The following is a 115343-nucleotide window of genomic DNA, read 5'->3' as shown; positions in this document are numbered from 1 at the left end:
CGTCCTCCCGGCGGTCCGGCGGCATCGGGAGCGGAGCCGCACCGCCGCCTCGAGTCTATGCAACTCCGGGCCGACCACCGCTGCGAGAGCGCGCCGCTAGAGTGGCGCAGTGACCACCCCGACCCCCGTGCGCACCGTGACCCGGCGGGCAGCGCTCGCCGCGGCGGGCGGCGCGGTCGGCACCGCGGCACGGCTCGGGATCAGCATGCTGATCCTCGACGCCCCGGGCGCTGTACTGGCGGCGAATCTCGTCGGGGCGCTGATGCTCGGCGTCCTCACCGCCCGCATCCCCGCATCGGACGCGCGCGTGTTCCTCGGCACCGGGTTGCTCGGCGGCTTCACCACCTACAGCGCGTTCGCGCTCGACAGCGTCGAACTGTGGGCGACCTCATCCGCGCTCGCCGGGGGATACATCGCCGCGAGCATCGTGGGCGGCCTGCTCGCCGCGTGGCTCGGGCTGCGGATCGGCGGGGCGTTCGGCCGTCGGAGCGCGTCGTGAGTCCGCTCGTGTTCGCGCTCGCCGCGGCCTGCGGCGGTCTGGGCGCGGCCGTGCGGTATCTGATCGACATCGGCATCGCCCACGTGACCCGCTCGCGCTTCCCGTGGGGTGTGCTGGTGATCAACATCACGGGCTCGCTGCTGCTCGGACTGGTGGTCGGGATGCTTCCGGGCGCCGCGTTCGTGATCGGCGCGGGCTTCCTCGGCGGGTACACCACCTTCAGCACGGCGATGATCGACGCGATCTCGCTGTGGCGCGCCGGGGAGCGGCTTGGGGCCGTCGTCGACGTCATCGGCATGCTCGTGCTCTCGCTCGCGGCGGCGCTCTTCGGACTCGGCGCGGGGAGTGCGCTGGCCTGAGGCTGCCAGTCGAGCCACAGGTTGCCGCGCGCATAATGTACAGACGTACATCTGCGATGCCCGGGAGGGGTCATGAGCGAGCCGTCACGACGACGCCGTGACCCTGAGGCGCGCCGGATCGCGATCCTCGACGCCACCGCTGAGCTGATCCTCGAGATCGGGGTGAGCGCGGTGACGCACCGTCTCATCGCCGCCCGTGCGGGCGTTCCGCTCGGTGCCACCACACAGTACTTCGCGACCCTCGACGAGCTGCGCTCGCAGGCGCTGCGACATCTGGTCACCGAGGTCGACGCTCGCGTCGACGGCATCCGCTCGGCGCTCGAGCAGCGCGGCGCGACGCCGCGGGTGCTCGCAGAGCTCATCGTGCAGGGACTCGCCGACGCGCGCGCACTCGAAGCCGATCGAGCCGTCGTCACCGCCGCCGTCGACGACCCTCAGCTGCGCGCCATCGCGCGGCGCTGGTCGGAGCGGATGACCGGCTTCCTCATTCCCGCGTACGGTGCCGAGCGGGCGACCGCGGCGGCCGTCTTCATCGACGGCGTGCTCTGGCACGCCCGCATCCACGACGAGACGCTGAACGCCTCCCTGATCGAGAATGCCCTCGCGGGCATCCTCGGCGCCGACCCCACGACCACGAGCGACTGAAAGAGCACCGCGTGTCGAACCTTGCCATCCTCAGCCTGCGCAACCGAGCGCTCATCGCGCTGATCACCATCGTGTCCGCCGTCTTCGGCGGACTGGCGCTCACCAATCTGAAGCAGGAGCTCATCCCCTCGCTCGAGCTGCCCGCGCTGGTGGTCATGAGCACCTACCCCGGCGCGTCGCCCGAGGTCGTCGAGAACGACGTCTCCACGCCCGTCGAGAACGCCATCCAGGGCGTGCCGGGCCTGGAGTCGAGCAGCGCCACGAGCACGACCAACGCCTCGATCGTGCAGGCGATGTTCGCGTACGGCACGAACCTCGCGACCGCCGAGCAGAAGATGCAGCAGGCGATCAACCGCATCTCGCAGCAGCTGCCCGACGATGTGAGTCCGCAGGTGCTCAGCGTGTCGATCGATGACTTCCCCGTCATCCAGATCGCGGTCACCGGGTTCGACGACTCCGAGACCGCGCAGCAGGATCTCGAGAGCACCGTCATCCCCGACCTCGAAGACGTCGACGGCGTCAACGCCGCCGAGATCGTCGGCGGCGTCGGCCAGCGCATCACGATCACCCCGGATCGGGCGAAGCTGTTCGCCGCGGGCCAGACGACCCAGTCGATCAGTCAGGCGCTCGAGCAGAACGGAGTGCTGCTGCCCGGCGGCGACATCACCGAGGGCGACGAGACGCTCACGGTGCAGTCGGGTGCGAAGCTCACGTCGGCCGCGGATGTCGCGGCGCTGCCGCTGAACGGCACGGAGCTCACGATCGGCCAGGTCGCCGAGGTCGCGCAAGTCTCCGACCCGGTCACGTCGATCTCGCGCGTAGACGGTGAGGACGCGCTCTCGATCGCCGTCACCAAGCTGCCCGCCGCGAACACCGTGGAGGTCTCGCAGGGCGTGCTGGCGGCGCTCGACGAGCTCGGCGACACGTTCCCGGATGCCGAGTTCACCGTGATCTTCGACCAGGCGCCCTACATCCAGCAGTCGATCGAGACACTCGCCACCGAGGGCCTTCTGGGCCTCGCCTTCGCCGTGATCGTGATCCTCGTCTTCCTGCTGTCGATCCGCTCGACACTGGTGACCGCGATCTCGATCCCCACCAGCGTGCTGATCACCTTCATCGGGCTGCAGGCGTTCGGCTACTCGCTCAACGTGCTCACCCTCGGAGCGCTGACCATCGCCATCGGCCGCGTCGTCGACGACTCGATCGTGGTGATCGAGAACATCAAGCGCCACTACGTCGAGGGCGCCGACAAGGGCGCCGCGATCCGTCTCGCCGTGCGCGAGGTGGCATCCGCCATCACCGCCTCGACGATCACCACCGTCGCGGTGTTCCTGCCGATCGTGTTCGTCGGCGACATGGTCGGCGAGCTGTTCCGCCCCTTCGCGATGACCGTGACGATCGCGATGGTCGCCTCGCTGTTCGTCGCGCTGACGATCGTGCCTGTTCTGGCGTACTGGTTCCTGCGTCCGGGCAAGCCGCTCGTCGGTGCGGACGGCTCGCGGATCGATCCGGAGCATCCGGATGCCCCGCCCACGCCGCTGCAGCGGATGTACCGGCCGATCCTCGGCTGGACGCTGAAGCACTCCGTCGTCACCGTCGTGCTCGCCGTGCTCGTGCTCGCGGGCACGCTCGCCGCGGCGCCGCTGATGAAGATCAACTTCCTCAGCGACTCCGGCCAGAACACCATGACCGTCACGCAGGACATCGGCCAGACCGCGAGCCTCGAGGCGAAGTCCGAGGCGGCGAAGAAGGTCGAGCAGGCGCTGGACGGCATCGACGGGATCACGCACGTGCAGGCGTCGATCGGATCGAGCGGCTCGCCCCTGCGCGACGCGTTCTCGGGCGGGGCGGGCATCACGTACTCGATCCAGACGAGCGACGACGCCGACCAGGAGCAGCTGCGGGACGAGGTGCAGAAGAAGGTCGACGACCTCGACGGCGCCGGTGAGATCACCGTCGCGGCGACCGACGGCGGGTTCGGCTCGAGCGACATCGAGGTCACCGTGACGGCGCCGAACGCCGACGATCTGCAGACCGGCACCGACGCGCTCATGAAGGAGCTCGACGGACGAGACGGCATCGGGCAGGTGACGAACAACCTGTCGGCCTCGCTGCCGTACATCGCCGTGATCGTCGATCGTGAGGCGGCCGCCGCGCGCGGCCTCTCGGAGGTCGCGGTCGGCTCGATCGTGTCGGGCACGATGCGTCCGCAGCAGATCGGCTCGGTCGAGGTCGACGACAGTGCGCTCACGGTGTACCTCGTCGACCCCGAGCCGCCGACGTCCGTCGACGCGCTGAAGCAGCTCTCGATCCCCACCGCGACGGGACCGGTGCCGCTCGAGCAGCTCGCCACCGTCGAGCAGCGCGAGGGCCCCACCTCGATCTCCACCGAGCAGGGACGCCGCACCGCCACGATCACCGTGCCGCCGGCATCCGACGACCTCGCCGTCGCCACTGCATCGGTGACCGCGGCACTCGACGCGGTCGACCTGCCCGACGGCGCCCGCGCCGAGGTCGGCGGCGTCGCCGAGCAGCAGGCCGAGTCGTTCTCGCAGCTCGGGCTCGCGATGCTCGCGGCGATCCTCATCGTGTACGTCGTGATGGTGGCGACGTTCAAGTCGCTGCGACAGCCGCTGCTGCTGCTCGTGTCGGTGCCGTTCGCGGCGACCGGGGCGATTCTGCTGCAGATCGTCACGGGCGTTCCGCTCGGCGTCGCGTCGCTGATCGGCGTGCTGATGCTGATCGGAATCGTGGTGACGAACGCGATCGTGCTGGTCGACCTCGTCAACCAGTACCGGGCGAAGGGGCTCACGACACCCGAGGCGGTGATGGCGGGAGGCGAGAAGCGTCTGCGACCGATCCTCATGACGGCCCTCGCGACGATCTTCGCGCTCACCCCGATGGCGCTGGGCATCACCGGGCACGGCGGGTTCATCTCGCAGCCGCTCGCGATCGTGGTGATCGGCGGTCTCGTGTCGTCGACCGTGCTCACGCTCATCGTGCTGCCGACGCTCTACAACCTCGTGGAGGGGGCCAAGGAGCGCCGGCACGCGAAGCGGGCGGCGCGAGGCGACGGCGACGATCCGGGATCCGGCCCGGGCAGCGAGGATCCGCGAGGACCGGTGCCGGGAGACAGTGGCGCGGCGGCGGATCCGGCGCCCGCGGCTGCCGCGACGCCGTCGGCCGATCCGGCGATCGCGGCGCCTGCCGGCGCTCCGGCAACGGCGACGGAGGCACGATCCGAGCATCCGGCCGCTCCCGCCACCGTCATGGTGCCCGACGAGAACCGGCCATCCGACTCGATGATGGCCGCGGCAGCTGCTGCGTCCGCGGCGGCGGCTGCAGCCTCTGCCGCTGCGGCCGCGGCATCCGTCTTCGCCACGTCGGTCGCGGCGGAGCATCACCCGACCCGTCGCGAGCTGCGCTCGCGCGGCCTGCCGCCCGCGAACGACGTCTGAGCCGCCTCCGACGTCTCGCGAAACGCAGGACCTCACACGAAACGCAGGGCGATCCGTCCGATCGGCTCCTGCGTTTCGTGTGAAGTCCGGATATTCAGGCGAAGCGGATGCCCCACTGCAGCGTCCACGACTCGCCTTCCGCGAGCCGGCGCAGCCCGCGACCCGAGTTGAAGGCGTCGGCGGGGGCCGTCATCGGCTCGATCGCCACGGCGAGCGGCTGCCCGGGATACTTGTCGGTCGTGAAGGCCTGAACGTAGTCGAAGCCGGCACCCTGCTGCAGCGTCACAGTGCGGCCATCCGGTGCGGTGAGCGTGGTGCGCACGAACCCGTCGGCATCTCGGTGCAGGTTCGCGTACCCGGTGTCGAGCTGCACCTCTCCGAGTCGGCGACCGTAACGAAGGTCGGTCGCCGACGAGACCGGGCTCTCGCCGACGGGCAGCATCCGGTCGTCGGTCTCGAAGTACGTCTCCGCCGGCAGTCCTAGCACCAGATCACGGGCGTCGACGCCGTCGATGGCGAAGAACGGGTGCGTGCCGAGCGCGACCGGTGCGGGGTCGGGTGAATGGTTGGTGAGGGTGTGCGTGACGTCGATCCCGGCATCCGTCAGCGCGTACGTCACCGACGTCGCGACAAGGTACGGGTACCCGGTCTGCGGCACGACCTTCGCGACGAGCGTGACCGACTCGTCGGTGTGATCGGCGATCTCGTACGCGGTGTAGCGCAGCAGTCCGTGGCTCGCGTTGCGGAACTTCGGCTCGCTGACCGCGAGGGCGCGCTCGGTGTCGCCGTCCTGCCACACGCCGTCGCGGATGCGGTTCGGCCAGGGGGCCAGCACGACCCCGGAGCACGACGGTGTCGGCTGGTCGGCCGGGTAGGGCGGCACGATCTCGACGCCGCTCACCGTCAGGTGACGAAGGGAGGCGCCGACCTGGGCGATCTGCGCCGTCACCTCTCCGCGTCGCAGGTGGATCTGGATGCCGGTGGGGGACCCGATCACATCGTCAAGAAGCATGAGGTCATCGTACGGCGGGCACTCTCTCAGCAAACCCCGGTATCGTGGATGCAGTCGGCTTCGAGCACCCGCGTCACGCGGTTCTTCCGAGCACCACTCATGCTCATTGTGAGCTCAGGGGCCGATGGTTCATAACCATCACATGAATGGCCCCGGCCGACGAATGCCCGGGTATGTCCCACGCGCGCTGATCTCTGTGCCCGCGGAGCGGACGCTGTTCTCGTGTCAGAGACAGTCAGGAAACACCATGCCCAAGAATGGCAAGCCCAAGGGCGGACGCCCGTCGCGCAACTTCGAGCCGCGGTACGCGAAGAGCGGCCCGTCGTTCCACGAGCGCCACTCCGGCGGACGCCCGTCGCGAGACGGCGACCGTCGGACGGATGGCGCGGAGCGCCGCTCGTTCTCGTCAGACGCCCGTGGCGACCGCCGCCCCGGCAGCGTCAGCCCGAAGCACCGGGGCTATCGCCCCGCCGACGCCGAGGGATCGGCGCCGAAGGGACGCTGGTCGGATACGCAGCGCGCCGGTCGGGACGAGGCCCGCTCGATCCGCAACCGCGCCGAGTCGGGACGCCGCGAGGCGCCGCATCACCGCGGCGACCGCGACGACCGTCAGGGTGGTCGCGGCTTCGACCGCAACGACCGGTTCGGCCGGGATGCCCGCCCCGCCCGCGATGACCGTGGCGGTTACGAGCGGCGCGACCGCTTCGACCGCGATGCGCGCCCGTCGCGCGACGACCGGTACGGCCGGGATGCCCGCCCCGCCCGCGACGACCGCGGCGGATACGCCCGCTTCGACCGCGACGCCCGCAACGATCGTGGCGGCTTCGACCGTCGTGGCGGGTTCGAGCGTGACGCGCGTCCGGCGCGCGACGACCGCGGCGGATACGGTCGGAACGATCGCTTCGACCGCGACGCCCGGCCTGGCCGCTTCGACCGCGACGCCCGGCCTGGCCGCTTCGACCGCGACGCGCGTCCGGCGCGTGACGACCGCGGCGGGTACGGTCGCGCCGACCGCGATGTCCGTCCCGCGCGCGATGACCGTCGTGGCGGCTTCGAGCGCAGCGAGCGCCCTCGTTTCGACCGCGATGCGCGCCCCCAGCGCGGCGGCCGTTTCGACCGTGAAGCTCGTCCGACACGCACCGATCGCTTCGACCGTGACGCGCGCCCGGCTCGTGACGACCGTCGTGGTGGCTTCGAGCGCAGCGAGCGCCCTCGTCTCGACCGTGACGCGCGTCCCGCGCGGCAGAACCGCGACGACCGTCCGAACCGCAGCGACTGGAACGCCACGTCCACTGCCAAGGCCCGCGAAGAGCACGTCGATGTCGTGCACGAGCGGCTCGAGGCCGAAGCCGTCCAGGCCACCGAGGTCGCGGATGTGACCTTCGGGGATCTGGGGCTCGGGTCGAACATCGTCGAGATCCTGAGGAACATGGGCGCCGAGACGCCGTTCCCGATCCAGGCCGCCACGATCCCCAGCATCCTGCAGGGGCGCGACGTGCTCGGCCGCGGCCGCACCGGTTCGGGCAAGACGATCGCGTTCGGCGCGCCGCTCGTCGAGAGCATCCTGCTGTCGCAGAAGGGCAAGCGCCGTGAGTTCGGCCGCAAGCCCCGCGCGATCATCCTCGCGCCGACCCGCGAGCTGGCGCTGCAGATCGACCGCACCGTGCAGCCGATCGCACGCAGCGTCGGCCTGTTCACCACGCAGATCTACGGCGGTGTGCCCCAGGCGCGCCAGGTCGGCGCTCTCAACAAGGGCGTCGACATCATCATCGGCACCCCCGGCCGCATCGAAGACCTCATCGAGCAGCGCAAGCTCGACCTCTCCGAAGTGCGCATCGCCGTGCTCGACGAGGCCGACCACATGGCCGAGCTCGGTTTCGCCGAGCCGGTGCAGCGCATCCTGCGCAAGACCGGCACGGCGCTCGACGACGGAGCCACGAGCCAGAAGCTGCTGTTCTCGGCCACGCTCGACCGCGAGGTCGCCGCGATCGTCGACGAGTTCCTCGTCGATCCGGCCGTGTACGAGGTCGCCGGAGAAGACCAGGACTCGAGCACGATCGACCACCGCGTGCTCGTCATCGAGCACCGCGACAAGGCCGACGTGCTCACCTCGCTCGTCGACCGCGACGGGCAGACCCTGGTCTTCGCCCGCACCCGCGCGTACGCCGAGATGCTCGCCGAGCAGTTCGAAGATGCCGGCATCGCCGCTGTCTCGCTGCACGGCGACCTCAACCAGGCCAAGCGCACGCGCAACCTGCAGAAGCTGACGGCGGGCAAGGTGCAGGTGCTCGTCGCCACGGATGTCGCCGCTCGCGGCATCCACGTCGACGACATCGATCTGGTCGTGCAGGCCGACGCTCCCGACGAGTACAAGACGTACCTGCACCGCGCCGGGCGCACTGGTCGCGCCGGTCGCTCGGGTCGCGTGGTCACGCTGATCACCCGCCAGCGCCGCCGCCGCATGGAGGATCTGCTGGGGCGCGCCGAGATCGACGCGCCGTTCGAGCAGGCAGCCCCCGGCGACGACCTGATCGAGGAGATCTCCGGCCGCATGCCCAGCGAGGCCGAGCTCACCGCCTGAGCCGGTTCACAACTCAGGAGAGACCGTCGGGATCCGCGCCCTCAGGGTCGGATCCCGGCGGTCTCTGCGTATTCGTCCTGAGTGGTGAACGCCACATAGTGTGGACCCATGGGTTGGAACGAGTGGGCGACAGCCGGGGGCACGGTATGGTTCAGCATCGCTCTGGTGATCAGTGCGCTCGCCGGCATGCAGGGGCGCACGAAGCTCGGGTGGTTCGTGCTCGGGATGATCTTCGGCCCTCTTGCGCTGCTCTTGCTGGTGTTCCTCATTCAGCCGCCGGCTGCGCGTCAGGAGCTGCCCGCCGGCAGCGCCGTACGAGCTCAGAAGAGCATGTCGGACTGAGTCGTCGTGCGGACGGATGCCGGCGCGGGACGCTGCCGCATCCGCCGACCGCGCATGCTGTCGTTCTCTTCTTCCGAGCGGGCATCGAGCCCGTGCACGCGCATGAGCGGCCGGATGCGCCGCGCGAGCCACTGTCGATAGGCCTTGGGTGCCTCGACCGACACACCCGGGTACAGGCCGCGGTACGACGACAGCAGCTCCGGATGCTCGCGCTCGAGCCACTGGAAAAACCACGGCTTCACGCCGGGGCGCAGGTGCAGCGCGCCGTACACGACATGGTCGGCGCCGGACTGTTTGATGCGCCGCAGCGCCCCGTCGATCGCCGCGAGCGAATCGGTGAGGTGCGGCAGCACCGGCATGAGGAAGACGCCGACGCGGAAACCGGCGTCGCTCAGCGCGCGCACCGTGTCGAGGCGCGCGTGCGTGGTGGGGGTGCCGGGTTCGATCGCGTGCTGCAGGTCGTCGTCGTACATCGCGATCGACATCTGGATGTCGATCGGCACCCGCTTCGCCGCCTCGACGAGCAGGGGGATGTCGCGGCGGATCAGCGTGCCCTTGGTGAGGATCGACATCGGCGTGCCCGAGTCGGCAAGAGCCTGCACGATCCCGGGCATGAGCTTGTACCGGCCCTCGGCGCGCTGGTACGGGTCGGTGTTCGTGCCGAGCGCGACGGTCTCGTGCTTCCACGATCCGCGGCGCAGCTCGCGCTGCAGCACTTCGACGACGTTCGTCTTGACGACGATCTGCGAATCGAAGTCGGCGCCTCCGTCGAGGTCGAGGTACTCGTGCGTCCCCCGAGCGAAGCAGTTGTGACTGATCACTCCATTGGCGATGAAGTCGCCCGTACCCGTCGTGATATCGACGAGGTCACGGAGGCCGGGGAGCGGATCGATGCTCACGATTCGAAGGTCGGAGCGGGTCTTCACCGCGACGCCGTCGATGGCCATCTTCCGAGTGATGGCAGGCTGCGTAAGCGCAAAGAATCGCATGCGAGCAGGCAATCCACCCGTGACGCGCACGGCTCGGACGCCGTTGGATCGAAGTGGCTCGAGAACGTGCGGAACACCGAGGGCGTCCATCGCCGCTGTGGTGGTCTCAAGCAGGAGCGGATCCGTGTTGCTTATCCGCAGCACGCCACGCGAACAGCCTCCCTCGGCGTCGAATATCCCCGCCAAGAACCCCTGCTGCCACTCGAGGGTGGGTGTCTGGGGGATGGCGATCAGATCGTTCTCAATCCGCTCTACGCCGGCCTTCGCAGCGGTGTGAATAGCTGCCATCGCTGCGCGAGTCTCGCTGGCCGGAGCAAACGCTCGCGTGTTTGTCGGCACTCCTGCCCACGCGAGGTATTCCCGGCTCCGATCCAGGGCTTCTGCATCCTTCAGCGCCAGCCGAAAACGATGGATGCTGCGCACTCGGTCCGCGGACGGATAGAGCCCATGGAAGATCATGCCATCGCCACGGATCATGCCGGCGAGGTAGCCGTGGCGGTAGTCGGAACCATCTATGTCGACCACGGAGCGGGGGTGCCCGATTCCAAAACCCATCAACCTGTTGTTGACGGTCAGATGGGGGCGTTGCCCTGCGTGCGCGTCTGCCACATGCTTCCAGCCCCTGTCGGTGAGGAATCGGTGGTCCCCACTCGCGATCAGTTCCGTTCCGTCGGCAAGCACGACGCGGTACGCGGGCTTCTGTGTGGACCACTTCGCTTCGATTCGCGTCTTCACATAGCGGCGGTACCTGCCTCGACGCTCGGTGCCCATGATCTCGTCACCAACAGACAGCTCGATGAGCGCGCGTTGCCGGCCATCGGCGCACAACACAAGTGTGCTGGGGTCCAGGCAATAGACACATGCATGGCTGCATCCGCGGTACGGGTTTACGGTCCAGGCGAACGGCATGCGAGACGCGCCCGGCACCGCGTTGAGGGCGGACTTGGCAAGCACCTCGTGAAAGGTCATCCCGGCGAACTCGGGCGTGGTCACCGAACGGACTATTCCCGCGCGGCTCTCCATGCCCGGGAGCGCGTCGGCGTCGACATCCGCGAGCGCCTGCCCCTGCCATCTCATTCATTCATTCGAACAAAAAGACGCATCCGTGTCAAGCCTTCATCGCATCTCTGTTCGATGCACGCTGTCCCTTCGGGTGGGGGACAATGGATCGGTGAACGCCGCGCAGTCCCGACATGTCGCGCGTGAACCGCTCGCCGTGAGGGTCGCACTGCCGCTCGGTGTGCTGTTCACGGCGATGGCGTCGCTGGCGACCCTGTGCGGCGTGATCGCCGAGAGTCCTGCGACGCGCGCTGAACTGCCCGCGCCGGCGGCGGCGATGTCGATCCCCGCCGTCGAGGTCGATGCCCGGCTCGCGGCGAATCCCTGTGCCGACGACGCCGTCCGCGCAGCGCTCGACGCGGGCGACGACGCGGCCTCCATCGCCGCGTTCGGCGGGGGCGTCGCATTCCGCGAGGCGATCGTGAAGGGCAACGCGCCGTGCATCTCGCTCTCCGATCCGAACCGGTCGTGGGTGGTCGTCAACAAGCAGCGCCCCCTCGAACCGGTGAGCTTCGCCCCGGCATCCCTCGCCGACATCGGGCTCAGCGCCACCACCCGCTCGAACGAGCTGCGGCCCGAGCCGAAGGACGCGCTCGAGGCGATGGCTGCGGAGGCGAGCGACGCCGGCGCAGGCACGCTCGGGATCAACAACGGCTATCGCTCGTTCGGGCTGCAGGAGGCCACGTACGGCGGCCACGTGCGAGACCGGGGTCAGAGCGGGGCGGATGCCGTGTCGGCCCGCCCGGGCTTCAGCGAGCACCAGAGCGGACTCGCCTTCGACCTCGTCGCCTGCGACCCGCGCTGCGGGACCATCGAGGCTTTCGGGGCGACGACGCAGGGACGATGGGTGGCGGAGAACGGCTGGCGCCACGGTTTCATCGTGCGCTATGAACCCGGGCAGACCGGCACGACGGGGTACGCGCCCGAACCGTGGCACATCCGCTACATCGGGCCCGAGCTCGCCCGGGCCTACCACGACGGCGGATTCCACACCCTCGAGGAGTTCTTCGGACTGCCTGCGGCGCCCGATTACAGTCACTGAGACGTTGATCCGCGTCTTCCCACAAACGCGGAACGCAGTGTCATCGTGTGTGAGACTTGTTCCCACAAGCGACTGTCCGGCGACGTCATTGCGACCTAGACTCGCCGTGCGAGGACGCACACGATTTCGAGGAGGACGCCATGGAGCGCGACATCTACGAAGAGGACCACGAGGCCTTCCGCGACCTGGTCAAGGATTTCGTCAAGCGGCACGTCACGAACGAGTCGATCGAGCGGTGGGATGCCGCGGGCGAGGTCGACCGTGAGACGATGCGCGCGGCCGGTGAGGCCGGCATCATCGGACTCTCGGTGCCGGAGGAGTTCGGCGGCGCCGGCATGCTGCAGGACTACCGCTTCCGCGCCATCGTGAACGAAGAGGTCATCGGCGCCGGCGCCGGCTCGCTGGCGGGCGCCCTCGGCATCCAGGACGACCTCGCCGTGCCGTACCTCGTGCACATGGGCACGCAGGAGCAGAAGGAGAAGTGGCTGCCGCGCATGGCCACCGGCGAGATCCTCGGCGCGCTCGCCATGACCGATCCGGGCGCGGGCAGCGACCTGCGCGGCATCAAGACCAATGCGAAGAAGGTCGACGGCGGGTACATCCTCAACGGCGCCAAGACGTTCATCTCGTCGGGCACCACCGCCGACATCGTGGTCACCTTCGTCAAGACCGGCGAGGGCAACCGGCCCGACGCGTTCAGCCTGCTGATCGTCGAGAAGGGCATGGAGGGCTTCGACCAGGGCAAGAAGCTCAGCAAGATGGGCTTCCACGGCTGGGACACCGCCGAGCTCAGCTTCACCGACGTCTTCGTACCCGACGAGAACCTGATCAGCGGTAAGGAGGGTCAGGGCTTCATCCAGCTGATGATGAACCTGCCGCTCGAGCGGCTCTCGATCGCCGTGTCTGCGGCCGCGGTGATCCAGGCCGCCGTGAAGTGGACCGTCGAGTACACGAAGAGCCGCGACGCGTTCGGCGAGCGGGTCATCGACTTCCAGAACACCCGCTTCCGCATCGCCGACATGGCCACCACGGCCGACGCCGTGTGGGCGTACGTCGATCGCGGGCTCAAGGCCTACGCAGCCTCGCAGCTCACCGCCGAAGAGGCCGCGCAGCTGAAGTTCTGGGTCACCGAGCGCGAGTGGGAGGTGCTCGACACCGGCGTGCAGCTGCACGGCGGCTACGGCTACATCATGGAGTACCCCATCGCCCGGGCTTTCACCGACGCCCGCGTGCACCGCATCTACGGCGGCACCAACGAGATCATGCGCGAGATCGTCGGTCGTCAGATCGCCGGCAAGCGCTGAGCGCCGACTGAGCGCGCCGACGCCGCGGCGCAGAGAAGGAAAGTGCGGGTTCCCGATATCGGGAACCCGCACTTTCCATCTCTCAGCGGGGTTGTTTGAGCGGAGAGGCCCCCGGGGTCAGGTCGGCTGCCAGGGGAAGGTCAGCGTGAACATGAGGGCGGATGCCAGCAGCACCGCCACCATGAACACCGTGTCGCGGGTGCGCCACGGCACGACGTGCCGTTCGGTGCGGGTCGCATAAGCGCCGAAGGCGCGGGCATCCATCGACAGCGCCACCCGCTCGGCATGACGGATGCCCGACGCCAGCAGCGGCACGATGTATCCCCACCCGCGCGCGATGCGCGCCACGGGGCCGCGACCGCCGCCCTGGCCGCGCACGCGATGCGCGGCGCGGATGATCGACAGCTCGTACGCGAATCGCGGCACGAACCGGTAGGCGGCGAGGGCGGTGTAGCCGATCCGATACGGCACCCGCAGCTGCTGCACGCTCGCCCGCACGAGGTCGGGCCCGCGAGTGGTGAGCCCGCCGATGAGGGCGAGGGTGAGGATTCCCGCCAGGCGCAGCGCGGTGGCCAGCCCGCTGAGCAGAGCGCCCGCGTGCAGCGTCCAGTCTCCGATCCGCATGACGGCGGCGGTGCCGGCGACCTGCTCCGCGTCGACCCACACGCCGAAGCCGACGCTCAGCACGGCGATGGCGAGCGGCACGCCGAGCAGCAGCACCGCGGCGGTGCGCCGCGTGAGGCGTGCGCCGGTGAGGATCACCGCGTACGCGGCAGCGAGCACGATCGCCGGGGTGAGCAGGTCGCGGGTGAACGCCAGCAGCGCCATCGCCGGGATGACGGCGCCGAACTTGGCGAGCGGGTTGATGCCGTGCAGCCAGAACCGCGCAGGGGCGGGAGCGTCGGCGTAGGGGTCGATCGGTGTGGGCTCGGTCACCGGGGCCGCCGGGCCGGCTGCGGGGCCGGATGCCAGGGCATCCGGTTCCGTCTGCGCGAGCAGTTCTGCCGCCGGGCCCACGGCGATCACCTCGCCGTCTCCGACCAGCACGGCGTCGGTCGCGTATTCGGCGATCAGCCGTCGATCGTGCGAGACGATGACGACGGTCGTGCCCGACCGCTGCAGCTCCTGCAGCAGGCCGAGCAGCTCGGCCGCGCGCGCTCGGTCCTGCCCGAATGTCGGCTCGTCGAGCGCGATCACCGACGGGCGGGCGATCAGGGCGGTGCCGACCGACAGCCGCCGCTTCTCGCCGCCGGAGAGCAGGAACGGATGCATGTGGGCCTTGGCCGTGAGGCCGAAGCGGGCCAGCATCTCGTCGACGCGCTCGTCGATCTCGGCGGCGCCGATCCGCTGCAGCCGCAGACCGTGCGCCAGCTCGTCGCGCACGGTCGCCGCGATGAACTGGTGCTCGGGGTTCTGGAAGACGAAGCCGACGTGCGCGGCCAGCGCGCGGGGGGAGGCGCGACCGGCATCGAGGCCGTCGACGATCACCGTGCCGTGCGTCGGCGGCACCACGCCGCCGAGTGTCTGCAGCAGCGTCGTCTTGCCTGCGCCGTTGGCTCCCATGATCACGGTGAACGAGCCGCGAGCGATGTCGAGGTGCGGCACGTCGAGCAGGCGTGCGCCGCGCTTGTCGACGACGAGGCCGCGGGCGGTGATCGCCGGGTCGGAGATCGCCGGGTCGGGGGCGGCGTCGGTGTCGAGCGGCGAGAGGATCGTCTGACGTGCAGAGCCCTCAGCGATGGTGCCTCGCATCCGGCCGGCGGTGCCGGACATCCGGTCGCCGGAAGTGAGCACGCCCAGCTCGCGCAGAGCCTGGGCGTGCTGCCGCAGCGTCTGTCTCGCGGGGCCGTCGAGCAGCACCCTTCCGTCGTGGTCCTGCACGATCACGCGGGTCGCGAGCTCGGCGGCCGCATCGACGTCGTGCTCGACGAGCACGATCGCGCGCTCCTCGGCATCCTGAATCAGCTCGCCCAGGGCGGAGTAGACGTCGTGCACACCCTGCGAGTCGAGGTTGGCGGTCGGCTCGTCGAGCACGATGACGCGCGAGCGCAGGGCCAGGGCGCACGCGATCGCGAGGCGCTGGCGGCCCCCGCCGGAGAGCAGGTCGGGGTTCCAGCGGCGACGCCCCCAGAGTCCCATGCGACGCAGCGCCTGCTCGGCGCGCGCGAGCACCTCCGATGGCGGCATCCGCAGGTTCTCGAGCGCGAACGCGACCTCGTCGAGCACCGTTCCGGTCACCAGCTGCGAGTCCGGGTCCTGGAAGACCATCGAGACCTCGGTGCTCAGCTGCGCCGCGGCCGTGGTGCGGGTGTCGAGACCCGAGACCTGCACGGATCCGGTCATGGCCGCGTTCTCGACCGACTGCGGTATCAGGCCGTTCAGCGTGAGGGTGAGAGTCGACTTCCCCGATCCGCTCGGGCCGAGCAGCAGCACCACCTCGCCCGGATGCACGTCGAACGAGACGTCCTGCAGCGCGGGGTGCGCGGCGCCCTCGTGCGTGACGCTCAGGTCGCGCACGCGGAGCAGGGGCGCGGAAGGGCGCACGGGCGGGTCCTCTGTAAGCGGGCGGTTCACCCTAATTTAGCCCGACCCGACCGTCATGGCGCGGTGCGCGGCGTCGTTCAGCGCGGGGCGATGCCGGCTCGGCGCAGCGCATTGCCGATGGCGATGCCGATCGCCGTCCACACCACCGGTCCGAGCACCGAGACGATCAGATAGCTCAGCTGGACCCACGGTGCGAACTGCGTGAGATCGACGATGAATCCGACCACGATCGCCACCAGCACGCCGATGATCGCCGCCGACACGAAGAAGCGCCAGCGACCCCAGGCACGGTAGCGGGTCAGGGCGGCCACGCCCTCCTGGATTGCGCCGAAGAGCAGCGCCGTGCCGATGTAGCGCATCGCCCACATCGGGGTGAAGGCGCTCGAGATGAGTGCCGCGATCACGTGCGTGATCAGCGCGACCATCGGCTTGCGCAGCACCTCCTGCGCGATGATGCCCGGCAGCACATGCACACCGAGCACGAGTCCGTACACGAACGGCACGAAGGTGATCACGCCGACGGTGACGAGCCCCGCCACGCCGCCGAGGATGCCCGTTGCCACGCCGATCGCAGCGCAGACGAGGAGAGTGCGCGTGCTCAGCGCCGGTCGGAATGCCACCCGCCCAGGCTATCGGGCGCCGCCCACGGCGGCCGGGCTCCGGGCCGGACAAACAGGCGGGCTCCGAGGTCGACGTGCAGGGCCGGGTCTGGGCTCGACATGCAGCCCGGCACTGGGGTCGACATGCAGCCCGGCTCCTGCTCGTGGCCGGTCCGGCACCCGCCCGTGGCCCGGTCCGGCACCGGCCCGTGGCCCGGTCCGGCACCCGGCCCGTGGCCCGGTGCAGCGCCCCGTCCGTGGCCCGGTCCGGCACCCGACCCGTGGCCCGGCCTGCGGTCCGCCCCGTGCCGAACGGTACAGTCTGGGGGCCGACACTCCAGATGTCGGACGGTTCCCGCGAAAACGTCCGACATCTGGCGTGTCGGCCCCCGGAGCGTAACGGCCAGAAGCGTAAAGGCCCGAGGTTCATGCCCAGGGGCAGGCCCACGCCCATGCCCCGTGCAGGCCCGGCGGCCCAGGCCGCAGGTGCAGCCGTAACTCCCGGGGCGGGCGGCTGTGGACAGCCGGCGACGATGTCGGCACCGATGGCTACGCTGGAGGGATGCGTCCACCGAACCGGGTTCCCGAGCCTGTCGAGGGGCCGTACGAGGACGTGCCGTACCCCGACGATCCCTACGACGACCTCCCGCCCGACGACCTCGACTGGGTGCCGCCGGAAGACGGCTGGGAGCCGCCGCTCGACTGGGGCTCCGGGCCGATGACGCCGGCTGCGACGGCCGGCCGCGCCCAGGCATCCGGCATCACGCCGTCGAGGTTCCCGACGCCGATCGAGGCGCTGCGCACGGTCTTCGGGTACGACGCGTTCCGCGGCGATCAGGCGGCGATCGTCGAACACGTCATCGGCGGGGGAGACGCCGTCGTGCTCATGCCCACCGGCGGCGGCAAGTCGATCACCTATCAGGTGCCCGCACTCGTGCGCGAGGGCACTGGACTCGTGATCAGCCCGCTCATCGCCCTCATGCACGATCAGGTCGACGCGCTGCGCGCCAATGGTGTGCGTGCCGCCTATCTGAATTCGACGCAGGCGCCCGATGAGCGTCGCGAGGTCGAGCGCGCGTATGTCGCCGGCGAGCTCGATCTGATCTACGTCGCCCCTGAACGGCTGTCGTCGCCGCAGACCACGCAGCTGCTGCAGCGCGGCACGCTCAGCGTGATCGCCATCGACGAAGCGCACTGCGTGTCGCAGTGGGGTCACGACTTCCGGCCCGACTACCTCGCCCTCGGCGACCTCGCCGAGCGGTTCCCGGGAGTGCCGCGCATGGCGCTCACCGCAACGGCGACGCGCGCAACGCACCAGGAGCTCACCGAGCGCCTCGGCCTGGGACGCGCCGAGCACTTCGTGGCGAGCTTCGACCGCCCGAACATCCAGTACCGCATCGTGCCCAAGGTCGAGGTGCGCCGGCAGCTCGTCGAGTTCATCAGGTCTCAGCCCGAGGGAGCCGCAGGAATCGTCTACGCCCTCAGTCGCAAGTCGGTCGAGCAGACCGCCGAGCATCTGGCAGCCAAGGGCTTCGACGCGCTGCCGTATCACGCCGGCCTTCCCGCCGAGGTGCGTGCGGCGAACCAGGCCCGCTTCCTGCGCGAGGACGGCGTGGTGATGGTCGCGACGATCGCCTTCGGCATGGGTATCGACAAGCCCGACGTGCGCTTCGTCGCGCACATCGACCTGCCGAAGTCGGTCGAGGGCTACTACCAGGAGACCGGTCGTGCCGGACGCGACGGCGAGCCGTCGGTCGCCTGGATGGCGTACGGACTGGGAGACGTCGTGCAGCAGCGCCGGCTGATCGACCAGAGCCCCGGCGATCGCACGTTCAAGATGCGGATGGGGCAGCACCTCGACGCGATGCTCGCTCTGTGCGAGACCGTCGCCTGCCGGAGGCAGAACCTGCTGCGCTACTTCGGGCAGGACAGCGCCGCGTGCGGCAACTGCGATACCTGCCTCGATCAGCCCGACACCTTCGACGGGCTGATCCCCGCCCAGAAGCTGCTTTCGACGATCGTGCGCCTGAAGCGCGAGCGCAACCAGGCATTCGGTGCCGGGCACCTGATCGACATCCTGCGGGGAGCCTCGAACGACCGCATCCGCAAGATGCGCCACGAGCAGATCACCACGTACGGCATCGGTGCAGACCTGTCCGACCAGGATTGGCGCAGCGTCGTGCGGCAGCTGCTGGCGAGGGGCATCCTCGTCGCGCAGGGCGAGTACGGTACGCTCGCGCCGGGAGAGGCGGCGGCCGGGGTGCTGCGCGGCGAGACAGCCGTGCCGCTGCGCAAAGACGTCATGGGGCGCGAGGGTGGTTCGTCGCGAGCGCGCAAGGCGCCGGCATCCGCCGCCCTGGATGCCGGAGACCTCGACCTCTTCGAGGCGCTGCGCGCATGGCGCGCGGCCACCGCTCGCGAGCAGGGCGTGCCGGCGTACATCGTGTTCGGCGACGCGACGCTGCGCGCACTCGCCGAGCATCGCCCGACGACGGTGGCTGGCCTGGGTGGCATCAGCGGCATCGGCGAGAAGAAGCGGGATGCCTACGGCTCCGCCGTGCTCGAGGTGATCGCGGCGCACTGAGTCCGCCACCCCGGCGCGTCGCACCCGCACTCACATGGCCGCGCGAACCCGCGCGGACGCCGCGCTCCCTCTGGCGCACGCGACGCGCCGGTGCACCTGCCTCGCGCATCCCCGGACGCCTCACGCGCCTCGCAACTCGACCTGCCAACCGAACCGGGGCACACCGGGGCGCACCCGATCCGGCCCGCCGATCCTCAGCCGGCGAACTGCTCCGCGTGCACCTGCACCGTCGTCGCGCCCCGCAGCAGCTTCGACACCGGGCAGCGCGCATGCGCGCTGGCCAGCAGATCGGCCGTCTCATCCAGGGTCAGCCCCTCCGCAGACAGGTACGTGTCGACGTGGAACTCGTACCCCGGACCCTCGGAGGCATCGTGCAGCTCGACCTCGATGCGCACCGCCGTGCGACGCTCGCGCTTCACCAGCGCCTGAGCCGTCGCGTTCAGGCACGTCGACCACGCCAGCGCCAGAAGCTGCTCCGGGTTCGACGCATCCGGGTCGGGATTCTGAGCCAGGGGTGAGGCCACCGACACCTCCATGCCATCCGTCACGCGAGCCGTGCCCGTGCCGCCGTCGCCGTTGATCGCTTCCGTCCGGTACCTGAGGGTCATACCGCAACTATAATTTGGATCACGTACAGAAAAGGCCGCTCGGCCGTTTGCCGCGGCAAGGCTCACACACACCACACGAAAGACACGATGGCCACCGACCTGCCTGCGATCGTGGAGTTCCGCCGCGTGACCAAACGGTTCCGTCCCGGCGCCGAGGAGCGTCCGGCGCTCGACGACGTGACCCTCAGCATCCGCCGCGGTGAGATCTTCGGGATCATCGGCGAGAGCGGGGCCGGCAAGTCGACCCTGCTCGAGCTGATCAACGGCCTCACGCGTCCGACCGAGGGCGACGTGCTCGTCGGCGGAGACCGCGTCGCCGAACTCGGCCCCGCCGCCCTGCGCGCTCTGCGACGCGACATCGGCGTGGTCTTCCAGGGCGTCCACCTGCTCAGCAACAGCACGGTGCGCGACAACGTGCGGCTTCCGCTCCGTCTCCCGGGCCGCGGCGCGAAGCGCCTGTCGGCGGCTCGACAGCGGGCCGCTGTCGACGAGATCCTCTCTTTCGTCGGCCTTTCGCACCGCGCCGAACACTTCCCCGCCCAGCTCTCCGGTGGCGAGCGGCAGCGAGTCGGCCTCGCCCGGGCCCTGGTCTCCAGGCCGCCGCTGCTGCTCTGCGACGAGCCCACCTCGTCCCTCGACGCGTCGACCACCGCCGACGTGCTGCGCGTGCTCGCCGACGCCCGCGACGAGCTCGGCACCACCGTCATCGTCATCACCCACGACCTCGACGTGGTGAAGGCGATCTGCGACCGCGCCGCGCTGCTCGAGAAGGGCCGCCTGCGCGAGGTCTTCGAGATCGCCGCCGCTGGTCCCCGCTCGCTGCCGAGCTACTACGAGCAGGTCAAGCGGGAGCTGACGGCATGACCTGGCTGATCGACCTACTCTCCGAATACGGCGCCGACCTCGCCGAGTCGATGGCCGAGACCGGGTACATGATGCTCGTCTCGCTGCTCGCCGCCGTGCTGATCGGCCTGCCGCTCGGCACCGTCGTGTACCTGACCGAGCGCGGCGGCATCGCCGAGCACCGTGCCGTCAACACCATCTCGAACCTGTACATCAACATCGTCCGCTCGTTCCCCTTCCTGCTGCTCGTCGTGTTCCTCATCCCGTTCACGCGCGCGGTCATCGGCACGAGCTTCGGCACCCAGGCTGCGACCCTGCCGCTCTGCTTCGTCGCCGTGGCGATCTACGCCCGCCTCACCGAGCAGATCCTGCGCGAGATCCCCGCCGGCATCTCGAAGGTCGCCGTCGCGTCGGGCGCGACGGTGCCGCAGGCGGTGTTCCGGATGCTGCTGCCCGAGGCCCGCTCGGGACTCGTCTACGCCCTGACCTCGGCCGCGATCAGCCTGCTCTCGTACTCGACCGTGCTCGGCGTGGTGGGCGGCGGCGGCATCGGCGACTTCGCGATGCGCTACGGCTACCAGGTCTACAACGACAACCTCATGTACCTCACGATCGTCATCATCATCGTCTGCGTGCTCGCCATTCAGGCCGTCGGGCACCGCACCTCGGTGCGCCTCGACCACCGCTGACCCCTCTTACCCGGAACCCTCATCGCACCCGGAACCCCATCGAAACGGAAGACACCCATGAAGAAGTCACGCCTCGCCCTCGCCGCAGCCGGTCTCGGCCTCGCGCTCGCCGTCACCGCCTGCGCGCCCGCAGCGCAAGAGAAGCCGGATGCCGGTGCCGGCGAGCCCACCGTGCTGAAGGTGGCCGCTGTGCAGGCGCCCATGACCGACGTCGTGAAGGCCGCCGGCGAGGCGATCGGCGACGGCTACGAGGTGCAGCTCGTCGAGGTCGCCGACTACATCACGGCCAACACCATCCTCAACAGCGGCGACGTGTACGCGAATTTCTCGCAGCACGTCCCCTACATGGAGACGTTCAACGAGGGCAACGACGCAGAGCTCGTCGGCGTGCAGCCGGTGTACAACTTCGTCATCGCGTTCTACTCCAAGACGCTCGACGACATCGCCGACCTCCCCGACGGCGGCAAGGTCGCCATTCCCGATGACCCGTCCAACACCGGGCGCGCGCTCAAGCTGCTCGCCGCGAACGACGTCATCACGCTCGACCCCGAGGTCGACCCGTACGAGGCCACCGTGAAGGACATCGTCGAGAACCCGAAGAACCTCGAGTTCGTGCAGGTGCCCATCTCGTCGCTGAACGCCGCATACGAAGAGGCCGACCTCGTCTTCCAGTGGCCGTCGCACATCAAGGCTCTCGGCCTCACGCCCGACGAAGACGGCTTGATCACCGAGCTCGACGACCGGTTCGCACTGAACCTCGTCGTGCAGAAGAACGACGTGGACTCTGAGGCGACCAAGGCACTCGCGAAGGCGTTCACGAGCGACGAGGTGCGCGAGGTCATCGAGGGCAACGGCACCATCAAGACCGCCTGGTGACCTGGCGCGACGGTCGCTGACTGTCGCGAGGTGACAACGGGAGGCGCGGCCGACGCCGGATGCTCTTGTGCATTGGGCACAGTCGGCTTCGCCTCCCGTTGTCGGACTCCTACGGTTGAGGGATACCTGCTCCTTTCTGAGAGGAACCGCCATGGTCGACGCCGCCATTCGTCCCACCACCGCTGCCGCCACATCCTCCGCGGCGCAGCGCACCCACTCGATCGATGTCGAACGAGTGAACGAGCTTCTCCTCGGCACCTGGGCCGACACCCGTCGCGAGGCCCGCGAGATGATCAAGGACCCGGCCTTCTGGCGCGACGACAGCCTCGCGAAAGACGAGCACCGCGAGCGCGTGCTCTCGCAGCTGCACCTGCTCGTCGAGAACCGTGCCGTGCACCGCGCCTTCCCGAAGCGCTTCGGCGGCGAGGAGAACAACGGCGCCAACATCGCCGGATTCGAAGAGCTCGTCGCGGCCGATCCGAGCCTGCAGATCAAGTCGGGTGTGCAGTGGGGACTGTTCGGCTCGGCGATCCTGCAGCTGGGCACCGAGCAGCACCACGAGAAGTGGCTGCCCGGCGTGATGGACCTGTCGATCCCCGGCGCCTTCGCGATGACCGAGATCGGTCACGGCTCCGACGTCGCCGCGGTGGGCACCACCGCCACGTACGACCCCGAGACCGAGGAGTTCGTGATCAACACGCCGTTCCGCGCGGCGACCAAGGAGTACCTCGGCAACGCCGCCCTGCACGGCATCGCGGCGACGGTGTTCGCGCAGCTGATCACCAACGGCGTCAACCACGGCGTGCACTGCTTCTACGTCCCACTCCGCGGCGAAGACGGCAACGACCTGCCCGGCATCGGCCGCGAGGACGACGGTCTCAAGGGCGGGCTGAACGGCATCGACAACGGCCGCCTCAGCTTCGACCACGTGCGCATCCCGCGCACCAACCTGCTCAACCGCTACGGTGACGTCGCCGCCGACGGCACCTACTCGAGCGAGATCGAGAGCCCCGGCCGCCGCTTCTTCACCATGCTCGGCACCCTCGTGCAGGGCCGCGTCTCGCTCGACGGCGCGGCGTCGTGGGCATCCGCCCTCGGCCTGCACATCGCGATCACCTACGCCACGCAGCGCCGCCAGTTCGATGGCGCGAACGGCGAGGAGACGGTGCTGCTCGACTACGGCAAGCACCAGCGCCGGCTGCTGCCGCGCCTCGCGTCGACGTACGCGCACATCTTCGCGCACGACGAGTTCCTGCAGAAGTTCGACGGCGTCTTCTCGGGCCGCACCGACACCCCCGAAGACCGCGAAGACCTCGAGACCCTGGCCGCCGCCCTCAAGCCGCTGTCGACCTGGCACGCGCTCGACACCCTGCAGGAGGCACGCGAGGCCTGTGGCGGCGCCGGCTTCATGTTCGAGAATCGTCTTGTCGGCCTGCGCGCCGACCTCGACATCTACGTCACTTTCGAGGGCGACAACAACATCCTGCTGCAGCTGGTCGGCAAGCGCCTGCTGCAGGACTTCGCCCGCCAGTTCAAGGGTGCGGATGCCAGGACGCTCGCGAAGTACGCCGTCGGGCAGACGGCCGGCAAGGTGTTCCACGGCGCCGGTCTCCGCGCCCTCGGCCAGTCCGTCGCCGACCTCGGCCAGGTCGCCCGCTCGGTCGAGCTCGGCCTGCGTGAAGAGCAGCAGCACGAGCTGCTCACCGAGCGCGTGCAGCAGATGGTCGCCGACATCGCCGGCCGCCTCCGCGCCGCGGGCAAGGACAAGGTACTCGGCGAGAAGCTGTTCAACGAGAACCAGGCCGAGCTGATCGAAGCGGCCCGCGCGCACGGCGAACTGCTGCAGTGGGAGGCCTTCACCGACGCCATCCGAAAGATCGACGACGCCGACACGCGGCAGGTGCTCACCTGGCTGCGCGACCTGTTCGGACTGTCCCTGATCGAGAAGCACCTGGCCTGGCACCTGATCAACGGGCGCCTGTCGATGCAGCGCGCCGGCGCCGTCTCGAGCTACATCGACCGCCTCTGCGCGCGGCTTCGTCCGCACGCGCTCGAGCTGGTGCAGGCCTTCGGCTACGAGCCCGAGCACGTGCGCGCGCCCATCGCGAGCGGCGTCGAGCAGCAGCGTCAGAACGAGGCGCGCGCGTATTACGCGGCTCTCGAGGCATCCGGCGAGGCGCCGGTGTCGGAGAAGGCCCTCAAGCAGAAGAAGCGCTGACTTCGGCGCCCCCTGCGCTGTCGAGGCCCCCACGCAGTCGCCGGACTGCGTGGGGGCCTCGGTGCTGTGCGGGGTGCCGGTGCTGGGCGTCCGACCCCGCCGGTAACGTGGCGGCATGGCATCCCTCCTCACTGCGTCCGACGGACGCGCCCGCTGCGCCTGGGTGGGCGACGACGCCGAGTACCGGCGCTATCACGACGAGGAGTGGGGTCGCCCGCTGCACGGCGATCGGGCGCTGTTCGAGAAGATGGCGCTCGAAGGGTTCCAGGCCGGACTCAGCTGGATCACCATCCTGCGAAAGCGCCCGCGCTTCCGCGAGGTGTTCGCGGGCTTCGACCCCGCTGCGGTCGCCGCGTTCGGCGCCGACGACGTCGAACGGCTGATGACGGATGCCGGGATCATCCGCAACCGGGCGAAGATCGAAGCCACCATCTCGAACGCCGCGCTGGTGCGCGACATGGCAGACGGTGAACTGGATGCGCTGATGTGGTCGTTCGCGCCGCAGGCATCCCGCCCCCGCCCTCGCGAGTTCGCAGACGTGCCCGCGGTCACGGCCGAATCGACGGCGCTCAGCAAGGCGCTGCGCGGCCGGGGCTTCCGCTTCGTCGGGCCGACGACCATGTACGCGCTGATGCAGTCATCCGGCATGGTCGACGACCACATCGAAGGATGCTGGCGAGCGGCGTGACCGGGCTGGGCTCAGAACCCGTGCCCGCTGAGCGCAGCGCCAGTGCCAGTCCCAGTGCGGGTGCGGGTGCCCGGTGCCGGTGTGGGGGCCAGTGCCGTCGACGGGGCACGGCCGCGCCCGAGCCAGCCGATATACTCCTGACAAGGGGGAGCATCCCGCGCGCGCAGACGACGCGACCCGAGTGATCAGTCGCCCCGGGACATCGTGAGGAGGACTCGTGGCGAAGCGCATCACGTCGCCGCCTCCCACGCTGGCCGGCTACAGCTACGTGCGGCCGCTCGGCTCGGGCGGGTTCGCCGACGTCTTCCTGTACGAGCAGGACATGCCTCGCCGCGTCGCCGCGGTGAAGGTGCTGCTCGCCGACGCGGTGAACCCCGAGGTGCTCCGCGCGTTCAACGCCGAAGCCGACATCTCGGCGCGGCTCAGCGCGCATCCCTCGATCGTCACGATCTATCAGGCATCGATCTCGGCCGACGGTCGCCCGTACTTCGCGATGGAGTACTGCCCCGACACGATGAGCGCCCGCTATCGGAAGGGACCGCTGCCCCTCGCCGAGGTGCTCGACACGGGGGTGCGCATCGCCGGCGCGCTCGAGACCGTGCACCGCGCGGGACTGCTGCACCGCGACATCAAGCCTTCGAACGTGCTGATCAACTCGCTCGGCTCCCCCGTGCTCGCCGACTTCGGCATCGCCGCCGCTGTGGTGGATGCCGGCGAGAGCGACGTCTTCGCGATGTCGGTGCCGTGGAGCTCACCCGAGGTGCTGCAGGAGCGGGTGACCGGGTCGGTGCCCAGCGAGGTGTGGAGCCTTGCGGCGACTCTGTACACACTGCTCGCCGGACGCAGCCCGTTCGAACTGCCCGACCGGGAGTCCAACGCCCGCGATCAGCTGCGACAGCGCATCATCCGTGCGCGCTACACGCCGATCCCGGTCGCTGGCATGCCCCCAATCATCGATCAGCTGCTCGCGACAGCCATGCATCGTGACCCGGCGCAGCGGTTCGGGTCGATGTCAGCCTTCGCCGATCGTCTGCGCTGGGCGCAGTACGAGCTCGGCATCGCACCGACCGCGTTCGAAGCGGCATCCGCCGAGTGGGCGGCGGCCGCTCCGGTCAGCTTCGCGGATGCCGGTCATCGCGGCCCCGTGATCACCACCGTCGCCCCCGATTCCCGTCGTGCCGCTCGCGCTGAGAAGCAGCGTGCGAGCCTGCGCGAGCGAGACGATCTTCCGTCCGCCCCGCGAGCGCGCTCGCCGTGGGTGGCCGGCGTCATCGGTGCGCTCGTCGGGGCGGCGGCGATCGCGGCGGTGGGGGTCGTCGTGCTCACCCTGACCGGGATCCTCTGATGGCGCGGGGGCAGGCGCAGCCGACCGCGCCCGCACGCTCTCGTGGGCGCCTGATCACGGGCATCGCCGGCGCCGTCTCCGTGCTCGTCGTCATCGTGCTCGCTGTCACCGCGCAGGGATACCAGGCGCAGGAAGTCCCCCGGCTCGAGTCGTCGGTGTGGGTGCTGCGCGAGGCAGGGCAGTACGCCCGGGTCAACACCGAGCTCGCCGAGATCGACACGGTCCGCTCGGCGGAATCCCCCGAGGCGGTGTGGCAGAGCGGGCAGTCGGCGGTGCTGTTCAGCCAGGGCAGCAGGCAGCGGTGGGACATCGACCCTGCGAGCCCTAGCGATCTGCTCTCGGATGCCGGAGAGGACGGCGCTCCGTCGGCATCCGTCCCCACCCCGACCGGCACTCGACAGATCGTCTCTGCCGGATCCTTCGTCGCCTACCGCGCCGACACCGGCCAGGTGTCGGTGTCGTCGCTCGACCGCGGAGCGGCCACGGCCCTCGTCGACCCGTTCGCCGAGGTCGAGGTGGAGGACGGGGAGGAGCGTCCGACCTACGTCGCTGACGCGATCGGCCTGTCACCTCGCGGCCTGCTTGCGATGTACTCGGCCGATGAGCGCGCCGTGCGCCTCTTCGACATCGACCGGCACCGCTTCATCGGCGATGCGTCCGCGCTCACGCGGGCGCCGGAGGGTGACGCCGACCTGGCTCTCACCGTCGTCGGCGAGCGCTGGGCGCTGCTGCAGCCCGGCGAGAGCCGCCTGTGGATCGCCGGCCGCGGCGACCCCGTCGAACTCGACATCGCCGACGACGCGGTGATGCAGGGCGGTGCCGCGCGCGGCGACGACGTGCTGATCGCCGACTCGATGGGGCTCGTTTCGGTCGCCTTGCGCGACGGCGACGTCGATCGCCTCGCTCAGGCGGAGGGCGTGCCCGCCCCTCCCGTCGTGGTCGGCTCGGCGCGACACGCGGCATGGGTCGGCGCGGAGTCGGGAACGCTGTGGTCCGACGGTGACGTCACCGCGCTGACCGTGCCGGACGGGGTTCTGGAGTCCGCCGACATCCAGCCTGTCTTCCGGGCGAACGGCGACCGCGCGGTGCTCACCGAGGTCGCCACCGGGCTCATCTGGACGGCCCCGGACGGTCGACCTGTGCCGCTCGAGCAGTGGGATGTCGACGACGAGACGCAGGAGCAGGAAGGGCGCGTCGTCGTCGAAGACGTCACCGAGCAGCTGCCCCCGGTGGCCGTGGACGACGCGTTCGGGGTGCGGCCGGGGGAGCAGGTCGTGCTCCCCGTCCTGCTGAACGATCACGACCCGAACCGCAAGGACGTGCTGACGATCGACGCGTCGTCCGTCGAGGGCGGGCTGGCCGACCCGGCCTTCGGCGAGCTGTCGCTGGTGGGCGACGGACAGTCGCTGGTGGTCGACGTGCGGGCGACGTCCGGACAGACGACCTTCAGCTATGCGGTGACCGACGGGGCGGCCGTGTCGCAGCCCGCCACCGTCACGCTCACTGTGGCGGCAGACGACGCGAACACGGCGCCGGTCTGGTGCGGCGTCGACGCCTGCCGGCAGGAGTGGCCGTCGCCCGAGCTGCTGCCCGGCGGCAGCACCATCGTGCCGGTGCTGTCGGGATGGGTCGATCCCGAGGGCGACCCCTTCGTTCTGAGCGACGCGATCGAGGTCGATCCGGCCGCGCCCGTCATGGTCGTGCCCACAGCCGACGGGCGTGTGGCGATCCGCCATACCGACCCGAACGCGACGGATGCCGTGATCGCCGTGACCGTCGTCGTCGCCGATGCCCGCGGCGCCGCAGCCGACAAGACGCTCGAGGTGCGGGTGAGCGGCAGCCCTGCCATGCGGGCGATGCCGGTGGCGATCACCGCGCGCATCGGCGAGCCGCAGACCGTGCGCATCGGCGATCATGTCACCGGAGGATCCGGCTCGTACCGGCTCGTCGACGCCGTGCAGACCGCCGCAACCGCCGAGGGCATGACGGTGGTGCCGAACACGGCATCCGGCGAGGTCGAGGTGATCGTTCCGGAAGCCGGTCAGTACGTCGTCACCTACACCGCGCAGGACACGACGACCCAGGCCGAGCAGTCGGCGGTGATCCGGATCACCGCCGTCGACGGATCCGCCTCGCTGACGATGGCACCGCTCACCGTCTTCGTCCGTGAGGGTGAGGACACGACCGTCGACGTGCTGGGCGCCGTGCAGAACACGAGCGGGCGGGTGCTGATCCTCGCGGAAGCGGTCAGCTCGACCCCTCAGCTCACGGCGAACGTGGTCGGCAACGAGCGTCTCCGCGTCAGCGGCACGACCGCCGACGGTGAACCCGGCGTCATCGGAAAGGCCACGGTGACGGTGGCCGACGGATCGGGCGCGGCCGTCGAGGGAGCGGTCACGGTGTTCCTCGCTCCGCCGTCGACCGTCACCCGGCCGATCGCGTTCCCCGATGCGGTCACCGTGCGCGCCGGCGCCCTGACCCGTATCGACGTCACCGCGAACGACGTCGCGCCACGCGGCGAACCGCTGCTCGTGCGCCCCGACGTCAGCGGATCCGGTCAGGAGGGCGAGCTCGTCTTCGCCGACGGCGGCGCGCTGCGCTACCTCGCACCCGCCACACCGGGGACGTACCGGCTGACCTACGCGGTCTCGCTCGAACGCAGCCCCGACCTCTTCGACAGCGGCGCGGTGATGGTGACCGTCGTCCCCTCCGGCACCAACCGTGCACCGAATCCGCCGGCACTCACCGGACGCGTGCTCAGCGGACAGACCGTCTCACTCACCGTGCCGACGAACGGCGTCGATCCCGACGGCGACCGGGTCATCCTCGCGGCGGTGGAGCAGCCGGAGCGCGGTCGCGGGACGGCCACGATCTCGGCGGCGGGTGACGCGATCGTCTATCGGGCTCCTGCCGGCGGAGTCGAGGGCGGCCAGGTGACGTTCCGGTACTCGGTCCGCGACTCCCAGGGCGACGAGGGCTCGGGGCGGATCCGGATCGGCGTCCTCGACGCGCGGGTGACGGATGCCGCGCCGGTCGCCTACAGCGACTACGTCCGCGTCGAGGCCGACTCGGCGACGCCGGTGGTGATCCATCCGGCGGCGAACGACTCCGATCCCGCGCAGGGAGAGCTCGAGATCGTCGATCTCGTGCCCAACGCCCCCTCCGTGCCCGGCAACCCGCTGTACGCGCGACTCGACGCGCTCATCGATCGTGACACGTCGCTCGGCGACGGCCGGATCGTGCTGCGTGCGGGCGAGGTGGCGGGCACGAATTCGTACTTCTACACGGTGCGCTCGACCCGCACGGGCAGCACTGCGCAGGGACTCATCGTCGTGTCGGTCACCGACGGCGCCGTCGTCGACCAGCCGATCGTCTCCGACACGGTGCTCACCGCGCGCGACAGAGCGGAGCTCGCGTCGGGCGGAATCGACGTGCTCCGTGACCGTGTGCAGTGGGCGTCGGGAGAGGTGCGGTCGCTGAAGCTGAGCCTGTGGGGCGACGCCGACGGCTTCACCGTGAAGGGCAGTCGCATCGTCGGGACGGCGCCGGAGCGCGGCGCGCTCGTGCCGTTCCAGGTCTCCGGCACATCCCCCGCCGGTCGCGATGTCGTCGGATACGGATTTCTGCACATCCCCGCCTTCGACGACATGCGCGTGCAGCTGAAGCAGGGCGTCGCACCCTTGATGGTCGACGAGGACGCGTCGAAGACCTTCGATGTGCGCGAGATGCTCGACCTGCCGGCATCCGACGAGGTCCGGATCGACGACGGACCGTTCCTCGCCCAGCGCAGGGCGGCCACCTGCACCGCCGGCTCGGGCACCTCAGCGACCTACACGGCCGGTCGCGAGGCCCCCTGGTCGGACACCTGCCTCGTGGCGGTGCGTCTCGACGGGCAGCGCACCTGGTCGTACGTCGACGTGCCGGTGGGCATCCGCCCGTCGGCACCGCAGCTGGTGCTGTCGTCGATCTCGCACACGGTCGCGCCCGGCGCCACGACCGACATCGACCTGTACGCCGGGATGGCCTCGTGGGAGGGCGGGCGCGAGGGCGATCGCTCATCGCTGGAGTACCGGATCGCCTACTCGGGGTCATCGTTCATCGTCACCCAGAAGGGGGCCGTGCTGAGTGTCGAAGCGCGAGCGGACGCCCGCTCCGGCTCCGTCGAGCCGGTGACGGTGACCGTCGCCTCGGACGGCGAGCCGACGGCAGTGCTGCGCCTCGTCGTCGGGGCAGCACCCCCCGACGCCCCGCGCGGGGCGACCATCACCCGTCAGTGCGTGGTGACCAGCGGCGGATGCTCGATCGACGTCGTCGACGTGGCCGGCGAGTACGACCCGTTCGCAGGCAAGCCCGGCGCAGGGCTGAAGCTGGTCTCGCTGAGCGCGGGCGCCCGCTGCGACATCGCCGCGCTCTCGGCGGCGGGCGACCGCGCTGTCGCCGTCAGCTGGCCCGCCGGCGGGCAGGCGCCCGGCGGTCAGTGCACGGTGCCGTTCACGGTCGCGGATGCTCAGGGTCGCACCGGCGGCGGCACGCTCACACTCGACCTGCAGGGCTACCCCCAGGCACCGGCGAGCCTCACGACCATCGGGTTCGGTCGGTCGAGCGTCGAGCTGGAAGTCGCGCTCGGCGAAGCCGCGCGCGCGCATCCCGCTCTGACCGGGGTGACGATCCTTCGCGACGGCGCGCCGGCCGGCGCCGCCTGCCGCGCGGCGGGCAGTGCGTTCCGATGCACGGTGAACGGCCTGGTGAACGGGGTGCCGCACTCCTTCACCGCAGCGGCCGTCAACGCCGTCGGCACATCCGCCGTCACCTCGGCGCACACCAGCTGGGCGTACGAGGCGCCGGTGATCGCGAACGCCACTGCCACACCCGTGTACCGACACGGCGGCAATGACCGCGGCAGAGGGGTCGTCTCCCTGTCCATCACCGCCGCGAACGACGCCAGGGCTTTCCGCGTCGCAGAGACCGGCGACGTGATCGCGCGCACCGGAGCCACGACCACTGCGGAGCTGAAGCTGGCGCCAGGAGCGCAGACGATCACGCTCGTACCGGTCAGCCAGTTCCAGCCGCCGACGGGCGGCGGCAACGAAGGAGCCTCGTACCCGGTGTCGGTGACCGTGGCCGGCGCGCCGTACTTCGACCCCGCCCAGACCCAGGCGACCGCCGTGTCGAACACCGCGGTGAACGTGTCGGGCATCTCGCCGCAGGCCAACGGCAGCACCGAGCCGCTCGAGGTCACGTATCTGGCGTGGCGATCGGGCCGGGCGACCTGCAGCGCCGACGACTCCGGCGACCTGACGGTCTCCGGGGCCGAGGTCGCGTCGCCCTCCCCGTCGCTGCAGGGGCTCGAGGCATACCAGGCCTACAACGTGAAGGCCTGCGTGTCGAACGGGTACGGCGTCGCCGAGTCGAGCACCGCGCGGGTGTTCACCTTCACCTTCGTCGACGGCCCCGGCGGCGACACCACCTACCGGATCAGCGAGCAGTCCACCCGTCAGGGCGACCGTTACACCTACCCGCTCGCCTCGGCGCCCTCGATCGACGTCGAGCCCGGCTTCGTGGCGCAGTACCAGATGTACGGATCGTGGCGCGGCGACTTCACGCTCAGCGCCGCCGCCTCCCCGGGCCAGGTTCGCGCGCGCGCATGCCACGCGACCGAGACCGACCGGTGCTCGAACACCGTGGACATCACCGCCACGACCGCGCCGACCATCGTCGAGGTCGACTTCGCGCCGTGCCTGTCGCCCACCGACCCGTCCGAGGCCGTGAGTGTCTCTGCTGCCGCGCGGGGCTCGTACCGTGTCACGGCGGCCGAGGCGGCCGACGCACCGGGCTCGTTCGATGTGACCCTCTCGTGGAACGGCGCCTACGCGACGCTGTCGCCGATCACCCGGAGGATGCCCGGATGCCCGTGACCTTCAGCGGCGCACCCGCCGCCAGCCCACTCCGAGAGGATGCTGCATGACCATCGCCCCCGAACAGGCCTCCTGGTTCTCCGAGACGTTCTCGCTCCTCTCCGAGAACGTCGAGCAGGCGATCCTCGGCAAGCGGCACGTGATCGAGCTCGTCCTCGCGACGGCGGTGACCGGCGGCCACGTGCTGCTCGAGGACTTCCCCGGCACGGGGAAGACGGCGCTCGCGCGATCGATCGCGCAGACGGTCACCGGCACGAGCGCCCGGATCCAGTTCACGCCCGACCTGCTGCCGGGCGATGTGACCGGCATCACGGTGTACGACCAGAAGGAGGGCGAGTTCGAGTTCCACGCCGGGCCGGTGTTCGCCAACATCGTGCTCGCCGACGAGATCAACCGCGCGAGCCCGAAGACGCAGTCCGCGCTGCTCGAGGTGATGGAGGAGGGAACGGTCACGGTCGACGGTGTCAGCCGCGCCGTCGGCTCGCCGTTCCTCGTGCTCGCGACGCAGAACCCGATCGAGCAGGGCGGCACGTACCGTCTGCCTGAGGCGCAGCTCGACCGCTTCATGATCAAGACATCGATCGGGTACCCGGACGACGCGGCCACGATGCGGATCCTGCAGGCGGCACCCGAGCCGCAGAAGAAGCTCGCCCCGCTCGTCGGCACCGACACCCTGCTGACCATGGGTGAGATCGCCAGGAGCGTCTACGTCAACCCGCTGATCTCGGACTACATCATGCGCATCGTCGACGCGACCCGACGGGCATCCGAGGTGCGTCTCGGCGTCAGTGTGCGCGGCGCGCTCGCCCTCTCCCGGCTCGTGATGACCTGGGCGGCGAAGAACGGGCGCACCTTCGTCACCCCCGACGACGTGCGGGAGCTCGCCGTCGTCGCGCTCGCCCACCGCCTCGTGCTCGAACCCGAAGCGGAGTTCGACGGGGTCACGGCGATTGCCGTCATCGGGCAGATCCTGCTCGACGTCGACCCGCCGCGCGAGAACGGAACTGCGTGAGCTTCAGCACCGAATCGCGGATCACGAGGGCGGCGGCGCGCACGAGCACGTCCACTCGCACCTCCACGGTCACGCGGTACGCCACCACGACGCAGCGCGGCACCGTCCGAGGTGCGGTGTCCGGCGCGCGCCGCGCGCTGCGGGCCCTAGGCCGCGCGGGGCGTCTGGCGGGCGCATGGGCGCAGGAAACGGTCACGGCGGCCGGCGCGCTCGTCGTCGCCGCAGTCGTGCTCGGGGCGGTCGCGGGCCTCGCGGTCGGCTGGGTGGAGGCGTGGGCGGTCGCCGCCATCGCCCTCACTCTGCTCGTGCTGTGCGTGCCGTTCGTGCTCGGCGCGCACGACTACCGCATCGGGCTCGTGCTCGACCGGGATCGCGTGGTGGCCGGATCCGAGATCGCAGCGACCCTCGATGTGCAGAACCACGGCTCGCGCCTGTCGCTGCCCGGCGTCGTCGACGTGCCGGTCGGCGACGGGCTGATCGAGGCCCACTTGCCGCTGCTGCGGCCCGGCGCACAGCACGGTGAAGAGCTGACGATCGCCGCGCACCGTCGCGGGGTGATCGACGTCGGCCCGATGACCATCACCCGCGGAGACCCGATCGGGCTGCTGCGCCGTGAGCTCAGCTGGCCCGAGGTGCAGCGCATCCACGTGCATCCGGTCACCGTCGCCATCCCGAGCACCGCCGCGGGTCTCATCCGCGATCTCGAGGGCACTCCCAGCAGCATCCTCACCGATGCGGATCTATCGTTCCACGCCGTGCGCGAGTACGTGGTCGGCGATTCGCAGCGCCACGTGCACTGGAAGTCGACCGCTAAGACCGGTCGGCTCATGGTGCGCCAGTACGAGGAGTCGCGCCACGCGCGCATCGCCGTTCTGCTCGATCTCGCTGCCGACTCGTACGACGGCGACGACGAGTTCGAGAACACGGTCAGCGCGGCGGCGTCGCTCGCCCTCCAGGGCGTCTTCGAGGGCCGTGACGTGCTGTTCGCCGTCAGCGGGGTCGTCTCCGATCACGACGTGACGACGACCCAGTCGATCAGGACCCTCTCGACGCTCACGCCGCGGACGCTGCTCGACGGCACCTCGACGCTCGATCTCGCTGACGACGTGATGCGCCTCGAGGCCGTCACCGCCCTGACCGCGCAGGCCTACCCCGACCTCTCGATCGCCTTCCTGCTCACCGGATCGCAGATGCCCACCGGCCGGCTCCGGCACGCCGCCGTGCGGCTGCCCGCCGCCGCCTCGGCCGTCGCGGTGCGCAGCGAACTCGGCGCGGAGCCGACGCTGCGCAATGCCCGCGAGCTCTCCGTGCTGACCCTCGGCGCGCTGGGTGACCTGCCGAGGATGCTGGCCAGGGGAGCGCTGCGATGAGCGGGAAGGATGCCGCCGCACGAGCCCATCGCCGACCGCTGCGCTCACGGGCCCTGACGCTGTGGAGTCTCGGCTATCTGCTCATCGGCGTGGCTCTGACGGCTGCGGCCGCGTGGCCGGTGTACGAGACTCCGCGGGCGATCATCGTGGCCGCGGTGGGCGGGCTGACCGGCATCGCGCTGGGAGCGCTCGTGCGTGCGCGCCGCCTGGGTGCGGTGCTCGGCACCGTGGCGGCGTTCGCTGCGTACCTCGTGCTCGCCGTGCCCCTCGCGGTGCCGTCGGGCCTGACCTCCGCCTCGGCGTTCGCCGCGGCGCTGCGCGACGCGGTGCTGGGCGTCGTCGTCGGCTGGAAGCAGATCCTCACGCTCGCCCCACCGCTCGGCGAGTACCAGGCCGTGCTCGTTCCCCTGCTGATCGTCAGTCTGTTCGGCGCATTTCTCGCCTCCCTCTTCGCGCTGCACCCCGGACGCCGCGCCGCAGCCGCGGTCGTCGTGGTCGCGGCGATGTGCGTGTTCGGCGTAGCCTTCGGCCTCTCGGCACCGAGCCGCACCCTGACCGAGGGCCCCGTGTCGATCGCGGCACCCCGTGAGCTGGCGATCGGGGTTGCGCTCTTCATGGCATCCCTCGCCTGGCTGATCGGACGAACCAGGCTGCAGCGGGCGGCCGCTCTGCGCGCGGTGGCCGCTCACGGCATCGCCCGTCGCGGCACTCCGGTCTGGGCCGCCGTGCGCCGTCGTCTGCTCGCCGGCTCTCTCGTGGTCGCGGCGCTCGTCGCCGGCGCGCTCGTGGCACCTGCGGCGGCGGGCTGGTCGGACCGCTCGGTGCTGCGCGATGCGGTGGAGCCGATGGTCGTGGTGCGTGAGCAGCCGAGTCCGCTCGCGTCGTACCGGTCGTGGTTCGCGCAGGATCGTCTCGACGAGACCGTGCTGAGCATCGACGGCGACACGGGCGCGATCGACCGCATCCGGCTGGTCACGCTCGACCGGTACGACGGTCAGGACTTCCACGTCTCGCCCGACACCCGCTTCAGCCGCCTGCCGCGCACGAGCGCGGCGGGGTCGGAACGCGCCGAGCTGGAGATCACGATCGGCGACGGCTATCGCGGCATCTGGATGCCGGTGCCCGGCGCCCTCGTCGCCGCGCCGCAGTTCGCGGGGGAGCGAGCCGACGCGCTGGCCGACGGATTCCACGTCGACGACGCAGGAGACACGGCGATCACGATCGCGGAGGCGCCCGGCGGCGGCAGGGGCCTGGTGGCCGGAGATCGCTATGCGGTGGTCGCTGCGCCCTCCGCGGGTGGCCGGGACGACCTCTCGGCGACAGAGGGCGGGCAGTCGCTGCTGGATGCCGAGGCTCACCCCGAGCTCGTCGACTGGGCGCAGCTGCAAGGGCAGTCACGCACCGGAGCGGGATATCTCGAGCTGGTCGACCGGCTGCGCTCGAGAGGCTACCTGAGCCACGCTCTGCTCGACGACGCGGCCGCGTCCGGATGGATCTCGGCGCTGGAGTCGGAGGGGTACTCCTTCGCCGCGAGCTACGCGGGGCACTCCTCGGCTCGAGTCGAGGAGGTGTTCGCCTCACTGCGCCGGCAGGAGGTGAAGGTCGGATCCGATGCGCCCCCCGAGATGCTCGTCTCGGCGGTCGGCGACGACGAGCAGTTCGCTGCGGCGGCGGCTCTGCTGGCCAGGTACTGGGGCTTCGAATCACGGGTCGTCATCGGCGCGCGCCTCGCCGCCGCGGAGGAGGTTCCCGGCGTCGCCGCGTGCACCGACGTCTGCACCGGCGGAAGCATGAGCGCCTGGGTCGAGGTGCGCGCTCCTGGCGCCGAGTGGGTCGCCGTCGACGTGACGCCTCAGTTCGCTCTGCTGCCCAGCACGATCACCGAGGGCGAGCAGCTCCCCGAGCATCCGACGATCCCCGAGCAGCCGCGCAGCGAGGCGCTCGATCCGCCCCAGGCGCAGAACGACTCGCAGGCCGACGCTGCACCGCTCGATGAGAGCGAGCAGCCCCTGCTCGCGGAGTTCCTGCCCGTGATCCGCACGGTCGCGATCAGCCTGCTCGTCGCGCTGCTGCTGATCCTGCCCCTGCTGACGCTGCTCATCGCTAAAATGCTCCGTCGGCGTCGCCGCGCGTCCGGCGACGCCGAACTCCGTCTCGTCGGCGCCTGGGAGGAACTGGTCGACCTCTACCTCGACCACGGTGTGACGATGCCCGGCGACGGCACGCGCGTTCAGCGGGCCGAGGCGGCGACCCGTCCGGCGGCCGGACAGCTGGCCCGACTCGTCGACACGGCAGTCTTCTCCCCGCATCCCCCGGCCGATGCCGATGCCGCGGTGGCGTGGGAGATCGTCGATCGCGAGCGGTCGGAGCTCGACCGCGGCAGCCGACGGTGGCGACGGCTGCGCAGCCGGCTGCGGATGCGATCGTTCCTCGAACGGATCCGCTCGCCTCGGAAGCCTGCGCTTTCCGCGCGCAAGCCGGTGCTCGATACGCTCACAGTGGCCGGCGCGCGCCGGCAGGAGGAGGACGCATGAATGCGCTCGCAGATCCGCGCCCGTTCGAGACGGCGGCCGGGGGCGGGATGCCGTCGGCGATGCTCGTCGCGATAGCGGCGTATCTCGTCGTGGGTCTGGGCTTGTACATCTGGTACGCCATCGCCCTGTCGAAGCTGTTCACGCGCCTGGGCGAGGAGGGCTGGAAGGGCTGGATTCCCGTCCTCAACGAGGCGACGATCCTCACCCTCGGCGGCAAGCCCGCATGGAACGCCGTCCTGCTGTTCATCCCCGTCGTGCAGCTGTACGGACTGTACATGAAGATCGTCGCGGTGCACCGCATCGATCAGCGGTTCAACCGGGGAGCCGGCATGACCGTGCTGGCCGTGCTGCTCCCGCCCGTCTGGGCGACGGTGCTGGTCGTCGGGCCGCCGCCCTACCCCGAGGGCGATCGGCTCGCGGGCATCCGCCCCGGACCGCTTCGCAAGCCTGCAGACGCTCCGGCGACCGACGCACATGGCTACCTGGCCCCGCCGATCCTGCCCCCCGGATCGGTCGCGCCGCCGGCACCGACGTCAGCGGCGGGCAGCGGCACGGCGACTCGCACCGCCGATGCGCACCCGGCGTCGGTCGTGCCGCCGCTGGCTCCCCCGCTCGAGACCGCGGCTCCGGCCGCTCCGGCGCATGCTCCGCAGCGCGGCGACTCGGCACCGTTGATCGAGGCGGTTCCATGGACGTCGGGGCAGGCGACGGCGTCCGCGCCGCCCCCGCCCCCTCCGGCGCCCGCTCCGCCTGCCGCGCCTGCTCCTGCGGATGCGCCGCAGACCCGCGCATCGGCGCGTCTCCTGCATCAGCCTCCCGTGCCATCCACTCAACCGAAAGTGACCCCCGAGGCTCCGCCGGCTGCCGCCCCGGCGACTCCGCCGGCCGCCGCCCCGGCGATTCCGCCGATCGTCCCGCCGGCTGCCGCCCCGGCGATTCCGCCGGCGAGTTCACCGGCCGCTCCGCCGGCCGCGCCGCTCACGCGTCCCGCCCCCGCGACTCCGGCCGATCCGGCGACGGATCACTCGCCCTCCTCCGACTTCGCGACGGCCGACACGGTGGACGCGCCGCCGGCGGCGCTGCGCGCCAGCGGTGCCGGCTCGCCGTTCGCACCGCCCTCGGACGCTCCGGCGGCTCCCCCCGTGACCCGAGCCGACATGGTCGCGCAGGTCCGTCCGGTGCCGTCGCTGAACACGCCCGCGTCGACCGTCCCGTCCGGAGCGGTCGCGGGCCCCGCCACCGGCACCCAGGACGAAGACGAGGAATTCGACGCGACAGTGGTCGTATCCCGCCGACGCGGGGCGCGACGCGTTCTCGTGCTCGACGACGGACGCCGCTTCGCGCTCTCGGCGACGAGCATCGTCATCGGCCGCAACCCCGAGGGACAGCCGGGCGAGCAGCGCCTGCCCATCCCCGATCGCACGCGCACGCTGTCGAAGACCCACGCCCGGCTCGTCGTCCAGGGCGACGAGTGGCGTCTCACCGATCTGCGTTCGACGAACGGCGTCGTCGTCGTGGCGGACGACGGCGCCGAGACCCTGCTCGATCCGGGCGAGAGCGTGATCGGTGCCGGACGCTTCATTCTCGGCGAGGTCGGGATGCACGTGGCCGTGGAGTCCGGTTCGTGACGACAGACGTTGTGCTCAACGTCGCGGCTCTCACCGACGTCGGCCTGAGACGCGAGATCAACGAAGACGCGATGCTGGCGCAGTCACCGGTGTTCCTCGTGGCCGACGGTATGGGAGGGCACGACGCCGGAGACAAGGCGAGCGCCGCCGTGGTCGAGGCGTTCGCGCCACTGGCGGGAAACCCCGTCTCTATGGAGGAGATCGGCGCCGCGCTGGCGCGCGCGAATGAGAGGGTGTCGGCGATCTCGGCGCAGCACGCCCGCGGCGCGGGGAGCACGGTCGCGGCCGTCGCGCTGGTGGAGCACGAGAGCGCGCCGCACTGGCTGGTCTTCAACGTCGGCGACTCGCGCGTGTACCGGCATCGTGGCTCGAGCCTCGAGCAGCTGACCGTCGACCATTCGCTCGGACAGGAGCTGGTGGATGCCGGCGAGCTGCGCCCCGAGAATCTGGCCGACTTCTCGCAGCGCAACGTGATCACCCGAGCGGTGGGCGCCGCGGACAGCATCGCGGACAGCTGGCTTGTGCCGGTCGTCGACGGCGAGCGCCTCCTGATCTGCTCGGACGGGCTCAGTGGAGAGATCAGCGACGAGAGCATCCGTGCCACGCTGACCATGTGCGGTCGACCGGAGACGGCGACCGAGGCCCTCGTGCGCCGTGCCAAAGAGGCGGGCGGGGGCGACAACATCTCGGTGATCGTGATCGACGTGGTCGCCGGTGGAGCGATGCGGGCGTCGGACGACGCGACCGACAGTCGCATGCCCTCGGAGCCGCGAACCGACTCCATGGTCGAGAGCACCACGGTGCCTGTGCGCAGGCGAGGCTGACATGGGCGGACACCGACCCGACTCCGAGACGGGGGAGCCGACGCGAGGCTCGCGTCGCCGACGCGACGTCGGCTCCGACGCCTCCGATGCCTCCGACGGATCGGTCGGATCGGTCCGGCACTCCGACGCTGACGAACTCGATGAGCGCACGGTCGTGATTGACCGCGACAGTGCGGATGAGCGCACGGTCGTGATCGACCGCAGCGGTGCCGGCGCGTCGACTGCGGACGCGTCGATCGCCGACACGATCGTCGTCCGATCCCGGGACGCCGCCGCCGAGGCCGAGTCGTCGATCGCCGACACCGTCGTCGCGCCGCCCCGGCGAAGCGGGTCCGAGGCGACACCCGCGATCTACAAGCCGCGTCCGGCGCCGATCGTGCCGTCGCGACCTCCGACGGTCACCGCCGGCGCAGCCCCGACCCGCGACACTGCGGTCGTCAAGACCTCGGTCGTGCGCAGAGACAGGCGAGCGGGCGTCGTCGTCGTCGCCTCCGTCGCGGTCGCCTGCCTGATCTCGGTCGTGGGCCTCGTGACTCTGGGCGTCGCACTGCTGGGCTGACGCCGAGACGCCCCGATGGGTATCTCTCCCCAGCGGGAGCGGAACACGCCCGAGTTAGGATGAACCGGTATGCCCGCCACGCGGTGACGCGGAGCGGACCAGCTGTGATTCCGGGGGAAATGCATGAGGGCACTGTCGTGGGTGCGGTCTCGACCGAAGACCGCAGCATCGATCGCCGGTGTGGCGATCGGTGCGGTGGCACTGACGACCATGGCGGTGGCGTATGACGGTCTGCCCACCACGAAGGTCGACCTCAACGATGCCGGCGTCTGGCTGACGAAGTCGTCGAGCTTCCTCGTGGGGCATTTCAACCACGAGTCCACCGTGCTCGACGGCGGCATGCGCGCGGCAAGCGAGGACTACGACATCCTGCAGGACGGCGCCACCGTGCTGGTCGACGACAGCGGAGCGGGCACCCTCACGGCGGTCGATCCGGCGCGGATGGCATTGACCGACAGCGCGTCGGTGCCCGGCAGCGCCAAGGTGGCGCTCGGAGCGAAGACGGTGGCGATTCTCGACCAGAAGTCGGGAGATCTGTGGGTGACCGCGGCGAAGGCGCTGGCGGGCTTCGACATCAAGGCGTCCGATCCGACCGCCGAGCTCGGCAAGGGCGCCGACGTGACGGTCGGTCGCGACGGCACGGTGTTCGCCCTCTCGGGCGAGCGCGGCGAGATCGTCGAGGTCCCGGTCGACCCGGACGGGCTTCCCCAGGAGCCGAAGTCCGAATCGGTCGGCGAGATCGACATCAGCGAGACGCCGAGCATCACCGCTGTCGGCTCGACGCCTGTCGTGCTCGACGCCGCGGCGGGTGTCCTGACGACACCGGGCGGATTCCGCACCGAGATCGATCAGGCCGCTGACGCCGTGCTGCAGCGGGCGTCGGAGCAGTCCGACGCGGTCGCTCTCGCCACGCCCACCGCGCTCGTGCGCGTGCCGCTCGACGGCGGCGAACCGGTCCAGACCCAGGCCGACGGCACGGGCAACCCCGCCGTCCCCGTGCAGCTGCGCGGCTGCACCTACGGCGCATGGGCCGTCTCGGCGACCTTCATCCGGGACTGCTCCGGCGACTCCCTCGACGTGAAGGAGACCATTCCGGGTGCAGAGGATGCCGCATCGCTCACCTTCCGCGTGAACCGCGACGTGATCGTGCTCAACGACATCGTCGGCGGCGCCGCGTGGCTGGCGAACAAGAGCCTGCAGCGCGTCGACGACTGGAGCGTGCTGGTTCCGCCGGAGGGCGACAGCGAAGACGACGAGAACACCACCCAGGAGACGGTCGAGACCTCTCTGCCCGACCGCAAGGAGGAGAACACCCCTCCGACGGCTGAAGACGACCCCGATCTCGGCGTGCGTCCCGGCGGCACGACTCTGCTGCCCGTGCTCGACAACGACAACGACCCCGACGGCGACGTGCTCGTCGCATCGCTGGTGGGCAAGCAGCCGTCGGTGGGCGAGGTGCGTCCGATCCTCAACGGAGCGGCCCTGCAGATCTCCGTCCCCGAGGATGCGACGGGATCGGCGTCGTTCGAGTACCAGATCGACGATGGTCGCGGCGGCAAGGACACCGCGATCGTCACGCTCTCCGTGCACGACGAGAAGACCAACGGCGCGCCTCGGCCGAAGCGGGCCAGCAAGCTCGCCGTCGAAGCCGGCGGCACCGTCTCGTACAACGTGCTGCCCGACTGGAGCGATCCCGACGGCGACGACCTCTACCTGAGCGGCGTCGTCGCGGCCGAGGGCGACGAGGTCGAGTTCACCACCGACGGCAAGATCACCTACCGCGCCGTGGCCAGCCTGCAGGGGCGCAAGGAGATCACCGTTCTGGTGTCGGATGCCATGGGCAAGGGCACCGAGGGCAAGATCCTGCTCGACGTCAAGCCCGAGGGCTCGACGAACCCGGTCACCAACGCCGATCACGTGGTCACCCGCGTGGGCGAGTCGGTGACCGTGTCGCCCCTGGCGAACGACACGAGCGCGGGCCGGGAGCAGCTGCGTCTGGCCCGCGTCGAAGACACCCCGGGTGCCGAGATCGATCGCGACTACGCCAACCGCAAGTTCTCGTTCAAGGCGCAGGCCGCCGGCACCTATTACGTGCAGTATCTGGCGACGGCGGGCCCGAAGCCGGCGAAGGGGATCGTGCGCGTCGACGTGCTCGACAAGCAGCAGAGCGAGCTGCCGCCCGTGGCGGTGCGCGACGTCGCCATGCTGCCCAGCGGCAGCGAGGCGCTGGTCGGTGTGCTGGGCAACGACAGCGATCCGGCCGGCGGCGTGCTGGTCGTGCAGTCCGTCACCGTCCCGCCCAGCAGCGGGCTCAACGTCTCCGTCCTGAACCACGAGACCTTGCGCATCAGCGATCAGGGCGGGCTCGAAGAGCCGGTGCGCATCACCTACCGGATCTCGAACGGCACCGCCTCGGCGGAGGCCGATGTGGTCGTCATCCCGATTCCCGCGCCGACGAAGCTGCTCGCCCCGGTCGCCAAAGACGACGAGGCCGTGGTGCGTGCCGGCGACGTCGTGACGATCCCCGTTCTCGACAACGACGTGCATCCGAGCGGCGACAAGCTGCACGTCGCTCCCGACCTGGTCGAGCCGCTGATCGACCCGGAAGACGGTGAGGCCTTCGTCTCGCAGGATGCCGTGCGCTTCCGCGCGAGCGAGAAGCCGGGCACCGTGTACCTCACCTACGAGGCCGTGGACTCCCGGGGCCAGAAGGCCGGAGCGCACATCGCCGTGCAGGTGCTGCCGGTCGACGAGGACGGCACCAACGCCGCGCCGCGGCCGCGCGATCTGACGGCCCGCACCCTCGCCGGCTCGAAGATCAACATCCCCGTGCCGCTCGACGGTCTCGACACCGACGGCGACTCGGTCGAGCTGATCGGCGTCGACAGCGCGCCCGCCAAGGGTCGCATCGTCGAGCAGGGCGCGAACTATCTGACCTACGAGGCGTACGACGACGCCAAGGGCGTCGACACCCTCAGCTACCGGGTGCGCGATCGCCTCGGGGCGGAGGGACGTGCGACCATCCGCGTGGGCATCGCACCGCCCGAGGCGACGAACCAGGCGCCGTACGCGGTGAACGACTCGGTCGTGGTGCGACCCGGTCGTTCGGTCGCCGTGCCCGTGCTCGCGAACGACTCCGACCCCGAGGGCGATCAGATCGGTCTGGTCAAGTCGGGTTTGACGCTGCCGCCTGACGTCGAGGGGATGTCGGCCAAGATCTCGGGCGACAGGGTCATCATCTCGGTGCCGGACAGGGCTCTGGAGACGTCGCTGCAGTACACGATCAGCGACGCGAAGGGTGCGCGAGCGACCGCTGCGATCTTCGTGAAGGTCGACGAGGACGTCCCGCTGATGAACCCGATCGCACGCGACGACCGCGTGCAGGTCGAGGACGTCGAGGAGGACCTCACGGTCGACCTCGACATCCTCCGCAACGACGAGGACCCGGACGGCACGATCGAGGGCGTCGACGTGACGCTCGAGGACGGCGCGCGGATGCTCGGCGACGGCAAGGTCCGGGTGACCGTGGGGGAGCAGCGGCAGCTGATCCGCTACGTGATCACCGACCAGGACGAGCTCAGCGCGTCGGCATTCATCTTCGTTCCCGCGCTGAGCGAGCTGCGCCCGCGGCTGAAGTCGACGAAGCCGCTCGAGGTGAAGAGCGGCGAGACGAAGGAGATCCCGCTCGACAAGTACGTCGTCGTCGCGGGCGGTGGCGATGTGCGTCTGACGGAGGCATCGAAGGTGAGCGCCTCGTTCACGAACGGCGACTCCCTCATCAAGGACACCACGACCCTGGTGTACACATCGAAGGACCGCTTCTTCGGTGAGGACGCGCTGACGTTCGAGGTGACCGACGGAGAGGGGCCGGACGATCCGAACGGGCGCAAGTCGACCTTGACCATCCCCATCACCGTGCTGCCGCCCGACAATCAGCCGCCGACCATGAACAGCGCCGAGATGCAGATCGCGCCTGGCGAGGAGGCGACGGCGCTCGACCTGGCCGGCCTCGCGACCGATCCCGATCCGAAGGATGCGGGCAAGCTGCGCTTCTCGGTGACGTCGAAGCCGGGCAAGGGCATCGATGCGCGCATCGACGGCACCACGCTGTACGCGGAGACCGGCTCCGACACGCCCAAGGGCACGACGGCCACGATCGGCATCAGCGTGACCGACGGCACCACCGAGCCGGTGCAGGGCACCGTGCAGGTGGCCGTGACCGCGTCGACGCGCTCGCTCGCCGTGGCGAGCCCCGACTCGGTCGACGAGGCCGACCAGGGCGAGACGATCACCGTTCCTGCGCTGGCCAATGACATCAACCCGTTCCAGGCTGAGGGCAAGGCGCTGAAGATCCTCTCGGCGACCGTCGAGAGCGGCGAGGGCCAGGCCAAGGTCGCCGGGGAGGGGGTCGAGGTCACGTCGAGCAAGTCGTTCGTCGGCGTGATGGTGGTGCGCTACCGCGTGCAGGACGCCACGAAAGACCCCGACCGCGAGGTCGACGGCCGCATCACGGTGACCGTGCAGGGCATTCCGGATGCCCCGGGTCGGCCCACCGTGACGACCGTGGAAGACCGCACGGTGGTGCTCAACTGGTCGGCGCCGTCGAACAACGGCGCCGAGATCAGCGGCTACACCGTGAAGTCGGTCTCGGGCAATCCGTACACGAAGACCTGCACGTCGACGACGTGCACCCTCGACGGACTCACCAACAACGTCGAGTACACCTTCGCGGTGACGGCGACGAACCGCGTCGGTGACGGACCGGCATCGCCGGCATCCGAAGTCGCCCGACCTGACACCCGACCCGACACTCCGCTGCCGCCCAAGCTGAAGTTCGGCGACCGGGCGCTCGACGTGACCTGGACGACCCCGACGTCGAGCGGCTCGCCGGTGGAGTCGTACACGCTCGAGATCTCGCCCACTCCGCCGTCGGGGATGGGGCAGAAGACCGGCGTGACCGGCAACTCGCTGCGCTGGGAGGGGCTCGAGAACGGCACGAGCTACAGCGTGCGCATCCAGGCGCACAACCGTGCTCCGGACCCCTCGGGGTGGAGCATCTACTCGGCAGCCGAGATCCCCGCCGGCCCGCCGGCCGCCGTCGCGGCGCCCAGGGTCAGCAGCGCTCCCTCGGTCGGCAGCGAGGCGCAGATGACAGTCAGCTGGGATCAGCCCGACACGAACGGCGCGCCCATCGAGCAGTACGAGCTCGTGACGTATCGCGGCGGCGCCGAGGTGTCTCGCACGTCGACCGGCACGGCGACCTCGCAGACGGTGCGGGTGCCCACGAGCACCGCCGACTACACCTACGCCGTGCGCGCGAAGAACAAGGCCCCGCAGTGGGGTCAGCTGGGGCCGCGCTCGGCTCCCCAGCGCGCGTTCGGCCAGCCGGGCGCACCCTCGAGCGTCACGGCGACCCCCAAGGATCGTGCGATCGCCGTCAGCTTCACGATGACGGACGCCGCCCGCAACGGCGCCTCTCCCGGCGAGATGCGCTACCAGTACCAGCTGAACTCGCAGGCGTGGCAGGCGTGGGACGGGAGCTCCAACATCCCGGCCAGCAACGGAACGCCCTACACGGTGCGCGTGCGCGCGTACTCCGTGGTCGGCGGGCAGCAGTCCAACACCGGCCCGTCGACCGCGTCGAACTCCGTGACCCCGTTCGGTGCGCCGTTCGCGCCGACCGGGAACGCAACCCCGTCGGGCGACAGGTCGGTCCAGGTCACCTGGAATGCCAAGGGGTCGTACAACGGCCGTCCCATCACCACGTACATCAGCGTGGACGGCGGCGGCTGGGAGAAGGTCGGCGAGAGCGGCAGCAGGATCGTCGGCGACACCTACAGCACGAAGCACACCATCAGAGTGCGCGCGACCGCCTCCGAGGGCGGCTCCGCGGAGTCCGGCACCTACAGCGCGACCTCGGGCCCGAAGCCGGACACCACGCCGAAGGCGTGGCTCTCGGCCGGTTCCGTCGTGCCGGGATGCAGCGCCGTCGGCGGTGGGTCGTGCCACTACTACAAGGTGACGACCAACCAGTACTTCAAGGCCGGCAGCTACAACATCGAGTGCCGAGTGGGCGGCAAGATGCTCGGCAACAACGCCGGATACCCCCTCGACATCCCGTCTGGCGGCAGCAAGCAGCTGCAGTGCTACTCGGGGTACTCGAACGACAAGCAGCTCGTGATCAAGGGCGGCGACCCGGGTAACGCCTACGGCACGTTCTACTGACCGGCGACGACCTCGCCCGGCCAGACCTCGACACGACGCACGAACAGAAGGACATTCACGCAATGAGCATGACCCCCGAACAGGCCGCCTGGTTCCAGGGCACCTTCCACCGCCTCGTCGAGAACGTCGACAAGGCTCTGCAAGGCAAGAGCGAGGTCGTCAGCCTCGTCGTCGCAGCCATGCTCGCCGAGGGGCACGTGCTGCTCGAAGACGCGCCCGGCACGGGCAAGACCAGCCTCGCCAAGGCCCTCGCCGCCACCGTCCAGGGCACCAGCTCGCGCATCCAGTTCACCCCCGACCTGCTGCCGTCTGACGTCACCGGCGTGACGATCTACGATCAGCGCGAGCACCGCTTCGAGTTCCACAAGGGGCCGATCTTCGCGTCGATCGTGCTCGCCGACGAGATCAACCGAGCATCCCCCAAGACCCAGTCGGCGCTGCTCGAGGTCATGGAGGAGTCGCGGGTCACCGTCGACGGGGTGACCCACGAGGCCGGGCGCCCGTTCCTCGTCATCGCCACCCAGAACCCCGTCGAGCAGGCCGGGACGTACAAGCTCCCCGAGGCGCAGCTCGACCGGTTCCTGATCAAGACGTCGATCGGGTACCCCGACCTCGATGTCGCCGAGCGGATCCTCGCCGGCGCGTCGCAGCGCAACCCCTCGGCCGGACTGGCGGCGGTGATCACGACCAGCGCGGTCGCCGACATGGCCGACCTCGGCGCCAGCGTGCACGTCGAGCCGGCGGTGCTGCGGTACACGGCCGAGCTCGCCGAGGCGACACGCGCCGATTCCGCCATCCGCCTGGGCGTGTCCGTGCGTGGCGCGATCGCGATGATCCGCATTGCGAAGGTGTGGGCCGCCGCTCACGGCAGGCACTACGTCCTTCCCGACGACATCAAGGCGCTCGCCCGCCCCGTCTGGCAGCACCGTCTGCTGCTCGACGCCGAGGCGGAGTTCGCCGGCACGACGGCCGACAGCGTCATCGGTCGCGTTCTCGAGAGTGTCGCAGCTCCCCAGGCCCGCGCCGCGGTCTGATGGCGCAGGCGACGGTGGCGGAGGCAGGGGCCTCCGCAGGGCAGCAGGCGGGCTGGCGCGACGTCGTCGCCGTGCTCGGCGGACGCGCGCTGCGGCGCCTCCAGTCGGCCGCACGAGTCGTGCGTCCTCTCGGATGGATGCTGGTGGCGCTGACCGTGCTGTTCTGGATCGTCGGCGCGGTGCAGGGATGGCGTGAGCTGGTCATCGCCGCGTGGGTGCTGGCGTTCGTGCTGGTCATCTGCGCGCTCTTCCTCATCGGCCGCACGCAGTACGACGTGTCGCTCGATCTGGCGCGCACCCGGGTCGTCGTGGGTGAACGCGCGATCGGGGCGCTCAAGCTCGAGAACCGCGGCACCAGGGCGATCCTCCCGTCGCGGGTCGTGCTGCCCGTCGGCGCCGGCCGCGGCGAGTTCTCGATCCAGCGCCTGGCCGCCGGGCAGAGCGCGGAGGAGCTGTTCGCCATCCCCACCCAGCGCCGCGGCGTGGTCGAGGTGGGCCCGGTGAGCGTCGTGCGCGGCGACCCCCTCGGCGTCTTCGAGCGCGCCCACCGTCGCGACGATCCCGTCGATCTGTTCGTGCATCCCCGCACGGTGCTGTTCGGCGGTCAGTCACTCGGCTTCCTGCGCGATCTCGAGGGGCTGCCCGCCGCCGATCTCTCGCGCGACGACGTCTCGTTCCACGCCCTGCTCGAGTACCAGCCGGGTGACGACCTGCGTCACGTCCACTGGCGCTCCACGGCGCGCACGGGCACCATGATGGTGCGCCAGTTCGAGGAGACGCGTCGGTCGCATTTCGTGATCGGGCTCTCGCGCTCGCGCGGTGACTACCGCGACGAGGAGGAGTTCGAGCTGGGCGTCTCGATCGCCGGCTCCATCGGCCTGCGCGCGCTGCAGGACTCGCAGCGCGTCGACGTGCGCGTGCAGGGCCGGGAGCTGGCATCCGGAACCGGCAAGCAGCTGCTCGACTCGCTGTCGACCGTCGAGCAGTCCAAAGCGCGCGAAGGCGGCATCGCCGAGCTCGCGGGCGTGGTGTCGGCTGCGATGCCGCTCGCCAGCGTGGTCGTGCTGGTGTGCGGCGCCACCGTCGACGTCGAGGACCTGCGTCGCGCCTGCGCCCGGCTCCCGTTCGGGGCACGCGCGCTCGCCGTCGTCGCTCGCTCGGGCCTCGACACCCCCGAGCTGCGCCGCATCGGCGAAGCGGATGTCGTGACCGTCGGCGCCCTCGACCAGCTCCCCGTCGCTCTGCAGAGGGTTCTCGCATGACCGCTCCGATCACCGCCTCCTTCCGGCTGCGCCGCGGCTGGATCCTCGATCTGGCCGCCGTCGGGCTGCTTCTGCTCGCCGCGCTCGCCGGCTTCTGGACGACGTTCGCCGGCCCCGGCTTCGTGCCGGCCGCCGTCGGCGGGGTCGCCCTGGGACTCGCCGTCGCCGGCGTCTGCGCGTGGCGCGGCTGGGGCATCCTCATCATCACCGCTGCGACGGTCGCGGTGTACTTCCTCTTCGGCGGCGCCCTCGCGCTGCCGCACACGACGCTGCTCGGCGTCATCCCCACCGTCGACACCCTGGCGGGCCTGGCGACGGGCGTGGTCACGTCGTGGAAGCAGCTGCTGACCACGGTCGCCCCGGTCTCGCCCGCCGACGGCCACCTGCTCGTGCCCTTCCTGATCGGCCTGGTGGCGAGCGTGCTCGCGGCGTCGCTCGCGCTGCGTCTGCGTCACCTGGCGTGGTCGCTGCTGCCCATCGTCGGCGCGCTGTTCCTGGTGATCGCGCTCGGCGTGCCCACCGCCGCCTTCCCGCTCGTGCAGGGCATCGTGATCGCCGGTGCGGCCGCGGGCTGGTTGTCGCTGCGCTCGTGGTGGGCACCGCAGTCGTCGGCGGTGAATGTCAGCGAAGCCGATCCCGCCAGGGCGAGGTACATGCGCACCCGCCGACTCGTGGGCGCTCTGGCGGTCGTCGCCGTGGCGGCCGGCGCCGGCGCCGGAGTGAACGCGGTGACGGCGGATGCCGGCCCCCGCCACGTCTTCCGCGACGCCATCATCCCGCCGTTCAACATCCGCGACTACGCGAGCCCGATGCAGAGCTTCCGCAAGACGGTGCGCGACCAGAAGACCAAGACGCTGTTCACAGTGACCGGACTGCCCGAAGACGGCCGGGTGCGCCTGGCGGCGATGGACGGCTGGGACGGCGTGGTCTACAACGTCACCGACGGCGGGCCGGGTTCGTCCAGCGCGTTCCTGCCCCTGCGCAGCGACATGGCCACCGGAGTCGACGGGGTCCCCGCACAGCTTCACTTCGAGATCGCCGACTACTCGGGGGTGTGGCTGCCGGGCACCACGGTCGTCGACGACGTCGAGTTCGAGGGAGCGCGGGCCGACGAGCTGCGCCGCAGCGCCTACAGCAACCCGGCGACCGACACGACCGTCGTCACCGCGAAGCTCAAGAAGGGCGACGCGTACACGGTCGACGCCGTCATCGCGCCGAAGGTCGGCGATGAGCAGCTCAAAGACGCGAAGTTCGCCAACATCAAGCAGAAGGTGTCGTCGTACTCGCCGGAGGACCTCTCGGCGAAGGCGGCCGACATCGTGACCGACGCCGAGACTCCCATCGAGCAGGCCAGGGCGCTCGAGACGTACTTCGCCGAAGGCGGGTTCTTCAGCCACGGGCTCGAGGGAGAGGTGCTCTCGCGGGCGGGGCACACCGCCGAGCGGATCAGCACGCTTCTCGGTGGCGACCAGATGATCGGCGACGACGAGCAGTACGCCGTCGCGATGGCTCTGGCCGCGCAGGAGGTCGGCATTCCCGTGCGGGTCGTCATGGGCTACTACCCGGATGCCGATCGCAAGAAGGAGCCGGTGTTCGCCGCCACCGGCGACGACGTGCACGCCTGGGTCGAGATCGCCTTCGAGGGATTCGGCTGGATCCCGTTCGACCCGACCCCACCCGAGGACAAGGTCCCTCAGGATCAGAACACGAAGCCGCGCGTCGACCCCAAGCCGCAGGTGCTGCAGCCGCCGCCTCCGCCCCAGGAGCCGGTCGATCTGCCGCCGACGGTGCCCGATGACCGCAAGCCCGAGGACGACAGCCTCAACGTCCTCGGCATCATCGGCATCATCCTCGCGATCGCGGGAGTCTCGCTCGGCGTGCTTCTGCTGCTCGCGTCGCCGTTCATCGTGATCGGAGCATGGAAGGCCGCCAGGCGCCGAGCGCGTCGCAACGCCGAGCGCCACTCCGATCGGATCAGCGGCGGGTGGGATGAGCTGACCGACCGCGCGATCGATCACGGCGCTCGCATCCCCCCTGGCGGCACCCGGGTCGAAGAGGCCGGTGTCGTGGCATCCGCCCTCACGCTCCCGGCGGCCACCGCGCTGGCGGAGCGGGCGGACGGCCAGGTCTTCGGACCCGGCGAGCCGACGACCGAGGAGGTCGAGGCCTTCTGGCGCGAGGTCGACGAGGCGGTGATCGGGATGCGCGGTGCGACAACGTTCTGGGGCCGGGTCAAAGCCAGACTCAGCGTGCGCTCGCTGACCGGGAACGGCCGGATGAGCGAACGCCTCCAAGAGCTGAGGGACGCGGCCGCCGCGCGCGTGCGCCGTGAACCTGGCAACATCGACAGGAACAGCCCGACGTCCGAGAGCGAGACCCCATGACGACGATTCCCCTCGGCGACGTCGCGCCGATCTCGCGACGGGTGATCGCCTACATCATCGATGCGCTGATCGCCGCCGTGCTGCCGATGCTCGCCCTGGTCGTGACCGTGACCATGACGGTCGGCGCGCTGCAGAACCCCGAGTCGGCCGCCGGCGCGATGATCTCCGTTGCGGTCGCTTCGGGTGTGTTCGGGCTTCTGATGCTCGCGTGGTTCGTCATCTACACACTCATGCAGACCGGACGCGGGTCGATCGGCATGCGTGCGCAGCGCATCAGGCTGGTCGGCGCTGCCGACCTCGCTCCGATCTCCTTCTGGCGGGCCCTGCTGCGCAACATCGTCTTCGCCGTGACCGGCGCGTTCGTGGTGGGGATGTTCTCCCCGCTGTTCGACGGCTCCGGCCGCTACCAGGGCTGGCATGACAAAGTCGGCGGCGCGGTGCTGATGGATGCCGCAGCCGTGGCCGCGCGGGATGCCGCAGCGCCCGTGGTGCCGACGACCACCGCCGTCGCCGCGCCGCCCGCCCCGCCGGCGACCGCTGGACGACTCGGTTCCGCGACGCCTCCTGCCGCGCCTGCGCCGCACGCGTCAGCGCAGCCGGATGCCGTCGGCGAGACGGTCGTCGCGCCCCGGCCCGCCCCGGCCGGACCGGGGTCGGGCTCGGGTGCCGCAGCGCCCGACCAGACCGTCTCGGCTCCGCGTGCCGGGCGCGAAGCGGCCGGAGACCCCCTGATCTCGTTCGTCCCCGGTGTCACGCAGCCCGGCCGGCCCGCGGCCCCGCCGGCTGCCGCTGCTCCGGCTGCTCCGGCTGCTCCGGCTGCTCCGGCTGCTCCGGCTGCTCCTGCTCCGCCGGCTCCCGCTGCCCGGGCTGCTACTCCGGCTGCCCCCGCTGTTCCGGCTGCTGCGCCGGCCGGCCCCGCTGTTTCGGCTGCTGCGCCGGCCGGCCCCACTGCTCCCGCCGATCCCGCAGCCGTCGCACCGACCCCCGCTCCCGACGAACCTGCGCCACTCGCACCGTCGGCTGTCGTCGCGCCCACCACGATGCCCGCCGACGACGACCTCGAGTCGACGCGGATCAGCATCCCCGGCCACCGCCTCGTGTTCACGTGGGACGACGGACAGCGCGTGACCGTGTCTGGTCGCACGGTGTTCGGGCGCAACCCCGAGCAGGAGCCCGGTGCTGTGGTGATCTCCGTGCGCGATGAGACCCTGTCGCTGTCGAAGACGCACTTCGAGGCGGCATCAGCGCCGTCGGGTGGCTGGATCATGGACCGGCAGTCGACCAACGGCACCGTGGTCGTGCGCGATGGCGTGCGCATCGCGTGCCCGCCGGGGCAGCGCGTGCCGCTGCGATTGGGAGACGCTGTCGAGATCGGCGACCGCATCCTCACGATCGGCGGCTTCGCATGACCGCGCCCGTGCTCGTCAACTCCGGCGCGGCGACGCACACCGGCCGGCGTCGCGTGCTCAACGAGGACGCGCAGCTGGCATCCGCACCCGTCTTCATCGTCGCCGACGGAATGGGCGGTCACGAGGCGGGGGAGCGTGCGAGCGCGGCCGTCGTCGACGAGTTCGCGACCCTCGTCGGCCGGGAGGCTCTGAGCCTCGACGATGTCCGTCAGACCCTGGCCAGGGCGCGCGAGGTGGTCGAGCATCTCGCGACATCCGGCGACTCGCGTGCCGGCACCACGCTCAGCGGTGTCGTCATCTCGTCGGTGGACGGGCTCGGGTACTGGCTCGCCGTCAACATCGGCGACTCGCGCACATACCGCTTCGCCGACGGCGAGATGGAGCGCATCACCGTCGACCACTCGGTCATCCAAGAGCTGCTCGACTCGGGCGAGTTGAGCCCGCAAGACGCACCGAACGACGCCAGGCGCAACATCATCACCCGGGCGATCGGGGCCGGCAGCACCGGCGACGCCGACTTCTGGCTGTTCCCCGCCGAGCGCGGCGATCGGATGCTCGTCTGCTCGGACGGCCTGACATCCGAGATCGGCGAAGCGCGCATCCGGGAGGTGCTGCAGAGCGAGCCCGATCCGCAGCGTGCAGCCGCGCAGCTCACCGCCGAGGCGGTGCAGGCGGGCGGTCGCGACAACGTCACCGTCGTGGTCGTCGACGCCGTCTCGGTCGCCTCCCGACCCGGGACGATCGTGCTCTCGGACGTCGACGACGACACCCGGCCGCGGGAATCAGGGAATGGAGGGGCTCGATGAACCAGTTCGCGTACCGACCCGGCAGCTGGCAGGTGGTCGCCGAAGAGCACGGGATGATCGCCGTTCCGGGCGACACTGCGACGGAGCGACTCGCAGCCCTCACCGAGATGATGCGCTCGGGTGCTCCGCAGCTCACCGAGGTGATCGATGTGCTCGGTGGGGGGACGATGGCGACGCTCGGCTCGTTCGCCGTCGCGCTGCTGGGTGAGGACTCCGCCCGTCTCGCCGTGCGCGGCGACATTCGCGTCACCGTGACCGGGGTGGACGGCGATGAGGTCGTGTCGGGCGCTGAGATCAGCACCTGGACCGAGCGCTACTTCACTCACCCGCGCTCCTTCACCGTGTCTCTGGAGGAGGCGCACTCGGACACGTCGCTGGTCGTGCGGTCGGGTACGGTGCTGGCGTCGTCGGTCGCGTTCCCCCACGGCGACCAGCCCGCCGCATCCGCCACCGCGGCGCCGGGAGTGGCCGAGCCGGTCGAGGCAGGAGCGGGTGACGTCGCACCCCCGGAGGACGCGGCGCCCGCAGAGAAGACGGATCAGCAGCCGGCGGATGCCGGGAACGCGGCGTTCCCCGCCCAGGCCGGCGTGCTCGCGACGGCGCCTCAGGCCGAAGGAACGCCGGTCGACGAAGTGCCGGCCGACGGAGTAGCGGCCGCTGAAGCGCCGGCCGCCACCGAGTCTGCGGACGAGGCGCCGGCTGATGCCCCGGGTGCCGAACAGGGCGACGCGGCAGAGGAGGCGAGCGGCAGCGGCGCGGAGCACCCCGAGCTCGTGCAGACCGAGGCGATGCCCGTGACAACCGCATCCGATCCCTCCGGCGTCGACGCCGGCTTCCCGACCCTGATCCCGACGGAGTACACCTTCGCGCCCGCCCCGCCGTCGATCGCGGAGGACGACGTGCTCGACGCCACCGTCCATTCCGCGCCCCGGGGGCCCGCAGCCCCGCCCGCTGAGCTCGCGGGCGACCACGACGGCTCGACGATCTCGCTCGCCGAGCTGCGACGCATGCGCGAAGCGGCAGGCGACGCGCCTCAGCAGACGACGGGAACCTCGGGGCCCGACACCCCGACCGAGGTGTTGCCGGCCGTCGGAGCACCCGCTGCCGGCCACGGCTCCGCGCGCCTGTCGAGCGGCCAGGTCGTCACGCTCGACCGCACCGTGATCATCGGTCGCCGTCCCCGCGCCACGCGTGCGAGCGGCGACAGCCTGCCGCACCTCGTCGCCGTCGAGAGCCCCCAGCAGGACATCTCGCGCAGTCATCTCGAGATCCGTCCCGAGGGCGACTCGGTGGTGGTCATCGACCTGCACACCACGAACGGCTCGACCCTGATGCGCCCCGGCGCCGACCCCGTGCGGCTGCACCCCGGCGAGCACACGCTCGTGCTCAGCGGCGACGTCGTCGATCTCGGCGACGGGGTCACCGTCTCATTCGAGGGACTCACATGAATCGCACGCCGTCGCCTCCGCCGCAGCTGCCCGGCTTCACGTATCTGCAGCCGCTGGGAGCGGGCGGGTTCGCCGACGTCTTCCTGTACGAGCAGGAGATGCCCCGTCGAAAGGTCGCGGTCAAGGTGCTTCTCGCCGACCGCATCACCACGGGAGCCGCGCAGGAGTTCACCGACGAGGCCAACGTGATGGCCATGCTGTCGACCCACCCCGCGATCGTCACCATCTACCAGGCAGGGGTGGCCGGTGACGGCCGGCCGTACCTCGTGATGGAGTACTGTCCTCGACCGAACCTGCAGGCCCGGGCGCGACGCGAACCGTTCTCGGTCGCCGAAGCGCTGCGTGTCGGCATCCAGGTGGCCGGAGCCGTCGAGACCGCGCATCGCGCAGGAGTGCTGCACCGCGACATCAAGCCGGCGAACATCCTCGTCACCGAGTACAACCGGCCCGCGCTCACCGACTTCGGAATCGCATCGACCACCGGTGCCGTCACCGAGGCCGCGGGCATGTCGATCCCGTGGTCGCCGCCGGAGTCGTTCGCCGAGCCGCCGCGCAGCGGGCCTCGCACCGATGTGTACGCCCTCGGCGCCACGGTGTACACGCTGCTCGCCGGTCGTTCGCCGTTCGAACGCCCCGGCGAGCGCAACACGAGCGCCGATCTCATCGAACGCATCGAGCGCATGGCCCTGCCCGTGCTGGCGCGCGCCGACTCCCCGGCCAGTCTCCAGGCGACGCTCGAGCGATCGATGGCGAAGAACCCCGACGACCGCTACCCGAGCGCGGTGGCTTTCGCGCGGGCTCTGCAGAAGGTGCAGATCGAGCTCGCGCACTCCGTCACCCCGATCGACATCGTCGACGAGCATCCGTCCTCTGACGAGCTGCGCGACGACGACGACGGACTCACCCGCGTGCGGGAGGTGCAGTCCATCAGTCCAGACACACCCGCGGCGACCCGGCCGTCGGCGGCGACCGAGCCCCGTCTCGCCGGGGGCGGGATGCTCGGGGTGCCGCGATTCGAAGCCCCAGCGCCGCAGGCCGCCGAAGAGCACACCGTGCGGCGTGGTGCCGCGCCCGAGGCGCCGGCTGATGACGACGATCGCACTCTGCTGCGCCCTCCGACGATCCTCACTCCCAGCGCGCCGAGCGCACCCGGAGCGCCCGGCACGTCTTCGCCGGCGCCGCCCGAGCACACCACCCCTGCGCTCGCGGACGAGACCCCCTCGTCGAACCGGCGCAGGGTGGGGCCGTGGCTGTGGGCGGCCGCAGCCGCGGTGGTCATCGTGGTCGGCGGAGGAATCTGGCTGGGCGGCAGTCTCAGCACGGCGGCTCGGCCGACGGCCGCGCCGGTCGATGACGAGCCGGCACCGCAGGACGTCATCTCGGGCATCGTCCCTCCCGTCGACGACCTGACCGGCACGCGCAGTGGCGACACGGTGACCTTCACGTGGAGCAACCCCAGCCCCGAAGAGGGTGATTCGTACATCTGGGCCGAGGTGACGCTCGACGGCACGATGCAGGCGCAGACCACCGAGAAGACGACCGTGACCCTCGAGGGGCCGCATCCCGGCCGCACGTGCATCGAGGTCAGCCTGGTGCGTGCAGATCGCCGCTCCGCGCAGGAAGTGAGGGAGTGCGTCGAATGACCACCGTGACCGTGGAGTTCGCAGGAGAGTACTTCCCCGTCGACACGTCGACGTCGTTCACCGTCGGCAGGGAGGGGGATCTCGAACTCGACGACAACCTCTTCCTGCACCGTCACTTCCTCGAGATCGCACATGACGACGGTCTGTGGTGGCTCACGAACATCGGCAGCCGCCTCTCGGCCACCGTGACCGATTCGGCCGGCGGCGTGCAGGCGTGGCTTGCCCCCGGCGCACGGCTGCCTCTGGTGTTCGAGCGGACGACGATCGTCTTCACCGCGGGACCGACCACCTACGAGATGACCGTGCACTCCGACGAGCCGGCGTTCCGCGCCATCCGCCGCGAGACCGAGGGCGACGGCGCGTCGACCATCGGCGCCGTTCCGCTGACCGAGAGTCAGAAGCTGCTCATCCTTGCACTGGCCGAGCCGCAGCTGCGTCGCGACGGAACGGGGATGAGCGAGATCCCCAGCTCGGCGAAGGCGGCCGAGCGCCTGGGCTGGACGGTGACGCGCTTCAACCGCAAGCTCGACAACGTGTGCGACAAGCTCGACCGGATCGGCGTGCCCGGCATGCGCGGCGGGCAGCGCAGCTTCGCCACCAACCGGCGCGCCCGGCTCGTGGAGCACGCGGTGGCCTCACGGCTGGTGACGCGAGACGACCTCGCCATGCTGGACGCGCCCCAGAGCGAACCCGAAGGAGAGCTGGATTGATCTGGGAGATCGACGACGGCGAGAAGCAGATCGAAGGGCTCGACGCCTCCGGGCATCCCGACCCCGCGTACGCCGCCTCGCTCGGCCTGCTGCCCGCACCTTTCGGGCGCCGGACGCTTGCCACCCTGATCGAGCTGCTCATCCTCGTGCTGTTCGCCCTGCCGGCGCTGCTGGTGGCGACGCCCGCACTCGGCGAGATCGTCGGCGGCGACGCTGATGCGGCGACCATGCTGGCCGACGGGGCACTGGTCTGGCCGATCGTCGCACTCGCGATCGGCAACGTGCTCGCCACCGTGTTCATCGTCGTGCAGCTCGTGCTGCTCGGTCGCAAGGGTGTGACCACGGGCAAGGCCATCTTCGGTCTGCGGACGGTCAACGTGCGCACCCTCGAGCGCCCCGGTTTCTGGCGCGGAGCGGTCGTGCGCTACCTCGTGCTGTCACTGACCTTCCTGCTGCCGCTGCTCGGCCCGCTTCTGGTGATCGCGCTCTCGCCGTTCTTCGACTCCGAACGCCGCGGCCGCAGCTGGGTCGACCAGGCCGGTGCGACGTGGATGGTCGACGTGCGCCGCGGACTCAACCCGTACGACGTGAAGCGCATGCGCATCGCCCGCAAGTCGGTGCGGATCACCGAGCACGCGCGCGGCCCCGCGCTTCCCTCCCTGGCCACGCCTGTCGAGCGCGGCGCCCCCGCCGAGTACACGCCGTCGGGGCGGCTATCGGGTGGGGTGATCGGCGCACACCGCAGGACGTCGGCGCCCCAGCCCGCGGCCGGTGCGTCGCCGGCCGCGCCCGCCGTCCCGGCCACGCCATCGCGTGAGACGCCGTTCGCTCCCGTCGTCGCGCCTGGCGCGATGGTGGATGCTGTGCCGCCCCCTCTCATGGCCGGTCAGCTGCTCGATTCCTTCGCCCCGAGAGGCGCAGAGCCCGCGACGCCGGGCGCAGCCCGCTCCGCGGAACCGGCGCCGAGCCCCGCCGCGCCCGCATCCTCCGCGCCTGCCGCATCCTCCGCGCCTGCCGCATCCTCCGCGCCTGCCGCATCCTCCGCGCCCGTCGCATCCGCCGCATCCTCCGTGCCCGCCGCACCCGCCGCGCCGACCGCGTCCGCGCCGGCTGCACCTGCACCGGCTGCACCTGCACCGGCTGCACCTGCACCGGCTGCGTCGGCACCCGCGGCGGCGCCTGCTCAACCCGCGGCGCCTGAGCCCGCCGCGTCCGCAGCCGCGACCCCGGCGGTGCGCGCGGTGCTGCGACTCGACGACGGCAGCCGGGTCGAGGTGCGCGGCGCCACACTCATCGGCCGGGCGCCGGCGCCGGTCGCCGGTGAGGGCGCCGTGCAGCTCGTCGCCGTGGCCGACGACACCCGATCCGTCTCGAAGACCCACCTGGCGATCCTCCCGGCACGCCGAGGGGTGCTCGTCATCGATCGCGGATCCACGAACGGCAGTGCCATCGCCCGCGACGGCTCCGAGCTGCCCTTGACACCCGGCGACCCGGCACCCGTGCAGGTCGGCGACGTGGTGCGCTTCGGCGACCGCACGCTGACCGTCGAGCGGGTGTGACAGTCGACAATCAGGAGAACCGATGAGAATCAAGCTGACGCTGCGGCGCCCGGGTGCCCCCCTGACCGACATCGTCGTCATGGCGGACTCCACGGCGACGGTCGCCGATGTGGCTGGGCAGATCGCCGGCACCGACCCGCTGCGCTCCGTGGCGGCATCCGGCGGCGACGTGCTGAGCCTCTCCGTCGCCCCGCCGACCAGCGATGAGCTCGTCACGCTCAACCCCGACCTGCTGATCGGCGACGCGCCGGTCGGCTCGGGGTTCCTCGCCGAGGTCGTGAACCTCGGCCCCAACCGCGCCGCAACGACCATGCTGTCGAGCCGCTCGGCTGCCCTGCTGACCGTCGTCTCGGGGCCGGCCGCCGGGCAGGAGTTCCCTCTGCCGGTGGGGCACTTCTTCATCGGCCGCGACACCGCGAACGACGTGGTGCTCTCCGACCCGCTGGTCTCGAAGCGGCATGCGCGCATCGAGGTGGCAGCCACGTTCGTCGAGATCGTCGACCTGAACTCCGCGAACGGCATCCTCGTCGACGGCGGTCTCGTGCAGCGACTGCGCGTCATCCCCGGTCAGAAGTTCACGCTCGGCGACTGCGAGCTGGTCGTGCACCTGGTCAGCGACTACGACGGCTCGGCTGCCGCCGATCCCGTGCTCGAGCGCGGCGGGGCGCTGCTGTTCAACCGCAGCCCGCGCGTCGAGGAGCGCTACACCGGTGCCGACCTCGACGAGCCGCGCTATCCGAAAGATCAGGTGCAGCGGCTCTTCCCCTGGCCGATGCTGATCGCGCCGATCCTGCTCGGCGCGGCGATGTTCTTCATCTTCGACAACCCGCGTTCGCTGCTGATCATGGTCATGTCGCCGATGATGATGTTCGGCAACTTCATCTCGCAGAAGACCAACCTCGGTCAGCGCCTGCGCAAAGAGGTGGAGTCGTTCGAAGAGCAGTTCGAGCGCCTCGAAGAGAAGCTCTACCACGCCCAGCCGCGCGAACGCGAGGTGCGTCAGGCGGAGGTGCCGGCCGTGGCGATCGTCTTCGACGAGTCGATGCGCCTGGGGCCCATGCTGTGGACCCGGCGACCCGAGCACTGGAACTTCCTCGCCGTCCGCCTTGGCACCTGCGAAGACGAATCGCGCACCAAGGTCAAGCGCGCGGAGGTGCCCGAGGCGCTGGTCGAGTACGTCGAGCGCGTCGACCGGCTCGAAGACCGGTACCGGATGATCAGCGACGTGCCGATCCTCGAGTCGCTGCAGAGCGTCGGCTCGATCGGTGTGGCAGGTCCCACCTCGTCGGCGAGCGACGCCCTGCGCGGTCTCGCCGTGCAGCTGTTCGGCATGCACTCGCCCAACGAGCTCGTCACGGTGGCGATCACCGAGCCGGGCTGGGCGAACGAGCTGGACTGGCTGAAGTGGCTGCCGCACACCTCCAGTGAGCGCAACCCGTTCAAGGACGTGCCGCTGGCCGACTCGGCGTCGACGGGCGCCGCGCTGCTGAACGGGCTGGAAGAGCTCGTCATGCGACGGGCGAAGGCGGCATCCGCTCCCCGCCCTCCCTACGGCGACGACTGGGACCCGACCCTGTTCGGCACGGACGTGAAGAGAGCAGCCGAAGAGGCGAGCTTCCCCGGTCAGACCGCGGTGCTCGTTATCATCACCGACGACGCGCCCGTCGACCGGGCCCGGCTCACCCAGATCCTCGAACGGGGCGCCGACGTCGGTGTCTACGGGCTCTTCGTCGCACCGGTGGTCGAAGCGCTGCCGGCTGCGTGCCGCAGCTTCGTCGACGTCACCGGCGGACTCGAGAACGCGCGCGTCGGCACCGTCCGCAACGGCGTCTCGTACACCGGCGTGCAGGTCGAGGGCGTCTCGCACGCGTACATGACCATGTTCGCGAAGCGCCTCGCGCCCGTCGTCGACTCGAGCACGGTCGTCGAGGATTCCTCCGACATCCCGAACTCGGTGATGTTCCTCTCCCTGGTCGGCGGCGAGGTGGCATCCGACCCGACCGCGGTCATCGACCGCTGGCGGCAGAACAACACGATCATCGACCGCTCGGGCGCCCCGCAGTCGCGGCTGAAGAAGGCAGGCAACCTTCGCGCGATCATCGGCCAGGCGCAGACGGATGCCATGACGCTCGACCTGCGCACGCAGGGCCCGCACGCCCTCGTCGGCGGCACCACGGGCGCGGGGAAGAGCGAGTTCCTGCAGGCGTGGGTGCTCGGCATGGCCGCCGCGCACAGCCCCGATCGCGTCACCTTCCTGTTCGTGGACTACAAGGGCGGATCGGCGTTCGCCGACTGCGTCGACCTGCCGCACACGGTCGGCCTGGTCACCGACCTCAGCCCGCACCTCGTGCGGCGGGCGCTCACCAGCCTGCGCGCCGAGCTGCACCATCGCGAGCACCTCTTCAACCGCAAGAAGGCGAAGGACCTGCTCGAGCTCGAGAAGCGCCGCGACCCCGACACCCCGCCCGCACTCGTGCTCGTGATCGACGAGTTCGCCGCGCTCGCCGGAGAGGTGCCCGAGTTCGTGGACGGCGTGGTCGACATCGCCCAGCGCGGGCGCTCGCTCGGCATCCACCTGATCATGGCCACCCAGCGGCCCGCCGGTGTCATCAAAGACAACCTGCGCGCCAACACGAACCTGCGCGTCGCGCTGCGCATGGCTGACGAGTCCGACTCCAAGGACGTCGTCGACGACCCGATCGCGGCATCCTTCCCGCCGTCGATCCCCGGTCGCGGCATCGCCAAGACCGGGCCGGGGCGTCTCGTGCCCTTCCAGTCGGCGTACGCCGGCGGCTGGACGACCGATGAGGTGCAGGTCGCCGAGGTGAAGGTCGCCGAGCTGCGCTTCGGATCGACCCAGCTCTGGGAGGCCGAGCAGGCCCCCGAGTCCGACTCCCACGACGAGGACCTCGGACCCACCGATCAGAAGCGCATCGTCGCGACCCTGGTGAAGGCGTCCGCGCAGGCGGGCATCCCGGCGCCGCGCCGACCCTGGCTCGACGACCTCGAGCAGGCCGTCGACCTGCGCGACCTGCCGCTGCGCGGCGACGGCGAGATCCTGCTCGGCAAGATGGACGTGCCCGCGCGCCAACTGCAGGAGCCGACCTACTTCGTGCCCGATAAGGACGGCTCGCTGCTGGTCTACGGTACGAGCGGCTCGGGCAAGTCGACCGTGCTGCGCACTCTGGCCATCGCCGCCGGGCACGATCCGAAGAGCAGCGTCGAGGTGTACGGCCTCGACTTCGGCTCGGGGTCGTTGCGCAGCCTCGAGGTGCTGCCGCATGTCGGGTCGATCATCGCGGGCGATGATGCCGAGCGCGTGCAGCGCATCCTGCGCTCGCTGGCGCGGGTGCTCGATGACCGGGGCAAGCGCTTCAGCGCCGCGAACGCGGCGAGCCTCACCGAGTACCGCGAGATCACCGGACGCGACGAGTCGCGCATCCTCTTCCTCATCGACGGGTTCCCGCAGTTCCGCTCGGAGTGGGAGTCGACGACCGCGCGGATGCCGTTCTACCAGACGTTCATGCGGATCCTCGGCGAGGGTCGCCCGCTGGGCGTGCATGTGGTCGCAACCGCCGACCGGTCAGGATCGGTCCCGACGGCAGTGAGCGCGAACGTGTCGCGACGCGTGGTGCTTCGTCTTGCCGACGAGTCGGCGTATGCGATGCTCAACGCGCCGAAGGACGTGCTCGACGAGCGCTCCGCTCCGGGACGCGCCATCGTGGACGGGCTGGAGACGCAGATCGCGACACTGGGCGGAACCCCCAACGTCGCCGAGCAGACCAAGCTGCTCGAGAAGCTGGCGGCGGACCTGCGCGCGGCGGGGGCTCGCGAGGTCGCCGAGATCGGCGCCCTGCCGACCCGGCTGTCGGTTCGCGACCTCCCCGAGCGCGTGGGCGAGTTCCCCGTGCTCGGGGTCGCCGAGGACACCCTGTCGGCGCGCGATTTCGACCCGGTGGGCACTTTCGTGGTCGCCGGTCCTCCGCTGTCGGGCAAGACCAACGCACTGAAGGCGATGATCACCTCGATGCGCCGGTTCGACCCCGAGGTGAAGCTGTTCCACTTCGGCGGCCGCCGCTCGCAGCTCAAGGAGTACGCCGACTGGACGCGCAGCGCCGTGACACCCGACGATGCCAAGGAGCTCGCCAAGGAGATCACCGAGCTGGTCGCCGACGAGGCGCTTCCCGTGCGCGTGATGATCGTGGTGGAGGACGTGCCGCAGTTCGCCGACAGCCCCGCCGAGCGCGAGATGAAGGCGCTGTTCCAGGCGATCAACCGCAGCGACCACTTCCTCGTCGGCGATGCCGACGTGACGCAGGTCACCAGCGGCTTCGGGTTCATCGGCGACTTCAAGGCGGGCCGCAAGGGCATCATCCTCAAGCCCGACTCGTTCGACGGCGACGCCGTGTTCAAGGTGCCCTTCCCCAAGGTCAAGCGCACCGACTTCCCCGAGGGCCGCGGTATCTTCGTGCAGGCGGGGCGCCAGGTGACGGTGCAGCTGCCACTGGTCGAGGGGGAGGTACTCGCATGAGAGAAGCGGAACTGCGGCGCGCGGCAGGTCGATCCTGCACGTGCGGCTATCTCGAGAGCGGGGTCGTCCCAGGAAGGCTCTGCTTCGACTGCGGCGATCGTGCGCTCGCGGACTGGCTCACAGAAGAGAAGTCGCTGCTCGCGCGGATGCCGGGATGCGGCACCGCTGTGGCGCAGCTGCTCGATGACCGGCGCGACGACAGCGCATGGCCGTGGGGCGACGCTCCAACGAGCCCAGCGCCGAGGCGCAATGGGAACGCGACAAGGCGGCGCGGAGTCTGAGCGCGGTACGCCGGCGGCATCGCGCTGAGCTCGCCGACGTCAGCCTGAACGGCTGAGCTGAGATGCCGCGACCGGCCGCATGGCATCTTCGTGCAGGCGGGCCGCCAGGTCACTGTGCAGCCGCCCCTGGTCGAGGGGGATCGGCTCACCTGATGCTCCGTGGCTGGGATGCATGGGTAGTTGTCCCCATCGAGCAGGTGCCGGTCATTACGTAAGCTTGCCGCGGGCAGAGAGTCAAGGGGAGAGTGACCACGTGGGTCGCGCCACCGATCGGGAGGGAGTGACATGGGTCAGGACATCAACATCCCCATGTCGAAGCTGGAGCAGCTGAACACATCGCTGACCAACATCATCAGCGAGTTCGAGAACGCGGGATCGCGAGGCGACGCCCTCGAGTCCGCGATCGGCTCGCCTCACGGCGAGAGCGCGCTGCGCAACGAGGTCGACCGCTTCGAGAGCGCGTGGAACGACAAGCGCGACACGCTGAAGGAGAAGCTCGAGAGCGCGAAAGAGCGTGTCGTCGACTTCGTGCAGGCATGGACCGACTTCGACCTGGAGGCGGCGAAGAACCTCGACTCGACCGAGAACCCGCCGCAGGTCGACGACCCGTCGCAGTCCCAGAACCCGAGGTGATTGACATGGATCGCACACCCACCGCCGGCAAGCGCTACGAGATTCTGCCCATTAGCGGAGAACCGTACGACATCGAACGCCGCGGCATCGAGATCGAGAGTCTCGGCGATCAGATGATCGCTGCCGCGAGCCTGCTCGACACGATCGATCTCGGCGCGGAATGCCGAGGCAAGAGCCTCGACGCCCTCAAAGGGGACGTCACCGACGTCAAGGACGACCTGCGCAAAGCAGGGGAGCGGTACCAGCCGAGCGGAACCCATATCGTCGCGTACGCGAGAGCCCTCGACGGCGTGCAGACGACGCTGAGCACCCTCATCCCCGATCTCGAGACGCTGTGGAACACGTACCAGACCACGGCGAGCTCGTTCGAGGACGATTCGAAGCTGCCGGCGCCGGAAGAGGGCGAGTCGGCGGACGATCGCACCACTCAGGGAGACGTCAACGAAGACCACCAGGCGTGGAAGCTGAAGGCCGTCGAGTACGAGGCGGCCTACGACACGTGGTGGGAAGCCTACGAGACGGCCCGCAGCGGCATCCAGGACGCGAACGACAGCGGCGTCGAGGACTCCTGGTGGGACGATCAGCTGCCCTGGCTCGAGACGCTCGGCACGATCCTGTCGTACGCCGGGATCGTGCTGGCAGTCGCCGCCTGCATCCTGGGCGGGCCGTTCATCCTCGCCGCGGCGATCGTCGGCCTGGCGGCTCTCGCGGTAACGGTGTGGAAGGTGAGCTGCGGCCGAGGGAACTGGCTGGACATCGCGGTGGCCGCGATCGGCGTCTTCCCGTTCGGCAAGGCGTTCTCGGCGTTCAAGGCGTTCAAGGCGGCGCCGGGTCTCTCCAGCCTCGGCCAGGGGCTGCTGGGCATCGGCGGCGACGTGGTGGGTGCCGGCTGGAAGAGCGGATCGAAGCTGACCGGACTGCTCACAGAGGGGCGGGTCGGGCAGGTGTTCCATGCCGACGGCCTGCTCAACGCCAACGGGACGAGAGTGATGAACAACTTCTTCAAGGGTCTCGATTCGCCGTCGATGCTCACCCGTCTCCTCCGCGGCGGTGACGGAGCGTGGGCGGGCGCGATCGGCGACAGTGCGTCGGGGCTCTCGAACAAGGCGTTCAACAACCTGCGATCCTTCCTCGGGGATGCCCCGAACGGTGGGATCATGGATGACATGCTCTCCGGTGGCAACGCGGCTCTCGACTTCGTCGACAACCTCGGCAAAGCAGGATTCGGATTCGGCTACGACCGTGCGACGGGAGGCTGGGGCTTCTGATGCGAACGATCGAGATCGACGTCGACGACCGGTGGCTGCTTCCCGTGCCGGCTGACGTCGACGCGGCGGCGTGGGCGGAGGAGTGCGTGTCGACCCTCCGGTCGGAACCCGATCGCGACCGCGAGGAGACGAAGTCCGCCTTGATCTCGCTGGTCGAGAGCGTCGACCCGCGCGCATTCGCCACTCTGCTCTTCTGCCCGGACGGCCTTCCTGGCCGGGCGCTGGTGGCGGTGTACGCGACGGCCTCCGACGTGACGAGCCTGGGCGATCTCCCCGAACTCGCACCGGCCGCGCTGCCGAGGCAGGTGCTCCCTCTGGGCGACCACGAGCTGTCGGAGGGGCGAGTGATCTCGACGCTCACACAGGTGCGGGATGTCGGCCTCCTCGGCACACTGCAGTACGAGCTGCTGCGTGACGGCGCGCTCCTTGAGATCGTCGCGACGAGCCCGAGCCTGCCGCATCTCGGCGCGGGCATGCCGGTCTTCGAAGAGCTGATCGAGCGCATCGACGTCGGTCCGATAGGGAGGACGACACATGTCTCTGCGTGAGGAACTGTTCGGCCTCGCACCGGGAGTACCGCGCTTCCGGATGCTGCTTCCTGCTGAGTGGGCGAGCTTCCCCGTGACGCCCGAGCTGGGCGGCGAACTGGAGAAGCGCGCTCGCGAGGTGTTCGCCCGCGCCGGACGCCCCGACCTCGACGGCGTCTTCAGCGCCCAGCTGTCATCAGCGATGAGAGGTCTGGAGGAATCGGGCGCCAATTACGTCTTCCTTCCCTCCGAGCGCACGCCGGGCAAGGACCCGCTCGCGCTCTCGATGATCGCCACCTTCGTGAATTCTCCGGACGGGTCCCTCGATGGGTGGATCAAGACGAGGGTGCGCAGTCATGGCGCCGAGATGCTCGACCCCGGCGGACGGATCATCCGCTGGCACGAGCGGAGGCCCGGCCTCGACGACGAGACGCACCGCGCGCAGAGCATCTACGTCACACCCGTGCCTGGAACGAACCGACGACGCGCGCTCATGCTCACGGGCAGCACCGTCATCGGCGCGGACTCTCCCGACGACGACGAGTACGCCGTGGCCGTGCGGATGATTTTCGACGCGATGGCTTCCACCGTCACCTGGATCATCGATGATGCGGAGGCCCAGTCATGAAGCCGGTCGTGCGTCTGCAGGGGGAGGACACGGACGTCAGAGAGATCGGGCAGGCAGCGGTCAACGCCATGGAGGTGCGTCCGCAGGCGGCGTCCGCGCTGTTCGCGAGGCTGTGGTCGATCCATCAGCGCCGCAGATCCGCCGTCTCGGCGATGAGCGCTCAGCAGCCGGCATCAGCAACTCCCCCGGTGCTGCGGGAAACCGGATCCGCGCTCCGGGCTGTCTGGGGAACGCTGCTCGGAATCGGCCTGACCGCCGCGCTCGTCTCGGCGGTCATGTTCGGGCCGTCAGACCGGAAGAACGCCTTCCTGAACCCCGAGCTGGCCGGAACGGTGGCGCTGGTCGCCGGAGCGATCGCCGTTCCCGCCCTGATGATCGTGCTGCTCCTGCGGGTGCCCGATCATCAGAGCGCACGTGTCGGAGAAACCGTGTCTGTGCTGGTCGGGCTCGTCTGCGTCGGCATGCTGGTGTTCCGCCTCGCGGCGGGATCGGCCGATGAGCGGGGATTCTCGTCTGAAGCGATCGCGTGGTGGGTGCCGATGACCGCCGTCATCGTGCTGCTGATCATCGGGCTCGCCGTGCGCAGCGACGGCGTGCGCCGCGGCCCCGCCGATCCGGTAGACCGTGCGGCGAAGCGCTCGGGTGCAGACGATCGGCATCAGATGCGCCGCGACGCGGAATGGGCATCGTCCGTGAAGTCGGAACCCGCCGTGGCGACCGCGTGGACCGCGGGGCTGGACGACCTCCGAGAGCGAGTCGATCCGGACGCCCTCGCTCAGGCGCGCGCCATGACGCCTGCCGCGTGGCTCGCATGGATGAGCTACGACGGCGAGATCGACATCTCGGGCGTCGTGCCCCGCCGCTGATCCCCCGCCCCCTTCTCTGTCGAAACCTGCACCTGTTGCCGGTTTCGGCGTCCGGGCGGGATGGGGAGTTGTACCCATCGACGGGCGTTTGTGGGGGCTTGTAGGTTTGTGGTGTCGGGCCGGGGTGGTCCGGTTCGATCGATTTATCGGAGGTGTGGACGATGGCCGATTTCGGTGCGTCTTATGCGGAGATGGAGCAGGTGGCGTCGTCGCTGTCGCAGGCTCGTGATGACATTCAGGGTCAGCTGGACACTCTGAAGGGGCAGGTGGACACGCTGCTGGGTGAGGACTTCAAGACGCAGCACGCGTCGGGCAAGTTCGGTGAGGGCTACGGTGAGCTGACCACGGGTCTGAAGACCGCGGTGGACGGCATCAACGACATGTCCGAGTCGCTGCTGGGCATGATGCGCGCGATCCAGGACCTGGATCAGCAGCTCGCCGGCGGCTGAACCCGGGCGCGAGCTTTTCGAGGGGGTCGACCATGACGGTCGGCCCCCTCATCGCATCCAGACGACCTGCCGACTGCGAGCAGGGCTGCGACGCAGATGACGTGATGCGTGCGTGGGGAGTTGTCCCCATGGTTCCGGGTGCGGGGGCGTCTTATAGCGCCGCTCGATGAGCGGACTGCCCAAGCCGGGCATGTTCGTCAACCCGCTGCGCACCATCGCCAACGGCGGCCCCGAAGTCCAGCAGATCCAGTGGTTCCTGACGACCATGAAGGGCTCGGGGTGGGGCTCAACGCGGTGTCCTGGACCGGGGCTGCCGGATTGACCGGATACGGCGCTGCCACGGCACCGTGGTGAGAGGCCGTAGGTTGGGGAATATGTCCTCTGCCCCCGCCCGTCTGCAGAAGAGGACCACGACGCTCTACCTGCTGCTGAGGATGCTGCAGGCCGCTGTGCTCATCGTGTATCTGCTCGGCTCCCTTCTGCTCGCCGGGGGTCAGGTCAGTGTTCACGGTTCGCCCATCTGGGACGCCGCCGTCGACTTCCCGCTGTTCTCCCTTCCGGGGTGGCTGATGCTGACGCTCTCGGTCATCGGCGTCCTGCTCGCGGTGGTCGTCCTCATGCTGTCGCGAGTGGACGACGCCGGTCGCGTCGTCGGCGCCTTCTCGGCGACCGCCGCTGCCACCGTCGCCTCGTTCTTCTTCGCGTGGGCGCTGCCCGAGGGGTCGGGAGCGGATCTTTCGCTGCGGTGGGCGGCGGCGTTCACCGACGTTGCGGTTCTGCTCGCCCTGCTCGTCACAGCCGGCACCCTCGCCCTGATGTCGGATCGCCGACGTGCACGGCAGGCTCTGCCGCTGTGGTCGGGGATGGGCGACGAAGCATGACCGACGAGCAGCCCGGGGGCTTCAGCATCCTCTTCCCGTCGGGCTGGACCCGGTACTTCGTCGATGACGAAGGTCGCAAGGCGCTCACGTCGCGCCTGTCCGCACAGATCCGCGCCCTCGGACGACCAGACCTCGACGTCGAGGCGCGGATGCTCATCAACCAGCAGTGGAAGCAGCTGCAGGGCCGCAGGGTCGGATCCATCTACCTTCCCGACACGATTCCGCCCCGCTGCCGATGTCGTTCGCTCTGATCCAGCATGTGGCGCAGGCGGGAAGCGATTTCGAGTCGTCGTTCCGCGGGATGGCCCACGGCCGCGTCGAGGCCTTCGACACGGTCATCGGGCGAATCCTGCGCGCAGACAGCGAGCGGCGCGGCAAGGAGGGGCTCGCCGAGGTCATCGGGCGCCAGATCGACTACGGCATCCCGCTGCCCGGGCAGGGCGAGGGGCGCGGGATGATCATCTCGGCTTCGATCACCACGTTGGACGAGACCGATCCCGCGCACGTCGCGGGTCTGGCGGAACTCAGCGACACGATCGTGGAGATGTTCCGATGGCGGCAGTGAGCGGCTTCAGAGTGCGGCCGGACCGGGAAGCCTGGCTGACTCTGCCCATGACCTTCCCCTTCAACGATCTCGCCGACGATCTGGCCTGGGGGCCGAGGTCGCGCAGGACCGGGCCGCTGAGGGCGCGCCCGCCGCAGTGCGCACCGCCATCGCTGAGAGCGTGCTCGCCCTGGTGCGCGCCGATCCTCCGCTTCCAGGCGTGCGGGAGCGGTTCTGGTTGGTGCAGGGGATCGCGCCGATCGAGGGCTCCACGTTCGAGGAGGCGCTCGACTGCGTGCTCATCATCCCCTTGGGGGAGGAGAGCATCGCACTGCGACGGCAGATCGGACGGCGGGCCGGGACGCTCGTGCTCATGGACGTGTTCGTCGAGGACGGCGTTGCGCTGTACCAGGCGGAGCAGGATATCTCCGCGCTCTTCGCCTCTGTTCAGCTGCGTTGAGACGGCAGCTCGGCGGGCGGTGCGGTGATGGGGAGTTGTCCCCATCGACTGCGGCTTGCGGGGGCTTGTAGTTTGGTGGTGTCGGGCCGGGGTGGTCCGGTTCGATCGATTTATCGGAGGTGTGGACGATGGCCGATTTCGGTGCGTCTTATGCGGAGATGGAGCAGGTGGCGTCGTCGCTGTCGCAGGCTCGTGATGACATTCAGGGTCAGCTGGACACCCTGAAGGGGCAGGTGGACACGCTGCTGGGTGAGGACTTCAAGACGCAGCACGCGTCGGGCAAGTTCGGTGAGGGCTACGGTGAGCTGACCACGGGTCTGAAGACCGCGGTGGACGGCATCAACGACATGTCCGAGTCGCTGCTGGGCATGATGCGCGCGATCCAGGACCTGGATCAGCAGCTCGCCGGCGGCTGAGTTCTGCTTTCCGGGGAGGGGTCGACGGTTCGCCGTCGGCCCCTCCTTCGGGTCTGCGGCCCCTACTCTGTGTGCATGGGACACGCCGACACGTGGGTCGGTAGCCTGACCGCATCATGACGCTCACTCATGCGGATGCACGATCCTGGGCACGCGCGCGCTCGGCCGCCGAGGAGCCGAGGCTCGGGATGCTGGAGGCGGTGGCCTTCCAGGAGCATCCCGACCTCGTGGCGACGTTCGGCAGCGACGGCGCGGCGGTCGCCGAGATCCTCACCCGGCACAGGTCGAGCCCAGCACGGCAGGGCTCCACCGCGGTGCTGGCGGTGCTGGCGATCCTCGGCGTGAGCGCTCCGGTGGAGCAGGCGCTTACAGCACCGTTAGGCACCCTGTTCACGCTCGACCCGATCCGGAGAGCACGCCGTGACCGACGCCCCTCAGGGCTCCGCGATGCGTGTGGGCCTGCGCGAGCTGCTCGAGCGGTGAACCCGACCTGCCGGAGTGGGGAGTAATGCCCATCGACTGCCGGATGCTCGCTCCAGTAGCGTCGAGGCGCGAAGTGAGGACCGATGCCGGAGGGGGCGAGATGTCCGAAGACGACCTGCGGACGGCGCTGGCCGGACTGCGCGTGCGCATTCCGCGAACAGCGCAGGATGCCGTTGCTCTGCGCGCCGAGGTGCGCGCGGCCGATGCCGCACTCGGGCGTCACCTGCGTGCCGCGGCGGCGCAAAGCCAGGCCGGCCGGGACGAGCGCCGGGGCGGTGACGCGCGATGACCGACGTCAGGATGGACCTCGCGCGGCTGGAATCGACCGCGCGCACCGCGAAAGGGCTCGCGACGACGTTCGACGAGGCCGAGCGCTTCGCCGGTGACATCGGCGGCCTCACCGGTCACGGCGGCCTCGCCGGCACGATCGACGATTTCGGAGGCAAGTGGGACATCGCCCGTGAGGATCTGCGCGACAACCTGCGCTCGCAGGCCGAGTTCATGCAGGCCATCGTCGACACCTTCCGTGATCTCGACGCGAAGATGGCTCAGGAAGGGGAGGGGTAGGTCATGAGTGTTCTTCCCGGGCATCCGGCCGAGCTCACCTCACGCGCGGCCGACCTCGTCTCCTCCGCCGAGGTGATCCTCGACGTCATCCAGGAGCTGCGCGGCATCGTCGCCGATGACGAGGGGAAGGCCGTTCAGGCACTCTACGAGCAGAACGAGGAGATCTCGTCGCAGCTCGAGCGGATCCATCCGCGGTACAAGGGCACGGCAGACGCCATCACCGAATACGCCGTCGCACTCACCGCCGCGCACGACGATGCAGAGCGAGCCCAGAACGACCTCGACGATGCCCTGCTCGCTCAGGGACGCGCCGACCGCGCGCTGGCGGATCTCTCCGACCAGGTGAAGACGGCCGACACCCCGTCGCCCGCCCTCACCGACCAGGTGCCCGGTGCGCAGCGCGCGGCCGACGACGCAGCCGCCGCGGTCGGCGCGGCGCGGGCTCGGATCGACGCCGCCCGGGAGGCGATGAACGAGGCCGCGGAGAGAGCGATCAGTCGGATCGATGCGGCGATCGCCGCCACGAACGAGGGATTCTGGGACGGCGTCGGCGACTTCTTTTCCGACATCGGCGACTTCCTCGCCGGGATCGGGGAGTGGATCGGCGACTTCCTGCAGGACGTCGTCGACCTGCTCAAGAGCATCGCCGACACGATCGTCGCCATCCTCGGCGCGCTCGTCGTGCTGCTGCTCGTCGTGGCCATCGGAGCGCTCTTCGGCACCATCGGTCTCATCATCGGCGCCGTCATCGCCGGCGTGCTCGCAGCCTTCCTGATCTGGAGCGTCCTGTCGGATGTGGTCAAGGGCACGCCGGACGTGAGCCGCACCGACCCGTACCGGCATGCGAAGAAGAAGGTGATCCCTGATCACCCGACCCTCGCGAACGTCCTCGACGGAACCGGCGAGGTCGACCGGCTGGGCGGCGAGACCGATTCGGTGATCAAGATCACGAAGGTTCTCGGTCCCGACGGCTGGTACTACACGGTGACACTGCCCAGCACGCAGGAGTGGCTCTCACGATTCGGCGACCAGGGCGCGGTGAACGATCTCGACAGCAACCTGGCGCTGATGCTCACCCCGGCGCTGCAGACCCAGTACGAGCGGGCCGTGCTCGAGGCGATGGACCAGGCCGGAGTCGGTCCGGATGACCCTGTCATGCTCGTCGGGTTCAGCCAGGGCGGAATCATGGCCGGTCACCTGGCGGCGTACAACTCGGACTACAACTGGCGGGCCGTCGTGGCATCCGGCGCACCGATCGACCACATGCCCATACCGAGCGACATCGACGTCGTCTCCGTCCAGCACAACGGCGACCCCGTGCCGCGCCTGGATGCCATCGCCGGAGACTTCGACAGCGTCGAGCACGGGTCGAACTGGACGTCGATCCGCGTGGACCCGCCCGTGCCCAACCCGGTTCTCGGAGTCGACACCGAAGCACACAGCGCGGCGAAGTACTCCGCCACCTACCAGCAGCATCTCGCGCAGGTTCAGGCGGATCATCCCGGCCTCGGAGACTTCTTCAACCAGGATGGCTACACAGACATCTCCTACTACCACTGGAGTGAATGATGCGTTCGAGCGTTGGCGCACGACGCCTGCTGGCGGTCGTGCTGGCAGGTGCGGTGCTAGGCGGTGGGATGACCGGGTGCAGAGCAGAGCTTCCGGGAACAGGACAGACAGAGGAGACGACCGTGAATTACGGTGACGTGGCGGATGCGCTGGCCTCGGCGGTGCCGAGAATCACCGAGGTCGATTCCCTCGAGCGGTCCCGCGACGGGTTCGGGTACCGGCTCAGCGTGGGATTGGTGACCGATTCCGTGCAGCCCTTCTCGAGCGACGAGCTGGACAGGGTGATCGAGACCATCTGGCAGACGCTCCCGTGGGAGCCGGCGACGATCGAACTCGTCGCCGGTGCGCCGACGGCGGAGGACGAGGAACCCGTCGATCTGCGAGCCGCCGCCGCGGGCCTCGAACCGCTCACCGTCACCGACGCCGGACAAGGCGGAGTGAGCCTCACCGACATGCGCGCTCGCTACGGGGAGTGGACGGAACCGGAGTGAGCGCGCCGGAACTGCGATTTCGGCTGCCGGGGCGGTGGTACGCGGTCGATCTGTCGAGCGCTGCGGCAGCCACGGCATCCATCCGCCGCATAGCGAAGGAGTCCGTCGGCCCGGCCGACGACCGCGCGCCCGAGCGCGCGCGGGTGCGGCATCAGCTGCAGGATGCCGTGGCCGCGGGCTCCCGTGGTGACATCCGGGCGATCATGTTCTCGACCGAGATCGCGCTCGGTGCGCCGCTGCCGGTCACCCTGCTCGTCTTCGAGCCCACCGACCTGCGGATGAGCCCGGCGATCGGCACCGCACCGGAAGCCGTACTCGCGGTCATGGCCGAGGGCCTGAAAGAGCTCGATCCCGCGGCGCACGCGTCGATGGCCGAGGTGCGCGGTCCCGGTGTTCCGGCACTGCGCACGCACCGCACCGAGTCCGTCGCCGACGGCAGCGAGGCCGACGGCACGCTCCGACTGATCGCGGACTACTGGATCCCCGTTCCGGGGACGAAGCAGATGGTGCTCGCGCGTTTCTCGACCCCGCTCGGCGAGCTGGAGAACATGATGTGCGCCTTGTTCGACGAGTTCGTGGCGGCCGCGTACTTCGCGAGCGAGCGTGAGCCGTCGCTGCGCGAGCAGCTGCTGGCCGCGAAGGGCTGACAGCGACCCGTTCAGTGGGGCGCGTCGGCCAGGTGCCGGGCGTGATGCCCGAGCACCTTGACCATGATCCCGCGCCGACGCAGCTCGGAGATCGTGCGCGACTCTTCGTCGCGATCGCGGCCCAGCGCGTGCACGTTCGCCACCACGAGCACATCTCCCGGGCGCAGCGTCTCGATCAGCCGGGCCAGGCGATCGCCCCAGCTCTCCAGGATCTCGGGGGCGGGGTGGCGGAAGCCCTCGATCGGCACGCCGAAACGGGTCAGATCATCGCGCTGCTGGGTCACCGACGGCATGCCGTCGCGCGCGACGACGAGCCCGACCAGACGCGTCCCCTCCGGCCGCGCCGACCACCAGCCGTGATCGTCGTTCGCCAGGCACTTCGGGCAGTTCGCGGCCGCATGCGGCAGATGCAGCGGACTGGTCAGCGCAATCTCGGCCTCGCCGCCGTTCGGGTTCATCGCATCGGTCATCGCCGCACCTCCGGCATCCATTCTGCCCGAGTACCGCGTCTGGGGCCGCCTGACTCCGGGGTGCGGAGCCGGCGCTCAGATCAGCCCGAGCGAACGCACCGTCTCGCGCTCGTCGACCAGCTCGGCCACCGAGGCGTCGATGCGTGCCCGCGCCCAGGCATCCAGCTCAAGCCCTTCGACGATGCGCCACTCGCCGGCGATCGACTGCACGGGGAACGACGAGACCAGCCCCTCCGGCACGCCGTACTCGCCGTGCGAGACGACGCCGGCACTGGTCCACTCCTCGGTGCCGTGCACCCAGTCGCGCACGTGATCGATCGTCGCGCTCGCCGCGGACGCCACCGACGACGAACCGCGCACCTCGATGATCTCTGCGCCGCGCTTGGCCACCCGGGGGATGAACGTCTGCTCCTGCCAGGCGCGGACATCACCCACCGCGGCGGTCAGGCGCTCGGCGACCGGCTCGCCGTCGATCGTCGCGTGCGAGATGTCGGGGAACTGCGTGGCCGAGTGGTTGCCCCAGATCGGCACCCGGCGCACGCGGGCGACGGGTGCGTCGAGCGTCTGCGCGAGCTGCGCCCGGGCGCGGTTCTCATCGAGCCGGGTGAGGGCGGTGAACCGCTCGGCGGCAACGCCGTCGGCCGACGAGGCCGCGATCAGCGCGTTCGTGTTGGCGGGGTTGCCGACGACCGTGACGCGGATGTCGGATGCCGCGGCCGCCGCGATCGCGCGCCCCTGCGGGCCGAAGATGCCGCCGTTCGCGGCGAGCAGGTCGCCGCGCTCCATGCCGGGCCCGCGCGGACGGGCGCCGACGAGAAGCGCGAGGTTCGCCCCGTCGAATGCGATCTCGGCGTCATCGGTGACCTCGACGTCGTCGAGCAGCCCGAACGCGCCGTCCTGCAGCTCGAGCGCCGCGCCCTCGGCGGCGCGCAGCCCCTGCGGGATCTCGAGCAGACGCAGCCTGACGTGCTCGTCCGGCCCGAGCATGTCTCCCGCCGCGATGCGGAACAGCAGCGCGTAGCCGATCTGTCCGCCGGCCCCTGTGATCGTGATCGTCGTCGCCATGCCCTGAGCTTATGCCCCGCCTCCAGGCCGGGTGAGGGGTGCGCGCCGATTCGTCAAGCCCTCGTCGCCGGATCCCGCGGAGCGCTACCTTTTCAGCATGACTTTCAATCCGGATGCCGACATCTCGGGCAACACCACGCGCCGCCGCGGGCGGGGCGCCGCGATCGCTGGTGGTGGCGTGGGCGTGTTCGGCCTGGTCGCGCTGGTCGTCGCCATGCTCGGCGGTCCCGATCTCACCGGGCTGGTCGGCGGAGCGCCCGGTGGCGGGAACGAGCCCGCCTCCAGCGGCGAGGCGCTCTCAGAGTGCGACACCGGTCAGGACGCGAACACCAGTGACGACTGCCGCATGGCAGGTGCCCAGGTGCTGCTCGACGACTACTGGGCGCAGCATGTCGACGGCTACCAGGCGCCAACGATGACCGTGGTCGACGGTGCGACCTCCACCCAGTGCGGCACGGCCTCGAACGCCGTCGGACCGTTCTACTGCCCGCCCGAGCAGGGCGTCTACATCGACCCGACGTTCTTCCAGCTGATGCGGGATCAGTTCGGCGCTTCTGCCGGCGAGCTCTCCCAGCTGTACATCGTGGGTCACGAATGGGGTCACCACATTCAGAACATCACCGGCACGATGGACAAGTACCCGAACAACGGCACCGGCCCCGACAGCAACGGCGTGCGCACCGAGCTGCAGGCCGACTGCTACGCCGGCGCCTGGCTGGGAGACGTGACGAAGCTGAAGGACGACAACGGCGTCACCTACCTGAAGAAGCCGACCGAGGCGCAGATCACGGATGCCCTGAACGCGGCGTTCACCGTCGGCGACGACCACATCCAAGAGCAGCAGGCCGGCCGGGTCAACCCGGAGAGCTTCACCCACGGCACCAGCGAGCAGCGCCAGGCCTGGTTCGCGAACGGCTACAAGAACGGCCTCGGCGTCTGTGACACCTTCGCCGTCTCCGGCGACCAGCTCTGACCGCCGCCCGCATCCCTGCCGATCGCCGACACCCCCACTATCGCCGAGACCCCCACCTATCGCCGAGACCCCCAGCTGCGCGCGTCCGCAGATGGGGGTCTCGGCGGCAACTGGGGGTGTCGGGGAACGAGGGGAGGCCGCGTCAGGCGCGCAGCGCCCGGAGCAGGGTGCGGATGAGCCCAGGGATGCCGCCGTGCGCGCGGAACCGGGTGAGCCCCTCGCTCACCGCGGAGCCGGTGCGGGAGGAGACGAACCACGGCGGCTTCGGCAGGATCGTCAGACGGCCCCCGCCGTTCAGCAGGGGCAGCGACCGGGGGAAGGGGCGGAACGGCCCGCGCACCACCGAGCGCTCCACGCCGTCGAGCAGCAGGGCGTTGTGCACCACGCCGATGCCGCTGCCGATGTCGTCGGGGGTGCTGCCCGGGAACGCGCCCCAGGTCAGCGTCGGGGTGATGAAGCCGAAGGCCGTCCACGAGTTGATCGCGATCGATCCATAGCGCAGCTCGGCGATCGCACGCTCGGATCCGGTGCCGAGAGACTTCTCGGTGGCCGGATCGATGATGAGGTTGGCGCCCAGAGTGCCCTGCAGTTCGTCGTTCGCGTGCGCGATCGCGGCATCGAGGAACTGCTGACCGGCGCCTGGCAGCTCCACGACGCCGAGCACCGGGGCGAAGTACTCGGTGGACTGCAGTGCCGCAGCATCCTGACCACCGTCGATCTCGACCAGCATGCGGTCGGCCAGCACCAGGGCATCCGGATAGTCCTCCGCGGCCTGCCGCATGCGCGACGCCGAGCCGGGATACCAGATCGGCCGCTCGGGAGCGGCCGCATACGCGCGCCGCAGCGCGGCGCGGAACTGCTCGGCCTGCGCCCACTCCGACGAGATGATCACGACCTGCCCGGCGATGCAGTTGTGACCGCAGTTCTGCAGGCGCATGGTGACGACGTGCTCGGCCTGGAAGGTGATGTCGGCGGCGCTCCACTCGCCGGGCACGACGATTATCGGCGAGACTCCGCCGAGCTCAGCAGTGATCGGCTTCTTCAGCAGCGGACGGTTCTCGCGCCGACGTCGTGCGGTCGCCTCCCGCTGGGCTGCTGAGCCCGTCGAAGGGCCCCACACGATGGCGTCGAAGGTCGCCGCCGACCCCGTGATGTGCACGTGCATCAGATCACGATGAGCCGTGAGGTACGCGCCGACGGCGGGGCCGCCGCGCACGATCCGCAGGAAGCCGGGGGCGATCAGCGGCGCCAGCGCGCGCTCGTACACGGGCACGAGGGCGTCTTGGGTGGGGTTCACCTTCAGCAGCACCACGCGGTTGTGCGCGAGAAGCTCGTACAGCACGTCGAGGACGGGGATCGAGGTGACGTTGCCCGCGCCCAGCACCAGGCCGACGCCGCCGGGCGCATTCGACGACCGCTGCGCCAGTCCTGCGCTCGCCCGGGCCGTGTGGGGGGTGATGCCCGGCCGCAGCCACACCTCGCCGCTGAAGCCGGAGAGCAGGAGCCGGTCGAGCCCGGTCAGCGGGAACGCGCTCACCCTCGTGCGGCCGCCGGGCGCGCGGCCGACAGCCACCCCGTCGAGCGGCGAGCGCCCGTGGTCCAGTTTCGCGAGCGTGTCGATGTACGCGTCGAGAGCGCCGAGCACCGAGTACGGCCCGCTCAGCCACTCCTCGCCGCGCAGCGGATGCCTGCGCTCGAGGCCCTTGGAGTCGGCGGCGGTGTTCGCCCACTCGTCCGCTGCGGCGGCGACGCTCGTGCGCAGCGCGCGCAGCAGGGTCGCGCGCTGGCCCACGGTGAGATGCGCCCACGTGCGCGAACCCTGCTGCAGAGCGTCGACGTCGGCATCCAGCGCGCTGCGCTGCGCCTCGTCCAGCTCGCCGTCGAAAGCCGTCTCCTGAGTCATCGTCGTCTCCTGGGGCGGTGGGGAAAGCGGAATGGCGTCAGATCAGCGAGAGCTCGCGCAGCTTCGCCTCGACGTCGGCGTTGCTCGGCTCGACGTGGTGGCTCGCGTCGGGGTAGACGACGACGGGAATGTTCATGCGGCCCGAGATCTCCTTGGCGACGTCCGCTGCCGCGGGATCCGCGACGAGGTCGACGTAGGTGTACTCGACGCCCAGCTGGTCGAGCTGCCTCTTGGTGCGGACGCAGTCTCGGCACCAGTCGGCGCCGAACATGGTGATCGTGTCGGATGCGGGAGTGCTCATGCTCCCAGCCTACGGGGACGCACCCGAGCGGGCGCCGTGTGCGCCGGCCGGGAGCGAGCCGTGAAACGATGGATGCTGCATCGCTGCGGCACCCCGCCGACGCACTTCAGAGGACACCGTGGAGGAGAACCCGTGAGCGCCGCCTCCCTTCCTCCCGTGACCGTCATCGTGCCCACGTTCAACGAGCGCGACAACGTCGCCGAACTCGTCGCCCGCGTCTCCGCCGCGCTCGCCGGGATCGCCGCCGAGATCCTGTTCATCGACGACAGCTCCGATGGCACGATCGACGAGATCGCCCGCGTCGGGGCATCCGCGGACCTCGCCGTGCGCGGCATCCACAGAGAGCGCAACACCGGCGGGCTCGGTGGTGCCGTCGCGCTGGGGCTGGCCGAGGCCGCGCACGACGTGTGCGTCGTCATGGACGGTGATCTGCAGCACCCGCCCGAGCTGCTGGGGGCCATGCTCACGCGCTACGCCGAGGGCGGCGTAGACGTCGTCGCGGCCTCCCGCTACATCGGCGGGGGTGATTCCGCAGGCCTCGGCACCGCCGTGCGCTACGCGGTGTCGAAGGCGGCGACCGTCGTCACGAAGGCGATGTTCCTGCGGCGGCTCTGGCACAGCACCGATCCGATGACCGGATTCTTCCTCATCGACCGCTCGCACATCGACCTCGACGAGCTGCGACCGCAGGGCTTCAAGATCCTGCTCGAGATCCTCGTGCGCGGCGGCGAGCGGCGCGAGCTGCGCATCGCCGAGGTGCCCCTGGAGTTCGGCGCACGCCGGCACGGCGACTCGAAGGCGAGCCTGCGACAGGGCGCGACCTTCCTCGCGCACCTCGCTCGCCTGCGGTTCGGCAAGATGGGGCGCTTCGCCCTGATCGGCGGCCTCGGGGCGCTTGTGAACATCGGCATCATGTGGGCCCTCACCCACCTGGGCGTCGACTACGTGCTCGCCGCGATCGCGGGAGCGGCGGTCACCATCATCGGCAACTTCGTGCTGCAGGAGCTGTTCGTGTTCCGCGACGAGCGACAGGATGCCCGACAGCTGTGGGTGCGTTTCGCCGCGTCGGTGTCGTTCAACGCCGTCGAGGCGGCGCTGCGCATCCCGGTCATGGCGCTGATGGTCGAGACCTGGCACATCTCCAGCGTGATCGCCACGGCGATATCCCTGGTGGTCGCCTTCTTCGCGCGGTTCCTGTTCCACGCCCTGGTCGTCTACGCGCCGCGGCGGCGGGCGGATGCCACCGACGAGCCGGCGGCAGACACCGCGACGCTGCGGGTCATGCGTGCCATCGACGCCGAGGCGATGCGACCGGGAGAGCTCTGAGAATCAGGCGTTCTCGGCGGTCGCCGCGTCGTCGGCGGGCGCGGCATCCTGCTGCTCTTCGTGACCGATGCTGCGGGCCTCGAGGTACGAGCACAGCTCCGCCGCGACCGCGAGCTCGCTGGCGAGCGCATGCAGCTGATGGCTGGTGAGCACGGTGTTCTCGTCGTTGGGCTCGAGCGTGATGCGCCACTGGGCCTCGCCGATCTGGATCGGCTGCATGAAGATGCTGACCGATGAGTTCTTCACCGGCACGATCACGAGACCCGTGTCGGAGCCGTCGGAGCCGTCCTGGATGATCACTCGGATGAGATCCCCGGCCTCGCGCGCGGAGCGGAACTCCGAGAGCCAGATCTCCAACGTCTCCTTGCTGCGAAAACTCACCGATGTCCTCCGTCACTGCTTCGTGCGGTCAGTTCGACCGCCTGGGTCCCCTTGCCCTCTTCTATCATTGCTCATGCGGGCTGTGCAGGCGCTCGCTGAAGGAGTGAGCGTGACGACGGATACACAGACGGCCGGCTACTGGTACGAGGAGCGCAGCGAGCGAGATCGCGCCCGAGAAGTGCTCGAGGCTCTCCGCACGTACCGCGCGGCCGAGCGGGCCATGCGGCGCCGGACCCGCGATGAGATGTCGATGGGTGAGAACGAGCTGCTGGCGTTGCGCTACCTGTTCCGCCAGCCGGGTCACGCCGCTGCGCCGGCGGCCCTCGTCGCGTACCTCGGCATCTCGCCGGCGGCGACGTCGGTGTTGATCGACCGCCTGGAGCGCTCCGGGCACGTCCAGCGCGACCTCGACGCCTCCGGGCATCCGACCGCCGTCCGCGCCACCGAGCATGCCGACGTGGATGTACGGCACACTCTGAGCCGCATGCACGAACTGATGTACTCCGTGGCGTCGGGGATGGATGCCCAGGCGCAGGCGAACGTCGCGGACTTCCTCCGCGCGATGGCCGACGCGGTCGACGGCCTCGAGCCCTCGGACGCGGCCGAGCAGCAGCAGGGCTGAGCCCGATCCCGAATCGCGTCAGTGTTGTCAACCCCATTCTTCGGGGGGCTCCCGCTTGGGATTCTGGGCATCAGGCAGGCCGGTCGGCCGCCCTATCGAAGGGAGCAAGAGATGACCATCGGCACCGGAGTCGTTCTGTTCGTCATCGGGGCGATCCTCGCTTTCGCACTCAACATCGACGTCGGCTGGGCCGACCTCACGATGATCGGCTACATCCTGATGGGTGCAGGTGTCGTCGCGTTCATCGTCGGTCTGCTGCTCATGGCGCGCCGTCGTCGCACCGACGTGGTCACCCGCACCGACGCCGCTCCCGGCGCGTACGAGACGCGTCGCTCCACGCGCGCGGCGGGAGACGAAGAGGTCTTCTGACCGGAGGAACGTTCGCGCCCGGGTCCCGAGTGAGGCCCGGGCGCGAACTCTGTCTGCGGGCGGTCGACCGGGCGGCGGACCGCGCGGTCAGGGGACGATGACGAGCTTGCCGCGGGTGTGGCCGCTCTGGCTGGCGGCGAACGCGTCGGCCACTCCGTCGAGCGGGAACGTCTCGGCGATCTCCACTCTCAAGAGCCCCTCGTCTGCGAGAGCCCCGAGACGAGCGGTCTGCGTGCCGTCGGGGCGCACCCAGATGTACCTGCCGCCGCGCTGGGTGACCGAGGGATCAGCCGTCGAGACGTGCACACCGTCATCGCTGAGCACGTCGAGGGTCACCTCGAGCTGACCGCCGACGAAGTCCGCGACCGCATCGACGAGCCCGCCGCTGAGCTCGCGCACGCGTCCGGCCAGTCCCTCGCCGTAGCTGGTCGGCTCGCCGCCCAGCGATCGGATGTAGTCATGATTGCGCTCGGACCCCGTCGCGATGACCCTCGCGCCGCGGGCCGCGGCGATCTGCACCGCGAAGCCGCCCACACCGCCCGCGGCCCCGTGGATCAGCACGGTGCGGCCGGCCAGATCGCCGAGCGCGTCGATCGACCGCAGCGCTGTGCCGCCGGCCAGAGGCAGGGCGCCGGCCTCCTCCCAGGAGAGGGATGCCGGCTTGCGAGCCACCGCGGAGATCGGAACGGCGACCCGCTTGGCGAACGTGCCGGCGCTCACCGTGTCCTTTCGGGCGTAGGCCATGACCTCGTCGCCGACTGCGAACTCCGGCGTGTCCAGGCCGATCGCCACGACGACGCCGGCGACGTCCCATCCCGGGGTCACCGGGAACTGCGTGGGCATGAGAGCGTCGAGCCCGCCCGCCATGACCTTCCAGTCGACGGGGTTCACGCCCGCGGCGCGCACCTCGACCAGCACCGACGCCGGCGGGAGTTTCGGCTCCGGCACCTCTCGCACCTCGAGGGCATCGAGGTCCTGGGAATACCGGTCGTACACGACAGCGCGCATGGTGCCTCCTCGGAGCGGGTGCGAATAGCATCCACTCTTCCACGTGCCGCGGCGGCCGGGGGCGGATCCGGCTCACCCGGCCCGCACATCTTCTCTCGGCGCTTACAGTCCCTGCCCGGCGTCCCACAGTCGTTCGGTGCGGCCGGCGAGCAGGGCATCGAGCGAGATCGCCTGGGCATCGGTGAGCGAGGCGACGTAGTCGATGATGCCGCGACCCCGGCCCAGCGTCTCGACATCGGCGTGGTCGGCAGGGTCACCCAGGCGACGGTGGTCGTCGGTGGCGAGGTCGACGAGGTCGATCAGGCGGCGCGGCGCACGGCGCGCATCGCGCGGATCATCGAGCCAGGCGGTGAATCCGTCGACCAGACGCTCGAGCACGCTCGCCTGCCCACGCTGGTAGACGGCGAGATCGGGCCGCTCGAGGATGAATCGCTCGTGCAGGAACTTGAGCACGGCGACCTCGTGCCACGCCTGCCGGTTGAGGCTGACGTGCCCGGAGCGGATGTCGGGATCCCGATGCACCTCGATCGAGGACTGCAGCCGGCCGATCCACGCGGTGGTGAACCGGGCGAGTGCGCGCTCGCTGGCGAGGGACCCGTCGAAGGGCTCGGCGACCAGGCCGTCGATCACCTCGGACGACACCTTCGCGACGGCTTCGCTGAACGCGTCGGGGTCGGCGATCCAGCTGTCTTTCGACTGCATCCGACGCCACAGCAGCTCGAGTGAATGACCCGGCGTGCGAGTGTCGGCGGCGAGCGTGGCGTGATCGGCGGCACGCAGCTGCGCGAGGTCTCGGCGCCATGAGCGGAACTCGGCCGACAGGGTCGCCGGGTTCAGCAGCCCGGCGCGGTAGAAGTCGTCGAGGTCGTGCAGCGAGTATGCGATGTCGTCGGAGATGTCCATGATCGAGCACTCGACGGTCTGCTGGCCCGCGGCGATGGAGGGGTACGCGGAGAGCGCCTGACGGGCATCCGGTTCGTCGATCGCGTAGAAGCTGAACTTGCTGCCGCCGCCGCGTCGTGTGCCGCCCGCGCTGCGGCGCCACGGGTACTTCAGCACCGCCGCGCGCACGGCCGCGGTGAGGTTCAGCCCGACACCCGGGCGGTCGTGCTCGTCGAGACGGGTGAGGATGCGGTACGTCTGCGCGTTGCCCTCGAATCCCTCGGCGAGCCCGAACCGGGTTCGGGCGAGGCGGTCGAGCGTCTGCTCGCCGAGGTGGCCGAAGGGCGGATGCCCGAGATCGTGCGCCGCGGCGGCCGCCTGCACGACGACCGGGTGCGCCCCACCGAGCTCGGTGACGATGCGGTTCGCCTCGTCTGTGCGGGTGGAGAGGTGGGTCGCGATCGCCCGCGCGACGGCTGCGACCTTGATCGAGTGCGTGAGCCTGTTGTGCACCGCGAGGCCGGCGCCGGCCTGCGAGATGACCTGCGTCACCGCCGACAGGCGCGAGTAGTACGGCGAGAAGCGGATGCGCTCGACGTCGACCCGGAACTGCGGATGCCCTTCCGCCCGCTGGAATTCGTCGAGCGTCTCGGGCAGTCGTCGCGTCTGGCGGGGATCATCCGGCTGCTGAGGCATGACTGTCAGTGTGCCATGCGCGCATCCCGGGTCGAGGTTCACAGACGCGCGGCGATGCGGTGCAGCGCGTCGTGCGGCACGAGTCCCGCGGTCACCGTGGCGATCTGCAGCAGCGACATGCCCATCGCCTCCTCGGGCAGGGGCCAGTCGACGATCGGACCGAGCTCGTCGCGCAGCACGGCGCGGGCGTGCTCGTCGGCGAGCAGCTCGCGCACCGAGCGCATCGCCACCGCCGAGTCGGCGAGCGCCGACAGATCGGCTCCGCCGGCCGTTCGGGCCGCGAGATCGGCGTGTACGCCGGGTGAGACCGGGGTCAGTCCAGTCGCGCGGAGATCTCGTCGATCATCTGCGCGACCCGGTGGCGGGCCTCGACCAGCCGACGGACGTCGGTCTCGAGGCTCGTCAGCCGTGCTCGCGTCGCGTCGTGCCTGCCGGCGATCTGCAGATTCGCGCGGATGCTCATCGCCGACCCCGACAGCCCGGCGCTGAGCGCTTCCATCGCGACGGCGAGATCGACCGCGATGTGCGGGTTGCCGGCCTCGGCGAGCACGCTCGCATCAGAGGTGAGCAGGATGCCGATCGCGCCGAGCCGCGCCACTGATTCGGCTGCGTCGACGGCGGCCGCGCTGACCTGCTCATCGCGCTGCGGGTCATCGGACGGCAGCGCGAGTGCGGCGCCGAACCGCACCGACAGCACGCCGTCCGCCTCGACGGCCTGCAGCACGTCCGCGCGATTGCGCTCGAGTCGCGCCGCGCAGGCCGACGCGGCGGCGCTGTCGGGCGTGTACGCCGCGACCATGCCCATCAGGGCGGCGGCGACGCCGAGCAGCACGCCCGTCGCCGCCCCGCCGCCAGGGGAGCCGCCCGGCTGACTGAGGGCGTCGAGCCAGGCATCCATCGGACGGGATGTCGGAACGTGTGCGGAATCGGGATCGGCCATGCGCGCCAGGGTATCGGGCATTTCGAGCGTCGATCTCGACGCGCGAGAGGAATATCCGCCCGCGTGACGGGTTGTGTCCGATATGACGACTCTCGGAATCATCGGTGCAGGACACATCGGCAGCCAGATCGCTCGAGCGGCGATCGGCGCAGGCTACGACGTCGTGATCGCGAACTCGCGCGGGCCGGAGACCCTCGCGGATCTCGTCGCCGAGCTCGGCGACCGCGCTCGTGCGGCGACCGCCGAGGAGGCCGGTGCAGCCGGCGACGTCGTGGTCGTGACCGTGCCGCTGCATGCGCTGCAGCAGATCCCCGTCGAGCCGCTCGCCGGGAAGATCGTGCTCGACACCAACAACTACTACTTCGAGCGAGACGGCCACATCGACGCTCTCGACAGGGGACTGACCACGACCTCCGAGATGCTGCAGGAGCACCTGCCGACGTCTCGCGTCGCCAAGGCGTTCAACCACATCCAGGCCGAGCAGATCACCGCGGGCGGTATGCCCGCCGGCACCCCGAATCGTCGAGCGCTGGCGACGGCGAGTGACCATGCGGATGCCGCGGAGTTCGTCACCCACCTGTACGACCAGCTGGGATTCGACACGGTCAACATCGGCCCGCTGAGCGAGTCGTGGCGCGTCGAGCGAGACCGCCCGGCATACGTCGTGCGGCAGAACGCCGAGGAGCTGACTCAGAACCTGGCGATCGCCAATCGGCTGCCCTGATGACCGCGAAGACGATCGTGCTGACAGGCGCCAGCGATGGCATCGGCGCCGCAGCGTCACGCAAGCTGGTCGCCGACGGGCATACGGTCGTCCTCGTCGGCCGCTCGCCGCAGAAGACCGCAGCGCTTGCGGGGGAGCTCGGCGCGGAGCACTTCACCGCGGACTTCGCGGATCTGTCTCAGGTGCGCGCGCTGGCGGGTGAGCTGAAGCGCGCGCACCCGCACATCGACGTCCTCGTCAACAACGCCGGTGGCATCTTCGGCGACAGGACCAGAACCGTCGACGGCTTCGAGAAGACGCTGCAGGTGAACCATCTCGCGCCGTTTCTGCTCACCAATCTCCTTCTCGACACCCTGATCGAGAGCAGAGCGTCGGTTGTCAACACATCCAGCGCGGCCGCGCGCCTGTTCGGATCGATCGACATCGACGACCTGAACAACGAGCGGGGCTACTCGCCGAACAAGGCGTACGGCGACGCGAAGCTCAGCAACATCCTCTTCACCAAGGAGCTTCAGCGTCGTTTCGGCCGACGCGGGCTGTCGGCTGTCGCCTTCCACCCCGGCGTCGTGCGCACGAGCTTCGCCTCCGATACCACGAGCGTCATGCGGTTCCTGTATCAGACGCCTCTGGCGCGCCTGCTGGGTCTTCTCAGCCCGGAACAGGGCGCCCGACCGCTGGTATGGCTGGCAGAAGGTGAGCCGGGCACGGACTGGATGCCGGGGGAGTACTACGAGAAGCAGAAGGTCGCCGCGACCAGCCCGCAGGCACTCGACGAGCAGCTCGCCGCCGAACTGTGGCGTCGCAGCGCGGAGTACGTCGGATTGCCGGACGACGGGGCGTGACGCTGAGCCGCATCGCCGAGAAGATGGGGCTCAGCAAGGCCACCGACGCCGGCACGACCTCGCAGAGGCTCGACCGAGAGCGCGGCATCATCGATCGCGGACGTCTGTACTCATTCCGCCATCGCGCGCTGGAGGCCTTCTTGACCACCAGCTGGCCGGGTGACTGAGCGTGTCAGCGGCGGTTCGCTGCTGAGGAGCGCACGTGCCCACAGGGCCTCGTGGCCGGCACAAAAAGAACCCCCGCAAGTAGAAGCCTTGCGAGGGTTCGGCAGCGGTGTAATCTCCGCTACGTGGCTCCGACCGGCATCGATCCGGTGCCCTTTCGAGCAAGAGTTCCGCTCTATCAAGAGTCTTTGCGGACTCGCGGGCGCTTCGAACAGCCCTGGTCAGGTCTGCTTTCGGTTGCCAGCGAGTGCGGAGAACTGTTGGCGATTCTGCGGGGTGGATGCGGAGTTCTCGACATTCAGCGCGCCGGCTTGTCTTCTCCGACCGGCGAAGCGCATCAATCCCGAGTGCATCCGCACCCACGACGGCCCCTGCCGCCCGGCCGTCCTCAGGGACTCCGCCCATCGGAACAGAATAGTGAACGCGAAGCTCCTCGATTGCGGACTATCCCCGGACCGCATCACGAAGGTCGCAACTCCCGTCTCTGCCGCCGCGAGCGCGCCGGCACCGGCCTACGAATAACAGCGATGAGCCCAGCAGGGGCTTTCGTCATCGGCCCGGGGGACCATCGGGGGCAGCGGTCACTCGCTGTGGTGAACTGATCAGTATGGGCAGGGATCAGCAGTTCGTCATTCCGGCTGGGGTTCTCCGTGCGTTCGAGACCGGTGACGACGCGACCCGCGAATGGGCACGCGCGTTGTCGTCGGTCGCCGGCGATCTTCTCCGCGAGTGGGAGCTTCGACCGGACGGGGTGATTCGATCGGGGCAGGCAGGAGTCCTCGTGCCTGCGCGTCGCACCGACGGCACGCAGGCGGCGCTGAAGTTGCAAGTACCGCGCGCCGAAACGACGGCTGCGATCCTCGGCCTCGCCCGATGGGACGGCCGTGGAATAGTACGCCTCCTCGACAGCGACCCCGACCGCGGCGGAATGCTGCTCGAGCGCCTCCACGGTGATCGCACACTCGAAGCGGTCGAAGACGACGACAGCGCCGTTCATGTGATCGGCTCACTCCTGGCGCGCCTGCACAGCACGCCTGCTCCCGACGGGCTTCCCCGTATCGAGGTGATCCTCGCAGGGATGCTGGACGACGCGCCTGTAGCGATTCGCTCTCTCGGGGGCGAGGATCGGTCTCGCCTTCATCGATGGATGCGCACCGTCGCGGAGCTCGAAGCCGAGCCCGGCAACCACTTGCTGCATTGGGATCTGCACTATGGCAATGTCCTCGCAGCCGACCGGGAACCCTGGTTGGCTATCGATCCCGAGCCTCTCGTCGGCGATCCTGGATTCGATCTCTGGCCTGCCCTGGACAGCGGGTGGAGCACCGATGACACTGTCACTGACGAGCACCGCGTCGTTCGACGGCGCTTCGACATCCTCACGGAGATGCTCGGCCTCGACCGTCGCCGTGCAGCCGCGTGGACGGTCGCTCGCCTGCTGCAGAACACACTGTGGGACATCGAGGACGGGCATAGCGCCATCAGCGCGTCCGCGAAAACCGTGGACGACGCTCTCGCCTCCTTCGATGCGTGACTGGCATCTGTCCGGTGACGTCGGCGTCGGTCTGGGCGGCGGCGCTGACACTGGCGCTGGCGCTGGCGCTGGCGAGAACTCTCCGTCCAGTCGACCGAGTGATCAACTGCTTGTCAGGCCAGAGCCGACGGTAGGACTCATCAAGGCTGACATGAGTCGCCTTCTCGCTTGGGTCATGACAGCGGGGACTTCGGATAGAACTGTCACTCTGCACAGCCAAGCGCGCCGCGGAACTCTGTGGGCAACCGGAGGGAATGCGGCTATCGGAGGCATGGTGCATCATGACCTCATGAGCACACCGAACAGCGTCATTGCCCCGGCAGCGCTTGGCCGCGAGTTCGGTCACGCTCGTGTGGGTACCCACAGAACGGACTTCCATGGGACCCCTCGTCACTGCACTTGATCACCTCCAGCTCCCCACCAAGAACTTGGACGATGCCATCGCCTGGTACTCGGACATCCTCGGCTTCCGCGTGCTCACGAACTACGGCGGCTACGCCATGCTGCGCCTCGATCCGGCGCTCGACCTCATGCTCTGGGAAGCCACCGAGTACACACCGATGGGGGTTAGCGTCGACGGCGATGAGGTCGCCCGCATATCGTGTCGGTCTTGCCTCTGCGACCTCGGGGCGGGTCTCACGAATCAACGACAGCAGCGATTGGACGCTTTCAAGCGCCTTCTCGGCAGAGTCCTCGATGGTCGAGAGGGACACCTGCCGCGCCGCCTCGTCTGGCTGCCGCGGCAGTGCGCGGGCGTGGAACAGCACGAGCGTGAGGTCGTGCGCAATTGCACCGCAGCCCTTGACCCCTGGCTCGAGCACTACAACACTGGACGACGCCACTCAGCCCTCGGAGGCAAACCCCCGATCAGCCGACTGCCACCAACGTCCTGACCCGGTACATCTAGAGGGTCGCGCCGAGGCGATACCAGCTGAAGTGCTGCGGTGAGCATCAGAGCGTCCGCGGACTGCTACCCGCGTCCGATGGTCGTACTCAGGCCGCGCCTATCGCATCGTGGTCGGACTTGGGCGCGCGAAGGATGCCGCCGTGCCAACCCGATCGCAGGGGACGCGAGCATGAGGCGATCGGGTGCTCGCCGAGGTCGCCGTCGGCGGAGCTGTGACGCAGCCTCGACTGAGCGAAAGTGCGATTTCCAAAGTGCGGGGTTAACGCGGAGTGTGGGACTGAAGACTCTGGGGATACGCGGAGGATCTCCACGATTCCATTGGAAGAGCGATGAGTGCGCTCCGTCAGGACCGCCAGATCTCCCCGATCAGAAGTCAAAAAAGGACCCCCGCAAGTAGAAGCCTTGCGAGGGTTCGGCAGCGGTGTAATCTCCGCTACGTGGCTCCGACCGGCATCGATCCGGTGACCTTTCGATTTTCAGTCGAACGCTCTACCAACTGAGCTACAGAGCCGTGCGGCACATCATGATCTGCCGCACCCTAGACGAAGAGCCTCCTCGAAAGAAGGCTCAACGCTCGGAGCGACCCTGACGGGACTTGAACCCGCGACCTCCGCCGTGACAGGGCGGCACGCTAACCAACTGCGCTACAGGGCCATAACTTTTCAATTGTATCGGAAGAGTGACCCCAACGGGATTCGAACCCGTGCTACCGCCGTGAAAGGGCGGCGTCCTAGGCCGCTAAACGATGGGGCCGAAGAGATTCCCTGGGGGTTTCCCTTGCCGACGCTCAAGCATAAGGGCTGGCGGCGGCAAAAACGAAATCGAGGGCGAGTCGGCTTACATCCCGGGCGTTTCGGGAGGACGATGGGATGACGAGAAGTACACCTCGCGTCTCCCCGCACGCCCGCGGAGAGGCCGGCCTCTGGTGTGACTGTGACGAATGTTGTTACTGTTGCAGCTGTGAATCCGGCGAAAGGAGCCGAGTGAACGAGGACATTACTGCGGATGCCCGATCCGCAGGGGCCGACTGCGGCTGCGCCCCGACGGCCGCGGAACGCGAGGCCCTCTGGTCGCGCTCGAAGCTCACCCGCCGTGGTGCGCTCACCGCCGGAGCCCTGAGTGTCATCGCTCTCTCGGCCTTCGGTGTGTCGGCTGCCACGCAGACGGCCCAGGCCGCCGGCTACCCGAGCTGGGACGACGTGCAGCGTGCCAAGGCGAACGAGGCGGCGAAGGCGTCGGAGATCACGCGCATCGAGGCGCTGATCAAGCAGCTCACCGATGAGGCCGCAGCGGCCGAGGCCGCCGCCCGCACCGCCGGCGAGGAGTTCTACGCCGCGCAGCAGGCGTACTTCGACCAGGCCGCCAAGGCCGACGACCTGCAGGCGCAGGCCGACGAGCAGGCGAAGATCGCCGCCGACAGTGCCCGCAAGGCCGGCCAGGTCGCCAATCAGCTCTATCGCAGCGGCGGCGATGAGGCGGCGCTCGAGCTCTTCCTCTCCGAGTCCTCCAACGGCGCCGACGACCTTCTGGCTCGCCTCGGCAGCATGGACAAGCTCGTCGAGTACAACCGCACGGTGGCCGAGCGCGCGGCCTCCGCTCGCGATACCGCGCAGTCGCTCAGCAATCAGGCATCCACCGCTCGCGACGAGCGCGACCGGCTGCAGAAGATCGCCGAAGAGAAGATGCAGGCTGCGCAGCGCGCCGCCGACGCGGCTCAGGCTGCGCTCGAGGAGCGCCAGGCCAACCTCGTGACGCTGCAGGCGCAGCTCGCCGCTCTCAAGGACAACACCACCGCGACGGTCGCCGGCTATCAGGAGGGCGAGCGCATCCGGAAGGAAGAGGAGGCGCGTCGCCGAGCCGAGGAGGCCGAGCGTGCGCGTCGGGCCGCGGAGGAAGCCGCCAAGAACAACCAGAGCGGCGGTGGCGGAAGCGGCGGTGGCGGTGGCGGCGGAGGCGGCGGTGGCGGTGGCGGCGGAACGGGATCCGGCGCGTGGCGTCGCCCGCACGGCGGTCACATCTCCTCGCACTTCGGTCCGCGCCCTCCGGTGTGCACCGGCGGCGTCTGCCGCTCGACCAACCACGGCGGCACCGATTTCGCCAACGGCTGCGGCGCGCCGATCTACGCCGCCGCGAGCGGTCGCGTCGACGCGGCGTTCTACAACGGCGGCTTCGGCAACTGGGTGCGCATCCAGCACGGCAACGGCATCGCCACCAGCTACGCCCACATGTCGGGCTACGCCGTCTCGCACGGCCAGCAGGTCAGCGCCGGTCAGGTCGTCGGATATGCCGGCAACACCGGCGCCTCCCAGGGGTGCCACCTGCACTTCGAGGTGTACATCAACGGCGGCCGAACCAACCCCTACAACTTCCTGGCGGCTCGCGGCGCGATCTGAGCCGCAGCGCAGCTGAGAACGACAGAACCCCCGGCCGCGCGGCCGGGGGTTCTCGCTTCGACAGGCTCAGCGACCCATGGGAAGGTCACCGACCCATGGGAAGGTCACCGACTCATGGGAAGGTCGCCGACCTGGGTAAGGGTCAGTGACTGTCGTTCGCGAAGCGCTCGATGGCCTCGTCGAGGATGCGCTGCGCCTCCGCGGCGTCGCCCCACGCGTCGACCTTGACCCACTTGTTGGGCTCGAGGTCCTTGTAGTGCTCGAAGAAGTGCGCGATCTCCTTCTTCGTGTACTCGGGCAGGTCGTCGATGTCCTGGATGTGCGCCCAGCGCGGGTCCTTCGACAGCACGGCCACGAGCTTGTCGTCGCCGCCGGCCTCGTCGCTCATCTTGAGCACGGCGACCGGTCGCACGTTCACGACGACGCCGGGGAAGATCGCGTGGTCGAGCAGCACCAGCACGTCGAGCGGGTCGCCGTCCTCGCCGAGCGTGTTGTCGAAGTAGCCGTAGTCGGCCGGATAGCCGAACGTGGTGTACAGGACGCGGTCGAGGTGGACACGACCGGTCTCGTGGTCGACCTCGTACTTCACGCGGCTGCCGCGCGGGATCTCGATGACGGCGTCGTGTGCGCCCATGTGCTGTTCTCCTTGGAATGACGGTCGGATGCCGGGCACCAGCCTACTGGGCGACGTTCCGGGGAGAGCTGACGGCTACCGTGGAGTCGTGCCCTCGCTCGATCCCGCCATCGCCGAAGTCCGACGCGCCGTGCGCGCCGCCCTCGGAGCGCTGCCCGACGGTGCCACGGTCATCGTCGCCCTCTCCGGCGGCGCCGATTCGCTCGCGCTGACCGCCGCCACCGTCTTCGAGGCGCGCGCCCGTCACATCACCGTGCTGAGCCTGACCGTCGACCACCAGCTGCAGGAGGGGTCGGACATGGCTGCCGCATCCGCAGCCGTCGCCGCCGAGAGCATCGGCGTGCACGACGCGCTGCAGACGAAGGTCTCGGTCATCAGCGGCGGCGAGGGCATCGAGGCCGCCGCGCGTGAAGCCCGCTATGCGGCGATCGGCAGCATCGCCCGCGCGGAGGGCGCCGCCGCCGTGCTGCTCGGTCACACCCTCGACGACCAGGCCGAGACCGTGCTGCTCGGCCTCGCACGCGGCTCGGGGGCGGCGAGCCTGCAGGGCATGGCGCCGGTGCGCACGAGCGACGACGGGATGCCGTGGATGCGCCCGCTGCTCGGCGTGCGCCGCGAGATCACGCGCCGGGCGTGCACGGCATCCGGGATCGAGGTCTGGGACGACCCGCACAATCTCGACAGCCGCTACGCCCGCGTCCGCACCCGCCAGCGCGTGCTGCCGGTGCTGGAGGCCGAGCTCGGCCCCGGCATCGCCGAGGCGCTCGCGCGTACGGCCGAGCAGCTGCGCGAGGATGCCGAGGCGTTCGAGGAGATGATCCACGAGACCATCGAAGACATCGTCGAGCACGCCGAGGCGGGCATCGCCGTGAGCGTCGCGGCGCTCGCCGCGAATCCCGCGGCGCTGCGCAACCGAATCATCCGCCTCGTCGTCGACAGCGAGTTCGGCGTCAGCCTGACCCGCACGCAGACGCTCGAGGTGGCGCGTCTGGTCACCGACTGGTCGGGTCAGGGGCCGATCGATCTGCCCGCGTGCACCGCGCGACGGGCAGGCGGGCAGATCGTCTTCAGCGCGCGGTAGCCGCTACTTCCGGCCGCCGAGCAGTCCGCCGAGGATGTCGCCCAGGCCACCGAGCCCGCCGCCGGATGATCCGCCGCTCGCGCCACCCGAGCTGTGGCCACCGCCGAGCAGACCGCCCAGGATGTCGCCCAGGCCACCCCCGCCCGAGCCGCCCTTGGTCTTGTTCGCGATGATGCCCATGATGATCGGCGCGAGGATCGGCAGCAGCTTGCCGAAGTCGATGCCGCCCGCCGTCTTCTCGCTCTTGTTGAGCTTCTCGGTGACCTCGCCCTTGCGCTCGCCGAAGACGTGCTTCACGATCTTCTCGCCGTCGGCCTGATCGACGTCGTCGACCGTGGACGCGCCGGAGAAGCCGCCGTGCCGGTTCAGTGCCTTCTCGATCGCCGCAGACCCCTCCCCGCTCTCGGCGTTCTTGGCCAGTCCGCCCAGCAGAGTCGCGCCGCCCTCCTTCACCGCCTGCCGCGCGATTTCGGGGCTGACGCCGAAGCGCTTCGCGATGTCATCCACCGGCACCTGGTTGAGAATCTCGTCGACGTTCATGTCTTCCCTCCCTGCAGGACGGATGCCCCGCTTCACCGCTCACAGTAGTGGGGACGCATAAGCGGATCGACCTAAGATCGATCCATGCGCGCTGCCGACATCCAGGACGACCTCAGCCAGATCCTCGTCACCGAGGAGGAGATCCTCGCGAAGCTCGATGAGCTCGCAGCCCGGGTCGCCGAGGATTACGCGGGCAAGGACCTCATCCTCGTCGGCGTACTCAAGGGCGCCGTGATGGTGATGGCCGACTTCTCGCGCGCGCTGCCGATCGACGCCCCGATGGACTGGATGGCGGTGTCGAGCTACGGCGCGAGCACGAAGTCGAGCGGCGTGGTGCAGATTCGCAAGGACCTCGACACGGACCTGCACGGCAAGCACGTGCTCATCGTCGAGGACATCATCGACTCGGGCCTGACGCTCAGCTGGCTGCTCGAGAACTTCGAGTCGCGGGGTGCGGAGTCGATCGAGGTGCTCGCTCTGCTGCGCAAGCCCGAGGCGGCGAAGGTGCAGATCGACTGCCGCTACGTCGGGTTCGACATCCCGAACGAGTTCGTCGTCGGCTACGGGCTGGACTACGCCGAGAGCTACCGCAACCTGCGCGACGTCGCCGTGCTGGCGCCGCACGTCTACAGCTGAGCCTGCAGCCGGGCGGGACCCTTCGACAGGCTCAGGGACCCAGAGGCTCGGGGCGGGTACGCCCGTGGTGAACGTTCAGCGGACCCCTGAGCGCCGAGCGGTACGCTGAACGCATCATGGACGTCAAGAAGGTCTCCCGCAATCCGCTGATCTACGTCGCGTTGATCGGCGCGCTGCTCTTCGCCGGTTTCCTGCTGATCTCGAACCTCGCGGCCCCCACGCAGGTGACCGTGCAGCAGGGGCTCCAGCTGCTCAAGGGCGACACGGTGACGAAGGTGGTCAACACCGACGGCGACCAGCGGGTCGACCTGACGCTCTCGAAGGAGTTCGAGGGCGCCAAGAACGTGCAGTTCTACTACGTCGAGGCGCGCGCCGATCAGGTCGTCGAGGCCATCGACGCCGCCGAGATCAAGGCGAAGGACGTCACCGACGTCGTGCCCCGTGCGACCTGGTTCGACGGTTTCATCTCCCTCCTGCTGCCGCTCGTGCTGCTGGGCCTGCTGTTCTGGTGGCTGCTCTCGTCGATGCAGGGCGGCGGCAGCAAGGTCATGCAGTTCGGCAAGTCCAAGGCCAAGCTCGTCAACAAGGAGACCCCGACCGTCACCTTCGCCGACGTCGCCGGAGCGGAAGAGGCCATCGAGGAGCTGCACGAGATCAAGGAGTTCCTGCAGGATCCGGCCAAGTTCCAGGCCATCGGCGCGCGCATCCCGAAGGGCGTGCTGCTGTACGGCCCTCCCGGAACCGGCAAGACGCTGCTCGCTCGCGCCGTGGCGGGCGAGGCCGGCGCGCCGTTCTACTCGATCTCCGGTTCGGACTTCGTCGAGATGTTCGTCGGCGTCGGCGCATCCCGCGTGCGCGATCTGTTCACCCAGGCCAAGGAGAACGCTCCGGCCATCATCTTCATCGACGAGATCGACGCCGTCGGCCGTCACCGCGGTGCCGGCATGGGCGGCGGCAACGACGAGCGCGAGCAGACGCTGAACCAGATGCTCGTCGAGATGGACGGCTTCGACCCGAACGCGAACGTCATCGTCATCGCGGCGACGAACCGCCCCGACATCCTCGACCCCGCGCTGCTGCGCCCCGGCCGCTTCGACCGGCAGATCGGCGTCGACGCGCCTGACATGAAAGGCCGCCAGCAGATCCTCGAGGTGCACTCCAAGGGCAAGCCTCTCGCGCAGTCGGTCGACCTCGAGGTCGTCGCGCGCAAGACCCCTGGCTTCACGGGTGCCGACCTCGCCAACGTCCTCAACGAGGCTGCTCTGCTGACGGCGCGCTCGAACGCGCAGCTGATCGACAACCGCGCGCTCGATGAGGCCATCGACCGCGTCATCGCCGGCCCGCAGCGCCGCACCCGTGTCATGAAGGACAAGGAGAAGCTCATCACCGCCTACCACGAGGGCGGCCACGCCCTTGCCGCGGCGGCGATGAACTACACCGACCCCGTCACGAAGATCACGATCCTGCCGCGCGGCAAGGCGCTCGGGTACACGATGGTCATGCCGCTCGACGACAAGTACTCCGTCACCCGCAATGAGCTGCAGGATCAGCTGACCTACGCGATGGGCGGTCGCGTCGCTGAAGAGCTCGTCTTCCACGACCCCACCACCGGCGCCTCGAACGACATCGAGAAGGCCACCAGCATCGCGCGCAAGATGGTCATCGAATACGGCATGACCACGCAGCTCGGCCCGGTCAAGCTCGGCTCCGAAGGCGGCGAGCCGTTCGCCGGTCGTGACATGGGGCGCGGACGCGAGTACTCCGAGACGGTCGCCGAGCGCGTCGACGCCGAGGTGCGCGCGCTGATCGAGCAGGCCCACAACGAGGCCTACAAGGTGATCAGCGAGAACCGCGACATCCTCGACCGTCTCGCGCTGGCCCTGCTCGAGGAGGAGACCCTCGACCACAACCAGATCGCCGAGATCTTCACCGAGGTGCGAAAGCTCCCCGAGCGCCCGCAGTGGCTCTCGAGCGAGGAGCGCCCGGTGTCGACGCTGCCTCCCATCGCGGTGCCCCGTCGCGTGGAGGAGGGCGTCGCCGCGCAGACTGCGCAGCAGACCGGCCAGGCACGCCCGTCGACCTCACCCGCGACCGGTGGGCAGGCCCGACCGGCGACGGCGTGACGTGAGCGTCGACAGGGCGCGCGTCGAGCGGCTGACCCGCGAACTGCTCGAGGCGATCGGAGAGGACCCGGATCGGCCAGGGCTCACGCACACGCCGAGCCGTATGGCAGAGCTGTACGCCGAGTTCTTCGCCGGTGTCGGAGAGGATCCGGCGTCGCACCTCGCACGCACCATCAGCGTCGCTCGAGGACCGGCGCCGGACACCCTGCCCTCCGGGGCGGTGCTGCTGCGCGACATCCGCTTCCGCTCGGTGTGCGAGCACCACCTGCTGCCCTTCGCCGGCGTCGCGCACATCGCGTACCTGCCGGGCGAGCAGGTGGTGGGCCTGGGCACGCTGGTGAAGGTCGTCGAGACGCTCGCCACCCGCCCGCAGGTGCAGGAGCGGCTCGGCGAGCAGGTGGCGGATGCCATCGCCGAGAACCTCGACACCCGTGGCGTGCTCGTGGTGCTCGACGCCTCGCACGGCTGCGTCACCATGCGCGGCGGCCGGCAGCCGATCGCCACCACCGTGACCATCGCCGCCCGCGGCGCCTACACCGAGCCCGCTGCCCGCGCCGAGCTGATCGCCCTGATCGGCGGCCCTTCGGCAGGCTCAGGGGCCCAGGGCGTGGGGGCGCAGTTCTCATGACGGGCATCTGGGGCATCCTGAACATCACTCCCGACTCGTTCAGCGACGGAGGCCGCTACCTCGAGCTCGACATCGCCGTCGCCCGTGCGCGCACGATGCGCGCCCAGGGCGCGAGCATCGTCGACGTCGGCGGCGAGTCCACCCGGCCGGGCGCCGAGCGCATCGGCAGCGCCGAGGAGCAGCGCCGAGTGCTTCCGGTGATCGAGGCGCTCGCCGCCGAGGGCATCCCGACGTCGATCGACACCCTCAACGCCGACACCGCGGCGGCCGCCGTTCGCGCGGGAGCGCGCATCGTGAACGACGTGTCGGGCGGACTCGCGGATGACCGGATGCTCGCGACGGTCGCCGAACTCGATGCCGACATCGCCATCGGCCACTGGCGCGGACCGTCGAGCGACATGTACGCCCGAGCGCAGTACGTGCGGATCGCCCGGGAGGTGGCGTCCGAGCTGCGCGAGCGCGTCACGGCGGCGGCCGTCGCCGGCATCGCACCGTCACGAGTCATCCTCGACCCGGGCATCGGCTTCGCGAAGTCGGGCGAGCAGAACTGGGAGGTGCTGCGGGGGGTCGATGAGATCAGCGGGCTCGGGCATCGCGTGCTCGTCGGCACGTCGCGCAAGCGCTTCCTCGCCGAGACGCTCGAGGGGGATCCCGACCGGTCGCGTCGCGATCTCGCCACGGCCGTGACGAGCGCGCTCGCCGCCCGAGCGGGCGCGTGGGCGGTGCGGGTGCACGACGTGGCCGCCACCCGCGATGCCCTTGCCGTCGCGAGCGCATGGGATGGTGTCTGACATGAGCGCAGTCGACGAGATCACCCTCACCGGGCTGACGGTTTTCGGGTACCACGGCGTCTTCGACTTCGAGCGGCGTCAGGGCCAGGAGTTCACGATCGACCTGACGTTGCAGCTGTCGCTCGCGGCGGCCGCCCGGTCGGATGACGTCACCGACACCGTGCACTACGGCGAACTGGCCGACACGGTCGCCGCGATCGTCGCCGGCGAGCCGGTGAATCTCATCGAGACCCTGGCGGAGCGGATCGCGGATGCCGCTCTCGACGACGTGCGCGTGCAGAACGTGACGGTCACCGTGCACAAGCCGCACGCGCCGATCGAGCAGACCTTCGCCGACGTCTCGGTCACCGTCCGGCGGGGGAGGCAGTGATGGACCGTCGCCTCACCCACCTGCCGGATCTGCCCGACCCGCGGCCCGGCCGCGAGCCTCAAGTGGCCGTGATCGCACTCGGATCGAACGAGGGTGACCGCGGCGAGATGCTGCGCGCCGCGGCCGAGCGGCTGCGCCGCCTACCCCTGGTCGACGATCTCGTGATGTCCGAGCCCATCGAGACGGTGGCGCTGAAGCCCGACGGCCCGGACCCCGACGCGCCGCCCTACCTCAACGCGGTCGCGCTGATGACGACCCGCCTCGCACCGCAGGTTCTGCTGGGCATGCTGCACGCGGTTGAGGAGGAGCAGGGCCGGGTGCGTGTGGAGCGCTGGGGCGACCGCACGCTCGACCTCGACCTCATCGCCTACGGCGACGTGGCAAGCGACGTGCCGCACCTGCAGGTGCCGCACCCACGTGCGGCCGAGCGGCTCTTCGTGCTCGAGCCCTGGCTCAGCATCGACCCCGACGCGGTGCTCCCCGGAGCGGGCCGCGTCGACGAGCTGGTGCGCCGACTGCGCGACGCGGGCGAGCGATGAGACGCACCTCCCCAGCGGTGCTGTTCGTGCTCGCGCTGCTCGCGACAGGCGCGGGCTTCGCCTTCGATCACCTGCTGACCGTCACCGGACGGGCGACGTTCACGCCGTCCGGCCTCCTGCCCGTGCTGCTCGTGCTCATCGCCGTGGCCGTGCTGCTGCTGGCCCTGCCGGTGCGGCGCAGCACGCGCGGCGGGCGGCGGATCGACCCGTTCCGTGCGTTGCGCGCCGCCACGCTCGCGCGCGCATCCAGCCTGCTCGGCGCGATCATGGTGGGTTTCGGCGCGGGTCTGCGGCTCTTCCTCTCCACCCGGCCGGTGCCTGCGCCGGTAGGGTCGGTGGTGGCGATGATCGCCCTCATCATCTGCGCAGCGCTGCTGGTCGGGGTGGCTCTCATCGCGGAACAGTTCTGCACACTGCCGAAGGATCCTGATGAGCGACAGCCAGACGAACCCGCCTCGTGAACCGAGCCTGATACCCGCTGCTCCGGCCGCGGCCGATGTGCTCGATGAGGGGACGTACACGGGCATCCGCATCCCGCGCGGCGCGGGCGCCCTCGCTCTCGACGGGCAGTGGCACCAGATCTCGCCGCGCTACGTGACGTCGCAGTTCGTGCAGAACGCGATCATCATCGTGCTCGTCGCGATCGCCGCAGCCGTCGCCGCCATCGTGCTCGAGATGACCTGGGTCTGGATCCCCGCCGGCGCTCTCATCGCCATCGACGTGATCACGCTGGCCATCCTGCCCCGCCAGGCCAGGGCGCTGGGGTACATGCTGCGCGCCGACGACATCGTCTTCCGTCGCGGCATCCTGTGGCAGCGGATGGTGGCGGTGCCGTACGGGCGAATGCAGCTCGTCGACATCACCCAGGGTCCGCTCGACCGCGTCTTCGGGCTCTCCCAGCTGAAGATGGTGACGGCTGCCGCCGCCACCGGCGTGCAGATCCCCGGGCTCACGCAGGCCGCCGCCGAGGCGCTGCGCGACACTCTCATCGAGGTGGCCGAGACCCGACGGACCGGTCTGTGAGCACCCCCGAGCACTCCACCCCGGCCCCCGCCACTCTGCCGCAGGGCGGCTCGTCGTCGCTGGCCGACGGCGAGTGGCACCGGATGCACCCGCTCACCCCTCTGTTCAAGGGGGGCTTCGCGCTGATCGTCGTCGCGGGCATCATCATCACCAACATGCGCGACAAGGTGATCAACTGGGTCGTGCGGCTCTTCGCGCCCGATTCGGGCTTCTCCGCGAGCGGCGGCGACCCGGTGGACTGGGTTCTCGAGAACGATCTCGTGCTGCTCGTGCTGCTGGGCGTGCTGGGGCTGGTCGTGCTGCTCATCGCCGTCTTCTGGTTCCTGTGGCGCTTCCAGCAGTTCCGCATCACGGGCGAGCACGTCGAGGTGCGCAAGGGGCTGCTGTTCCGGTCGCACCGGCGCGCCCCGCTCGACCGTGTGCAGGGCGTCAACCTCACCCGTCCGTTCCCCGCGCGACTGATCGGGCTGGCAAAGCTCGAGGTCGTCGGCGCGGGCAACGACGCCAACGTGCCGCTCGAGTACCTGTCGACCGGGACCGCCGAGGCCGTCCGCGCCGACATCCTGCGGCTGGCGGCCGGTGCCCGCAACGCACGCCTCGCAGCATCCGGAGCGGCTCCCGCCCAGACCACCCGCGAAGCGTTCATCGGGTCGATGAACGCGGGAGTCTCGGGACTGATCGAGGGCGTCGACCTCGCCGACGTCGCACCCGAGAGCGTCGTTAAGATTCCCGCCGGGCGGCTGATCGGATCGCAGCTCGTCTCGGCGGTGCTGTGGGTGCTCTTCTTCGGCGCCATCTACGTCGTCTCGATCATCGCCATGTACCTGGGCATGACGGCCGACGGCGAGAATCCCGCCGACATCGCGCTCGCGATCGTCGCGCTCAGCCTTGGCATGGGCATCCCGCTGATCATCGCGGTGGTCGGCATCACCTGGGCCCAGATCTCGAAATCGCTGCGCTACTCGATCGCGTCGACGCCCGACGGCGTGCGCATCACCTTCGGTCTCCTCACGACCATCACCGAGACCCTGCCACCGGGCCGGATCTTCGCCGTCGAGGTGTCGCAGTCGCTGCTGTGGCGCCCGTTCGGCTGGTGGACGGTGAAGATCAACCGCATGACCGGCAAGAGCGCCGCGCAGCAGACCTCGGGAAACACGCAGCAGTTCAACACCGTGCTGCCCGTGGGGCGCCGGGCCGACGTGGAGCGGGTGCTCGCCCTGGTGCTGCCCGGCAGCACTCCCACCGAGATCGGCGCCATGTGGGAGGACGGCGTCGTCGGCCCCGCCGCAGACGACCCGTACCGGACGATACCGCCGCGGGCCGCGTGGCGCCGACCCCTGTCGTGGAGGCGGCACGGCTACCGCCTCACCGAGCACGCGGTGCTGGTGCGCCGCGGCTTCCTCTGGCGGCGCCTCGCCGTGTTCCCCCTCGCCCGGCTGCAGAGCGTGTCGATCTCGCAGGGCCCGATCGACCGGCTGCAGCGGGTCTCGCACGGGCAGATCCACTCGATCGCGGGTCCGGTCACCGGCACCATGTCCGGCCTCGAACGCGACGACGCGATCGTGCTGCTCGACGGCGTCAGCAGGGCGGCCGCACTCGCCGCTTCGAGCGACCGCACCCACCGCTGGGCCGAGCACGCGTCGGACCCCGTGCAACCCGACACGGTGCACCCCGACCCCGTGCGCTCCGACACCGTGCACCCAGACCCCGTGCGTTCCGACCCCGTGCAGCCGCCCCGATGGACGCAGCGATGACGCGTGAGGGACGCCTCGGGATCGGCATCATCGGCGCGGGCCGGGTCGGGCCGATCGTCGGCGCCGCGCTGGCCGGCGCAGGGCACGCGATCACCGGCATCACCTCGGGCTCCGACGACGACCGCGCAGCCGCCGTCCTGCCGGGCGTTCCCGTGCTGGACGCGCAGGAGGTGACCCGGCGCAGCGAGCTCGTCATCGTCGCCGTCCCGCACGACGAGCTGCCGCGGCTCATCAGCGGCCTGGCAGAGCTCGGCGCCTGGCAGATGGGCCAGCTCGTGCTGCACACCGACCCCGCCTACGGCACCGAGGTGCTGCGCCCGGCGGCCGAGCGGGGGGCGATACCGCTCGCCGTGCATCCGGCCATCTCCTTCACCGGAACCACCATCGACCTGCGCCAGCTGCAGGCGGCGTTCGCTGCGGTCACCGCACCGGCGGCCGTGCTGCCGATCGCACAGGCGCTCGCGGTCGAGATGGGCTGCGAACCGGTCGTCATCGCCGAGCAGGATCGCCCGGCGTACGCCGAGGCGATCGCCACCGCATCCGAGTTCTCCCGCTCGATCGTGCAGCAGGCCACCGGCCTGCTGCGAGGCGTCGGAATCGACAACCCCGGCGGCTACCTCTCCGCCCTGGTCGGGTCGACCGTCGAGCAGGCGCTGCGCGCCGCATCCGACCCGCTCACCCCGCCCGCCGAGCAGTGACCCGCGGGGCGGAGCACGTCAGCGTCCGCCCGAGAACCCGCCGCCTCCGCCACCACCCGAGAACCCGCCGCCGGTCGACCCGCCTGACGAGCTCGAGGCCGGTGTGTACGTTGCGGCGGTGTTCATAGAAGTCGAGTAGCTCGACAGGCGCGAGGCGAGGGAGACTCCGACGTATGTGCTGACCCAGTCGGGACCGCGGCCGGTGTCGGCGTACGAGGTCTCGAGAACCTTCGACCAGCTGCTCTCCTGCCGGAACAGAATCGCGTAGGGCAGCAGCTTCTCGTACAGGTGCACCACCTCGATGGAGCCGTCGGCACGACGCTCGGCGCCCTCGACAGACTGCAGCATGCGCAGTCGATCGGCCTCGGCCACCCGGATGAACTCTCGCACGCCGAGCAGGTACTCGGCCCGCTCAGCGCCCTGCGGGGTGAGCACGGTGTGCCTGCTGAAGGCCACGATCGCAGTGACGCCGACGCCGACGGCGGTGAGAACGAAGGCGATGATCGACAGCGGCAGCAGGTCGCGGTCTTTCGTGGCCGTCCAGATCAGCAGAGCGAGGGTCGCCGCCAGCATCCCGAGCGACACCCAGCCGAGCGTCATCGCCGCGCGGCTGCGCTCGGATGTGGTCCAGCCGCGGCTCTTCGCCTCGGCGGCGCCCCTCTTGACGAGCTTCTGCATGCGCTTGGCGAACTTCGTGCTCGTGCGCGGGATGCGGCGCACCGCAGCGCCTGCGGGGAACAAGGCGTCCAGCATCGCCGCATCGAGCGGGTGCCCGGATCGCGTTCTGTCGAGCAGGCGCATGGCCGGCCGTGCGTCGCCGTCATCCTCCAGGCGCAGCGCACCCTGCACGGCCAGGTGCACCATCTGCGCGGGAGCGGGGTTCGGCGCATTCTCGATGAGCGCAGCGGCGATGAGAGGAGGCAGATCCGCAGGCACATCGAACTGCGCGACGACGATGCCGGTCGCGGTGCGGCGTCGACGACGCATGCCCGCGACCGCGATCCACGCGCCCGCGGCGGTGGCGAGCGTCACCCCGCCGGCGACGACCGGCGCGAAGTCGGCCACCGGATCGGGCTCGCGGGCCGCCGGCTGGGTGACCGTGCCGCCGGCGAACCCGATGGCCACCGTGACGCCCTCGCCGGCCTCGCGCCCGCCGGAGGCGACCTGGAACGTCGAGCCGTCGTCCGACTTCTCGATGTCGCAGGGGCGACGCTCGCCCTGGCGACCTGCGTAACAGGCGGTGTCGCCGGTGGCCGCGGCCGCGAGCTCGGGGGCGAAGCGGATCCGGGCGTCGAAGCGCCCGATGGCCTGCGTGCTGTTCAGTGGCAGCAGGTTCCAGTAGAACTCGTCGTTGCCCGACTCGGTGCTGTGCATCATGAAGTCGCGCATGGTCGACCTGATTACGTAGGTGGTCGAACCGTGCACGTAGTCGTCGGTGCCGGTGAGCACGAGCACCATGTCGTCCTCCGTCTCGACCTCGAAGGGCACGTCACGGCCCTCGGCATCCGTCACGGAGATGATGTCGATGTCGAGCCCCGCACCCAGATACCGCTGCGGGTAGCCGCGGATGATGCCCTTGTTCTGATCGTGCTGCGGGAATTCGGCGACCAGCGTCTCGGTCACCTCAGCGATCGCTCTGCCGTCGGCGTCGAGTGAGACGTCGTACTCGGCCGACCAGGACGAATACGAGAAGTCGTCCACATCGGCGGCGGCCGGGGTGACAGGCAGCAGCGAGGCGAGCAGTCCGATCGCGAGCGCGAGCGCGACGAGCGCGCTCCGGGCGTCGAGCAGGGCGGGGGTTCGCTGAGCACGCATGCCCAGAGGCTATCCGGTCGCCGGCGACGGCTCGGGGTCGAGGGGCGCGCGCCGGTAGACTCGAGGGGACTTTCCCAAGGAGCCCCACCCATGACTGACGCGTCCGCGCCGACTACCGCATCCGCCGAGCTCGAAGACGATGTCTTCGAGCAGAAGGCGGTTCGCCTCGCGAAGCGCGAGCGGCTGATCGAGAAGCGGATGGATGCCGGCGGCGGCGCGTTCCCCGTGTCGGTGCCCGTCACTCACACCATCCCGTCGCTGCGCGCCGAATACGGCGAGCTCGAACCCGACACGGCGACCGGAGTCACCGCCGGCGTCGCCGGACGCGTCGTGTTCAGCCGCAACGCCGGAAAGCTCTGCTTCGCGACGCTGCAGGCCGGCGACGGCTCGCGCATCCAGGCCATGGTCTCGCTGGCGAACGTCGGCGAGGAGTCGCTGGCCGACTGGAAGGCGCTCGTCGACCTCGGTGATCACGTCTTCGTGCGCGGCGAGGTCATCTCCAGCCGCCGCGGAGAGCTGTCGATCATGGCGGATGCGTGGCAGATCGCGTCGAAGGCGATCCTGCCGCTGCCGAACGCGTACTCCGAGCTCAGCGAGGAGGGCCGCGTGCGCAGCCGCTTCCTCGATCTCATCGTGCGCGACCAGGCCCGCACGACCGTGCGCGCCCGCGCTGCCGTGAACGCCAGCCTGCGCGCGACGTTCACCTCGCACGACTTCCTCGAGGTCGAGACGCCCATGCTGCAGGTGCAGCACGGCGGGGCCAGCGCGCGCCCCTTCATCACCCACTCGAACGCGTTCGACACCGAGCTCTACCTGCGCATCGCCCCCGAGCTGTACCTGAAGCGCGCGGTCGTGGGCGGCATCGAGCGGGTCTACGAGATCAACCGCAACTTCCGCAACGAGGGCGCCGACTCGACGCACAGCCCCGAGTTCGCGATGCTCGAGGCGTACCAGGCGTACAGCGACTACAACGGCATCGCCGACCTGACCCAGGAACTCATCCAGAACGCGGCGGTCGCCGTCGCCGGCTCCACCACCGTCACCTGGGCCGACGGCACCGAGTACGACCTCGGCGGCGAATGGGACCGCATCTCGATGTACGGCTCGCTGTCGGCGGCCGTCGGCCGCGAGTTCACCCCGCAGGACGACGTGGCAGACCTCATCGCCTTCGCCGAGGCGAACGGCGTCGACATACCGCCGCACCCCACGCACGGCAAGCTGATCGAAGAGCTCTGGGAGCACTTCGTGAAGGTCGATCTCGTGCGCCCCACCTTCGTGATGGACTTCCCCGTCGACACCTCGCCCCTCGTGCGCGAGCACCGCTCGATCGCCGGCGTGGTCGAGAAGTGGGACCTGTACGTGCGCGGCTTCGAGCTCGCCACCGGATACTCCGAGCTGGTCGACCCTGTCATCCAGCGCGAGCGCTTCGTCGAGCAGGCCAAGCTCGCCGCGGGTGGCGATGACGAGGCCATGCGCGTGGACGAGGAGTTCCTGCGTGCGCTCGAGCACGGCATGCCGCCGTCGGGAGGCATGGGCATGGGCATCGACCGTCTGCTGATGGCCATCACCGGCCTCGGCATCCGCGAGACCATCCTGTTCCCGCTCGTGAAGTGACCCGGGCATGACCCCGAACGTCGTCGACCTGCTGATCGCCGTGCTGCTGATCGCGTCGGTCGCGACCGGCCTCGGGGCGGGCCTGTTCGCCGTGCTCGGCTCGGTGTGCGGCCTGGTGCTCGGCGCACTCGCCGCGCCGTGGGTGCTGCCGCTCGTGGCCCGTGCGGTGCCCGAGAGCGGGCCGAAGGGGCTGCTGCTCGTGCTCGCCGCGGTCGCGCTGCTCGCCGTCGGCGCGAGCATCGGCGGGGCGATCGGTCGAGTCGTGCGCCGCGGCGCCGATCGGCTGCGTCTGCGGCTGGTGGAGCGGATGCTGGGCGGGCTCGCCGCGCTGGTCGCGGGCGCCCTGGCGATCACCATGGTCGGCTCGGCGATAGCCGCCGCGGGTGTTCCCGTGCTCTCGGCCACCGTCGCGTCGTCGAGCGTGCTGCGCACCGTCGAGCGGTACATCCCGCCACCCCTGGCTGAGGCCGCCGCGCGCCTGAACGCCTTCGCGTTCGGCGAGACGGTGCTCCCCACCCTCGAAGGGCTGCTGCAGCCGGGCCAGCTGGAGGCGGCCCCCGAGGCGACGCCGCTCGAGCTCGCCACACCCGAGCTCGAGCGGGCGGCCGCGTCGGTCGTCAAGGTCTCCGGCGCGGCGGACGGGTGCGGGGTCATCTCGACCGGGACCGGGTTCGTGATCGCCGAGGACCGCATCATGACGAACGCCCACGTGCTGGCCGGGGTGTCCGCCCCGATCGTCGAGGTGCCCGGCGAGCCGGCGCGCGACGCCACGGTGGTGTACTTCGACCCGATCGACGACATCGCCGTGATCGCCGCCGACGTGCAGGCCGCCCCGCTCGGCCTGGCCGACGCGCTCGCGCCCGGCGAGAGCGGCGCGGTCATGGGATACCCGTTCGGCGGGCCGTTCCGGGTGTCGGCCGCCGGGGTGGTCTCGTCGTCGAGCGCCCCCGTGCGCGACATCTACGGCGACAGCACGGCTCCGCGCGGTGTCTACGCGCTGCGGGCCCAGGTCGAACCCGGGAACTCCGGTGGCCCGCTGCTCACCGCCAGCGGGCAGGTGGCCGGGATGGTGTTCGCGAAGGACGCCACCACGCCGAACGTCGGGTACGCCATGACGAATGACGAGCTGCTCCCCGTCATCGCGCAGCTCGGCGCTGCCGGCGCCCCCGTGCCCGTGGGGGCCTGCATCCGCTGACCCGCCGGCGGTCACGGCCGCCGCAGCGCCCATTCCGGCAGCATCGCCGCCGCGAGGATGCTGGAGATGAGCGAGGCCATGCTGTGGCCGGGCTCGAGACGCAGCGCCTCGTCGACGTACGCTCCCGCGTGAGATGAGCGACCCATCGCCCATGCCAGCCATGCCGCGGCGGTGAGCGCCCCGACCTTCGCGTGGCGCGGTGCGCGGGCGGCGGCTGCGCGCACCACCTGCAGCGCACAGCCGAGCCTGTCGAGATCTGGGCGGGGGCCGCGGCCCATGAACACCTCGCCGATGGCATCCGGCACCGAGGTGCGATCACTCGAGAAGGCGAGCTGCGCATCGAACGCGCGGTACCCGAAGTCGAGATCGGTTGCCCACTGCACGAGGATCGCATCACGCAGCGGCGGGCGGCTCAGACACCACAGCAGGGCGGCGCAGGCGAACGGGTCGTCATCGAGCGGCGAGTCGAGCAGATGCTCGATGAAATGGGGCAGATCGTCGAGCATCACCTCGGCGGCCATGATCGCGATGGGGTTCTCGGAGCGGGCTCCTGTGCCGTGCATGCTGTGCTCGATCGCGTCACCGAGGTCGCGCAGCGCACGGCCGACGATCTCGCGCTCGGCGAGATCGCTGCGCGGCAGCTGGGCGCCCGCCAGCTGATCTCCGCTGACGTCGCCGATGCCCGGCACGGCAGGAGCCGCGGGGATGTCGCCGAGCGGATGCACGAGGGGGACGTCGTCGAGGTAGTCGCCCCAGCCGTCAGGTGTGACGCACAGCGCCTCGACCACTCTCAGCCCGGCGTGGCTGCACACGTCCACGATCGCCTCGGCGAGCGAGAGATGAGGAAGCAGCACGCCGTCGGGCACCTGCGCCGCCTGGTGGTCGGTGTAGGCGACGACGGCGACCGCGTCGGTGTCAGGCACCTGCAGCAGCGCGCGCAGCGCGACGTCGGCGAACTCGTCGGGATCGACGTCGGCCGCCGGCAGATCGATGCGCATCGCGCCCTGCGTGCGGGTGCCGTGGAACGGCAGCAGGACGATGCTCTGCCGCGGTGTGAAGCCGGCGAGTGCCGGCACGAGGCCGAGGAATTCGGCGGGGTCTGTGGCGTGGATGATCGTGGTCATGAAGGGGAGTGTGCGCGACGCCGCCGAGCGCGCGAGCGGCGTCCGGCGCGCCCTCCACGGCGACGGTGCACGGAAGTCCGCAGATCCCGTGCTGTGCAGGATCAGTGCTCGCACCTGCCGCCTCGACGGCTGCCTCACAGATGCGCGCGGTACCATGGACAGGTGGAGAGCTTCTGGGTTGCTGCGGCGTGGTCACTTCTGCCGACCATCGCGGTGAGCGTGGTCTTCGTGATCGTGCTGCGCGGCATCCTCCGCTTCGATCGCACCGAGCGCAAGGTGCACGCGCAGATCGAGGCCGAAGAGCGCGCTGCTCGCGGCCTGCCGCCGCGCGTCTGACGCACCGGATACGCTGAGCCGAGACCATCGGCAGGGGAGGCTCTGTGCTCGACGTGAACACCTGGCCCTGGTGGGCGGTGCTCGGCTATGTCGTCATCGACCTCAGCGTGCGTGTCTTCGCGATCATCGTCGTCCCCCGCAATCGCCGCCCCACCGCGGCGATGGCGTGGCTGCTGGCGATCTTCTTCATCCCCGTGCTCGGCATCCTCCTCTTCCTCCTGATCGGGAACCCGAGACTGCCCCGTCTGCGCCGACGCAAGCAGGAGCGGATCAACCACTACATCGCCGAGACCGCCAGCAACCTCCGGCTCGGCTCGCTGCGCCCGGACCCTCCGGAGTGGTTCCCGCCGCTGGTCTCGATGAGCCAGGCGATGGGGGCACTGCCGCTGTCGGGCGACAACGGCGCGCACCTCATCAGCGACTACCAAACCTCGCTCGATGCCATGGCCGAGGCCATCCGAGGTGCGCAGGACTACGTCCATGTGGAGTTCTACATTCTGCAGGCCGACTCCTCGACCGACAACTTCTTCCGGGCGATGGAAGAGACGGCGGCCCGCGGGATCCCGGTGCGGGTGCTGCTGGACTACTGGGCCAACCGTTGGAAGCCGAAGTACCGCGAGACCGTGCGGCGTCTGGAGAGGATGGGCGCCGACTGGCATCTCATGCTGCCTGTGCAACCGCTGCGCGGACGCATCCAGCGACCCGACCTGCGCAACCACCGCAAACTGCTCGTGATCGACGGCACGGTCGGCTTCCTGGGGTCGCAGAACATCACCGACTCCTCGTACAACCTGCCCAAGAACATCCGCCTGGGGCTGCACTGGGTCGACCTCATGGTGCGCGTCGACGGGCCGGTCGTCGCCAGCCTCAACGCCGTGTTCCTCAGCGACTACTACGCCGAGACCGACAGCGTGCCGGAGGGCATCGACATCACCCGCATCGAGACCGGGCACGGCGATCTGGACTGTCAGATCGTGCCGTCCGGCCCTGGATTCGAGGTCGAGAACAACCTCCGCCTGTTCCTCGGGCTGCTCTACGCCGCCCGGGAGCGGATCATGATCGTCAGCCCGTACTTCGTTCCCGATGAGGCGCTGCTCGCGGCGGTCACCTCGGCCGTCGATCGCGGAGTGCAGGTCGAGCTGTTCGTCTCCGAGCAGGGCGACCAGGCGATGGTCTACCACGCGCAGCGCAGCTACTACGAGGCGCTGCTGCGCGCCGGCATCCGGATCTGGATGTACCCGAAGCCGTACATCCTGCACACCAAGAGCCTCACCATCGACGATCAGGTCGCCGTGATCGGCTCGAGCAACATGGACATGCGCTCGTTCGGTCTGAACATGGAGGTCTCGATGCTCGTGCGCGGTGAGGAGTTCGTCGACGAGATGCGGGTGGTCGAAGACGACTATCGCTCGCTCAGCCGCGAGCTGACACTGGAGGAGTGGATGCAGCAGCCGCTGCGCTCGACCGTGCTCGACAACCTCGCACGGCTCACCTCCGCGCTGCAGTGAGCCCCAGGGCACGCCCGCTTTGGGACGATCGTCGCGGGCGTGACACCATCAAGGCATGAGACCCCTCCGCGCATTCTCCGCCGTCGCGGCGCTCGCCGCCGTCGCCCTGCTCGCGGCGGCGTGCGCCGGCACCCCCGGGTCGGACGTGCCGACGAGCTCCCGCACGCCGAACGAGGTCTCGACCCCGCCGATCGCCGACGGAGTGAGCGAGGTCGAGGTGGCGTGGCTCGACGGGGGTCGCGCCATCGCCGTGCTGACCTGGGGATCGTCGTCCTGCGCCCCGACGCTGGGCGACGTCGCGAAGATCGACAAGGGCATCCGCGTGACCCTCGCCGCGAGCGGCGAAAAGGCGTGCACCGACGACCTGGCCCCGCGGGCGCTGACGGTGCCGGTCCCCGAGGGTGTGGATGTCACCGCAGACGTCGAGGTCGAGATCGTGCACGGACGGCGCACTGACACGGCCGACCTCGGGGCACTCGCCGCGGCGCCGCAGGGGCAGACCGACTATCAGCCGTCGGCGAGCTGGTTCGATGACGACGGCATCGTGCTGCTGACCTGGGGGTCGGGCTCGTGCCCGCCGATCGTGGACGATGTTCAGGCGGCGGATGCCGGCGCGACCGTCACGTTCCAGGACATCGATCGCCCCTGCACGATGGACATGGCTCCTCGCCTGACGCCCCTCGCGGTTCCCGAAGGCCGCGCCGACGGACCCTTCGAGCTGACTCTGGTCGGCGGCGGTCTCGACGGCAAGGTCGCCGTCGTAGGCTGACGGCCAGGGCTCAGAACCCGGAGGTGTCGTGGCCCTCGGGCAGCACGATCGTCAGACCGCCGCGCTGCACCCGGCACACCATCCGCACGGCGACGCCGAGCTCGTCGCCGTCGAGCTCGATCGAGGTCGGACCGATCATGGCCGCATCGGCCTCGGCGCCGCGCAGGTACCGGATCGATGCGTCTCTGCCGCGCCGTTCGAGCACGCGTCGCCCGGCGCGGGTGCGCCTGAGCACCGAGTTGTCCCACCACACCTTGCGCCAGATGCCCAGCCACCCCAGCGGGCCGGTGGCCTGGATGAGGGCGATGTCCATCGCGCCGTCGTCGAGGGAGGCATCCGGAAGCAGTGCGATACCCGCAGGCAGAGCACCGCAGTTGGCGAACAGCATGCTGTGCACCTTGGTCGAGTGCAGTCGGCCGTCGTCGACCTGATACACGACGCGGAACGGCTTCGCGCCAGGGAGAGAGCGGGCGGCGCCGTCGAGATAGGCGACCCAGCCCACCGAGCGCTTGAGGTCGGGGCGCGTGTTGGCGATCATGTCGGCGTCGAGGCCCATGCCGGCGAGCACGACGAAGCCGTGCTCGCTGATCGTGCCGTCGGGCCGGTTCAGGCGCGCCCATCCCATGTCGACCGGGTAGGTGAAGCCCGTGAAGACGGCCTGCATCACCTTCTCGACGTCGAGCAGCGGCAGGCCCAGGTTGCGGGCGAAGAGGTTGCCCGTGCCGCCGGGAAGGACGGCGAACGGGATGCCCGTTCCCGCCATGCTCTCGGCGACCGCACGGATCGTGCCGTCGCCTCCCGCAGCGAGGACGGCGGCGGCACCCTCATCGATCGCGGCGCGCGTGATCCCCTGGCCGGGATCTTCGATGCTCGTCTCGTAGAAGCGCGGGGGAGTCCACCCGTGCGCCCGGGAGAGCGAGAGCAGACTCGAGCGCAGCCGCTCCGCGTCGACCTTCACCGGGTTGAGGATGAGAGCCGCGTGCGCGCGCTCGCTCCTCGATTCCGACATGCCGCCACTCTACGACCTGCGTGCAGGTGGGTGATCGCCGCCCGAGCGGGCCCGGGGCCGTCGATAGACTTGCCCCATGATCGATCTCGCCCTCCTCCGCGACGAGCCCGAGCTCGTCCGACGCTCACAGATCGCGCGCGGCAACGCGCCCGAAACCGTCGATGCGGCGATCGAGGCGGATCGATCGCGTCGTGACGCGCTGAGCGCCTTCGAGTCGCTGCGCGCCGAGCAGAACGCCTTCGGCAAGACGGTCGCGAAGGCGCCGAAGGACGAGAAGGCGGCACTGGTCGCGCAGGTCAGAGAGCTGGCCGATCGCGTCAAGGCCGCGCAGCAGGCCGCGAACGAGGCAGCGGATGCTGCGGCGTCAGCCCTCGAGCGCATCGAGAACGTCATCATCGACGGAGTCCCCGCCGGCGGCGAGGAGGACTTCGTCGAGCTGCGCCGCGTGGGCGATGTACCCACCTACGACTTCGAGCCGCGCGACCACCTCGAGCTCGGCGAGATGCTCGGCGCCATCGATATGGAGCGCGGCGTCAAGGTCTCGGGCTCGCGCTTCTACTTCCTGAAGGGCATCGGTGCGCGACTCGAGATCGCCCTGATGAACCTCGCGCTCGACAAAGCGCTCGCGAACGGCTTCACGCCGATGATCGTGCCGACGCTCGTGCGCCCCGAGATCATGCAGGGCACCGGATTCCTCGGCGAGCACGCCGACGAGGTCTACCACCTCGACAAGGAGGACCTCTTCCTCGTCGGCACCAGCGAGGTGCCCCTCGCCGGCTACCACAAAGACGAGATCCTCGACCTCGCCCAGGGCCCGCACCGGTACGCCGGCTGGTCGACGTGCTACCGCAGCGAGGCCGGCTCATACGGCAAGGACACCCGCGGCATCATCCGGGTGCACCAGTTCAACAAGCTCGAGATGTTCGTCTACACGACTCCCGAAGACGCCGAGGCCGAGCACGAACGCCTCGTCGCGCTGCAGGAAGAGATGCTCACCGCTCTCGGCCTCGCCTACCGGGTGATCGACGTGGCCGCAGGCGACCTCGGGTCGAGCGCGGCCCGCAAGTTCGACATCGAGGCGTGGGTGCCCACGCAGGGTGCGTTCCGCGAGCTCACCTCGACCTCGAACTGCACGACCTACCAGGCGCGGCGCCTGGACATCCGGTACCGCCCCGAGTCGGACGACGCGGCGCCGGCGAAGACGCGCACCGTCGCGACGCTGAACGGCACGCTCGCCACCACTCGCTGGATCGTCGCGATCCTCGAGACCCACCAGCAGGCCGACGGCTCGGTGACCGTCCCGGAGGTGCTGCGCCCGTATCTCGGCGGCCTCGACGTGCTGCGGCCGATCGGCTGGTCGGAACAGCCCGACGTCACGCAGGGCACCGAGTGAGGTCGCGCGGCCTGGTCGGGCTCGACGTCGACGGCACCATCCTGCTGCAGGACGAGACGCTCAGCCCCGGCGTCGCCGCTGCGGTCGCCGAGGTGCGCGATGCCGGCTACGAGGTCATGATCGCGACCGGGCGCAGCTGGGGCGGCACGAAGCGCTTCGTCGACGAGCTCGGGATGACGGCCGAATACGTCGTGTGCTCGAACGGCGCGGTCGTGATGCGCCGGACCGGCGACGGGTGGGAGCGCTGGCGCGTCGAGGTCTTCGACCCCGCCCCCGTGCTCACGCTGCTGCGCGAGACCCTGCCCGAAGCCCGGTACATGGTCGAGCTCGCCTCCGGCGAGCGGCTCTACACCGAAGTGCTCGACGATTGGACGCTCGACGCCGGCCGTCGGGTCGACTTCGACGAGCTCATGCAGCAGCCGGTGTCGCGCATCGTGGTGGTCTCACCCGAGCACGACGAGGCCGACTTCCAGCGGATCGTCGCCGAGGTCGGGCTGAACGAGGTGTCATACGCCGTCGGCTGGACGGCGTGGCTCGACATCGCGCCGAAGGGCGTCGACAAGGGGAGCGCACTCGAGCGCGTGCGCGCGAAGCTCGGCGTGCCGCGCGAGAGGGTTCTCGTGGCCGGTGATGGTCGCAACGATCTGGGCATGTTCGCCTGGGCACTCGCCGGCGGCGGGCGCGCGGTGGCCATGGGGCAGGCGGTCGAGGAAGTGCAGGATGCCGCCGGCGAGCTCACTCACACCGTGGAGGACGGCGGTCTGGCATCCGCCCTGCGTACCCTCCTCTGAGCCCGCCCGCTCGAGTGCCCCGCCCAGAAGATCCCCAGACGGCCGCGAAAGAATGAGTCGTCCTGATCGGCTTCCGCGAAACCGATAGACTCGACGACTGACCGTCCGGTGCGAACCGGCGTCGGGAGGGTTGTCCGAGCGGCCGATGGACCTGGTCTTGAAAACCAGTGGGCAGCAATGTCCCGTGGGTTCGAATCCCACACCCTCCGCTTCATGTCGAAAGGCCCCCGAGTGAGCACGTCCGTCAAACGCCGCCAGCCCGTGGCGCGCCATGGTCAGCTGCGGTCTCCGAGTGCGGTGGGGCAGCTGCTCAAGATCGTCGGCGTCGTGCTCGCCGTCGTGCTCGTGAGCGGCGTGGGCGTCGCGGGGTACGTGCTCAGCAGCTTCACGAACACCGTGACGGCCAACGCGGTCGAGCTGGACGACACCAAGGAGCTCCCGCCCGACATCGGAGCGTATCCAGGCGGATTCGACATCCTCCTCGCCGGCGTCGACACCTGCGAAGAGAAGTACGCCTATCTCTTCGGAGAGCGCTGCACGGGCAAGGACGCCGGTGGGACGCTCAATGACGTGAACCTGCTGGTGCACGTCTCGGCCGAGCCGCGTCGGGTGACTGCCGTCAGCTTCCCGCGCGACCTGATGCTGCCCATACCCGAGTGCACCGATGCAGACGGCAACACGAAGTCGGCCATGAGCAAGCAGCCGCTCAACGTCGCCTACGAGCACGGCGGCGAGGGCGGCGGGCTGAACTGCGTCGCCCAGACGATCTCGAAGCTCACCGGCGAAGACATCGAGTTCGCCGCGAAGGTCACCTTCGGCGGCGTGATCGAGATCACCGACGCCATCGGCGGCGTCGAGGTCTGCCTGGCGAATCCCATCAAAGACAAGTACACCGGCCTCGACATGCCCGCGGGTACGCACACCATTCAGGGCATGCAGGCGCTGCAGTTCCTGCGCACCCGCCACGGCGTCGGCGACGGGTCGGACCTGGGCCGCATCGGCAATCAGCAGCAGTACATGTCGAGCCTGGCCCGCAAGATGATCAGCGGAGAGGTGCTCGGCAACGTGCCCACGATGCTGCGTCTCGCCGACACAGGACTGAACAACCTCGAGGCCTCGACCTCGCTCGCCGACCCGATGAAGATCGTGCAGATCGCCCTCGCCGTCAAGAGCGTGCCGTTCGAGGACATCGTCTTCGTGCAGTATCCGACCGCCACCGATCCCAGCGACCCCAACAAGGTCGTGCCGGACAAGCAGGCGGCCACGGCCCTGTGGGATGCCATCGCCGCGAACAAGCAGCTGCAGATCACGCACCAGAACACCAAGGACGACGGCGTGGTCGTGCAGGAGCCGGAGACTCCCGCGGCCCCCGAGGCGCCCGCGACCGAGGCTCCTGATCCGGGTGCCACGGAGTCGACTGCTCCGGTGCCCGACGATGTCGCACAGCTGCCCAGCTCGATCAAGGGCAACTCGGCCGCAGTGCAGACCTGCTCCAACGGCAACGTCCGTCGCTGATCGCGCGGAGGTGCCTCGGGGCTCGGCCGGCGGCGTCAGTCGGTAGCATCGTCTGGTGACCACCCTCCCGATCGCGCGCCGCGGCGAGGGCGGCTACGCGCAGTACCGCATT

99 protein-coding genes, 4 tRNA genes and 2 pseudogenes (1 of these 105 only partly in view) are annotated in these 115343 nt (G+C 70.0%); 83 read left to right on the top strand and 22 right to left on the bottom strand.

Translation table 11 applies throughout. The features are described 5' to 3' along the window. The first annotated feature begins 109 nt into the window (after nucleotides 1-109). From V2S05_RS12715 to V2S05_RS12700, 4 genes are all read left to right on the top strand, one after another. Entirely contained in the window at nucleotides 110-499 is a 390-nt protein-coding gene (locus V2S05_RS12715) for a fluoride efflux transporter FluC (RefSeq protein ID WP_413635755.1), read from the top strand. Next, complete coding sequence (locus V2S05_RS12710) at nucleotides 496-858, top strand: fluoride efflux transporter FluC (protein ID WP_413635753.1); 363 nt, start codon at nucleotides 496-498, stop codon at nucleotides 856-858. The genes V2S05_RS12715 and V2S05_RS12710 overlap by 4 nt, the downstream gene beginning before the upstream one ends. 72 nt (nucleotides 859-930) lie before the next feature. Continuing rightward, nucleotides 931-1503, top strand: coding sequence for a TetR/AcrR family transcriptional regulator (locus V2S05_RS12705; RefSeq protein WP_413635751.1), 573 nt, complete (start codon nucleotides 931-933; stop codon nucleotides 1501-1503). A gap of 11 nt (nucleotides 1504-1514) precedes the next feature. Next, entirely contained in the window at nucleotides 1515-4961 is a 3447-nt protein-coding gene (locus tag V2S05_RS12700; RefSeq protein WP_413635750.1) for an efflux RND transporter permease subunit, read from the top strand. Between the two features lie 94 nt (nucleotides 4962-5055). Here V2S05_RS12700 and V2S05_RS12695 read toward each other — a convergent pair whose 3' ends face one another. Beyond that, nucleotides 5056-5973 carry an aldose 1-epimerase family protein gene (locus V2S05_RS12695; RefSeq protein WP_413635748.1) on the bottom strand — a complete coding sequence of 306 codons (918 nt, stop codon included), beginning with the start codon at nucleotides 5971-5973 and terminating at the stop codon, nucleotides 5056-5058. Nucleotides 5974-6220: 247 nt separating this feature from the next. Here V2S05_RS12695 and V2S05_RS12690 point away from each other — a divergent pair, with 247 nt between their 5' ends. After that, entirely contained in the window at nucleotides 6221-8554 is a 2334-nt protein-coding gene (locus V2S05_RS12690; RefSeq protein WP_413635747.1) for a DEAD/DEAH box helicase, read from the top strand. 108 nt (nucleotides 8555-8662) lie between these two features. After that, a complete protein-coding gene (locus tag V2S05_RS12685) occupies nucleotides 8663-8896 on the top strand; it encodes a hypothetical protein (RefSeq protein WP_413635746.1) in 234 nt (77 codons plus the stop codon). Here the strand turns inward: V2S05_RS12685 and V2S05_RS12680 are convergent. Beyond that, nucleotides 8875-10962: an intein-containing Rv2578c family radical SAM protein gene (locus tag V2S05_RS12680; RefSeq protein ID WP_413635745.1), complete on the bottom strand. Its 2088-nt coding sequence runs from the start codon at nucleotides 10960-10962 to the stop codon at nucleotides 8875-8877. The two genes, V2S05_RS12685 and V2S05_RS12680, sit on opposite strands and share 22 nt — an antisense overlap. A 94-nt stretch (nucleotides 10963-11056) precedes the next feature. On the opposite strand from V2S05_RS12680, the gene V2S05_RS12675 reads away from it, so the two are divergent. Both V2S05_RS12675 and V2S05_RS12670 read left to right on the top strand, forming a co-directional pair. Next, nucleotides 11057-11986 (top strand): M15 family metallopeptidase, encoded by a 930-nt coding sequence (locus V2S05_RS12675; protein WP_413635744.1) that lies wholly within the window; start codon nucleotides 11057-11059, stop codon nucleotides 11984-11986. 140 nt (nucleotides 11987-12126) lie between these two features. Further along, nucleotides 12127-13290 carry an acyl-CoA dehydrogenase family protein gene (locus V2S05_RS12670; RefSeq protein WP_413635742.1) on the top strand — a complete coding sequence of 388 codons (1164 nt, stop codon included), beginning with the start codon at nucleotides 12127-12129 and terminating at the stop codon, nucleotides 13288-13290. A gap of 117 nt (nucleotides 13291-13407) precedes the next feature. On the opposite strand, the gene V2S05_RS12665 is transcribed toward V2S05_RS12670, so the two are convergent. Together V2S05_RS12665 and V2S05_RS12660 are read right to left on the bottom strand one after the other, a co-directional pair. Then, entirely contained in the window at nucleotides 13408-15834 is a 2427-nt protein-coding gene (locus V2S05_RS12665) for an ATP-binding cassette domain-containing protein (protein ID WP_413635741.1), read from the bottom strand. Nucleotides 15835-15911: 77 nt separating this feature from the next. After that, nucleotides 15912-16454, bottom strand: coding sequence for an ECF transporter S component (locus tag V2S05_RS12660; protein WP_413635740.1), 543 nt, complete (start codon nucleotides 16452-16454; stop codon nucleotides 15912-15914). A gap of 541 nt (nucleotides 16455-16995) precedes the next feature. Between V2S05_RS12660 and recQ the strand changes: the two genes are divergently transcribed. After that, nucleotides 16996-19017 carry a DNA helicase RecQ gene (gene recQ / locus V2S05_RS12655; RefSeq protein ID WP_413635739.1) on the top strand — a complete coding sequence of 674 codons (2022 nt, stop codon included), beginning with the start codon at nucleotides 16996-16998 and terminating at the stop codon, nucleotides 19015-19017. A 194-nt stretch (nucleotides 19018-19211) separates the two neighbouring features. Here the strand turns inward: recQ and V2S05_RS12650 are convergent, their stop codons facing one another. Beyond that, on the bottom strand, nucleotides 19212-19625 hold the full coding sequence (locus V2S05_RS12650) for an OsmC family protein (protein ID WP_413635737.1): 414 nt from the start codon (nucleotides 19623-19625) through the stop codon (nucleotides 19212-19214). An 87-nt stretch (nucleotides 19626-19712) separates the two neighbouring features. Between V2S05_RS12650 and V2S05_RS12645 the strand changes: the two genes are divergently transcribed. The 42 genes from V2S05_RS12645 (at nucleotide 19713) to V2S05_RS12440 (ending at nucleotide 73847) form a co-directional block, all read left to right on the top strand. Further along, nucleotides 19713-20489, top strand: a complete 777-nt coding sequence (locus V2S05_RS12645) for a methionine ABC transporter ATP-binding protein (RefSeq protein ID WP_413635735.1) — start codon at nucleotides 19713-19715, stop codon at nucleotides 20487-20489. Continuing rightward, the gene (locus V2S05_RS12640) at nucleotides 20486-21157 is read left to right on the top strand and encodes a methionine ABC transporter permease (protein WP_271638721.1); all 672 of its coding nucleotides are present in this window, start codon (nucleotides 20486-20488) and stop codon (nucleotides 21155-21157) included. Before V2S05_RS12645 ends, V2S05_RS12640 begins: the two co-directional genes overlap by 4 nt. A 57-nt stretch (nucleotides 21158-21214) precedes the next feature. Then, nucleotides 21215-22033, top strand: coding sequence for a MetQ/NlpA family ABC transporter substrate-binding protein (locus V2S05_RS12635; RefSeq protein ID WP_413635733.1), 819 nt, complete (start codon nucleotides 21215-21217; stop codon nucleotides 22031-22033). Nucleotides 22034-22184: 151 nt separating this feature from the next. Next, nucleotides 22185-24251 carry an acyl-CoA dehydrogenase gene (locus V2S05_RS12630; protein ID WP_413635732.1) on the top strand — a complete coding sequence of 689 codons (2067 nt, stop codon included), beginning with the start codon at nucleotides 22185-22187 and terminating at the stop codon, nucleotides 24249-24251. A 115-nt stretch (nucleotides 24252-24366) separates the two neighbouring features. Beyond that, nucleotides 24367-24939 carry a DNA-3-methyladenine glycosylase I gene (locus tag V2S05_RS12625; RefSeq protein ID WP_413635731.1) on the top strand — a complete coding sequence of 191 codons (573 nt, stop codon included), beginning with the start codon at nucleotides 24367-24369 and terminating at the stop codon, nucleotides 24937-24939. Nucleotides 24940-25156: 217 nt separating this feature from the next. Then, a complete protein-coding gene (locus V2S05_RS12620) occupies nucleotides 25157-26284 on the top strand; it encodes a serine/threonine-protein kinase (RefSeq protein ID WP_413635730.1) in 1128 nt (375 codons plus the stop codon). Continuing rightward, complete coding sequence (locus V2S05_RS12615) at nucleotides 26284-32199, top strand: Ig-like domain-containing protein (protein ID WP_413635728.1); 5916 nt, start codon at nucleotides 26284-26286, stop codon at nucleotides 32197-32199. The genes V2S05_RS12620 and V2S05_RS12615 overlap by 1 nt, the downstream gene beginning before the upstream one ends. A gap of 46 nt (nucleotides 32200-32245) precedes the next feature. Further along, on the top strand, nucleotides 32246-33211 hold the full coding sequence (locus tag V2S05_RS12610) for an AAA family ATPase (protein WP_413635727.1): 966 nt from the start codon (nucleotides 32246-32248) through the stop codon (nucleotides 33209-33211). Continuing rightward, nucleotides 33208-34581 (top strand): DUF58 domain-containing protein, encoded by a 1374-nt coding sequence (locus V2S05_RS12605; RefSeq protein ID WP_413635725.1) that lies wholly within the window; start codon nucleotides 33208-33210, stop codon nucleotides 34579-34581. The genes V2S05_RS12610 and V2S05_RS12605 overlap by 4 nt, the downstream gene beginning before the upstream one ends. Further along, nucleotides 34578-37115, top strand: a complete 2538-nt coding sequence (locus V2S05_RS12600; RefSeq protein WP_413635724.1) for a transglutaminase domain-containing protein — start codon at nucleotides 34578-34580, stop codon at nucleotides 37113-37115. Before V2S05_RS12605 ends, V2S05_RS12600 begins: the two co-directional genes overlap by 4 nt. Continuing rightward, nucleotides 37112-38743, top strand: a complete 1632-nt coding sequence (locus V2S05_RS12595) for a DUF5684 domain-containing protein (protein WP_413635723.1) — start codon at nucleotides 37112-37114, stop codon at nucleotides 38741-38743. The genes V2S05_RS12600 and V2S05_RS12595 overlap by 4 nt, the downstream gene beginning before the upstream one ends. Continuing rightward, complete coding sequence (locus V2S05_RS12590; RefSeq protein WP_413635722.1) at nucleotides 38740-39567, top strand: PP2C family protein-serine/threonine phosphatase; 828 nt, start codon at nucleotides 38740-38742, stop codon at nucleotides 39565-39567. The genes V2S05_RS12595 and V2S05_RS12590 overlap by 4 nt, the downstream gene beginning before the upstream one ends. 1 nt (nucleotide 39568) lies before the next feature. Next, nucleotides 39569-40126 carry a hypothetical protein gene (locus V2S05_RS12585; protein WP_413635720.1) on the top strand — a complete coding sequence of 186 codons (558 nt, stop codon included), beginning with the start codon at nucleotides 39569-39571 and terminating at the stop codon, nucleotides 40124-40126. Between the two features lie 123 nt (nucleotides 40127-40249). Continuing rightward, complete coding sequence (locus V2S05_RS12580) at nucleotides 40250-46351, top strand: Ig-like domain-containing protein (protein WP_413635718.1); 6102 nt, start codon at nucleotides 40250-40252, stop codon at nucleotides 46349-46351. Nucleotides 46352-46413: 62 nt separating this feature from the next. Beyond that, nucleotides 46414-47385, top strand: a complete 972-nt coding sequence (locus V2S05_RS12575) for an AAA family ATPase (protein ID WP_413635716.1) — start codon at nucleotides 46414-46416, stop codon at nucleotides 47383-47385. Then, on the top strand, nucleotides 47385-48647 hold the full coding sequence (locus V2S05_RS12570; protein ID WP_413635715.1) for a DUF58 domain-containing protein: 1263 nt from the start codon (nucleotides 47385-47387) through the stop codon (nucleotides 48645-48647). Before V2S05_RS12575 ends, V2S05_RS12570 begins: the two co-directional genes overlap by 1 nt. Further along, complete coding sequence (locus tag V2S05_RS12565; protein ID WP_413635714.1) at nucleotides 48644-51031, top strand: transglutaminaseTgpA domain-containing protein; 2388 nt, start codon at nucleotides 48644-48646, stop codon at nucleotides 51029-51031. The genes V2S05_RS12570 and V2S05_RS12565 overlap by 4 nt, the downstream gene beginning before the upstream one ends. Next, a complete protein-coding gene (locus V2S05_RS12560) occupies nucleotides 51028-52440 on the top strand; it encodes an RDD family protein (RefSeq protein ID WP_413635713.1) in 1413 nt (470 codons plus the stop codon). The genes V2S05_RS12565 and V2S05_RS12560 overlap by 4 nt, the downstream gene beginning before the upstream one ends. Beyond that, on the top strand, nucleotides 52437-53246 hold the full coding sequence (locus V2S05_RS12555) for a PP2C family protein-serine/threonine phosphatase (protein WP_271638704.1): 810 nt from the start codon (nucleotides 52437-52439) through the stop codon (nucleotides 53244-53246). The genes V2S05_RS12560 and V2S05_RS12555 overlap by 4 nt, the downstream gene beginning before the upstream one ends. Continuing rightward, nucleotides 53243-54694, top strand: coding sequence for an FHA domain-containing protein (locus V2S05_RS12550; protein ID WP_413635712.1), 1452 nt, complete (start codon nucleotides 53243-53245; stop codon nucleotides 54692-54694). The genes V2S05_RS12555 and V2S05_RS12550 overlap by 4 nt, the downstream gene beginning before the upstream one ends. After that, nucleotides 54691-56337: a protein kinase domain-containing protein gene (locus tag V2S05_RS12545; RefSeq protein ID WP_413635711.1), complete on the top strand. Its 1647-nt coding sequence runs from the start codon at nucleotides 54691-54693 to the stop codon at nucleotides 56335-56337. The genes V2S05_RS12550 and V2S05_RS12545 overlap by 4 nt, the downstream gene beginning before the upstream one ends. After that, entirely contained in the window at nucleotides 56334-57047 is a 714-nt protein-coding gene (locus V2S05_RS12540; protein WP_271638701.1) for a hypothetical protein, read from the top strand. The genes V2S05_RS12545 and V2S05_RS12540 overlap by 4 nt, the downstream gene beginning before the upstream one ends. Beyond that, a complete protein-coding gene (locus tag V2S05_RS12535; protein WP_413635709.1) occupies nucleotides 57044-58606 on the top strand; it encodes an RDD family protein in 1563 nt (520 codons plus the stop codon). The genes V2S05_RS12540 and V2S05_RS12535 overlap by 4 nt, the downstream gene beginning before the upstream one ends. A gap of 22 nt (nucleotides 58607-58628) precedes the next feature. Next, nucleotides 58629-63137, top strand: coding sequence for an FtsK/SpoIIIE domain-containing protein (locus V2S05_RS12530; RefSeq protein ID WP_413635707.1), 4509 nt, complete (start codon nucleotides 58629-58631; stop codon nucleotides 63135-63137). Between the two features lie 566 nt (nucleotides 63138-63703). Beyond that, complete coding sequence (locus V2S05_RS12525; protein ID WP_413635705.1) at nucleotides 63704-64051, top strand: hypothetical protein; 348 nt, start codon at nucleotides 63704-63706, stop codon at nucleotides 64049-64051. A gap of 5 nt (nucleotides 64052-64056) precedes the next feature. After that, nucleotides 64057-65319, top strand: coding sequence for a hypothetical protein (locus tag V2S05_RS12520; protein WP_413635703.1), 1263 nt, complete (start codon nucleotides 64057-64059; stop codon nucleotides 65317-65319). Continuing rightward, nucleotides 65319-65867 carry a hypothetical protein gene (locus V2S05_RS12515; protein ID WP_413635701.1) on the top strand — a complete coding sequence of 183 codons (549 nt, stop codon included), beginning with the start codon at nucleotides 65319-65321 and terminating at the stop codon, nucleotides 65865-65867. The genes V2S05_RS12520 and V2S05_RS12515 overlap by 1 nt, the downstream gene beginning before the upstream one ends. Beyond that, on the top strand, nucleotides 65854-66474 hold the full coding sequence (locus V2S05_RS12510) for a hypothetical protein (RefSeq protein ID WP_413635699.1): 621 nt from the start codon (nucleotides 65854-65856) through the stop codon (nucleotides 66472-66474). Before V2S05_RS12515 ends, V2S05_RS12510 begins: the two co-directional genes overlap by 14 nt. Then, complete coding sequence (locus V2S05_RS12505; protein ID WP_413635698.1) at nucleotides 66471-67340, top strand: hypothetical protein; 870 nt, start codon at nucleotides 66471-66473, stop codon at nucleotides 67338-67340. The genes V2S05_RS12510 and V2S05_RS12505 overlap by 4 nt, the downstream gene beginning before the upstream one ends. Before the next feature lie 161 nt (nucleotides 67341-67501). After that, nucleotides 67502-67789: a WXG100 family type VII secretion target gene (locus tag V2S05_RS12500; protein ID WP_083428829.1), complete on the top strand. Its 288-nt coding sequence runs from the start codon at nucleotides 67502-67504 to the stop codon at nucleotides 67787-67789. 166 nt (nucleotides 67790-67955) lie between these two features. Next, entirely contained in the window at nucleotides 67956-68111 is a 156-nt protein-coding gene (locus tag V2S05_RS12495; protein WP_413635696.1) for a hypothetical protein, read from the top strand. A gap of 52 nt (nucleotides 68112-68163) precedes the next feature. Further along, nucleotides 68164-68670 carry a hypothetical protein gene (locus tag V2S05_RS12490; protein WP_413635695.1) on the top strand — a complete coding sequence of 169 codons (507 nt, stop codon included), beginning with the start codon at nucleotides 68164-68166 and terminating at the stop codon, nucleotides 68668-68670. After that, on the top strand, nucleotides 68667-68921 hold the full coding sequence (locus tag V2S05_RS12485) for a hypothetical protein (RefSeq protein ID WP_413635693.1): 255 nt from the start codon (nucleotides 68667-68669) through the stop codon (nucleotides 68919-68921). Before V2S05_RS12490 ends, V2S05_RS12485 begins: the two co-directional genes overlap by 4 nt. Then, nucleotides 68906-69235: a hypothetical protein gene (locus V2S05_RS12480; RefSeq protein WP_413635691.1), complete on the top strand. Its 330-nt coding sequence runs from the start codon at nucleotides 68906-68908 to the stop codon at nucleotides 69233-69235. The genes V2S05_RS12485 and V2S05_RS12480 overlap by 16 nt, the downstream gene beginning before the upstream one ends. Before the next feature lie 136 nt (nucleotides 69236-69371). Continuing rightward, complete coding sequence (locus V2S05_RS12475) at nucleotides 69372-69674, top strand: hypothetical protein (RefSeq protein ID WP_413635690.1); 303 nt, start codon at nucleotides 69372-69374, stop codon at nucleotides 69672-69674. Nucleotides 69675-69802: 128 nt separating this feature from the next. Further along, a complete protein-coding gene (locus tag V2S05_RS12470) occupies nucleotides 69803-70090 on the top strand; it encodes a WXG100 family type VII secretion target (RefSeq protein ID WP_083428829.1) in 288 nt (95 codons plus the stop codon). A 116-nt stretch (nucleotides 70091-70206) separates the two neighbouring features. Next, nucleotides 70207-70599: a hypothetical protein gene (locus tag V2S05_RS12465; RefSeq protein ID WP_413635687.1), complete on the top strand. Its 393-nt coding sequence runs from the start codon at nucleotides 70207-70209 to the stop codon at nucleotides 70597-70599. Nucleotides 70600-70673: 74 nt separating this feature from the next. Beyond that, a complete protein-coding gene (locus V2S05_RS12460) occupies nucleotides 70674-70862 on the top strand; it encodes a hypothetical protein (RefSeq protein WP_271638690.1) in 189 nt (62 codons plus the stop codon). Beyond that, nucleotides 70859-71140, top strand: coding sequence for a hypothetical protein (locus V2S05_RS12455; RefSeq protein ID WP_413635685.1), 282 nt, complete (start codon nucleotides 70859-70861; stop codon nucleotides 71138-71140). The genes V2S05_RS12460 and V2S05_RS12455 overlap by 4 nt, the downstream gene beginning before the upstream one ends. Nucleotides 71141-71143: 3 nt before the next feature. Next, nucleotides 71144-72709, top strand: coding sequence for a hypothetical protein (locus V2S05_RS12450; protein WP_413635683.1), 1566 nt, complete (start codon nucleotides 71144-71146; stop codon nucleotides 72707-72709). A 122-nt stretch (nucleotides 72710-72831) separates the two neighbouring features. Then, nucleotides 72832-73200: a hypothetical protein gene (locus V2S05_RS12445; RefSeq protein WP_413635681.1), complete on the top strand. Its 369-nt coding sequence runs from the start codon at nucleotides 72832-72834 to the stop codon at nucleotides 73198-73200. Continuing rightward, complete coding sequence (locus V2S05_RS12440) at nucleotides 73197-73847, top strand: hypothetical protein (RefSeq protein WP_413635680.1); 651 nt, start codon at nucleotides 73197-73199, stop codon at nucleotides 73845-73847. The genes V2S05_RS12445 and V2S05_RS12440 overlap by 4 nt, the downstream gene beginning before the upstream one ends. A gap of 11 nt (nucleotides 73848-73858) precedes the next feature. Here V2S05_RS12440 and V2S05_RS12435 read toward each other — a convergent pair whose 3' ends face one another. Beyond that, entirely contained in the window at nucleotides 73859-74317 is a 459-nt protein-coding gene (locus tag V2S05_RS12435; RefSeq protein WP_413635679.1) for a recombinase family protein, read from the bottom strand. Between the two features lie 75 nt (nucleotides 74318-74392). Further along, on the bottom strand, nucleotides 74393-75382 hold the full coding sequence (locus V2S05_RS12430; protein WP_413635677.1) for a malate dehydrogenase: 990 nt from the start codon (nucleotides 75380-75382) through the stop codon (nucleotides 74393-74395). 97 nt (nucleotides 75383-75479) lie between these two features. Between V2S05_RS12430 and V2S05_RS12425 the strand changes: the two genes are divergently transcribed. After that, the gene (locus tag V2S05_RS12425) at nucleotides 75480-76355 is read left to right on the top strand and encodes a neutral zinc metallopeptidase (protein ID WP_413635676.1); all 876 of its coding nucleotides are present in this window, start codon (nucleotides 75480-75482) and stop codon (nucleotides 76353-76355) included. Nucleotides 76356-76497: 142 nt separating this feature from the next. Here the strand turns inward: V2S05_RS12425 and V2S05_RS12420 are convergent, their stop codons facing one another. After that, the gene (locus V2S05_RS12420; RefSeq protein ID WP_413635674.1) at nucleotides 76498-78258 is read right to left on the bottom strand and encodes an aldehyde dehydrogenase family protein; all 1761 of its coding nucleotides are present in this window, start codon (nucleotides 78256-78258) and stop codon (nucleotides 76498-76500) included. Nucleotides 78259-78295: 37 nt separating this feature from the next. Beyond that, nucleotides 78296-78559, bottom strand: a complete 264-nt coding sequence (locus V2S05_RS12415) for a glutaredoxin domain-containing protein (protein WP_413635672.1) — start codon at nucleotides 78557-78559, stop codon at nucleotides 78296-78298. 132 nt (nucleotides 78560-78691) lie between these two features. Here V2S05_RS12415 and V2S05_RS12410 point away from each other — a divergent pair, with 132 nt between their 5' ends. Then, nucleotides 78692-79885, top strand: a complete 1194-nt coding sequence (locus tag V2S05_RS12410; protein ID WP_413635671.1) for a glycosyltransferase — start codon at nucleotides 78692-78694, stop codon at nucleotides 79883-79885. A 3-nt stretch (nucleotides 79886-79888) separates the two neighbouring features. Here V2S05_RS12410 and V2S05_RS12405 read toward each other — a convergent pair whose 3' ends face one another. Further along, the gene (locus V2S05_RS12405; protein ID WP_413635670.1) at nucleotides 79889-80266 is read right to left on the bottom strand and encodes a hypothetical protein; all 378 of its coding nucleotides are present in this window, start codon (nucleotides 80264-80266) and stop codon (nucleotides 79889-79891) included. A 109-nt stretch (nucleotides 80267-80375) separates the two neighbouring features. On the opposite strand from V2S05_RS12405, the gene V2S05_RS12400 reads away from it, so the two are divergent. Together V2S05_RS12400 and V2S05_RS12395 are read left to right on the top strand one after the other, a co-directional pair. Then, complete coding sequence (locus tag V2S05_RS12400) at nucleotides 80376-80888, top strand: MarR family transcriptional regulator (protein ID WP_413635669.1); 513 nt, start codon at nucleotides 80376-80378, stop codon at nucleotides 80886-80888. Between the two features lie 111 nt (nucleotides 80889-80999). Then, a complete protein-coding gene (locus tag V2S05_RS12395) occupies nucleotides 81000-81257 on the top strand; it encodes a DUF6458 family protein (RefSeq protein WP_363505551.1) in 258 nt (85 codons plus the stop codon). Nucleotides 81258-81344: 87 nt separating this feature from the next. Here the strand turns inward: V2S05_RS12395 and V2S05_RS12390 are convergent, their stop codons facing one another. The 4 genes from V2S05_RS12390 to V2S05_RS12375 all read right to left on the bottom strand — a co-directional run bounded on the left by V2S05_RS12390 (nucleotide 81345) and on the right by V2S05_RS12375 (nucleotide 84783). Continuing rightward, a complete protein-coding gene (locus V2S05_RS12390) occupies nucleotides 81345-82265 on the bottom strand; it encodes an NADP-dependent oxidoreductase (RefSeq protein WP_413635668.1) in 921 nt (306 codons plus the stop codon). Nucleotides 82266-82367: 102 nt separating this feature from the next. Continuing rightward, nucleotides 82368-83843, bottom strand: a complete 1476-nt coding sequence (locus V2S05_RS12385) for a deoxyguanosinetriphosphate triphosphohydrolase family protein (protein WP_413635667.1) — start codon at nucleotides 83841-83843, stop codon at nucleotides 82368-82370. A 38-nt stretch (nucleotides 83844-83881) separates the two neighbouring features. Continuing rightward, nucleotides 83882-84067 carry a hypothetical protein gene (locus V2S05_RS12380; RefSeq protein WP_413635666.1) on the bottom strand — a complete coding sequence of 62 codons (186 nt, stop codon included), beginning with the start codon at nucleotides 84065-84067 and terminating at the stop codon, nucleotides 83882-83884. 89 nt (nucleotides 84068-84156) lie between these two features. Then, on the bottom strand, nucleotides 84157-84783 hold the full coding sequence (locus tag V2S05_RS12375; RefSeq protein ID WP_413635665.1) for a cyclodeaminase/cyclohydrolase family protein: 627 nt from the start codon (nucleotides 84781-84783) through the stop codon (nucleotides 84157-84159). An 82-nt stretch (nucleotides 84784-84865) separates the two neighbouring features. Here V2S05_RS12375 and V2S05_RS12370 point away from each other — a divergent pair, with 82 nt between their 5' ends. The 6 genes and pseudogenes from V2S05_RS12370 to V2S05_RS12345 form a co-directional block, all read left to right on the top strand. Further along, nucleotides 84866-85507 (top strand): NADPH-dependent F420 reductase, encoded by a 642-nt coding sequence (locus tag V2S05_RS12370; RefSeq protein WP_413635663.1) that lies wholly within the window; start codon nucleotides 84866-84868, stop codon nucleotides 85505-85507. After that, nucleotides 85507-86349, top strand: a complete 843-nt coding sequence (locus tag V2S05_RS12365; protein ID WP_413635661.1) for an SDR family NAD(P)-dependent oxidoreductase — start codon at nucleotides 85507-85509, stop codon at nucleotides 86347-86349. The genes V2S05_RS12370 and V2S05_RS12365 overlap by 1 nt, the downstream gene beginning before the upstream one ends. Continuing rightward, a complete protein-coding gene (locus V2S05_RS12360) occupies nucleotides 86346-86516 on the top strand; it encodes a hypothetical protein (protein ID WP_413635660.1) in 171 nt (56 codons plus the stop codon). Before V2S05_RS12365 ends, V2S05_RS12360 begins: the two co-directional genes overlap by 4 nt. Before the next feature lie 605 nt (nucleotides 86517-87121). After that, nucleotides 87122-88045 carry an aminoglycoside phosphotransferase family protein gene (locus V2S05_RS12355; RefSeq protein WP_413635658.1) on the top strand — a complete coding sequence of 308 codons (924 nt, stop codon included), beginning with the start codon at nucleotides 87122-87124 and terminating at the stop codon, nucleotides 88043-88045. Nucleotides 88046-88422: 377 nt separating this feature from the next. Continuing rightward, nucleotides 88423-88524, top strand: a pseudogene (locus tag V2S05_RS12350) (VOC family protein); the annotation flags it as partial. A 315-nt stretch (nucleotides 88525-88839) separates the two neighbouring features. Beyond that, nucleotides 88840-88938 (top strand): annotated as a pseudogene (locus V2S05_RS12345) (integrase core domain-containing protein); the annotation flags it as partial. Between the two features lie 452 nt (nucleotides 88939-89390). Here V2S05_RS12345 and V2S05_RS12340 read toward each other — a convergent pair. The 3 genes from V2S05_RS12340 to V2S05_RS12330 all read right to left on the bottom strand — a co-directional run bounded on the left by V2S05_RS12340 (nucleotide 89391) and on the right by V2S05_RS12330 (nucleotide 89705). Next, nucleotides 89391-89463 (bottom strand) — tRNA-Phe (locus V2S05_RS12340). A gap of 69 nt (nucleotides 89464-89532) precedes the next feature. Continuing rightward, nucleotides 89533-89606 (bottom strand) — tRNA-Asp (locus tag V2S05_RS12335). A 26-nt stretch (nucleotides 89607-89632) separates the two neighbouring features. Further along, nucleotides 89633-89705: transfer RNA gene (locus V2S05_RS12330), tRNA-Glu, on the bottom strand. 230 nt (nucleotides 89706-89935) lie between these two features. Between V2S05_RS12330 and V2S05_RS12325 the strand changes: the two genes are divergently transcribed. Continuing rightward, a complete protein-coding gene (locus V2S05_RS12325) occupies nucleotides 89936-91345 on the top strand; it encodes a peptidoglycan DD-metalloendopeptidase family protein (protein WP_413635656.1) in 1410 nt (469 codons plus the stop codon). Between the two features lie 142 nt (nucleotides 91346-91487). On the opposite strand, the gene ppa is transcribed toward V2S05_RS12325, so the two are convergent. Next, on the bottom strand, nucleotides 91488-91979 hold the full coding sequence (ppa, locus tag V2S05_RS12320; RefSeq protein ID WP_413635655.1) for an inorganic diphosphatase: 492 nt from the start codon (nucleotides 91977-91979) through the stop codon (nucleotides 91488-91490). 88 nt (nucleotides 91980-92067) lie between these two features. On the opposite strand from ppa, the gene tilS reads away from it, so the two are divergent. Continuing rightward, nucleotides 92068-93060 carry a tRNA lysidine(34) synthetase TilS gene (gene tilS, locus V2S05_RS12315; protein ID WP_413635653.1) on the top strand — a complete coding sequence of 331 codons (993 nt, stop codon included), beginning with the start codon at nucleotides 92068-92070 and terminating at the stop codon, nucleotides 93058-93060. A 3-nt stretch (nucleotides 93061-93063) separates the two neighbouring features. On the opposite strand, the gene V2S05_RS12310 is transcribed toward tilS, so the two are convergent. Continuing rightward, nucleotides 93064-93600 (bottom strand): DUF937 domain-containing protein, encoded by a 537-nt coding sequence (locus V2S05_RS12310; RefSeq protein WP_413635651.1) that lies wholly within the window; start codon nucleotides 93598-93600, stop codon nucleotides 93064-93066. An 84-nt stretch (nucleotides 93601-93684) separates the two neighbouring features. Here V2S05_RS12310 and hpt point away from each other — a divergent pair, with 84 nt between their 5' ends. The 10 genes from hpt to V2S05_RS12260 all read left to right on the top strand — a co-directional run bounded on the left by hpt (nucleotide 93685) and on the right by V2S05_RS12260 (nucleotide 102162). Further along, a complete protein-coding gene (gene hpt, locus V2S05_RS12305) occupies nucleotides 93685-94236 on the top strand; it encodes a hypoxanthine phosphoribosyltransferase (protein WP_413635649.1) in 552 nt (183 codons plus the stop codon). Between the two features lie 116 nt (nucleotides 94237-94352). Beyond that, nucleotides 94353-96359 (top strand): ATP-dependent zinc metalloprotease FtsH, encoded by a 2007-nt coding sequence (gene ftsH / locus V2S05_RS12300; RefSeq protein ID WP_413635647.1) that lies wholly within the window; start codon nucleotides 94353-94355, stop codon nucleotides 96357-96359. A 1-nt stretch (nucleotide 96360) separates the two neighbouring features. Continuing rightward, complete coding sequence (folE, locus tag V2S05_RS12295; RefSeq protein ID WP_413635645.1) at nucleotides 96361-96987, top strand: GTP cyclohydrolase I; 627 nt, start codon at nucleotides 96361-96363, stop codon at nucleotides 96985-96987. Beyond that, the gene (gene folP / locus V2S05_RS12290; RefSeq protein ID WP_413635644.1) at nucleotides 96984-97778 is read left to right on the top strand and encodes a dihydropteroate synthase; all 795 of its coding nucleotides are present in this window, start codon (nucleotides 96984-96986) and stop codon (nucleotides 97776-97778) included. Before folE ends, folP begins: the two co-directional genes overlap by 4 nt. 1 nt (nucleotide 97779) lies before the next feature. Next, nucleotides 97780-98148: a dihydroneopterin aldolase gene (gene folB / locus V2S05_RS12285; protein WP_413635643.1), complete on the top strand. Its 369-nt coding sequence runs from the start codon at nucleotides 97780-97782 to the stop codon at nucleotides 98146-98148. Next, complete coding sequence (gene folK, locus V2S05_RS12280; RefSeq protein ID WP_413635642.1) at nucleotides 98148-98687, top strand: 2-amino-4-hydroxy-6-hydroxymethyldihydropteridine diphosphokinase; 540 nt, start codon at nucleotides 98148-98150, stop codon at nucleotides 98685-98687. The genes folB and folK overlap by 1 nt, the downstream gene beginning before the upstream one ends. After that, nucleotides 98684-99148, top strand: a complete 465-nt coding sequence (locus tag V2S05_RS12275) for a DUF3180 domain-containing protein (RefSeq protein WP_413635641.1) — start codon at nucleotides 98684-98686, stop codon at nucleotides 99146-99148. The genes folK and V2S05_RS12275 overlap by 4 nt, the downstream gene beginning before the upstream one ends. After that, a complete protein-coding gene (locus V2S05_RS12270; protein WP_413635639.1) occupies nucleotides 99117-99710 on the top strand; it encodes a PH domain-containing protein in 594 nt (197 codons plus the stop codon). Before V2S05_RS12275 ends, V2S05_RS12270 begins: the two co-directional genes overlap by 32 nt. Then, entirely contained in the window at nucleotides 99707-101464 is a 1758-nt protein-coding gene (locus tag V2S05_RS12265) for a PH domain-containing protein (RefSeq protein WP_413635637.1), read from the top strand. The genes V2S05_RS12270 and V2S05_RS12265 overlap by 4 nt, the downstream gene beginning before the upstream one ends. After that, nucleotides 101461-102162 (top strand): DUF2520 domain-containing protein, encoded by a 702-nt coding sequence (locus tag V2S05_RS12260; protein WP_413635636.1) that lies wholly within the window; start codon nucleotides 101461-101463, stop codon nucleotides 102160-102162. Before V2S05_RS12265 ends, V2S05_RS12260 begins: the two co-directional genes overlap by 4 nt. 18 nt (nucleotides 102163-102180) lie before the next feature. Here the strand turns inward: V2S05_RS12260 and V2S05_RS12255 are convergent, their stop codons facing one another. Continuing rightward, nucleotides 102181-103977 carry a DUF2207 domain-containing protein gene (locus tag V2S05_RS12255; protein ID WP_413635634.1) on the bottom strand — a complete coding sequence of 599 codons (1797 nt, stop codon included), beginning with the start codon at nucleotides 103975-103977 and terminating at the stop codon, nucleotides 102181-102183. A 90-nt stretch (nucleotides 103978-104067) separates the two neighbouring features. Here V2S05_RS12255 and lysS point away from each other — a divergent pair, with 90 nt between their 5' ends. Together lysS and V2S05_RS12245 are read left to right on the top strand one after the other, a co-directional pair. Continuing rightward, a complete protein-coding gene (lysS, locus tag V2S05_RS12250; protein WP_413635633.1) occupies nucleotides 104068-105591 on the top strand; it encodes a lysine--tRNA ligase in 1524 nt (507 codons plus the stop codon). 7 nt (nucleotides 105592-105598) lie between these two features. Beyond that, nucleotides 105599-106786 carry a MarP family serine protease gene (locus V2S05_RS12245; RefSeq protein ID WP_413635632.1) on the top strand — a complete coding sequence of 396 codons (1188 nt, stop codon included), beginning with the start codon at nucleotides 105599-105601 and terminating at the stop codon, nucleotides 106784-106786. Nucleotides 106787-106797: 11 nt separating this feature from the next. On the opposite strand, the gene V2S05_RS12240 is transcribed toward V2S05_RS12245, so the two are convergent. Then, nucleotides 106798-107910: a DUF4192 family protein gene (locus V2S05_RS12240; protein WP_271638652.1), complete on the bottom strand. Its 1113-nt coding sequence runs from the start codon at nucleotides 107908-107910 to the stop codon at nucleotides 106798-106800. Nucleotides 107911-108072: 162 nt separating this feature from the next. Between V2S05_RS12240 and V2S05_RS12235 the strand changes: the two genes are divergently transcribed. The 3 genes from V2S05_RS12235 to V2S05_RS12225 are packed head-to-tail and all read left to right on the top strand — an operon-like array spanning nucleotide 108073 to nucleotide 110523. After that, nucleotides 108073-108246, top strand: coding sequence for a hypothetical protein (locus V2S05_RS12235; RefSeq protein ID WP_271638651.1), 174 nt, complete (start codon nucleotides 108073-108075; stop codon nucleotides 108244-108246). 44 nt (nucleotides 108247-108290) lie between these two features. Next, nucleotides 108291-109754, top strand: a complete 1464-nt coding sequence (gene cls, locus V2S05_RS12230) for a cardiolipin synthase (protein ID WP_413635630.1) — start codon at nucleotides 108291-108293, stop codon at nucleotides 109752-109754. 55 nt (nucleotides 109755-109809) lie between these two features. Then, nucleotides 109810-110523: a hypothetical protein gene (locus V2S05_RS12225; protein ID WP_413635628.1), complete on the top strand. Its 714-nt coding sequence runs from the start codon at nucleotides 109810-109812 to the stop codon at nucleotides 110521-110523. Between the two features lie 10 nt (nucleotides 110524-110533). Here the strand turns inward: V2S05_RS12225 and V2S05_RS12220 are convergent, their stop codons facing one another. Further along, nucleotides 110534-111532: a diacylglycerol/lipid kinase family protein gene (locus V2S05_RS12220; RefSeq protein ID WP_413635626.1), complete on the bottom strand. Its 999-nt coding sequence runs from the start codon at nucleotides 111530-111532 to the stop codon at nucleotides 110534-110536. Between the two features lie 76 nt (nucleotides 111533-111608). Between V2S05_RS12220 and serS the strand changes: the two genes are divergently transcribed. The 5 genes from serS to V2S05_RS12195 all read left to right on the top strand — a co-directional run. Then, complete coding sequence (gene serS / locus V2S05_RS12215) at nucleotides 111609-112925, top strand: serine--tRNA ligase (RefSeq protein WP_413635624.1); 1317 nt, start codon at nucleotides 111609-111611, stop codon at nucleotides 112923-112925. After that, a complete protein-coding gene (locus V2S05_RS12210) occupies nucleotides 112922-113716 on the top strand; it encodes an HAD family hydrolase (protein WP_413635622.1) in 795 nt (264 codons plus the stop codon). Before serS ends, V2S05_RS12210 begins: the two co-directional genes overlap by 4 nt. 124 nt (nucleotides 113717-113840) lie before the next feature. Then, nucleotides 113841-113925: transfer RNA gene (locus V2S05_RS12205), tRNA-Ser, on the top strand. A 22-nt stretch (nucleotides 113926-113947) separates the two neighbouring features. Next, nucleotides 113948-115231: an LCP family protein gene (locus V2S05_RS12200; RefSeq protein ID WP_413635620.1), complete on the top strand. Its 1284-nt coding sequence runs from the start codon at nucleotides 113948-113950 to the stop codon at nucleotides 115229-115231. Nucleotides 115232-115286: 55 nt separating this feature from the next. Further along, nucleotides 115287-115343, top strand: the 5' end (the start) of a protein-coding gene (locus V2S05_RS12195) for a sialidase family protein (protein ID WP_413635618.1). 1503 nt of this gene lie beyond the right edge of the window; the window shows 57 of its 1560 coding nt (coding positions 1-57); the start codon lies at nucleotides 115287-115289; the stop codon falls past the right edge of the window.

The organism is Microbacterium sp. OR16 (assembly GCF_047306725.1).
GTDB lineage: Bacteria > Actinomycetota > Actinomycetes > Actinomycetales > Microbacteriaceae > Microbacterium.
The sequence above is the reverse complement of the archived record's forward strand: the minus strand, read 5'-3'. Positions and strand labels throughout refer to the sequence as shown.

Coding starts and splice junctions, on each gene's coding strand:
- V2S05_RS12705 (WP_413635751.1), top strand. CDS start 931: ATGAGCGAGCCGTCACGACGACGCCGTGACCCTGAGGCGCGCCGGATC.
- V2S05_RS12695 (WP_413635748.1), bottom strand. CDS start 5,973: ATGCTTCTTGACGATGTGATCGGGTCCCCCACCGGCATCCAGATCCAC.
- V2S05_RS12690 (WP_413635747.1), top strand. CDS start 6,221: ATGCCCAAGAATGGCAAGCCCAAGGGCGGACGCCCGTCGCGCAACTTC.
- V2S05_RS12685 (WP_413635746.1), top strand. CDS start 8,663: ATGGGTTGGAACGAGTGGGCGACAGCCGGGGGCACGGTATGGTTCAGC.
- V2S05_RS12680 (WP_413635745.1), bottom strand. CDS start 10,962: ATGAGATGGCAGGGGCAGGCGCTCGCGGATGTCGACGCCGACGCGCTC.
- V2S05_RS12670 (WP_413635742.1), top strand. CDS start 12,127: ATGGAGCGCGACATCTACGAAGAGGACCACGAGGCCTTCCGCGACCTG.
- recQ (WP_413635739.1), top strand. CDS start 16,996: ATGCGTCCACCGAACCGGGTTCCCGAGCCTGTCGAGGGGCCGTACGAG.
- V2S05_RS12650 (WP_413635737.1), bottom strand. CDS start 19,625: ATGACCCTCAGGTACCGGACGGAAGCGATCAACGGCGACGGCGGCACG.
- V2S05_RS12645 (WP_413635735.1), top strand. CDS start 19,713: ATGGCCACCGACCTGCCTGCGATCGTGGAGTTCCGCCGCGTGACCAAA.
- V2S05_RS12640 (WP_271638721.1), top strand. CDS start 20,486: ATGACCTGGCTGATCGACCTACTCTCCGAATACGGCGCCGACCTCGCC.
- V2S05_RS12635 (WP_413635733.1), top strand. CDS start 21,215: ATGAAGAAGTCACGCCTCGCCCTCGCCGCAGCCGGTCTCGGCCTCGCG.
- V2S05_RS12630 (WP_413635732.1), top strand. CDS start 22,185: ATGGTCGACGCCGCCATTCGTCCCACCACCGCTGCCGCCACATCCTCC.
- V2S05_RS12625 (WP_413635731.1), top strand. CDS start 24,367: ATGGCATCCCTCCTCACTGCGTCCGACGGACGCGCCCGCTGCGCCTGG.
- V2S05_RS12615 (WP_413635728.1), top strand. CDS start 26,284: ATGGCGCGGGGGCAGGCGCAGCCGACCGCGCCCGCACGCTCTCGTGGG.
- V2S05_RS12610 (WP_413635727.1), top strand. CDS start 32,246: ATGACCATCGCCCCCGAACAGGCCTCCTGGTTCTCCGAGACGTTCTCG.
- V2S05_RS12600 (WP_413635724.1), top strand. CDS start 34,578: ATGAGCGGGAAGGATGCCGCCGCACGAGCCCATCGCCGACCGCTGCGC.
- V2S05_RS12595 (WP_413635723.1), top strand. CDS start 37,112: ATGAATGCGCTCGCAGATCCGCGCCCGTTCGAGACGGCGGCCGGGGGC.
- V2S05_RS12585 (WP_413635720.1), top strand. CDS start 39,569: ATGGGCGGACACCGACCCGACTCCGAGACGGGGGAGCCGACGCGAGGC.
- V2S05_RS12580 (WP_413635718.1), top strand. CDS start 40,250: ATGAGGGCACTGTCGTGGGTGCGGTCTCGACCGAAGACCGCAGCATCG.
- V2S05_RS12575 (WP_413635716.1), top strand. CDS start 46,414: ATGAGCATGACCCCCGAACAGGCCGCCTGGTTCCAGGGCACCTTCCAC.
- V2S05_RS12570 (WP_413635715.1), top strand. CDS start 47,385: ATGGCGCAGGCGACGGTGGCGGAGGCAGGGGCCTCCGCAGGGCAGCAG.
- V2S05_RS12565 (WP_413635714.1), top strand. CDS start 48,644: ATGACCGCTCCGATCACCGCCTCCTTCCGGCTGCGCCGCGGCTGGATC.
- V2S05_RS12560 (WP_413635713.1), top strand. CDS start 51,028: ATGACGACGATTCCCCTCGGCGACGTCGCGCCGATCTCGCGACGGGTG.
- V2S05_RS12555 (WP_271638704.1), top strand. CDS start 52,437: ATGACCGCGCCCGTGCTCGTCAACTCCGGCGCGGCGACGCACACCGGC.
- V2S05_RS12550 (WP_413635712.1), top strand. CDS start 53,243: ATGAACCAGTTCGCGTACCGACCCGGCAGCTGGCAGGTGGTCGCCGAA.
- V2S05_RS12545 (WP_413635711.1), top strand. CDS start 54,691: ATGAATCGCACGCCGTCGCCTCCGCCGCAGCTGCCCGGCTTCACGTAT.
- V2S05_RS12540 (WP_271638701.1), top strand. CDS start 56,334: ATGACCACCGTGACCGTGGAGTTCGCAGGAGAGTACTTCCCCGTCGAC.
- V2S05_RS12530 (WP_413635707.1), top strand. CDS start 58,629: ATGAGAATCAAGCTGACGCTGCGGCGCCCGGGTGCCCCCCTGACCGAC.
- V2S05_RS12525 (WP_413635705.1), top strand. CDS start 63,704: ATGGGTCAGGACATCAACATCCCCATGTCGAAGCTGGAGCAGCTGAAC.
- V2S05_RS12520 (WP_413635703.1), top strand. CDS start 64,057: ATGGATCGCACACCCACCGCCGGCAAGCGCTACGAGATTCTGCCCATT.
- V2S05_RS12515 (WP_413635701.1), top strand. CDS start 65,319: ATGCGAACGATCGAGATCGACGTCGACGACCGGTGGCTGCTTCCCGTG.
- V2S05_RS12510 (WP_413635699.1), top strand. CDS start 65,854: ATGTCTCTGCGTGAGGAACTGTTCGGCCTCGCACCGGGAGTACCGCGC.
- V2S05_RS12505 (WP_413635698.1), top strand. CDS start 66,471: ATGAAGCCGGTCGTGCGTCTGCAGGGGGAGGACACGGACGTCAGAGAG.
- V2S05_RS12500 (WP_083428829.1), top strand. CDS start 67,502: ATGGCCGATTTCGGTGCGTCTTATGCGGAGATGGAGCAGGTGGCGTCG.
- V2S05_RS12495 (WP_413635696.1), top strand. CDS start 67,956: ATGAGCGGACTGCCCAAGCCGGGCATGTTCGTCAACCCGCTGCGCACC.
- V2S05_RS12490 (WP_413635695.1), top strand. CDS start 68,164: ATGTCCTCTGCCCCCGCCCGTCTGCAGAAGAGGACCACGACGCTCTAC.
- V2S05_RS12485 (WP_413635693.1), top strand. CDS start 68,667: ATGACCGACGAGCAGCCCGGGGGCTTCAGCATCCTCTTCCCGTCGGGC.
- V2S05_RS12480 (WP_413635691.1), top strand. CDS start 68,906: ATGTCGTTCGCTCTGATCCAGCATGTGGCGCAGGCGGGAAGCGATTTC.
- V2S05_RS12470 (WP_083428829.1), top strand. CDS start 69,803: ATGGCCGATTTCGGTGCGTCTTATGCGGAGATGGAGCAGGTGGCGTCG.
- V2S05_RS12465 (WP_413635687.1), top strand. CDS start 70,207: ATGACGCTCACTCATGCGGATGCACGATCCTGGGCACGCGCGCGCTCG.
- V2S05_RS12460 (WP_271638690.1), top strand. CDS start 70,674: ATGTCCGAAGACGACCTGCGGACGGCGCTGGCCGGACTGCGCGTGCGC.
- V2S05_RS12455 (WP_413635685.1), top strand. CDS start 70,859: ATGACCGACGTCAGGATGGACCTCGCGCGGCTGGAATCGACCGCGCGC.
- V2S05_RS12450 (WP_413635683.1), top strand. CDS start 71,144: ATGAGTGTTCTTCCCGGGCATCCGGCCGAGCTCACCTCACGCGCGGCC.
- V2S05_RS12435 (WP_413635679.1), bottom strand. CDS start 74,317: ATGACCGATGCGATGAACCCGAACGGCGGCGAGGCCGAGATTGCGCTG.
- V2S05_RS12430 (WP_413635677.1), bottom strand. CDS start 75,382: ATGGCGACGACGATCACGATCACAGGGGCCGGCGGACAGATCGGCTAC.
- V2S05_RS12425 (WP_413635676.1), top strand. CDS start 75,480: ATGACTTTCAATCCGGATGCCGACATCTCGGGCAACACCACGCGCCGC.
- V2S05_RS12420 (WP_413635674.1), bottom strand. CDS start 78,258: ATGACTCAGGAGACGGCTTTCGACGGCGAGCTGGACGAGGCGCAGCGC.
- V2S05_RS12415 (WP_413635672.1), bottom strand. CDS start 78,559: ATGAGCACTCCCGCATCCGACACGATCACCATGTTCGGCGCCGACTGG.
- V2S05_RS12395 (WP_363505551.1), top strand. CDS start 81,000: ATGACCATCGGCACCGGAGTCGTTCTGTTCGTCATCGGGGCGATCCTC.
- V2S05_RS12390 (WP_413635668.1), bottom strand. CDS start 82,265: ATGCGCGCTGTCGTGTACGACCGGTATTCCCAGGACCTCGATGCCCTC.
- V2S05_RS12385 (WP_413635667.1), bottom strand. CDS start 83,843: ATGCCTCAGCAGCCGGATGATCCCCGCCAGACGCGACGACTGCCCGAG.
- V2S05_RS12380 (WP_413635666.1), bottom strand. CDS start 84,067: ATGCGCTCGGTGCGCGAGCTGCTCGCCGACGAGCACGCCCGCGCCGTG.
- V2S05_RS12375 (WP_413635665.1), bottom strand. CDS start 84,783: ATGGCCGATCCCGATTCCGCACACGTTCCGACATCCCGTCCGATGGAT.
- V2S05_RS12370 (WP_413635663.1), top strand. CDS start 84,866: ATGACGACTCTCGGAATCATCGGTGCAGGACACATCGGCAGCCAGATC.
- V2S05_RS12365 (WP_413635661.1), top strand. CDS start 85,507: ATGACCGCGAAGACGATCGTGCTGACAGGCGCCAGCGATGGCATCGGC.
- V2S05_RS12355 (WP_413635658.1), top strand. CDS start 87,122: ATGGGCAGGGATCAGCAGTTCGTCATTCCGGCTGGGGTTCTCCGTGCG.
- ppa (WP_413635655.1), bottom strand. CDS start 91,979: ATGGGCGCACACGACGCCGTCATCGAGATCCCGCGCGGCAGCCGCGTG.
- V2S05_RS12310 (WP_413635651.1), bottom strand. CDS start 93,600: ATGAACGTCGACGAGATTCTCAACCAGGTGCCGGTGGATGACATCGCG.
- hpt (WP_413635649.1), top strand. CDS start 93,685: ATGCGCGCTGCCGACATCCAGGACGACCTCAGCCAGATCCTCGTCACC.
- ftsH (WP_413635647.1), top strand. CDS start 94,353: ATGGACGTCAAGAAGGTCTCCCGCAATCCGCTGATCTACGTCGCGTTG.
- folP (WP_413635644.1), top strand. CDS start 96,984: ATGACGGGCATCTGGGGCATCCTGAACATCACTCCCGACTCGTTCAGC.
- folB (WP_413635643.1), top strand. CDS start 97,780: ATGAGCGCAGTCGACGAGATCACCCTCACCGGGCTGACGGTTTTCGGG.
- folK (WP_413635642.1), top strand. CDS start 98,148: ATGGACCGTCGCCTCACCCACCTGCCGGATCTGCCCGACCCGCGGCCC.
- V2S05_RS12275 (WP_413635641.1), top strand. CDS start 98,684: ATGAGACGCACCTCCCCAGCGGTGCTGTTCGTGCTCGCGCTGCTCGCG.
- V2S05_RS12270 (WP_413635639.1), top strand. CDS start 99,117: ATGAGCGACAGCCAGACGAACCCGCCTCGTGAACCGAGCCTGATACCC.
- V2S05_RS12260 (WP_413635636.1), top strand. CDS start 101,461: ATGACGCGTGAGGGACGCCTCGGGATCGGCATCATCGGCGCGGGCCGG.
- V2S05_RS12255 (WP_413635634.1), bottom strand. CDS start 103,977: ATGCGTGCTCAGCGAACCCCCGCCCTGCTCGACGCCCGGAGCGCGCTC.
- lysS (WP_413635633.1), top strand. CDS start 104,068: ATGACTGACGCGTCCGCGCCGACTACCGCATCCGCCGAGCTCGAAGAC.
- V2S05_RS12245 (WP_413635632.1), top strand. CDS start 105,599: ATGACCCCGAACGTCGTCGACCTGCTGATCGCCGTGCTGCTGATCGCG.
- V2S05_RS12240 (WP_271638652.1), bottom strand. CDS start 107,910: ATGACCACGATCATCCACGCCACAGACCCCGCCGAATTCCTCGGCCTC.
- V2S05_RS12225 (WP_413635628.1), top strand. CDS start 109,810: ATGAGACCCCTCCGCGCATTCTCCGCCGTCGCGGCGCTCGCCGCCGTC.
- V2S05_RS12220 (WP_413635626.1), bottom strand. CDS start 111,532: ATGTCGGAATCGAGGAGCGAGCGCGCGCACGCGGCTCTCATCCTCAAC.
- serS (WP_413635624.1), top strand. CDS start 111,609: ATGATCGATCTCGCCCTCCTCCGCGACGAGCCCGAGCTCGTCCGACGC.